The sequence below is a fragment of the Pseudonocardia xinjiangensis genome, from assembly GCF_050948425.1.
GTDB lineage: Bacteria > Actinomycetota > Actinomycetes > Mycobacteriales > Pseudonocardiaceae > Pseudonocardia > Pseudonocardia xinjiangensis.
In genome coordinates, this window is record NZ_CP192009.1 from 6,259,341 (window position 1) to 6,373,133 (window position 113,793).

Genomic DNA, 113,793 nt, shown 5'->3' on the forward strand with positions numbered 1-113,793 from the left:
AGCAGCGGCATGAACACGAACAGCCCGTTGAGCAGCTGCAGGATGCCGTAGACCGTCCGGCGCGTTGCGGTGACGCGGACCGGGCCCGCCATCCGGTAGCTCCCCTGACTCCGCTGCGCCGGCGATCCGCTCCAGATCTCGCGGTCAGGTATCACCTGCCCGGAGTGCAGTGAGGACGTGTGGCCGAGCTGAGCCCGGTCGCCCATCGAGGTGTTGATGTCGACCACCGACATCTCGCCGACGAACACCTCTTTCCCGAGGGTGACCGGACCCGTCTGGATCACCCCGTTGTTGGCCCGGTAGCCGTTGATGAACGCGTCCTTACGGATGACGCTGCCGTCGCCGATGGTGAGCAGATCGGTACACAGCGGCACATTTCGGGAGTAGATCGTGACGCCGCGCCCGATCTTCGCGCCCAGCGCCCGCAGATAGAGCGCATAGAGCGGCGAGCTCGCGCTCGTGCGCGACCGCATACCGATCATCAGGAGCAACGGGTTCGACCGAACCAGCACCTTCACGACCCAGAAACGGACGTACCCCAGGCTCCACACCCGGATCTGCCGAGGCTTCCAGCGACCGATGATCAACCATTTGGCGATGATCGGGACGATGCACAGGGCCAGCACGGCGGCGCCGCCGAAAAAAACCGACCGCAGATAGATCTCAAGGATTCCGGGGGCGACGGAGATCCATTCGTAGCCGCGTTCCATGACCTCCGCAGCGAGATAGGTATACGTGAGAAAGATCAGTAGCTGCAGCGCTCCGCAGAGGACGTACTCCCACCCGCGGGCCGGTTTCACCACATCGGCGGGCGCCGGTTCCGGGGCCTCGACGGGCGCGGCGACCTCATGCGAGAGTGCCGCCGCCAGCCTGCTGATCGTCTGATACCGGTAGATGTCCTTCATCGAGACCGCAGGCAGATCCGGCCGCTTCCTGACCCGGGCGCAGAACCGGGCCATGACCATCGAGTCGGCGCCGAGATCGTCGAAGAAGTGGCTGTCGACCGACACGTGCTGGACCCCGACGACCTCGGCCAGTACCGCGGCGAGGCGCTCGTCGGTCCCGGCCGAAGGGCCGGCGGAAACCGGCTGGAGGGTGGTGGATTGAGCTGGGTCGACCGCCAGAACATCGACAGGTTTCGCCACTACCTGGGCTCCTTGACGCAGATGAGGAGAAGCACGGAACATCAGGAAGGTCCGGCCGCCGATCCGGGGCAGAACCCACCATGTTCACGCAAGATCATTTCTCCTCCTGACATCAACTGATCAGGGTTCGGTATCGCGCCCCCAGCGCGATCTCCTGATCCCGGTGCGGCCTGATTCGATCCGCACGTCCGGCCGGCGAGCCCCAGATCCGGGCCGTCTGCGACAGGTATCCGGGAAATCGCTGATTCGGTAGCCAATGTTTCGTGAGCATCCGCCGTTCACCCGCCCGCCATGCATGGCCGACCGGCGGAACCCGAATGCGCGCCGCCGAACACCGGATGTGCGGGCTCCCCGACGTCGGGTGCCGCTGATGCGGTGAAGGTCCAACGAGGCAACCGGGCACAGCGCCACGAGCCGTCGTCCTGCCGGAGTACCGGGCCTGCCCGTTCCGTCCGGTTCAGGAGAAAGCCGCGGGACGACCGTCCACGTATCGATGCGGCGGAATCACCCGTCTGGCCCCCGAGTCCGGGTCCGGCTGGCAGCCGGGGGCGACCGGACTCCCTGCCGGACCGGTCACTCCCGTCTGCTCGTCGTGGCCGACGGCCTGCCCGGGGACGTCCGTGGCGCCCCTGACGACTGCTCGCCGGTCCGGCGCGGGGGCCGCGTAGAGGTCGAGGACGGCGGGCTCGAGGACGGCGCCGGGGACGAGGTCGGCCGGCTCGGTGCCGGCCGGGTGGCGGACGGCCGGCTGGTGCTCGGCCGGGTCGTGGTCGGCCGGGACGTACTCGGCCTGGTCGTGGGAGCCGCAGTCGGATCCGGCGCGCCCTCGGCTGTCGGCGCCGGAGCGGGAGCAGGCGGCGCGGGCGCCGGTCGCCGCACCGCAGGTGGCGCGGGGGGCGTCTCGACCCGCGCCCTGGGCGCCGGCACCTCGGCCGGCGGGTTGTCGCGGCGCGGCTGGACGGGCTCCTGCGCGGTTGCCGGCGCTTCGAGCACCGCCGGTTCCAGCGGGGCCTGCTGCGGTTCCACCTGCTGCACCGGCGCCGCCGCAGGCACGGGCTGGGCCGGGATCGGGTCGGGCAGGGCCGGCGGCGGCACGGCGGCAGGCTGTCCCATCTGGACCGATTGGCCCGCCATCGCCACCGTGACCGCGATCGACAACGACAGCGCCATCGAGACCGCGACCGCCACCCCGACCGGGAGCAGCCGCGGCCGCAGCCGTGGCTGCGCCGGCGCCGGAACAGCCGGGCTCGCCGAGGGCACCGGGATCACCTCCCGCGCCGGGACCGGCGACGGCTCGGGGATCGACAGCGCGGGGATCACCTCCCGCGCCGGGACCGGCGAGGGTTCCGGGATCGAGAGCGCGGGGATCGCTGCGGGCACCGGGCGCGGCGCGCCTTCGTCGGTCTCGACGGCCGGGTTGCCCCGCCACCGCTCCCCCGCGCCGACGGCCCCACCCTTCATGAGGAAGGAGTCGGCCTCCAGCACCGAGTCGGGGGCCATCGTGACGCCGTAGTGGACGAACGCCTGGATGCCGAGGGTGACGCGGGCTCCGATGACCGTGCGGTCGGACTTGAAGGCGCCGTCCTCCATCGAGTGGCACTGGATGACCACGCCCTCGTTCAAGGTGGCGTCGTCCCCGATCGTGACGAGGGTCTTCTCCGGGATGGCGCAGCCGTTGTCGAACACCCGGCGGCCGATCTTGACCCCCAGCAGCCGAAGGATCAGCGGCCGGAACGGCGTGCCTGAGAAGAGCGCGGGGCTGAGCAGCTTCCAGTGGCGTTCGTGCCACCAGAAGTACGGGTCGTAGATGGAACACGTCCGAGGTTGCAGGTCGCGGAACCTCGTGCTGAGCCGCTCGACCAGGATGCCGTAGCCCGTGCCGAGCGCGAGGATCAGCAGGAACGCCGCCGCGACCGCCCAGGTGCCCAGCGTGTGGTAGAGGTCGCCCGCGGCCGTGGCGACGAGCAGCAGCAGGAACGTCTGGAACCAGCGAACCTGCAGGAGGATGCCGATCGTGCGCCGGTTGTAGCGGTTCTTCCCGGCGAGGCCCTGTGCGAGCTCCTCCGGGTTCTTGTGGAGGTCGCTGTCGCGCAGCACGGTCCTCGGGATCTCGAAGCACGGTGACCCCAGCAGGCCGACGTCGCGGCGGACCGGCCCGTCGATCGGGATCATCGCCTTGGTGGCCAGCAGGACGTTCTCGCCGACCTTCGCGCCCGCCGGGTAGAAGATGTTGTTGCCCAGGAAGTTGCGCTCCCCGAGCGCCACCGGTGCCACCTGGAACGACGTGCTCGAGTAGTCGGCGTTCATCACCGTGAGCCCGTCGGACACCATCGTCCCGCTGCCGATCGTGGTGAGGAACGGCGAGTCGTGCGCGAGCTGGTTGCCGAAGTTCGACCCCGTCTGCTGCACCCGCGGGAAGGAGTACCCGAGCGCCGTCAGGTAGTTCACGATGTAGGAGCTGTCGCCGAACACGCCGTGGAAGAACTGGATGTTCGTCATCCGCCGGACCAGCCGGTGGATGTAGTAGTGGTAGCCATACAGCGCGTGTGCCTTTCCGGGCACCACCAGCCGGTTGACCAGTCGGGGCAGGGTCACCACCGCCACGAGCCCCACCAGGGACCCGCCGTAGAAGACGACGAGTGAGATCCCGATCACCTCGAGGTAGAAGAGCCAGTCGGTGACGCCGGCGTGGCCGACGTCCAGCAGCTCCGCGGTCCACGGGATGATCGACACCAGCTCGACCACGATCGCCAGCCCCACCGGGCCGATGAGCAGCACGTTGAACAGCTGCAGGAAGCTGAACCAGAACCGTCGGCCGGTGCCGCACCGGGCCGGGGCGACCACCCGGTAGTCGACGTCGGTGGGCTGGGCGGGCGACCCGTGCCAGTTCTCCCCCGCCGGCACGTGCCGGCCCGGCTGCAGCGACGAGCAGTGGCCGATCTGGGCACCGTCGCCGATGGAGCTGCCGATCTCGAGCACGGTCTTCTCGCCGACCAGCACGTCCTCGCCGATCGTGACGGGGCCGATCTCGATCATGCCGGCCTCCGCCCGGTAGCCCGGGAGGACCGCGCTGCCCCGGATGACCGTGCCCGCGCCGATCGTGAGCAGGTCGGTGCAGACCGGGACCGACTTCGAGAAGATGGTCACCCCGGGGCCGATCTTCGCGCCCAGCGCGCGCAGCCAGAGCACGTAGAGCGGCGACCCGGAGAAGAGTGCCATCGGGTTCGCGCGGATGATCAGCCGGACCAGCCAGAACCGGAAGTAGCGCAGGCTCCAGATCGGGAACTCCGTGGCCTTCCAGCGCCCGATCAACACCCATTTCGCCAGGACCGGCAGCAGGCACATACCGAAGAAGACGACCGCTCCGTACGCCAGCGACCGCAGGTAGGCCCCGCGCCACTCGGTTGCCTGCGAGACCCAGAGGAATCCCGTCTCCAGCAGGGCCGCGCCGAGGTAGAGCGAGGCGATGAACGCCAGGAACTGCAGCGCACCGCACAGCAGGTACCGCGGGGTGCTCACCCGCGTGGCCACCACCGGGACCGGCTGCACCGGAGCCGGGGGCGTGTCCGGCGTCGCGGACGGCAGGGCGGCGGCGATCGCGGCGATCGTCGGGCGGAGATAGGCGTCGCGGATCGAGATCGGGGGCAGGTCGGTCCTCGACCGGACCCGGGCGCAGAACTTGGCGAGCACCAGCGAGTTGGCCCCGAGGTCGTCGAAGAAGTGGCTGTCCACCGACACCCGCTCCAGGCCCAGGATCTCGGCGAAGAGCTCGGCCAGCTGACGCTCGGCCGGGCTCGAGGGAGCGACGTAGCCGCTGGGCGCCGGTTCGGCCTTCACCTGCCGTTCGATCCGCCCCCGGTACTCGATCTCCCCCTCCACGGTCACCCGTCCCAGGTCACCGGTCCGGTAGATCCGGCCCGACGGGTTGTGCGGGATCGCCAGGAAGTCGGGGACGAACCGCTCGTCGGTCAGGTCGTCGCGGTTGACGTAGCCGGTGGTGAGCCCGATCCCGGCGATGCCGATCTCCCCGACCTCGCCACGACCCAGCGCCCGCCCCGGGTCCTCCGGATCCAGGATCACCGTCGCGTACGTGGGCAGCGGGACCCCGATCGTCTTGCGACGATCCGGATCCACCACGGTCCACGTCGCCGCCACCGTCGTCTCGGTCGGCCCGTAGACGTTCAGGAACCGCCGCCCCGGTTGCGACCACCGCACGATCAGGGCGGGCGGACACGCCTCCCCCGATACCAGCAGGAACCGCAGCGTCGGCACGGCGTCGTCGATCGTGGCCAGCAGCGTGGGCATGCAGCACATCGCCGTGATCCGCCGCCGGATGAGGAACCCGCGCAGGTCCGCACCCGTCGGTCTCGACCCCGTCGGCGCCGGCACCAGCGTGGCACCGACCATCCACGGCACCCAGATCTCCTGGACCGAGAAGTCGACCGCCATGGTCGAGCCCTGGTACACCCGATCGTCCGGCCGGTAGCCGTACACCGCCCCCGCCACCCGCACGAAGTTGTAGATGCTGGAATGCGACACGGCGACGCCCATGGGGTCACCGGTCGACCCCGACGGGTAGCTGATGAACGCCGGGCCGTCCACGAAACCTGTGTCGACGGGCAGGCGGCTCCCGTCCTGCGCGGCGATCTCGGCCGCGACGGCGTCGACGCACACCACCTCGACGTTCACGCCGTCGAGTCGCGAGCGCAGGTGCTCCAGCGAGAGCACCACGCTCACGGCCGCGTCGGACACGATGTACGCGATCCGGTCCGCCGGGAACTCGACGTCCAGCGGCACGTAGGCCGCACCGGACTTGAGTACCGCCAGCATTCCCACGTACCCGTGCACCGCATCGTCGAGCAGCAACGCCACCCGCTCGCCGGCACCGACACCGAGGTCACGCAGATAACGGGCCAGCCGGTTGGCACGTGCGTCCAGCTCCGAGTAGGTCAGCGCCGCGTCCGCCACGTCCACCGCCAGGTGGCCGAAGCGGCCGACGTCGTGGAGGTCGTCGCAGCGCTCCTCGAACAGATGCTCCAGGCGTTGACCGGGGTGCCACCGGACGTCCTGGGAGTACCTGTCGTCGACGAGGACCACGTCGGACAGTTCCCGGGTGAGCCCGGTGTCAGGATGCCGATCGCGCAGCACGGTCGAACCTCCGCTCAGAACCGATGTCCGTCGAACCCGGTTTCCTCCCATTCACGTCGGCCGGTCCACAGCAGGGCGGACACATCCGCGCACTCGACCCACGACGCGACTCACCATCAACCGGGTAGGGCCGCGTAAACCGGCCATGCTCGAGCAAGCTGATCAATCCTCCTAGCGTGGGCCACCGGGCAGTGCGGACCGCGTCGTGACCCAAGAGCGAGCAACGCGGCATACAGCAGCTCCAGTTGCACCGAATGGCCCGCGTTGAGCCACGGCCGACCGGACCATGTGCCCGATTCATCGTGCACCGGAGACGCAACGTTTCGACCCGATTCATCTTTTCGCTCGATGTCCCCCTAGCGAGCGCGTTTGACTGCTCGAACGGGGGAACGGTGCGGAAATGGCGCAATGAATCGCAGATGAGCGGGTCGACGGGATGACACCGGCCCGGCGCGCTACGACAAGCGGGTGTACGACTCCGGCTCACTCCGTAATGGGCGCGGAACGGACGGCCCGGAAAACGAGCTGAGCGGGCACCGATCTTGCCCCAGAAGGATTGCTCTGTTCACCCGAATAAACAGCGGAATGCCGTCACTCCGCGTACGACGACGCCCGGTCGTCCCAACGGGACGACCGGGCGTAGGTGGGTTCGAGCGGGAAGTGGTGACTCAGCCGATGAGGCCGAGCCTCCGCAACGTGCGTCGGATCGGGCCGCCGATCGGGCGGTAGGAGGAGCAACCGGTTGCACCACAAGCGCCGCAGTCGGTGCCCGACCGGTAGTGGTCGTGTGCCGCCTTCGCGTGACCACACGCACACGGCTCGACGACGGTGCGCCGCACCGGCGGAGCAGGCGGCGTGGCCGGTGCCGGCGGCGAACCGTGGCGCTGTGCCGGGATCGCCGTGCCGAGGTCCGGGACCGTCGGCATGCCCGTGGGAGGGGTCAGCACGGACGAGCCGGCAGAGTGTCGCCGGTCGCGCCGTGCGCTTCCGCTGGTCGGACGGCCCGATGCCGAATCCCCCATGAGGGTCCCTGCCCTTCGTCAGTCGATGACCCCGAGGGGCCGACCTCGCACTGTATGCGACGAGGGCGCCCGCCCGAGCACCACTAACTCTAGTGAATGAGGGAAGGTTACGGAGCCGTCGGTGACCGGTTAGTCAATGCGGTGAACGGACCACAGTGGTCCGAGCCCGCTCAGTGGGCCCGAGGCCGGCCGCCCGCCTGGTCGGCGAGCATGCGCAGCCCGCTCAGCAGCCCGCCCAGCAGGTCGCTCTCCCGGAAGGAGGCCAGCATGCTCATCACGGCGAGCTTGGCGCCACGGTCGGGGAGCCGCATACGTGCTCCGGCACCGCTCAGCACCTCGACGACGCGCTGTCCCGGGCTGACCGCCACCAGCACGGCGTCGTTCGAACCCTCCAGCTGGTCGTGCAGCTCCGCGACCCGCGCGGTCGGGTTCGCACCGAGGTCTCCGAGATAGACGCTGAACCGCAGCCCGGTCTCGCGGCTGGCCAGGGTCAGCGCCTCGTCGAGCCGGCTGAGCTGGACGGGGGTGAACGGCTGGTCGGAGCGGGACGGCTCCTGATGGACCTCGGCGGCCGACACCCGGCCCGACGCCGTGACGACGGCGCCGAGGGGCAGGTCCTCACTGTCGGGGACGGCCACGGCCGTACCCGTCCCACCGTGGTCGGTCGTGCCGCCCGGATGGGTGTTCTCACCAGCTGCCACGGGCACCTCCTCGTTCGAGACTGCTACGCGCCGGGCCGACGCCGTGCGCCTGGAGCGTCACCTGGTGGTCGTCGTCCACCGGCGGCAGCTGCGCGCCCTCCGGGTTGGCCGTCCACCACATCGGCTCGTGCGGCCAGGGCTGACCCGACCGGTACCGGGGGCGGCGAGCCATCCGCGGACCGACGACCAACAGGACGATGATCAGGTACAACCCGACCGGCGGCACCACGAGGTACAGAATCGTCTGCAGCACGCTCACGAGGGAAAACCTAGCTCACCACACCGACGGACGCCGACTCCCCCACCCGGCCGCCCGGTGCAGCTGCGCACCGAGGGCCAGCAGGAGCGCGTCGGCACCCGGACCCCCGACGAGCTGCACGGAGACCGGCAGCTCGGGCCCGGTGCCGTCCCGCCCCCACGCCACGGGCAGGCTCAGCGCGGGCTGTCCGGTGAGGTTGTAGATCGCGGTGAACGGCGTGAAGTGCGTCTGCCGCTCGAAGTCCTGCGCGGGGTCGCCACCTGCGGTGAACCACCCGACCGGGCGGGGCAGCTGCGCGAGCATCGGCGTGAGCACGACGTCGACGGCGGCCTGCTCGGACACGACCCGGCGGGTCACGTCGATCACCCGCTGTGTGGCGGCGAGGTACTGCGGGCCGCTGATCGTGGTGCCACGATCACGCCACCACCGGGTCAACGGCGCCAGCAGCGGCTCGGCGGCAGGCGGCACGGGCTGCCCGTGCGCCAGCACCGCCCACAGCACCTCGAAGACGGGCCGGAGGTCGGTGGGGATGCCCGGGTCGAACTCCACCACCTCGTGACCCAGCTCGGCCAGCAGGGCCGACGCCCGCTCGTAGGCGGCCAGGCAGGCCGCGTCGACCGGGACGCCCGGCACCGGCGCGGCGGCGTAGCGCCCGACCCGCAGCCGCGACGGCGACCGTCCCACGGCGGTCAGATAGCTGCCGGCCGGCGCACCCAGTAGGTAGGTCTCGCCGGGAACCGGCTGGGCGAGCACGTCGAGCATCGCGGCGGCGTCCGCGACCGTGCGCGCCAGCGGGCCGGACACCGACATGCCGAGCGGGTCGCCGCCCACGGGGCCCCGCGACACCAGCCCTCGCGTGGTCTTGAGGCCGACGAGCCCGCACGCGGCGGCCGGGATCCGGATCGAGCCACCGCCGTCCGTGCCGTGGGCGAACGGGACGAGCCCCCCGGCCGTGGCCGCGCCCGCCCCACCCGACGACCCACCCGCCAGCCGACTGGTGTCCCACGGTGTGACGGCAGGCGGTCGTCCCGCCGGCTCGGTGTAGGGCGGCAGCCCGAACTCCGGCGTGGCGGTCTTGCCCAGGCTGATCGTGCCCGCCGCCCGCAGCAACCGGGCCGAGTCGTCGTCGACCTCGGGGACGTAGTCGGCGTACACGACGGAGCCGAACGTCGTGCGGACCCCGGCCGTCACCACGAGGTCCTTGATCGCCGTGGGGACGCCGAGCAGCGGGCGCCCGTCGCCGGCGCGCAGCGCGCGGTCCGCCTCCTCTGCCTGCGCGAGCGCCGCCTCCGGGGTGACGGTGACGAAGGCGCCGAGAACGCCGTCGAGCGCCTCGATGCGGCGCAGGTGGTGCTCCACCAGCTCGACGGTGGACAGCTCGCCGCGCCGCAGCGCCGCGGCCTGCTCCAGCGCCGTCAGGTCGTGCGGCTGGGATGCGTCCGGCTGTGTGGTCACGGCGCGGGCACCACGATCTCGTCGGCGCTGACCCACCGGCCGCCTGCCGACTCGATGGCCGGCAGCGCCGCCCTGACCTCGTCGAGGAGGTCCGGCACGAACACCAGTACCGAGTCGGGTCGGGCGTCGACCAGGTCGCCAGGGCCGATCACCGGGATGTCCGAGCCCGGGATGCGGGTGCCCTGCTTGGCCCGCGACGCGTCGGCGACTCCGGCGAGCAGCTCCCGGCCGACGCCCGCGCTGTGCAGCAGCGGCACCGACCGCGACGCTGCGCTGTACCCGTAGACCCGCCGACCTCGGCGCTGCTCGGCCACGAGCCAGTCGGTGAGCCGCGAGCTGCCGGCCCGTACCGCGTCCCCGAGCGCGGCGACCGCGGCAGGGTCGAGCACCCCGGCGGCGACCTCGCGGTCGGTGAGGGTCTCGAGCTGCTCCCGCGGCTCCGCACCGGCGCGACCCGCCACGAGCACGGTGCCGCCGTAGAGCGGGAACCGGAACGCCGCGAAGGCCGGGAGTCCCACCTCCGCCAGCATCCTGCGCATCACCGGCACCGAGTAGTAGGCGAAGTGGCCGTGCCGGACGGCGTTCCACTGGCCCTGCTCCAGGATCCCCGCCAGCGACTGGAACTGGACGAGCAACAGCCCGCCGGGAGCCACTGCCGCGGCACGGTCGCGCAGCGCGGCCGCCTGGTCGGCGGCGTGCATGAGCCCGAAACTGCAGTCGACCACCACGTCGGCGGGCTCGCCCGCGGGCGCCGGCCGGAGCCCGTGGCCGTGCAGCAGTGGGAGCCAGCTGCCCCCGTGCGGGCTGGGGAACTCGGCGACCGTCCCCGCCCGGGGCAGGACCTCGGCCGATGCCAGCCGCGCCACGGCGTCGGCGGCCTGGCGGGTGAGCGCGTCGGGCGCGACGCCCTGCGGGTCCTCCGGCACGTCCATGTCGTCGGCCAGCTGGGCGAGGCCGCACGCGGCACACAGCCACAGCCGCAACGGGAAGACGGGATCGGGCCCGGGGGCGTCGAACGGCGGGAAGAGCTCACTCGGGGGTTGCGGCCCGAGGTCCATGACGACGGTCCCGCGGTCGGAGCGGCAGAACCGGCAGCGGTGCGCGTCCTGCACGGGCGCCGACGCTACCGGTGGTCTTCCGCGCGCACCGGCGCGGGTCGGGCGCGCGCCGCGAGCGCGGCCCGGTAGCGTGACCGCTCCGTCGATTCGTTCGTTTCGTCCGGTTGTCCCCCGATGTCGCGATACGGCCGGCCAAGGGAGGATCCGTTGCGCGATCTGGCACTTCCGGTCTCCGACCACCTCAACGTGCAGCTGCACGCCCTTGTCCCCGGCGGCGCGCACACCTACGCCAAGGGCGACGACCAGTACCCCGAGGACCTGGCCCCGATCATGTCCCACGGCCGCGGCGCCCACGTCTGGGACGTCGACGGCAACGAGTACATCGAGTACGGCTCCGGGCTGCGCTCGGTCAGCCTCGGACACGCCCACCCCCGCGTGGTGGAGGCCGTGCGCCGGGAGATCGGCCGCGGCACCAACTTCGTGCGGCCGAGCGTGGTCGAGCTCGAGGCGGCGGAGCGCTTCCTCGCCACCGTCCCGACCGCGGAGATGGTGAAGTTCACGAAGAACGGGTCCGACGCCACCACCGCGGCCGTCCGGCTGGCGCGTGCCGTCACCGGCCGTTCACTCGTGGCCATCTGCCGTGACCAGCCGTTCTTCTCCACCGACGACTGGTTCATCGGCACCACCGCGATGTCGGCGGGCATCCCCGAGCAGCTCACCGTGTCCTTCCCGTACGCCGACCTCGACGCCACCGCCGCGCTGCTCGAGCAGCACGACGGCCAGGTGGCGTGCCTGATCCTCGAGCCGGCCACCCAGCAGGAACCGCCGGCCGGCTACCTGGAGGGCATGCGCGCCCTCGCCGACCGACACGGTGCCCTTCTCGTCTTCGACGAGATGATCACCGGCTTCCGCTGGTCGGAGGCGGGCGCCCAGGGCGTGTACGGGGTGGTGCCCGACCTGTCGACGTTCGGCAAGGCGCTGGGCAACGGGTTCGCCGTCTCGGCGCTCGCCGGCAGGCGGGAGGTCATGGAGTGGGGCGGGCTGCGCCACGACCGCGAGCGGGTGTTCCTCCTCTCCACCACCCACGGGGCGGAGACGCACTCGCTCGCGGCAGCCATGGCCGTGATGGACATCTACACGCGGGAGGGGACGGCGGCACGGTTGCACGCCCTCGGCGAGCAGCTCGCCGCCGGCGTGCGGGAGGCGGCGGCCGGGATGGGGGTGGCCGACCACGTGCTCGTCCGGGGCCGGGCGAGCAACCTCGTCTTCGCCACCCTCGACGAGGACCTGAGGCCGTCGCAGTCCTACCGCACCCTGTTCCTGCGCGGGCTCATCGCCGGCGGAGTCGTCGGGCCGTCGTTCGTGGTGAGCAGCGCCCTCACCGACGACGACATCGACCGCACCGTCGAGGTGGTGTCGCAGGCGTGCGCGGTCTATCGCAAGGCGCTCGACGCCGGGGACCCCTCGCCGTGGATGGGCGGCCGTCCGGTGCGGCCGGTGTTCCGCCGCCTCGTCTGACCGCTCAGGCGGGCAGCCGGACGCGCGCGAGCACGGCGCGGTGGTCGCTGCCCTCGATGTCGATCACCTCGAAGCCGGTGGTGGCCGCAGCGGCCGGGACGAAGACGTGGTCGATCTGGATGCCGCGCCACCGTGCGCCCGAGGCGGGGTAGGTGCCCACCAGGCCCTTCCCGGTGCCGGCCGCTGCGCTGCGACACGTTCCGACCGCGGCCCGGAGCGGCGCGTGGTCGAGCGTGGCGTTGAAGTCACCGACCACGATCGGCTCCACAGGACCGTGGCACCACTGCTCCACCAGCGCGAGGTCCCGCCGCCACCGGTCGGCTCGCCGCCGTCCCATCGGTGCGGTGGTGTGCACCGCGAAGAGGCTGCGCCGCCCCAGTACGCCACCCGTGGCCTCGAGGTGGCGCACCCGCATCCCCGACCCGGACCGGACGTGGACGTCCCCGACCGTCGAGGCGGCCAGCAGCGTGACACCCTGCGCGTCCTTCGTGCCCACCGCGGTGGACACCCACGAGCGGTAGCCCAGCATCTCCACCTGCGGCATCAGCTTGTCCCGGAAATCCGCGCCCGCCTCCGGGAGCACGACGAAGTCCGGTGCGCGCGCCGCGATGAGGGTGGCCAGCTGACCCGTGTCGGCCTGACCCCTGAGCACGTTGAACGACAGGATCGTGAGGTCGTCCGGACCTGCCGGCGGCGCCGGTCGACGGACCGCACGTCCGGCGACGGCGCCGGCACCGGCCAGTGCCACCGCGGCGAGCGACGCCGCCGCCGGGCGGGAACGCGGGCGCGTGGCGAGCAGTGCGGCGGCAGCCAGCGCCGAGGCGGAGACGTGCGGGCGGAACGCGGCGATGTCGACGAAGGGGAACCGGTGGTCGAGCCGGAGCCGGTCGGGGAGGATCACGCCCGCCGCCGCACCGGCCAGTGTCACCGCGGCCCCGATGCGAAGTCTGCGTCCTACGAGCATGGCTGGCGATCCTTCCCGATGTCGGCACCGGGGGAACGGACGGGTCGATGCCCTGGTTCCGGGACCGGACCCCGGGTGCCGGTCAGGCGCTCTCGCGCTGGTCCCGCTCGACCATCCGGCGGACGCGGTCGATCAGCTGGGTCCGGTCGGAGGAATGGGCGACCTCGATCTCCAGTGGAGCGGCGTCGGGCCGGGTGTAGGTGACCGTCAGGGTTCCCCCGCGGCCGAGCAGCACCATCCAGTCGTGGATCTTGCTGACCAGCAGGGCGAGCGTGTCGCTGCCGACCGCGACGACCACGGTGTCCGCGACCGAGCCCGTGCCGTCCGGGTTCGGCGTGACGTCGACGAGGCCACGGAAATGGCCTGCGCGGTTGAGCCACGCGCTGAGCGCGCAGGCATCCGCCTCGTCGGCCAGCCGGATCGCCGCCTGGGGCGCGTCACGCATGCGCGCACATCGACGCGACGAGGACGTGCCGGTGCACCGGGCGCACGGCCCGGTGATGGATGTGGGGACTCCGCACTGCGCTCCTCGATGCTCGTAGCTGATCAATTACATAGTCCTCCGGCCGCGTTGATCTGTTACCGGAGTTAGGCGCTCTCCGGGTCGTGATCCGGCACGCGGGCGGCGTCGACGAGCTGCTCCCACGTCAAGCCGCTGCTCAGGGCCAGTGCGAACAGGAGCTGACCGGTCATCCAGGTCTCGTAGCCGGCACGGTGTCGTCGCTCACCCGGCTGGATGTGGGGCGCATGGAGCCCCGCGTGGGTGGCGAGCCGGCTCAGCCCGTAGCCGCCGGGCAGCCCCGGCCAGACGCGCCTGGCCAGCCGAGCGGTGTCCAGGACGAGCGACGGGCGCCACGCGGGCAGGTGGGCGGCGATGACCCGCAGTTCGACCGCCGCGTTGTGCGCCACGAGTACGCGCCCCCTGATCGAGGCGTGGACCTCGTCGGCGACGCGGGCCCAGCCCGGGCACGCGAGGACGTCGCTGTTGCGGATGCCGTGGACGTCGTGGGTGACGCGCGGCGTGATCGGGCGGGTCGGGCGGACCAGCCAGACCCGCATGCTTGCCTGCCGCACGACGGCGGCGGGCTCGATGGGCAGTACGGCGATGTCCACGATCTCCGGCGGTTGCTGCCCGTTGCCCTGCACATCGACGACGGCGAGCTGCTGATCGGCCAGAGCGGTGGGAGTGCTCAAGTACACGCGAAGATCTCCGATGGGGTCCGACCGGGGCCGGGACCATGGGGGTGCCGGGGGTCGCTGACGTTCGTGCACCTGGCGGCCCCAGGTGGGTACCCGGCTCGCTCGGCGGCTCGTCGAGGCCCGCGGCGACGACGGCGCGTTCGGTGCTTCTGCATCATTGCGTGACCGGCCGACCACGCTTCGATGTACCCCATTCACTTTCGGGTCACCTTCGCGTCGCTATGGTCGGCACGTCAGGTCTGTCTGTCGGCCGCCTCACGTTCGTCGCTCCGGACAAGGTCCGGTGGCACGCTGACTCGTACTTCACGAGCCGAGGGGAAGACATGACACGGACTCCGCAGGAGATCTTCGCGCAGCACGGCGCCGCACTGGGCGCAGCCGACATCGACCGGATCGTCGCCGACTACAGCGACGACGCCGTCTTCATCACTCCCCGCGGCGTCCGGCACGGGAAGGACGGCGTCCGCGAGGGCGTCACCGAGCTCCTCGCCGACCTCCCGGACGCGAAGTGGGACATCCCGGTCACGCTCTTCGGGAAGGACGTCCTGTTCATCGAGTGGAGCGCGGTGTCCGGTTCCCGGCGGGCCCGGGACGGCGCCGACACCTTCGTCTTCGACGGCGACCGGATCCGCGTGCACACCGTGCGCTACACCCTCGAGAGCACTACCTGACGCCGCCACCGCCCGCGACCGCAGCCAGGTACCGATCCTCGGCCGTGTAGTCGAGCAACGGTCCGAAGAAGTCGTCGTCGGCCCCCGGGAGGACGCCCGCCTCCGCACCGCTCGCCACGGCCACGAGCCACTCGACCTCCTCGGCCACGGTGGCCGCATAGTCACCGGCCGGCGTGTACCCGAGGTCGGTGGCCGCGGTCATGTCGAGCACGATCGGATGGGGCGCCTCCCAGGGATGCCGGCCCAGTGCCTGGTCGGCGTCGTCGTCGAGCAGCACCTCGTCCCACCGGTGACGGAGCTGCCGGGCGATCGTGCGGGCGATCTCCAGTGCGCTCGGCGCATCGGGATCGGCACTGTTGAGGATCCGCCGGCCCGGCTTGGCCGCCACCACCTCGATCAGGGCGGCGATGTTCGCCGCGGCCGTCGTGTGGTCCACCCCCGCGCCGCGGTGCGCGAGGAAGACGGCCGGACGCCGGTCGAGCACCCGCTTGACGAACATCCACTCGCGCGCCCGCGCCGCGCCGGCACCATGGATCTTGGAGGGCCGGACGACGGTGACGGGATGGCCGCTGTCGAGCAGCACCTGCTCGGCCGCCACCTTGTTCGCGCCGTAACCCTCGCGGGACATGTGGTCGCCGCCGCCCGGGGCCATCGTGGGCTGCGTCTCGCGGATCGGCCCGTCGAACCGCGGTGCGGTGTCGGAGTTGGTGTGGTGACCCGCGGCGTCGGCGTACACGGCCTTGCTCGAGATCATCACGGTGGAACCGGCCTCGCCCAGCATCGGCAGCAGCAGTGCCGCGTCGTCAGCGGTGTAGCAGATGCAGTCGACGAGCAGGTCGGCACCGTCCCCGAGAGCGGCGGCCAGCTGGGCCGGGTCGTCGCGTTCCGCCGCGACGAACCGGGCGCCGCCGGCGGCGACGTCCGCCGGGAGGTGGGCCGGGTCGCGCCCGGTGAGATCGACCTCCCAGCCGGCGGCCAGCAGGCGACGGGCGGTGGCCCGCCCGATGAGACCGGTACCACCGATGATCACGGCGCGGGGCATCGCAGGACCGTACTCCCCCGGCCGTACTGCGCGGCCGCTCCACCTACACGGTGGTTCGCCAGCTGTACCGGTGCTCGGGCCGCCCGGTGGTTCCGTATCTCATGGCCACGTCGGCGCGGCCCTCCTCGGCCAGCGTGGCGAGGTAGCGCTGGGCGGTGGCCCGGGAGATGCCGAGGTCCGTGGCGACCTCGGCCGCGGTGGCCGGCTGGTCGGCGGTGCGGAGCCGATCGGCGACGAGGCGGGCGGTGACGGGCGACTGCCCCTTGGGGGTGGGCGGCCGGTCGCCCTGGCGGAGGGCGGCGAGGGCGCGGTCGACCCCCGGCTGGCCGAGGTCGCCGGCCCCGGGCGAGAGGACCTGCCGGTACTTCGCGTAGGCCCCCAGCCGCGCCGCGAGCAGGCCGGCGGTGAACGGCTTGACGATGAAGTTGACGGCCCCGGCGGTGAACGCTCCCCGGACCGTCGCCGGGGAGGCGTCGGCGCTGACGATCATGACGTCGCACGAGAGCTCCGCGGCGACGGACAGTCCCGGCCGGTCCGGCAGATGGTTGTCGAGCAGGACCAGGTCCGGCGCCGATCCCGCCACCAGCTCGAGCGCCTGCGCTGCCGTGTGCGCCGTGCCCAGCACGGCGAACCCCGGGACCGTCGCGACGAAGCGGGCATGCAGGTCCGCCACCCGGAAGTCGTCGTCGACCACGACCACCCCGAGCGTCACGGCGCCACCGCCTCTCGCGCCTCGAGGACGTGCGGTAGCTGCGCGACGAACACGGTCATCGCACCGTTCCCGCCGGGATGGGTGATCTCGACGCTGCCACCGAGGCTCGCCGCCGTGCTGCGGACGATCGCCAGCCCGAGGCCGCGGCCCGGGCCACGGCTCGTCACGCCGTCGGTGAAGATCCCGGCGCGGCGCTCCGGAGGGATCCCGTCGCCGGTGTTGGCGACGGAGATCACGAGGTCGTCGTCGTGGGAGAGCAGGTCGATCACCACCCTGGCCGGTCGCTCACCGGCCTCGTGCGCCGCTTCCAGCGCGTTGTTCACCAGGTTGCCGAGCACGGTGACGACCTCCACGGGCGCTGTCAGCTTCCGCGGGACCCAGCTGTCCTCGGCCAGCACCAGCTCCACGCCGAGCTCGGCGGCCTCGGACATCTTCCCGGCGAGGAAGGCGCGGATCGTCGCGGGGGCGATGGCGTCGCTGTCGTCGGCGATGAGGACGTCCGGTGCTCCCAGCAGCGCGTCCACGTACTCGACGGCGTCGGCCGGCGCGGCCGTGTGCAGCAGGCCGTGCACCGTGTGGAGGCGGTTGGCGAACTCGTGCCGCTGCGCGCGCAGGGCCTGGGTCATCAGCCGGACGGCGGTCAGCTCGCCGGTGAGGTTCTCCACCTCGGTGCGGTCGAACACCGTGACCACCGAGCCGAGCGGCCGCTCGCCGTGCTGGACCGGGCGGTGGGTGACCACCAGGACGCGGTCGCCGACGGTGGCCACCGAGGTCTCGCCCGTGCGGTCGTCGAGGACCCGGCGCAGCGGCCCGGGCAGCTCCAGGTCGAGGAGTCGCCGCCCGCGCTCCAGCCGCGGGTCGACCAGCCGCAGCGCCTCGGAGTTGGCCATCGTCACCACTCCGTCGGGATCGAGGGCGATGACGCCGTCGGACACCCCGAACAGGACGGCCTCCCGCTCGCGTACGAGCTCGGCCAGGTCGGACGGCTCCAGTCCGAAGGTGCGGCGTTTCAGCAGCCGGGTCAGCAGCAGGGTGGCGCCCACCCCCGTCAGCAGGGCCGCCCCCAGGAACAGCGCCGTCCGCGACAGCAGGCTGCCCAGGGCGGTGGCGATGTCGCTGGCGTCGAAACCGACGCTGATCTCCCCGACGATCACGTGGTCGGCGGTGCGTAGCGGCACCTTGCCCCGCGCCGAGAGGCCGAGGGTGCCCTGCTCGACGTTGGTCACCTCGCGCCCCTGCAACACCTCGGCGGGGCTGGTGCTCACGGTCTTGCCGATCTGGTCCGGGGCCGGGTGCGCGAGCCGGATGCCGTTGTCGTCGGTGATCACCACGAACAGCGCACCCGTGGCCGCCTGCGCGGCGAGGGCCCGTTCCTGGACGGCCTGCTGGTCGCGGCGGGCGACGGCGTCGGCCAGCCCGGGCGAGGCGGCGAGGGTGTGGGCCACGTCGAGGGCGCGCTGCTCGAAGCGTTGCTCCAGGCTCTGGTCGAGCTGCCAGGCCTCGAGGCCGAACCCGAGGCCGACCACGGCGAGCAGCACTCCCACCTGGAGCAGCAGCATCTGCCGGGTGAAGGGCAGCACGCGACGGCGGCGGGACGTCCGGGACGGTTGCTGCGCTGCGACCACCGGACGAGCCTACGACCGCTGGTGAGCGAAACGCGCAAAACCTCGGCTATGCGCAGAGCGCGGGTAACCGTCACAAGCGTGACGTGCCCCACGGCGCTTCCTATGTTCCTGGCACGCACCGGCGCCGACGAGCAGGGCCGGACATCTCGAAGGCGAGACGCGCATGGAACATCTCATAGAACTGGCGAACGCCACCAAGAGGTTCCCGAACGGGAAGGGCGGCATCCACACCGCCATCCGCGACGTGACCCTCACCGTCGAACCGGGTCAGTTCGTGGCGGTCGTCGGACCCACCGGCTGCGGCAAGTCCACCACCCTGTCCCTCATCTCCGGCCTGCAGCCGCCGTCGGTGGGCACGGTGAAGGTCAACGGCAAGGACGTCGACGGCGTGCCCGACGGCGTCGGCTACATGTTCCAGGCCGACGCGATGCTGCCCTGGCGCAGCGTGCTGGCCAACGTGGCCGCCGGCCCGATCTGGCGGGGCGTGGAGAAGTCGGAGGCCCGCGACCGCGCCCGCGACTGGATCGCCCGCGTCGGGCTGGAGGGCTTCGAGGGCTACTACATGCACCAGCTGTCCGGTGGCATGCGCAAGCGCGTGGCGCTGGCGCAGACGCTGGTCAACGAGCCGTCGATCCTGCTGATGGACGAGCCCTTCTCCGCGCTCGACGTCCAGACCCGGGCGCTGATGCAGCAGGAGCTGCTGCGCCTGTGGGCCGGCACGAACGCGGCGGTGGTCTTCGTGACCCACGACCTCGAAGAAGCGATCGTGCTCGCCGACCGGGTCGTCGTCATGACCGCGTCGCCCGCCCGCATCAAGGCCGTCTACGACGTCGGCCTGTCCCGGCCGCGTGACGTCGAAGAGCTCCGGATCACCACCGAGTTCATCGACGTCTACCGCAGTATCTGGTCCTCGCTCTCGGCCGAGGTCGACATCGCCAGGAAGGTGCCCTCCCGTGTCGCTTGACACCTCCGCCGTCCTCCACAGTGGACCCGACGGGCCCCGCTCCGACCAGGACCCCGGCGACGACCTGAGCGCCGTGCACCGGGCGCGGCGCAGGCACGCCGGCGTGGTCTGGTCCCTGCGGCTCGTCGTCCTCGTGGCCGTGTTCGGGGCGTGGGAGGTGCTGGCGACCTACGTCATCGACCCCTTCTACTACTCCAAGCCCAGCCTGATCGTCGCCCGGCTGTTCGAGTGGTTCACCGTCGGAACCTCGAAGGGGTCGATCTGGTCGAACATCAGCGTCACCCTGCAGGAGGCGGTCTACGGCTTCGTGCTGGGCGCGATCCTCGGGGTGATCCTCGGCATCCTGCTCGGCCGCGCCCGCCTGCTCGCCGAGGTGCTCCAGCCGTTCATCCAGGCCCTCAACGCGGTGCCGCGCATCGTGCTCGCCGCGCTGTTCATCATCTGGTTCGGGCTCGGCATGGAGTCGAAGGTCGCCACGGCGCTGGTGCTCGTCTTCTTCCCGGTCTTCTTCAACGCCTTCCAGGGGGCGCGCGAGGTCGACCGCAACTTCGTGGACAACGCCCGCATCCTGGGGGCGAGCCGCGTGCAGATCCTGTGGTCGATCGTGGTGCCGAGCGCCACGTCGTGGATCCTCGCGTCGCTGCACACCGCGTTCGGCTTCGCCCTCATCGGCGCCATCGTCGGCGAGTACGCCGGCGCGTCCAAGGGCATCGGTCTGCTCATCTCCACCGCCCAGGGCACCTTCGACTCCGCAGGCATCTACGCCGGAATGATCCTGTCGACCGTGCTGGCCCTGCTCGCCGAGGTGATCCTCGGCGGCGCCGAGAAGCGGCTCCTGCGCTGGCGCCCGCCGTCCCAGGCGACCACCACCGCCGGCATCTGACTCCCCCACCGCCTCCGAAGGAGCATCGTCATGTCCCGCACCATCCGTAGCACCGCCGCTGCGGCCGCCGTCGCCGCCGTCGCGGTGTCCGTACTGGCCGGCTGCCAGACCCTCCCCAGCGCGTCGTCCGGCGGGGAGGACCCCACCAACGTCTCCATCATGGTCGGCGGCCTGGACAAGGTGATCTACCTGCCCGCCGAGCTCACCGACCGGCTCGGGTACTTCAAGGAGCAGGGACTCACCGTCGACCTCCAGTCTCAGCCGTCCGGCGCCAACGCCGAGACGGCACTGGTCGCCGGTCAGGTCGACGGGGTCGTCGGCTTCTACGACCACACCATCGACCTGCAGACGAAGGGCAAGTGCATCCGCTCCGTCGTCCAGTTCGCCAACGTGCCCGGCGAGGTCGAGATCGTGGGCAACAACGCGGGGATCGGCAGTACGGCGGACCTCACGGGCAAGAAGCTGGGCATCACGAGCCCCGGATCGTCGACCGACTTCCTCACCCAGTACCTCGCGGGCAAGGCCGGCGCCACCACCGACGCCTACACGACCGTCACGGCGGGAGCGGGCGCGACCTTCATCGCCGCCCTGGAGAACGGCGGCATCGACGCCGGCATGACGACGGACCCGACGGCCCAGCAGATCAAGGAGAAGGGCACCGGGAAGATCCTGCTCGACATGCGGACCGAGGACGGCACCCGCGCGGCGCTGGGCGGCCTCTACCCCGCGAGCTCGATGTACATGGACTGCAGCTACGTCGACGCCCACCCGGGCACGGTGCAGAAGCTGGCCAACGCCTTCGTCAAGACCCTCGGCTACATCAAATCCCACTCCGGCGCGGAGATCGCCGCGCAGATGCCGGCCGACTACGCCGCAGGCAGCGGCGGCGTGCCCAGCTACGCGGCCGCCATCGACGCCAGCAAGGGCATGTTCAACTCCACGGGTGTGATGGACGCCGAGGGTGCGAAGAACGTGCTGCAGGTGCTCAGCCAGTTCAACCCGAACGTCAAGGGCAAGGCCGACAGCGTCGATCTCGCCAAGACCTACACCACCGACTTCACCACGAAGGTGGCGCGCAGCTGACCTGAGCCCGCCGGGTCCGGCCGGTCACAGCAGGTCGCTGCGGCTGAGCACCCCCACCAGCCGGTCGCCGTCGACGACAGGCACCGTGCGCATCCCCCGGTCGGCGACCAGAGCCCTCGCCTCGCCGACGGTCGCGCCGGCGTCGACGGTGATCGGCGCCCTCGTCATGACGGCGTTGACCGTGGTGTGCGCGGACCGGCCGGCCAGCGGGTCGGCCAGGATGTCCGCCTCGCTGATGATGCCGACCAGCCGGTTCTCACCGTCGACGACGGGCAGCGCGGAGTGCCGGTGGTGCAGCATCACCTCAGCGGCCACCGCGACGCGTTCCGCCGAGCCCACGGTGATCACCTCGCGCGTCATCACCTCCTGCACCGGCGTGGCAGCGACCGGAGGTGGCCCGGTACGACGCCTCTGCTCCAGGGCGAAGAGGGCGTCCTCCGGCTTGTCCCGGCCACCGAAGAGTCGGCGCTGGCCGGTGCGGAGGCTGCCCAGGTCGAGGTGTCGCAGCAGGTCGCCGCGGGTGACCACACCGACCAGCCTGCCGCCCTGCACGACGGGCATCACCCGCAGCTCGCCGTGGCTGCGCAGGCGCTGCGCCACCACCGACACGTTGGCCGTGGGCGACATCGACAGCACGTCCGGGCTCATGATCTCCTCGACGCGCACCCGCCCGTCGGCCTCCGCCCCCTCGGCGTCGTGCTCCTCGCGGAAACGCAGGACGTCGAGCAGGCTCACCATGCCGACCAGCCGGAACGACGGGCTGACCACCGGCAGGGCGCTGAAACCGAACCGCGTCATGCGTTCGACCACCGCCGACAAGGGTTCGTCGGAACGCACCGTGACGACGCGGGATGTCATGAGGTCTCGAACGAGCGGCGCCATTGATCAACGGTAGCGGCTCCGAACCCGCCGTAGCGCGCGAAATCAGCGACCTACCTCCGCCGGGAGTCCTTGACGAACACGATCCCGTCGACGCCGGCCACGTGAGCCGGATCGAGCGGGGCGTACCCGAACCAGGGGGACACGCGGGCCGCGGGCGTCACGTCGGCGAGGACGAAGGCCAGCCGGTGGGCGTCGACGAGGTAGCGCTCCTCCGGCAGTGCGTACAGCAGCCCTTCGATGGTGTCCGGCGGCGGCGCGTCCACTCCCTGGTGGCGAATCGTGCCGAGGGCGGTGGCGAGGAAGGCGTACTCCTCACCCAGGTGGGCGCTGACGATCGCGCCTGCGCTCCACCATTCCACCGGCAGGCCGCCGAGCCGCATCGAGCTCTTGTCCCGCTGCAGATGCGCGTTGTGGGCGAACACCAGCGCCGGCCCCCGCTCGGCGAGGGCGAGCAGGTTGGCGGCCATCATCGAGGCCCGCAGACCCAGCAGCCGCGCCATACGGCCCGGCGACGTGTCGGCCATCCAGAAGTGGTAGCTCAGCAGCCCGGTCGCGGTGCGGCCGTACAGGCGGGCCCGGTGCCAGTCCTCCCGGGAGGACGTCGCGATCAGGTGTGGCGTCTGCGCGGCGAGCAGGACAACCAGGTCGTCGGCGAGCAACCGCAGCTGTTCGGCGTCGGTCGTCCGCCCCCCGGACCGGGACGGGTCCATCATCGCGGCGGGCTCGATCCACCGGTCGTCGGCGCCGAGCAGGCGGTCGAGCGTGTCCGCGGTGCAGGGCAGTAGGTCGGCGTCCAGCCTGGCGGCGAGGTAGGCGTGGAGTGCGATGAGAGCCTGCCGTGGGCTCGCGGCGCCGGTGATCTCCAGCGGGCCGTCGAAACCGGCGAAGCGCACCTGCTCCGACGCGGGCCGGCCGTCGTTGTACGCGCGCATCCAGCGCACCAGCTCGCGGTTGGCCGCGGACGCGCCGAACCCGTGGCTGAAGCCGCGCGCCATGACGTCGTCGAGGTTGCCGATGCCCGAGGTGACGTAGTCGTCGACGATCAGGCCCATCATGCAGTCGCTCTCGATGGCGATCGTCCGGTAGCACTCCTGCTCGACGAGCTGCCGGAAGAGATCGTTGCGCACGTCGAGCAGATCGTCCTCGCCGTGGGTGGGCTCGCCCAGGGCGAGCAGCCGCGGCCTGCCCGGGAGCAGCCCCATCGCGGCAGCAGGGTCGACGGCATGGGCGGCGTCTGAGGTGACAGCAGTCATACCAGTGAACGGTATCGTTGAACCGCCGGTTGAAACTTCTCGCCGATTCCGGCAGATAAATCGCGCAGAACCTTCAAAGGAGTGGACAGCTGAGGCCGGTTGACCTGGCACGATCGCACGGTCTGTCCACCCAGGCGGTCCGGAACTACGAGGCGGCCGGCATCCTTCCGGCCGCCGAACGCACCCCGCACGGCTACCGCACCTACACGTCGCTGCACGCGCAGGCGCTGCACGCCTTTCTCGCCCTCGTGCCGGGACACGGCCACCAGACGGCCACGTCGATCATGCAGGCGGTCAACCGGGACGCCACCGAGGACGCGCTCCGGCTCATCGACGAGAGCCACGCCCAGCTTCTCGACGACCGCCGCACCCTGGAGGCCGTCGAAGCCGCTGTCGGTGACCTCGAACCCCTGCCGCCGGAACGCGGCGAGATGTTCGTCGGCCCGCTGTCGAGAAGGCTCGGCGTCCGCCCGGCGACCCTGCGCAAGTGGGAACGTGCCGGCGTGGTCCAGCCGCGCCGCGACCGGCAGACGGGCTACCGGGTCTACAGCGCGGCCGACGTGCGCGACGCCCTACTGGCCCACCAGCTCAGGCGCGGTGGCTACCTGCTGGAACAGATCGCCCCGCTGATCGCCCAGGTCCGTTCCGCCGGCGGTGTCGCACCGCTGGAGTCGATGCTGCACGACTGGCGGGCCCGCCTCTCGGCCAGGAGCCGCGCGATGCTCAGCGGCGCTGCCGCGCTGGACGCCTACCTCGCCGCCGGCCCGTGCCGTGCCCGCGCCCGATGAGTCTCACCGCAGAAGCGGGTCTGACCTACTGACCACGCTTCGGCACGAGATGAGAGGTTGCGGGCGATGATCGAGCTGACGCTCGAACGGTACGGCCAGGCGTTGATGGACCAGACCGCGCAGTTCGCTGAGACCGTGCGTCGCGCGGCGGTAGATGCACCGGTACCGACGTGCCCGGAGTGGACCTTGAGCCAGCTCGTGGAGCATGTCGGTCAGACACAGCACTGGGTTGCCTCGATCGTGGAGAAGCGGGTGTCCGACCCGTCGCAGATCCCCACGTCGTTCGCGGCGCTGCCTGCCGACCAGGACGCATGGCCGTCATGGCTGGCCGATGGCGCATCGCTGCTGGCCGCGGCCTGCGTCGATGCCGGCCCGGACGCGCCGGTGTGGAACCCGGCGGGTGACGCTCGGTCGGGGACACGGTTCTGGCTGCCTCGCGTCCTCGCGGAGACGATCATCCACCGCGCCGATGCAGCCGCCACCGCGGACGTGGCCTACCAGCTCGACGCCGAGCTCGCCGCCGGCGCAGTCAGCGATCACCTGGCGATGATGACCTCGCCGGGCGCCGGCGGCGAACACCTCCGCCGTGGCGGCCAACCGGGCAGGTAGCGCGGTGCCATCGAGCCCGACCCGCGGGCACACCTGTTCGGCGGCGACCACCCGCTGCCGGGCCTCGAACCGTTCCCACCCGAGCAGATCCCCCAACGCCGCCGGAGTGGACTTGTAGCCCCGCTCGGCGAACGTCCCGCGCCGCTCCAGCGTGCCCACGGTGGCCACGACCACCCGGTCCAACCGCCGGCTCGTGCCCTCGCACAAGGTGAGCACGGAAAGCAGCTCGTCGTCGGCGGCGCCGGTCTCGGTGGCGGCGGACAGCGCGTCGATCGCCTCGACCAGGAGGCGATGCGCGGTGGTGAGCGGGCTGTCCGACACCCCTTCATCATACTCGAACACATGTTCGAATCGATGTTCGTCGTCGCAGGTCAACCGCCGTTCAGCGCTCGCGTAGGCGGCGTCGCCGTTCAACAGGCTCACACGACCCCCTGCGGACTCGGCGGATGCCGGGGCGGTGATCGGGACAACCACGCGGGCAGGCCGACTCGGCCAGGGCGTTGTGGCAGATCACGAGGTACGCGTCTCCCGCTGGTTGTTCAGCATGGCGTGTCCGTCACGGAGCCCCTGGCCGACGTGCAGCAGCCACCATGGTCGGCGGTCGTCCAATCACCTAGTGGCACACCCTCCCGGCGCATCGCCCGGGCACCCCGGCTGAGCTGGGCGCGGGGCTCCGCGTCGTGCACGCGCTACCGCGGCCCGAGTTCGACCTCCCGCAATACGAGCGATTCGATGGCATCGAGGCAGCATTCACCGAACATCGGTGCTCGACCACGACGACCGACGACGGTTGGCCGAGCACTTCCGTAGCCTGCTAACCGTGTATTCAGAGATCACGCTCATCAACCACCGCAGCTCATCCATGGTGACGCGTGGCAGAGCGACCTCACCGTGATCGACGGCGAACCACCGACCCTCCTCGACTTCCAGAAGGTGAAGCTTGGGACTTCGTGCAGATCGCCGTTGACCACACGGATGGTCTCCCGCGGCAGCGGCGATATCGTCAACCGGCCCGGCTCCAATGCGTTGCTGCGATCCAGGGGCTCCAGTGGGTTGCATTCGCATACGGCAAGGCCGAAGACGATCCGCAGGCGCTCCCCGGGATCCACCACCGCACCGCGTGTATTCGTGGCTAGGTATGCAAGCCGTCACCCGTGCACGCTTTTTGATTGTAAGACTGATACAGCCGACCTCGGCGAGATCGGCCGACGCGGGTGGCGCAGACGGCGTCGGCGCGCCCTTCACCTATCTTCTCACTTACTTTCCAGACGAGATCTTCGAGAAGGACATCCGCGTCCGGCCCACGGTGCTACATGAGCGCTGCGTAGCGCAGCGTCCGCCACAGCGGCGAACTGAGGGGTTCCACACCAGCGCCGCTAGTTCGCCGCCGGATCCACTTCGGCTGGATTCGGCAGCTGGAACTTCATCGAACGGCCCCGCACCGATTCATGACTCAGAAAGCTCATCAGATCCTCGTTCCGCCGTCGCTCCTCGTCTGTGTTCACCAGCGGCTCCAGTCGTAGGCGATCGTAGAGTTCGAACCGGTTCAAGGTAACGAGCACACCCAGGGCGCGGCCGTACTCCCCCGCGGCGACAACGGCTCCCCGGTACGCGACGTAGCCAGCCAAGTACGGCACGACCGCTACCAATAACCAGAGGCCATGGCGGGCCAGGAACAGCACAGCGAGCCCGGTGGCCGCGAACGACACGATCACCATCCGCACCGCGAGGTCAAGCTGCGAGCGCTGGTCATTCACATAGTCCATGTCACCCGGAGCCGCCACCCGCGACAAATAGGGAACAGTGTGGATCGCCGCAATGCCATAAGCCTTTCCGACGTTCCACTCGTACCGACGCAGAACGTTGCCCAACCGAGTCGGCATGATTGCGTCGGCTGTTGTGGGAGCCATGGCTCTGAGCCGATCGATCTCCTGCTTGACGGAATCGAGTTCGATAATGCTCCTGTCCAGCCGTTCGAGCTCCGCCTCGCGCACGTGATTCTGCCGTTCCTGCAGATCCTCAATTTGGCCATCGATTCGACCCGACTTCTCATCCAGCCGGCGCAATCGATCCCAGTGATATTGGATCCGCATGAACCGCATCCGGCGTGCGAACCGTGAAATCCCCCAGTAGCCTTCAAGGAACTGCACGAACGCGAACTGCATCGGGTGGAGGACAACACCTAGCACAAGACTTAGCAACACAAGACCCGTCGCGCCGCCAATACCGATCTCGGTAAAGCCGCGCACCGCCGCCGCCAGGTCCGGTCGACCACTCCACGCCCCGCTGTCCACGAGCAGAACGGTCCAGGCGACCAGCATGGCCGACGGGAGCGCGCTTACTAGGCTGAAGTAGCGGCCGATCGAGTCCCTGGTGCTGGACGCGATCTGCGAAAGGTCGGCCACGTCCTACCCGTCGGTCTCGTGTCCGTTGGGACATCGGTAGACGCCGCCCGTCCATCGCGCCCTCCGGCCGCATTTCGCACAGTCAATCGGACGGCGGCGCTTGCGCTCAGGGTCGCCAGGTGGCGTCGGACCAGGAGAGTTCCGCATGCTGCCCCCTTGGTCTGCTCGCACACCTTCCGACGGCCAATGCCGCCGCGACCTGCGGGAATGGTAGGGGACGCCACCAACCTTGTCTGCCGTCGGCCACGTGGGATCATCAGGATCGATGACCGCTCCGGCACGGCAGGTGTCGATCTGGATCTGGCCGCTTGTCGCCATCGTGCTGGTGGCCGTCGCCGGTCAGGTCTTCGGGCTGCTCGGTGCCATCATCGCGGCAAGCTGCGTCGCCGCCGCCTTGCTCTTCTCTGCCGCTGAGGTTTTCCGTTCGCGCAGGACCAGGAGGGCAGGTGCCATCGCCGCAGTCGCCTTCGTCCTCATCGTGATGGCGTTGTTTGCCCTGCAGGGCGCCTTTCCCTGGTCCCGCAGCGGCATCGCCGCGAAGGACGGACCCGTGGACGCGCGCGGAAAGCGCCCGACGGCCGACGACCTCCGCTCGGCAAACCTCCGCGGTGCTCTGCTCGACGGGGCCGATCTGGTCGGCATCGATCTGCGCGGACGCGACCTTGCAGGTGCGGAGGCTGCGGGAGCCGCGTTGCGCGACGCCAAGCTTGCGGGAACCTCACTGCGCGGAGCCGATCTGCGCGGCGCGGACCTCACAGCGGCCTGTCTCGACGGCGCGGATCTCACCGGTGCCGATCTCACCGGCGCCAGAGTTGAGGGTGCGAGGATCCAGGTCCCGGCTGGTGCCGTCGTATCAGGTTCGCCGCTACCCGCCGGCGGCCGGCCGAGCAGCTGCGGTTGAGTGGATGCTGCGGTCACGCAGGAAGAGCGGGTGCCCGGATTACTGCTGCTGTCTCTGGATCACCCGAGTGCTTACCGACTCTCGCCGTTGCCGTTGCCGTGTCCCGCCGCCACACGGGCGAACACCGCGATCATGCACGACCAGCGCACCGCGGCCTGCACGTGGTGCAGCACCCGTCCTGACCAAGCCGGTGGAGAGCTTGCGTCAGCTGCACGGTGCCGGGCTGCACCGCGAGAAACCGGACCGCCACCTCGATGCAGTCGGCGGCGTTGGGCGGCATCCCCTCGCCGGTCATCGCCTCCGCCAGGCCCTGGACCACCGTTGCGCCCGCCAGAAGTTCAGATACTCCCGCCACGTCAGCCGGTCCAGCTGAGCACTCAGCCGTCGCCGCCGCCTCTCATGTCGAACCCGGCGGGCCCGAGTAACCGCCGGCGGAACGGATCACCCCCTCGACATGGGCATGTTCGTCTGCCCGGGGCCTCGACACTCCGTTGCGGTCGTCACGGCGCGGGGCCGTCCCGCTCGTGAGAATCGTCAACGGCAAGCGAAGCGCCGGAACGATCTGTCGTGGAACGGCTGTCGCAATTCCACCGCACCGGACGCGCCTGCACGCCAGAGCAAGCTCGATGAAGGACGACGCTCGTGCCCAGCCCCCGACCACCTGTCTCCCCGCAGGACCGACGTGATGCCGGCCCGCTCTGGCGCTATCTCCAGCTCGGTCACGAACTGCGCCGCTGCGACGTCGCCATCGGTCTGGGCAGCCACGACCTCGGCGTCGCCACCTACGCGGCGGAGCTGTACCACCGCGGGCTGTTCCCGGTGATCGTCTTCAGCGGTGGCACCTCACCCACCACCCGCGACCGCTTCCCGGAGGGCGAGGCCGTTCGCTACCGCACCCACGCGATCGAGCTCGGGATGCCGGACTCCGCGATCATCGTCGAACCGACGGCCACCAACACCGGCGCGAACATCACGAGGTCCCGGTCCGTTCTCCAGGCCGCGGGGCACGATCCGAGCAGCATCCTGCTGATCTCGAAGCCGTACGCGCAGCGCCGCAGCTACGCCACCATCCGGAAGCTCTGGCCGGAGGTGGACGTCGTCTGTGCCTCGATGCCGCTCGGCTACGACGAATACGTGGCGAGCATCGGCGACGAGGACCTCGTCATCGACATGATGGCCGGGGATCTCCAGCGGATCATCGAGTATCCGTCCCGAGGATTCACTGTCCAGCAGAAGGTGCCGCCCGACGTTCTCGACGCCTGTCGGCGGCTGCACTCGGCAGGTTTCGACAGTCGACAGGTAGCACTCGACGACTCGTGACCGGCCGGCCGCCGTGGCCGCCGGGTGGCGTCGCCCCGCCTACTCGCCGTGGCGGCGGGTCTCGCGGTAGATCGCGATCGCGTGCTGCTGCGAGTTGACCTCGAGCTTCACGAGGATCGACCGGATGTGCGTGCGCACCGTGCTCATCGCCAGTACGGCGTCGACGGCGATGTCGGCGGCCTTCTGCCCGCGCTCCAGCCGTCGGAGCACCTCGAACTCGCGGTCGGTCAACAGGTCCAGCCGCCGCCTGCGCGTGTCGACCTCGGCCCGCGCCACCCGGTGCAGCTCCAGCCAGGCCAGGCGTTCCTTGGTCATCATCACCGCGCGCCCCGCCGACACCTGCAGCACCGTGTGGACCAGCACCTCCAGCGGGCAGCTGCCGGGGACGTAGGCCGCGGCCCCGGCGGCGACGGCGGCGGCCGTGCGCTCCCGGTCGGTCTGGCGGCCCACCACCAGGGTGGGCCAGCCCGACGTCACCGCCTCCGCGACCAGCCCGACGCTCTCCGGGAAGTCCAGGTTCACCACGACGACCCCGCCACCCCGGGACGGCCGCGGGAAACCCGAACCGCTCCCGTTGACCTCGCGCCTCTCCGCGGCGAGCCCGTTGGCCTGCAACGCGCTGACGACGGAGGTGGTGACCAGGTCGGGTGGGCCGACGACGAGCACGGGAACAACGGCCGACATCGATCCGAGCCCCCCGAACGTTCGCAATGCCAATGTCGAGAGAAGGGTCGTCGGAGCGACGGAGATCGTTATCGCCCGTTCATCACGTTTTGGTGATCAGGCGGCGACACCCAGCCACGGCTCCCATGCGGGGAGCGGCTCCACCGCGAGCACGAGGATCCCCCCGGCCGCCCGGTCGGGTGCCCGTGGCACGAAGTCGAGGCCCCAGCCGAGCTCGACGAGCAGCTTGTCGGCCTTGCGGGAGTTGCAGAGGCGGCACGCCGCGACGCAGTTGTCCCAGGTGTGGGTGCCACCGCGGCTGCGGGGGACGACGTGGTCGATCGTGTCGGCGCGCTTGCCGCAGTAGCCGCACCGGCGGCCGTCACGACGCAGGACGCCCGCCCGCGTCATGGGAACGGCGCGACGGTAGGGCACGCGGACGTAGCGGGACAGGCGCATCACCACCGGAGCGGGCACGCTGAGGTTCTCCGAGTGGAAGACGCCGTCGAGGGCGGCCTCCACACACTCGGCCTTGCCGGTGAGCATCAGGACGACGGCACGTTTCGCAGTGACCACTGCGAGCGGCTCGAAAGTCGCGTTGAGAAGCAGGACCCGGGACCCCGTCGGGACCACGCTCGGGTGCGGCGTGATCCCCGGCACCTCCCCTGGATCGGGGTCGGCACCGTTGGGGTCGGGTTGTCGATGCTTCACGCGACCACCTCCGAGGCAGATCAGACCATAGCGGGAGGTGTCTTTGCACGTGTGATATAGGTCCCCATCACGTTTGGATGAGTAGAAGTGTCAGCCTGTAACCGCGTCGAGGGCCCGGCGCACGTCTGCCACCAGATCTTGCTCGTCCTCGCACCCCGCGGAGAAGCGCACCAGCCCCGCCGCCACGTCATCGCCCCAGCGCCGGCGCCGGTCGGCGCTGCTGCGCAGCCCACCGAAACTGGTGGCCGACGCCACGAGCCGCGACGCGGCCAGGAACTGCCCCACCGCGGCCTCACCGGGCAGCGTGAACCTCAGAACCCCGTTCCAGCGCCGCATCTGCCGCACCGCCACGGCGTGGGCGGGATCGTGCGGCAGCCCCGGCCACCGGACGTCGGACACCAGCGGGTGCTCCGCGACCGCAGCGGCCACCGCGGCAGCGTTGGACGCCTGCCGGGCCAGCCGGAGGTCGAGGGTGCCCAGCCCGCGGTGCGCGAGCCACACCTCCATCGGCCCGGGCACGGCGCCGCCGCGCGTGCGCGCCTCCCGCAGCCGCACCGCGAGCGCGGGATCCCGGACGCTCACGTGGCCCAGCAGGACGTCACCGTGCCCGGCGAGCCCCTTGGTGTCGCTCGCGAGCGTGATGTCCGCGCCGAGGGCGAGCGGCTGCTGCCCGAGCGGTGTCGCCGTGGTGTTGTCGACGGCGAGCAGCGCGCCTGCGGCGTGGGCGGCCTCGGCGGCGGCCGCGATGTCGGCCACGTCGAGCCCGGGGTTGGAGGGCGTCTCCAGCAGGACGAGCGCGGCCCCGTCGAGCACCCCGGCAGGCCACTCGCCCACCGTCGGCACCTCGCGCACCTGCACGCCGAGCGGGCCCAGCTCCTCGTGGGCGAGGGAGCGCGCCAGGTAGTACCCGTCCGACGGCACGACCAGCGCGCCGTCGCGGCCCGCCAGCCGCAGCACCGCCGCGATCGCGGCCATCCCCGACGCGAACAGCACGCACTCGCCGCCGTCGAGCTCCCCGATGGCGGTCTCCAGCGACCGCCAGGTGGGGTTGCCCGCGCGGCCGTAGAAGTCCGTGGGCGGCGGGTCGTCGGGCAGCCCGAGGTGGAACGTCGTGGCCAGCACCGGCCCGGGATGCAGGGGCTCCCCCAGGCCGTGGTCGTGCACGCCACCGTGCACGCAGCGCGTCCCGTCTCCGAGAACGGTCATTCCGGACGTGGGGTTCTGCTGATCAGTTCCTTGCCCATCTCCGCGGCGGACAACCCTTCGTGACAGACGCGCCGGACGGCGTCGGCGATCGGGACCTCCACCCCGTGCCGGCCGGCCAGCTCGCAGATCGACAGGCACGACTTCACGCCCTCGGCCACCTGCCCGTGGTTGGCCGCCTCCGCCTGCGCGAGCGACTCGCCGCGCCCCAGGTGCTCGCCGAACGTCCGGTTCCGGGAGAGCGGCGACGAGCACGTGGCGACGAGGTCGCCGAGCCCGGCCAGGCCGGCGAACGTCAACGGGTCGGCGCCCAGCACCACGCCGAGCCGTGCGATCTCGGCGAGGCCGCGGGTGATCAGCGAGGCCCTCGTGTTGTCGCCGAAGCCCATCCCGGTGGCGATCCCGCAGGCCAGCGCGATGACGTTCTTGCCCGCCCCGCCCAGCTCGCACCCGATCACGTCGGTGTTGGTGTAGGACCGGAAGTACCCCGTGGTGCAGGCCTGCTGGAGCGCGACCGCACGGTCGTGGTCGATGCAGGCGATCACCGTGGCGGTCGGTTCCTCCGTGGCTACCTCGCGCACCAGGTTGGGCCCGGAGACGACGGCCACCTGCTCGGCGGGCACCCCGGTGACGTCGATGATCACCTCGCTCATCCGCTGCAGCGTGCCGAGCTCCACCCCCTTCGCCAGGCTGACGAGGGTGCGGTCCGGCGGCAGCATGTCGCGCCACACCGCGAGGTTCGCGCGCAGCGTCTGCGACGGCACGGCGAACACCACGCTGTCGGCGCCGTCCAGTGCGGCGGCGGGGTCGGTGGTGGCGGTGAGCAGCGCGGGCAGGACGATCCCCGGCAGGTAGTCCGGGTTGCAGTGCCGCTCGTTGACGGCGGCGGCCACCTCGTCGCGGCGCGCCCACAGCCGCACCTCGCGCCCGGCGTCGGCCATCACCTTCGCGAACGCCGTGCCCCACGAGCCCGCACCGAGGACGGCGACCCGGCGGACCTCACGGGCACCGCTCACGACCCGGCTCCGGGACGGAAGAACTGCGCCGGTGCCTTCTCGTGGCGCACCTCGGCCAGCAGCTCACTCACCCTCTTCATGATCAGATCGGTGACCTCACGGAGGATCGTGGCGTCGAGCGGTCGCCCGCGGTACGCCGAGAGGTCGACGGGTTCGCCGCACCGCACCGTGATCGGCTTGCGGGGCAGCGGCCGGAACTTCTTGTTGTAGCCGTCGAACACCTCACGCGTGCCCCAGTGCACGAAGGGCACGACGGGGACGTCGGCCGAGAGCGCCAGCCTGGCAACCCCCGTGCGGGCGAGCATCGGCCAGCCTTCCGGGTCGCGGGTGATCGTTCCTTCCGGATATATCACCACGACCTTGCCGTCCTGCAGCGCCCTGGTGCCGTCACGCAGGCTGTGCTGCGCGTCGGCCGACTCGCGGTAGACCGGGATCTGGCCGCTGCCCTTCATGGCCCGCCCCAGCACCGGCGCGCTCCACAGACTGTTCTTCGCGAGGAACCGCGGCACCCGCCGCGCGCGGTGCACCACCAGTCCGCTGAAGACCGGGTCGAGGTGGGAGATGTGGTTGGCCACCATGAGCGCACCGCCCGTGGCCGGGATGTGCTCCTTGCCCTCGAAGCGGGAACGGGCCACCAGCCAGCCGATCGGATAGAAGAACACCGCGCAGAACGCGATCCAGAAGCCACCCTTCTCACGCCTCACGCACGAACCTCCGATCCTGGCTGACGGGCGAGAGTCTTCCTGGCCGGGCGCCCGGGGTCCACCTCCGGGTCCGGTGCACCATGGAGGGGTGGGCTCGATGATGTCGACCGTTGACCTGGTGGTACCGGTCAAGCACCTGGGCGCAGCCAAATCTCGGCTGCGCGGCGCCGCCGACCAGGGAATCGGCGATGCCGGCGCCCATGCGCGGCTCGCACTCGCACTCGCACACGACACGGTCGCGGCGGTGCGGGCCGCCACCCGCGTCCGGCGGCTGCTCGTGATCAGCTCGGATCCCGTGGTGGCCGCCGAGTTCGGGGCCGTCGGGGTGGAGGTCGTCCCGGACGGCCCGATCCCGGGCCTCAACCCGGCCTACGAGCGCGGCGCGGCACTGCTGCGTGACGGCGACCCCGTCACTGCCATCGGAGCGCTGCAGGCCGACCTCCCGGCCCTGCGTCCCGCCGAGCTCGACGACGCGATCGCCGCCGCACTCGCCCTGTTCGGCGGGGGCCGGGTCGGCCGCGCCTTCTCCTCCGACGCCGAGGGCACCGGCACCACGCTCCTGCTCGCCGCGGGGGGCACCGCGCTCGACCCGCGGTTCGGCGAGGGCTCGGCCCGGCGGCACGAGGAGTCGGGGGCCAGCCCGCTGCGCGGTGGCTGGCCCGGCCTGCGCCGCGACGTCGACACCGCCGACGACCTGCGCGACGCCGCCGACCTCGGTCTCGGCGTGCACACCAGGTGCGTGCTCATGCCCAGCGCGGGCTGCTGAGCTATCGGGAGACTAGCTCCCGGCCTCCGGCACGGAGGAGGAGAAGGCGATGCCCAGCAGGGAGCGCTGCAGGCCGTCCAGGGTGCGGGGGTCCCAGCCGGTGTGCTGCTTCCACCGGTCGAGCCGGTACTTCACGGTGTTGGGGTGCACGTGCAGCGCCCGGGCGCTCGCGGTGACCGAGAACCCGTTGTCGGCGAAAGCCCGGACGGCGTCGCACAGATGGGGCTGCTCGACCGCGGCCGTCGTGTCCGTCAACTGCCGCAGCCGGTCCATGTGGGGCAGCAGCGTGGCGGCCAGCCACTCGGAGCCGAAGCGGACGACGCCCCCGCCGTTGCGCTGGGCCACCGCGAGCGAACGCTCGGCGTCGACCACGGCCGCCGCGGCGCCGGCGAGGCCGGGCCGCACCAGGCCGACCCCGGCCACCGGCGACGTGTCGCGGCTCAGCAGATCGAGGATCCGTTCCGCCGACGTCCGCTGGAAGACGATCACCAGAACGGGACCGCGGGTGATCGCACTCGACGTGCCCGGCTCGGCCCGCAGCCGCCGGCGCAGCACGTCGAGGTCCGCCGGTGGCCACGGGCCGGCCGGGCAGCAGATCGCCTGGAACTCCGCCTGCGGATCGAACGCGAGCGCGTGCGCCAGCAGCTCCGTGGACTCGGCGGTGACCCGGCCGGCGTAGAGGGCGTCGAGAAGCTCGTGGCCCAGGCCGATCCGGTTCTCCTCACGGGTACGGGTGGTCTCGGCGTGACCGTCGGCCACCGCGATCGTGATCACGCGGAGCCACGCCCACACGAGGTTCACCAGGCCCAGCAGGCGCGCCGCCTGCTGAGGGTCCTTGGCCTGGGCCCGGCACAGCAGCGCGTTCCACGCGTCGCGGTACCCGAGGTGGTAGGCGGAGAGCACCTCCTCCACGGCAACGCCCTGCTGGGCGCGCCTGCGTCCCATCGCGCGCGCGTGCTCGGCATCGGCCCTGGCCGGCAGCCGCCGCGTGGCGAGCCCGGCGAGCAGTCCGCGGACGTGTTCGCGCACCATCTCCTCGTGATCCGGCCGGGGCACGACCCGATACGTGGGAAGTTCCTCCCGGATACTGGTGACGACATCCCGCACGAACGCCGCAATATCCCTTTCGACTCCCTCGCAGAGTGATCTGACGAATTCCCAGTCACCGTCCGAGATGTCGTGCTCGGAAGCATCTGTGCGCACCACCAGGACCACGGTACCTGTGGTTTCCACAAGATGAATGCGCGAGAACTGGGCGATACGCGGGAAGCATCTGCGGCAGTTTCTTGCCAGGCTCGCCACTATCAGCGAAGGGGGACCATCGTGAGCGCGACGTGGAATGTCGATGAGTTCGTCAAGGCCGCTGCGGTGACCGTCGACGAGCTGGCGGGCTACGTGGACGAGTCCCAGCGCGGGCTGGCACCCGTGCTCCGGCGCACCCCGCCGGCGGAGCTGGCGGAACGGCTGGGGCTCTGCAGCTGGATCCGTACCGGGGGTATGACGCCGGACAGCTACCGCGATTTCCTCTACGACTACCTCAATGAGGGAACCCGGCTGCACCACCCGGCCTACCTGGCACATCAGGTTGCTCCGCCCGACTTCCCCGCGGCACTGGCCGACTTCGTCCACGGGGCCGCCAACAACGTGATGTCGATCTACGAGATGGGCGCTTCCGCAGCGACCGTCGAGTTCGCGGTGATCCGCTGGATGCTCGGCAAGGTGGGCTTCGGCGCGGGTGGCGGCGGGGTGCTCACGCACGGCGGGTCGCTGGCCAACCTCACCGCGCTGCTGGCGGCGCGGGCACGAACGGCGCCGGAGGCGTGGACCGACGGGGGGCCGCCGGACCTCGTCCTGCTCGCGCCGCCGTCGGCGCACTACTCCCTCACCCGCGCCGCCGGCATCCTCGGCATGGGCGCACGCAACGTCGTTCCGCTCCCGGTGGACGATCTCGGGCGGATCGACGTGGCGCGGCTTCCCGAGGTCCTCGATCCGGCACAGCGCCCGATCGCGCTGGTGGCCGACGCCTGCGCCACGGGCACGGGGCTCTACGACGACCTGCGCGGGATCGGGGAGTTCTGCGCCGCGCACCACATCTGGTTCCACGTCGACGGGACGCACGGCGCGTCGGCTCTGCTCTCGGACAACCACCAGCACCTGCTCGACGGCATCGAGCTGGCCGACTCGGTGGTGTGGGACGCGCACAAGATGCTGCGGACCTCGGGGGTGGTGGCCGCGGTGCTCACCCGGCGCGAGGCCGACCTGGACGCGGCGTTCCAGCAGGAGGCGGCGTACCTCTTCTACGGCGACCAGGGCTTCGACCAGCTCCGCAGGACCGTCGAGGGCACGAAGGCCGAGCTGGGCCTCAAGGTGTTCCTCAACCTCGCCTGGCGTGGGGAACGCGGCATGGGCGACTACGTCGCCGCGCAGTACGCCACGGCCCACCGCTTCTGGGAGCTGGCCGTGAGCCGCCCCGGGTTCGAGTGTCCCTACGAGCCGGAGAGCAACATCGTCTGCTTCCGGTACGGCACGGGGGACCAGGCCGCGCTGCGTGAGCAGCTGATGGCCGAGGGCAGCTTCCACCTCAGCTCCACCGAGATCGACGGTGCGCGCCATCTCAGGGTCACGGTCATGGCGCCGGCCACCGACGACCGGACGCTGGAGTCGCTCCTCGACCGGATCGCGGAGACCCGGCCGGCGGCGACGGGGCACTGAGCGGGCGCCGCCGGGTGGCGAGGGGTCACTCGGCGGAGTCCCGTTCCCCCATGTGACCAGCTCGTTTATGACCGGCGCACGGCGCTGAGCTGGGAAACTGTCCGGCCTGAGGCAGAGTTCACCCAGTCGACCGTCCGCGGGCAGGGCAGGGAGGCCTCAGGTGGGACAGAATCACCATCGTGGGTGACGACGTGAGCAGTTCTGCAGTCCCGGAGCCCGGCCCCGAGGACCAGACGCCCGCGCGGGGCACGCGCGGGCGGCGGTCGCCGCGGCCGTCCACCCGGCGGGTCCACGCCGCGAGCCGCCCGGTGAGCAGCACCGCGGTACCGGTACGTGACGACGAGCCGGACACCGACCAGCGCAGCCACCGGGGCCGGCAGCCCGGGCCGACCGCCGCCCCCACGGGGGCCAATGCCGCAAGCCCGCACGCCCCGTCGATCTCGGCCGCCGCGGTGCCCGTCAGCCCGCCGGCGCGCACGCTGGCTCCGGTCTCCGAACTTCCCGACGACCGCTACCTCAACCGGGAGCTGTCGTGGCTGGACTTCAACGCCAGGGTCCTGGCGCTCGCCGAGGACCCCAGCCAGCCGTTGCTGGAACGCGCCAAGTTCCTGGCGATCTTCGCGTCCAACCTCGACGAGTTCTACATGGTGCGGGTGGCCGGGCTGAAGCGCCGCGACGAGACCGGGCTCGCCGTCCGCAGCGCCGACGGCCTGTCCCCCCGGGAACAGCTGGCGCGGATCGCGGCGCGCACCCAGGCGATCTCCGAGGCCCACGCGCGGGTCTTCCTCGACCACGTGCGCCCCGAGCTCGAGGCCGAGGGCATCTGCATCCTGCGCTGGGGCGACCTCTCCGACGACCAGCGGGCAAGGCTGTCGGCCTACTTCTCCGCCCAGGTGTTCCCGGTGCTCACCCCGCTGGCGGTGGACCCGGCCCACCCGTTCCCCTACATCTCCGGGCTCTCGCTGAACCTCGCCGTCACCGTGCGCGACCCCGAGGGCCGCACGGAGCGGTTCGCGCGCGTCAAGGTGCCCAACAACGTGCCGCGGCTCGTGCGGGTGCACACCGACGACGACACGATCACGTTCCTGCCCATCGAGGACCTGATCTCCGCCCACCTCGGCGAGCTGTTCACCGGCATGGAGCTCGCGGAGGTGCATGCCTTCCGGGTCACCCGCAACGCCGACGTGGAGGTCGAGGAGGACCGCGACGAGGACCTGCTGCAGTCGCTGGAGCGCGAGCTGGCCCGGCGCCGGTTCGGCCCCCCCGTCCGCCTCGAGGTCACCGACACGATGAGCGAGCACGTGCTGGAGCTGCTGCTGCGCGAGCTCGACGTCCACCCCGGCGACGTCGTCACCGTGCCGGGCCTGCTCGACCTCACCTCGCTGTGGGCCGTGCACGGCGTCGACCGGCCCGACCTCAAGGACGAGCCGTTCGTCCCGGCCACGCACCCGGCGTTCGCCGACCGGGAGACCCCGCGCAGCGTGTTCGCCACCCTGCGGGAGGGGGACGTGCTCGTGCACCACCCCTACGACTCGTTCTCCACCAGCGTGCAGCGGTTCATCGAGCAGGCCGCCTCCGACCCGAACGTGCTCGCCATCAAGCAGACGCTCTACCGCACCTCCGGCGACTCCCCCATCGTCGACGCCCTCATCGACGCCGCCGCGGCAGGCAAGCAGGTCGTGGCGCTGGTGGAGATCAAGGCGCGGTTCGACGAGCAGGCGAACATCCGGTGGGCCCGTGAGCTGGAGAAGGCGGGCGTGCACGTCGTCTACGGGCTGGTCGGCCTGAAGACGCACTGCAAGACCTCGCTCGTGGTGCGCCAGGAGGGCTCGACGATCCGGCGCTACTGCCACATCGGCACCGGCAACTACAACCCGAAGACCGCGCGCCTCTACGAGGACCTCGGGGTGCTCACCGCCGACCCGACGATCGGCGCCGACCTCACCGACCTGTTCAACTCCCTCACCGGCTACTCCCGCCAGACCTCCTACCGCAGCCTGCTCGTGGCGCCCTACGGCGTCCGCCGCGGCATCGTCCGGCGGATCGAGGACGAGATCGAGGCCCACCGCGCGGGCAACCCGGCCGCACGCATCCGCTTCAAGGCCAACTCGCTGGTCGACGAGCAGGTGATCGACGCGCTCTACCGCGCGTCCCAGGCGGGCGTGCCGGTGGATGTGGTGGTGCGCGGCATCTGCGCGATCCGCCCCGGCCGGGCGGGGCTGTCGGAGAACATCCACGTCCGCTCGATACTGGGCCGGTTCCTCGAGCACTCCCGGGTGTTCCACTTCGGAGCGGCCGACGAGTACTGGATCGGCAGCGCCGACATGATGCACCGCAACCTGGACCGGCGGGTCGAGGTGCTGCTGCGGGTGGCCGACCAGAGCCTCGCGGACAAGCTGGGCGAGATGTTCGACTCCTGCCTCGACCCTGCCACCCGGTGCTGGACGCTGCACGCCGACGGGTCGTGGGAGCCGTCGCCGCCGCCGGGGTCCGGGGTGTCACCGGTGCGCGACCACCAGGCCGAGATGATGCTGCGCCACGCAGCGGGCGCTGTGGCCGTGGCCGACGACGAATGAGCGCGGCACACCGCCCCGGCACCACCGACCGGACCAGGTTCGACGTGCTGGCCGCCGGGGCCGTGCTCTGGCGGCACGGCACCCACGGCGTCGAGCTGGGGCTCGTGCACCGGCCGAGCTACGACGACTGGTCGTTCCCGAAGGGCAAGCTCGATCCGGACGAGACCCTGCCCTTCGCCGCGGCCCGCGAGGTCACCGAGGAGACCGGCCAGCGCGTCCGGCTCGGCCCGGTGCTCGGCGACGTGCACTACCGGGTCCCCGAGGGCGACAAGCTGGTGCGGTACTGGTCCGCCGAGGCGTGCGGCGGCGGCTTCGTGGCCAACGGCGAGACCGACGAGCTGCGCTGGGTCGACGTGCCCCACGCCGCCGAGATGCTGTCCTACCGGCGCGACCTCGACGTACTGGCGCGGTTCGCCGCGATCGGGACACCGGCGTCCACGGTGCTGCTCGTGCGGCACGCCAAGGCGGGCAGCCGCAACCAGTGGGACGGCGACGACGCGCTGCGGCCGCTCTCGGGCACGGGCCACGAGCAGGCCCAGCGGCTGGCCCGCCTGCTGGCGCTCTTCGGCCCGGACCGCATCGCCAGCGCCTCCCCGGTGCGCTGCCGCGACACGGTGGCGCCGCTCGCCGAGGCGTACGGCATCCCGGTCCTCGACGTGCGGCTGCTCGGCGAGGACGAGTACGAGAAGGAGCCCGAGTCGGGGCTCGCCAGGTTCCGGGAGCTGGCCGCCGAGCCGGGCGTCACCGTGGCGTGCAGCCAGGGTGGCGTGATCCCGCACCTCATCGGCACGCTCGCCACGGGCTCGGGCGTGCCCGGGGTGGATCCTGGCGACGTGCAGGCGAAGAAAGCGAGCGCCTGGACGCTGACCTTCGGCACCGATGGCGCACTCCGCACGGCGGACTACTACCCGCGCCCGAAGGGCTGACCGCGGGCTACTTCTTCTTGCCCTTCCGGGGCTTGTCGTCCTTGCCCTTCGCCGGCTTGGACGCGGGCTTCGACCGGCCCGCCGCCTTGGCGGGCTTCTCGGCCTTCACCTTCACCTTCGGCTGCTTGCCGGCGGGCTTCCCGGCCGGCTCGGCGAGCGCTTCGGGCTCAGCGACCGCGGTGGCCGTGGCCGCCCGGGCGGAGGCCGCCACCGAGCGGGCAGGCGGCGGCACGGCGACACCGCTGACCGCCGAGCGGAACGCCAGCCCCGGCCGGAACGCCGGCACCGTGGTGGCCGGGACGGCCACGGTCTCCCCCGTGCGGGGGTTACGGGCCAGCCGGGCGGCGCGGGCCCGGGCGGTGAACACGCCGAAACCGGGAAGCGACACCGAGTCGCCCGATCCGACGGTCTCCACGATGGTCTCGAGCAGACCGTCCACCGCGGTGGCCGCGTTGCGGCGGTCGCCGAGCCGCGCCGCCAGCGCGTCCACGAGCTGCGTCTTGTTCATGGTCCAACCGTAGAACGCCCGGCCCGCTGTGGGCGCGTGACGTGGCCGGACCGACCGCTCAGACCACGGCCGTGGTGGGCAGCCGGGCCGGCCGGGACGCCTCGAAGGACGTGATGTCCTCGGCGTGGCGCAGCGTCAGGCCGATGTCGTCGAGCCCCTCGAGCAGGCGCCAGCGGATGTAGTCGTCGATCTCGAACGGCACGACGAGCTCGCCGGCCCGTACCGTTTTCTCCGTCAGGTCCACCGTGACCTCGGTGCCGGGGGCGTTCTCCAGCAGCTTCCACAGCAGCTCGACGTCGGGCTGCGCCACCTGCGCGGCCACGAGGCCCGCCTTGGCCGAGTTGCCGCGGAAGATGTCGCCGAACCGGGAGGAGATGACCACGCGGAAGCCGTAGTCCATGAGCGCCCAGACGGCGTGCTCGCGCGACGAACCGGTGCCGAAGTCCTGCCCGGCCACGAGCACGGTCCCGCGCGAGAACGGCTCGATGTTCAGGATGAAGTCCGGCTGCTGGCGCCAGGCCTCGAACAGCCCGTCCTCGAACCCCGTGCGCTTGACGCTCTTGAGGTGCACCGCGGGGATGATCTGGTCGGTGTCGATGTTGGCCCGGCGCAGCGGCACGCCGATGCCCGTGTGGGTGCTGAACGGTTCCATCAGTCCAGGTCCTCCGGAGAGCTCAGGGTGCCGCGCACTGCCGTGGCCGCGGCCACGAGCGGGGACACCAGGTGGGTACGGCCGCCCTTGCCCTGGCGGCCCTCGAAGTTGCGGTTCGACGTGGACGCGCTGCGCTCACCCGGCGCGAGCTGGTCGGGGTTCATCCCGAGGCACATCGAGCAGCCCGCGGAGCGCCACTCGGCGCCCGCGCTGGTGAAGATCTCGTTGAGACCCTCGTCCTCGGCCTGGAACCGCACCCGCATCGACCCCGGGACGACCAGCATCCGGACGCCGTCGGCCACCTTCCGGCCCCGCATCACCGCTGCGGCGGCACGCAGGTCCTCGATGCGACCGTTGGTGCAGGAGCCGACGAACACGGTGTCGACGGACACCTCGCGCAGCGGGGTGCCGGCCTCCAGGCCCATGTAGGTGAGCGCCTTCTCCGCGGAGATGCGCTCGTTCTCGTCCACGATGCGGGACGGGTCGGGCACGCTCTCGGAGAGCGGCAGCCCCTGTCCCGGGTTGGTCCCCCACGTGACGAAGGGCGTGAGCGCGTCGGCGTCGATGTCCACCTCGGCGTCGAACGTGGCGTCGTCGTCGGTGCGCAGCTCGCGCCACGCCGCGACGGCCTCGTCCCACTGCTCGCCCTTCGGGGCGCGGTCGCGACCCTTCAGGTAGGCGAACGTGGTCTCGTCCGGGGCGATCATGCCGGCCCGCGCGCCCGCCTCGATCGACATGTTGCAGATCGTCATCCGCGCCTCCATCGAGAGGTTCTCGATGACGTTGCCCCGGTACTCGAGCACGTAGCCCTGGCCACCGCCGGTGCCGATCTGCGCGATCATCGCCAGCACCACGTCCTTGCTGGTGACGCCCTCAGCCAGCCGCCCGTCGGCCGAGTTGACGTTGATCGCCATGGTCCGGAACCGCTTGAGCGGCAGCGTCTGGGTGGCCAGCACGTGCTCCACCTCGGACGTTCCGATCCCGAAGGCCAGCGCCCCGAAGGCGCCGTGGGTGGAGGTGTGGCTGTCGCCGCACACGACCGTCGTGCCCGGCTGGGTGAGGCCGAGCTGCGGGCCCACGACGTGCACGATGCCCTGCTCGGCGTGGTTCATCGGGTAGAGCGGCACGCCGAACTCGGCGCAGTTCTTGCGGAGGGTCTCCACCTGCGTGCGCGACACCGGGTCGGCGATCGGCAGCTCGACGCCGATGGTGGGCACGTTGTGGTCCTCGGTGGCCACGGTGAGATCGGGACGCCGCACTCCGCGGTTGGCGAGTCTGAGACCGTCGAACGCCTGGGGGCTCGTGACCTCGTGCACCAGGTGCAGGTCGATGTAGAGCAGGTCGGGCTCGTTGCCCTCGCCACGTCGAACCAGATGTTGGTCCCAGACCTTCTCCGCCAGCGTGCTTCCCATATCCATCCCAATCCTGCTGGACGTCCCATATATCGGGACGTTAATATCGTCCCGTGAGACAGCTTAGCGGCGTCGGCGTTCTGGACAAGGCTGTGGGCGTACTTCGGGCCGCCGCGGCCGAGCCGTGCGGGCTGGCAGAGCTCTGTGAACGGACCGGTCTGCCCCGCGCCACCGCTCACCGTCTCGCCGTGGGGCTCGAGGTGCACGGACTGCTGCACCGCGGTGCCGACGGGCGCTGGCGGCCCGGCCCCACGCTCGCCGAGCTCTCCGCAGGCGGTGTCGACCCGCTGCTCGAGGCGGCCGCGGCCATCCTGCCGCGGCTGCGCGACATCACCGGCGAGAGCGTGCAGCTCTACCGCCGGGACGGCACGCAACGCATCTGCGTGGCCACCGCGGAGCCGGCCAGCGGGCTGCGCGACACCGTCCCCGTCGGCACGAGGCTGCCGATGACCGCGGGATCCGGGGCCAAGGTGCTGGCCGCATGGGCGGAGCCCACCGTGCAGCGCGCGGTACTGGCCGACGCCATGTTCGGCGAGCGGGTGCTCGTCGACGTCCGCAGGCGGGGCTGGGCCCAGAGCGTGGCCGAGCGCGAGTCCGGTGTGGCGAGCGTCTCGGCCCCCGTCCGCGACGGCTCCGGACAGGTGGTCGCGGCGGTCTCGGTGTCCGGTCCGGTCGACCGGATCGGGAGGCGCCCCGGTGTGCGCTGGGCCGCCGATCTGCTCGCGGCGGCCGAGGCGCTGCAGCACCGTTTGTAGCAGCCGCCGTGTAACGGCTGGATGTCGCATACGCATCGATACCCGCCGGTCGGGTGTCGGACCGGGCCGCTAACGTGACCGGCACTCTGCTCGATGGACACACAGAGTCGTACGGACACGAAGACGGGTGACGATGAGTTATCTGCTCGGCATCGATGTGGGCACCACCCGCACCGCAGCCGCTATCGGCCGGTCGGGTGGCCGCCCCGGTGATACCGAGATCGTCAACCTCGGCGACCGCTCCAGCGCCGTTCCCTCCGTCCTCTACATCGGCGACGACGGCACCGTCGTCGTCGGCGAGGCCGCCGAGCGGCGGGCGGTCAGCCACCCCGACCATGTGGTGCGCGAGTTCAAGCGCCGCATCGGCGACCCCACCCCGATCCTCGTCGCGGGCCGGCCGTGGGCTCCGGAGGAGCTGTCGGCGCGGCTGGTGCGCTGGGTCGTCGACCGGGCGGCCCAACGTGAGGGCGGCCCCGCCGTTCGCGTCGCGGTCACCCACCCCGCGTCGTGGGGCGCCCACAAGAAGGACCGGTTGGGCGGCGCGCTCGCCGGCCAGGGCCTGCCTGTCACGTTCATCGCCGAGCCACAGGCCGCGGCACTGCACTATGCGGCGGGCGAGCGGGTGGAACCCGGCTCCACCATCGCGGTGTACGACCTCGGCGGTGGCACGTTCGACGCCGCCGTCGTGCACAAGGACGGCCACGGCTTCACCCTCCTCGGGCGCCCGGAGGGCCTCGAGCGCCTCGGCGGCATCGACTTCGACGAGGTCGTCTTCGAGCACGTCCGCCAAGGGCTGCCGGAGGCGTTCGAGGGGCTCGACGACAACGACCCGGCGGTGCTGTCGGCCGTCGCGGCCGTCCGCCGCGAGTGCACCGAGGCCAAGGAAGCGCTCAGCAGCGACACCGAGGTCGCGATCCCGGTGATGACGCCCGCCGGGCAGGGCTCGGTGCGGCTGCACCGCAGCGAGTTCGAGGCCATGATCCGGCCCCGCGTCGAGGAGAGCGTCGACGCGCTGCGGCGGGCCGTGAGCTCGGCCGGCCTGGCGCCGGCGCAGCTCTCGGCCGTGCTGCTGGTCGGCGGGTCCTCGCGCATCCCGCTCGTGGGCCAACTCGTGTCCGAGCAGCTCGGGCGCCCGGTCGCGGTGGACGCCGACCCGAAGAACGCCATCGCCATGGGCGCCGTGCTGTCGATGGTGCCGGCGTCGAGCACCGGGGCGATGCCGCAGGTGCCTCCGTCCCGCACCGGCCAGCTCGCCCGGCAGCCCTCCGTCGGCACCGGGGCCACGCCGCCCGTCGGGGGGCAGTACCCCCCTCGGCCCGGCTACGGTGCAGCCGCCGCAGCCGCAGGCGCGGCGGCCGAGCCCACCCAGTGGATGTCCGGCTCCGGCAGCGGCCCGATCGCTCCCGCTGCGCACGTGCCGGCCGTCTACCCGGAACGCCCGCGGCTCGACCAGGACGACCCACCCGAGTTCGAGTACGCCGAGCACAGCCGGGGACCGAGCCCGGTACGCCTGGTGAGCATCGGCGGCGCCGTCGCCGCGGTGGCCGTGGTCGCAGCGGTGTTCATGTGGCCCACCGGGCAGCCGGTTCCGGTCGACTCCAACTCGCCCAGTGCCGTCCCGCCCGCCTCGGCGGTGCAGGACCCCGGTTCCACTGCGGCGCCGGAAACCGAGAGCCCGCGCGACGGGGAAGAGCCGACGCACGGGCGTCCCGTCCCGCCTCCCCCGCCGGGGGTGGCGAAGCCCACTCAGCAGGCGCCGGTCACGTCGGAGGATCAGCCCCCGCCCACGCGTACCGAGCCCAGCACGAACCCCACCACGACTCAGAATCAGAATCCGACCACTACCCCCCGGACGACGACGCCGCGCCCCACGACGGAGCCGCCCCCGACAACCCAGCAGCCTCCTCCCTCAGGAGGGCCGCCGCCCCCGAACGCCAGCGGAACGGGAGCGCCTCCCGGGAACCAGGGGCCTCCGCTCTGATCCACTCCGCCGGCCGGGAACCGGGCGCCTTCGGGCGAGCCCGTTCCCGGCCGGCGGTGTCGTTGTGCCCAGCGATCACGTGCAAATACAAGTAAGGCCCGTTCCGGATAACCGGAACGGGCCTTACTCGATGTAGCCCCGACGGGATTTGAACCCGCGCTACCGCCTTGAGAGGGCGGCGTCCTAGGCCGCTAGACGACGGGGCCGTGGAAACGCTGTATGAGATTATCAGACCGCTTCTGGCGCGTTTCCGCTGGGGTACCAGGACTCGAACCTAGACTAACTGAACCAGAATCAGTCGTGCTGCCAATTACACCATACCCCAAGGGTTCAGGATCATCCGGGGCTCCATGTGGTGGTGGAGCCCGGTGTCCCCTGCCCTGCGTCGAACACTCTAGCCGAGCCCTCCGGCGCGCTCCAAACCGGCCCTGAGTCGCGCGAGCGACCGTTCGCGGCCCAGCAGCTCCATCGATTCGTACAGCGGCGGGGACACCGTACGGCCGCTCACGGCCACCCGCACGGGCGCGAACGCCTTGCGCGGCTTGAGCCCCAGCCCATCGATCAGCGCCGACTTCAGGGCGTCCTCGATGCGCTCCGTCGACCACTCGGGAAGCCCGTCCAGGCCGGTCAGAGCAGCTTCCAGCACCGGCGCCGCGTCGGCGCCGAGGTTCTTCTCGGCAGCGTCGGCCTCGGGGGCGAAGCCCTCCTCCGGCACGAACAGGAAGCGCAGCATCCGCGCGGCATCCGACAGCACGACACTGCGCTCCTGCACGAGCGGAGCCGCCGCGTCGAGCAGCGCGCGCTGCTCCGCGGTGATCGAACCGTCGTCAGTGCCGGTGATCACACCTTCGGCCACGAGGTAGGGCTCGACCCGCCGCGCGAACTCCTCGACGGGCAGCGCGCGCAGATGGGCGGCATTGATGGCCTCGGCCTTTTTCAGGTCGAACCGCGCGGCGTTGCGCGATACCCGGGATATGTCGAACGCTGCGACCATCTCGTCCATCGTGAAGACGTCGCGGTCCTCGGAGATCGCCCACCCGAGCAACGCCAGGTAATTGAGCAGGCCTTCCGGGAGGAAACCCCGCTCGCGGTAGAGGAAGAGGTTCGACTCGGGATCGCGCTTGGAGAGCTTGCGGTTGCCTTCCCCGGTCACGAGCGGGAGATGCCCGTAGCGGAACGGTCCGGTGCCGATTCCCACCCGCGCGAGCGCCTCGAGCAGCGCGATCTGGCGCGGGGTGGAGGAGAGCAGGTCCTCCCCGCGCAGGACGTCGGTGATGCCCATGAGCGCGTCGTCGACCGGGTTGGTGAGGGGGTAGAGCGGGGTGCCGTCGCCGCGGGCGAGCACGAAGTCGGGCACGGTGCCGGCCCGGAACGTCACCTCGCCCCGCACGAGGTCGGTGAAGGAGATGTCCCGGTCCGGCATCCGCAGCCGGTACACCGGCGCGCGACCCTCCGCCCGGAACGCGGCGCGCTGCTCGTCGGTGAGGTGGCGGTCGGCGTTGTCGTAGCCGAGCTTCGGGTCACGGCCGGCGGCGCGGTGACGGGCCTCGATCTCGTCGGCCTTCGAGTACGACTCGTAGACCTCGTCCGCGTCGATCAGCCGCTGCAGCGCATCGGCGTACACCGCTCCGCGTTCGCTCTGCCGGTACGGGCCGTTCGGGCCGCCGACCTCGGGGCCCTCGTCCCAGTCCAGCCCGAGCCAGCGCAGCGCGTCGAGCAGCGCGGCGTAGGACTCGGCGGAGTCGCGGCTGGCGTCGGTGTCCTCGATCCGGAACACGAAGGTGCCGCCGTGGTGGCGGGCGTGGGCCCAGTTGAACAGCGCGGTACGGATGAGACCGACGTGGGGTGTGCCCGTCGGGGACGGGCAGAAGCGCACCCGGACGCCGGCCGGGGGCCGGGACTCGCTCGCAAGCTCGCTCATGATGCCGCCAGCCTATCGAGCGTGCGGGGTGGCCTTCCGTCCCCGAGGCGCCTAGAATTCAACGTATGTTGATTAACGAGCGCACGACCTGCCTCGTCGTCGGCGGTGGCCCTGCCGGTCTGGTACTCGGCCTGCTCATGGCCCGCGGCGGGGTCGATGTGACGGTGCTGGAGAAGCACCCGGACTTCCTGCGTGACTTCCGCGGCGACACCGTGCACGCATCCACCCTCACCCTGCTCGACGAGCTGGGGTTGGGCGAGCGGTTCGCCGCGCTGCCCCAGCGGCGGCTCGACCGCGCACAGGTGCAGCTGGACACCGGCACCTTCCAGATGGCCGACCTGCGCAGGCTGCCCGGCGCCCACCAGCACATCGCGATGGTGCCCCAGTGGGACTTCCTCGACCTCGTCGCCGACGCTGCCGAGGCCGAGCCCACCTTCACCCTGCGCCGCAACGCCGAGGTCGTGGCCCTGCTCCACGACGGCGACCGGGTGGCAGGCGTGCGCTACCGCGACCGCACCGACGGCACCGAGCACGAGCTGCGCGCCGGCCTCACCGTGGCCTGCGACGGGCGCGGGTCCGCGGTGCGCGAAGCGGCCGGACTGACGCCGCGCTCGTTCGGCGTCCCGATGGACGTGTGGTGGTTCCGCCTGCCCCGCCACGCGGAGGACCCCGTGGGTGGTGTGGGCCGCATCGGCAGCGGCGGGTTCCTCGTGATGATCGACCGCGGGGACTACTGGCAGTGCGCCTACCTCATCCGCAAGGGCGCCGACGCGGAGATGCGCGCGGCGGGCATCCCGCAGTTCCGGGCGCGGATCACCCGGCTGCTGCCCTGGCTGGGGGACCGGATGGAGGCACTGACGTCGTTCGACGACGTGAAGCTGCTCGACGTCCGGCTGGAACGGCTGCGCCGCTGGTACCGCGACGGCCTGCTGCTCATCGGCGACGCGGCACACGCGATGTCACCGGTCGGCGGGGTCGGCATCAACCTGGCCGTGGCCGACGCCGTGGCCACCGCACGGCTGCTCACCCCCGCGCTGCGGTCCGGCGGGATCGTGCCGCTCGCGCTGCTGCGCCGCGTCCAGATGCGGCGCTGGTGGCCCACCGCCCTGATCCAGAGCGGGCAACGCCTCGCCCACCGCAGGATCCTCGGCGACAAGGCGGCCGACCCCGGCCGGGTCGACGTGCCCGCCGGGCCGCCGGACACGGCCGCGCCCGGCATGTTCGACACGTCGGGCGCAGGCGCGGCTCCCACGGGCACGGTGCCGTTCCCGTTGAGCATGTTGAAGAGGTTCCCGGTGTTGCAGGGCATCCCGGCGCGGCTCATCGCGATCGGTCCGCTGCCCGAGCACGCGCCGGAGTGGGCTCGGCGGGCGGAGTTGCCGGCGACCCGGGCCTGAGCGCCCACGCCGACGCGGGCGGCGTAGGTCATCGCCCGAGCCCACTTCGGACGGTCACCGGGACCACCGACGCGAGGAGCCCGGCTGCGGCCGCCGCGAGCCACCCGAATCCGGCCGCCGCGTAGAGCGGGCCGGCCAGCAGCCCGGCGACTGCGGCGCCGCCGTACGTCGCTGCGGTGTTGAGGGCGAGCACCGCGCTGCGGAGGTGCGCACCCGCCCCGGCAAGCCGGCTCACCAGCACCGTCAGCCCGATGTGGTTGACCAGCCCCCACACCGACGCCGCCGCGAGGAACGCCGGCAGTACGCCGATCGTGACGGCCAGGGCCAGGTAGACCACGGCGAGCAGCGCGAGCACCGGTGCGACGAGGCGCGCGGTGCCCCACCGGTCCAGCAGGCGGTCGGCGCACGCGGCGAGCCCGAAGCCGAGCCCGTAGCTCAGCGCGACGAGGCCGGCCGTCGTGGCGCCGCCTCCGTGCAGCGCCCGGACCTCGACGCCCGCGAACGCGAACACCCCGTAGAACGCGGTCATGAACGCGAGCACGCCGGCAAGCAGGGGCGCCACGCCGCGCGCACGGAAGGCGGCGCCCAGTGCGGCCCGGCCCGATCCGGCAGATGGGACCGCGGGGAGCAGCGCATAGAGCGCCATCTGCAGCGCGCACAGCCCTGCCAGCGCACCGAACGCCGCCCGCCAGCCCACCGCGTCACCGAGCACGGTGGCCAGCGGCACCCCTGCCACCAGCGCGATCGACCAGCCCGTCAGCACGCGTCCGGTCGCCCGGGCGGCAGCGCCCGGGGGCGCGAGCTCCGCAGCGAGCGAGTAGGTCGCCGGCAGGAGCACACCGACTCCGGCTCCGCCGACGAGCTGCGCCAGCGCGAGCACCGTCCAGTGCGGAGCGACGGCGGACCCCCCGGCGGCGACGGCGAGGGTCCCCATACCGGCGAGCAGGACAGTGCGGGGCGCCACGGAGTCGAGCCGGTGACCCAGCAACAGCGCCGACGCGACGATTCCGATGCCGTAGGCCGAAAGTGCCCGGCCGGCCTCGGTCGTACCCGTGGCGAGTCCCGTCGCAATGTCGGACAGCAACGGGGCGAGCACGAAGGCTTGAGCGCCGACCACCACGATCCCGCCGGTGAGCACGGCTGGCGCGAGCAGGCGGGAGCGATGCCGGACATCAGTCATGTACCGAAGATGCGTCAGCGGATCAGCCCGGTCCACCGTCGTTCGTCAAGTCCGAACCACTTTCAGCCGGAGGAATGTCAGCATGCACCCGTGGACGTTATCGACCGGAGGATCATCGGGCTGCTCCTCGAGGACGCGGGCCGCACGTACGCGCAGCTGGGTCGAGAAGTGTCGCTCTCCCCCGCCGCCGTCCACGAGCGGGTGCGGCGGCTGCGCGCCTCGGGTCACATCCGCCGTACCACGGTGGAGGTCGACCCCGACGCGATCGGCCGGCCGGTACTGGCGTTCGTCCTCGTCGACAGCGAGGGGTGGGTCAAGGACGAGTTCTTCGCCGCCGCACGGCGGGACCCGCGGATCGAGGAGGCGCACTCGGTGGCCGGGAACAGCAACTTCCTGCTCAAGGTGCGCGTGGGCGACCCCGACGAGCTGGAGGACGTCCTGCACGGCCTCTACCGGATCGAGGGCGTGGTGCGGAGCCGGACGATCATGGTGCTGCGGCGGGGGTTCGAGCGGGGCATCGGGATCGCCCCGCCACCGCCCGCCGGCTGACCGGTCAGTGCGCCTCGGCGATGCCGCACTCCCCGACCCGGCGGAAGCCCACCCGCTCGTAGACGCGGGTGGCGGTGTCGTCACCCGCGGCGAGGAACACCACCTCCGCACCCGCGGCCCGGGCCGCCCGGGCCAGCACAGCCGCCAGCGCTGCACCCAGGCCGCGGCCACGCGCCGCCGCGGCCGTACCGATCCCGACCAGCTCGACCACGTCACCCGAGCGCTGCGCCGATCCCGCCGCCACCGGGCCGTCCGGACCCGTGACCAGCGCTCGCGCGATCGCCCCTGCCGCAAGGTCGGCCCGCAGCTCGGCGAGCGCGGCCCCCACGGGCGGGCGCGGCGGCGGCGCGCCGAAAGCCGTGGCGGCCACGGACAGCACCGAGTGCACCGCCGCCTGCAGATCTCCGTCGGCCGGCCCGAGCAGGCGGGCCGAGAAGCCGGACGGGAACTCGACGGCCGCCGGTTCACCGTCGAGCACGAGCAGCGGGCACACCGTGACCGGCAGCCCCGCGGCGCCGACGGCGTCCGCCATCGACGGGCACTCGCTCACGACCCACTCGAACGCCTCCGGCACACCCAGTGCCCGCTGGCGGCCCCGGACCCGCTCGACGTCCTGTGCGGTGACCGGCGGACCGTCCGGGATCGGGCGGGCGTAGAACGGATAGCCCGGCCGGTTGCGGACGAACAGCCGCAGCGGGCCGTCGTCCGTCGCGCTCGCCCACTGCCGCGGGACCTCGTCGCAGAACAGGTCGATCCGCCGCAGCACGTCGTCCACGGGCGCAGATCTTGCCCTGTGTCAGCTCGCCGCCTGCACGGGGACGGGCGCACGCAGCGCCGCGAACGCCAGTGCGTCGACCAGCGCCAGCCAGGACGCCTCGACGACGTTGCTGTGCACGCCCACGGTGGTCCACGACCCCGAGCTGCCGGTGGACTCCAGCAGCACCCGCGTGACGGCGTCCGTGCCGTAGCTCTGCGAGCGCCCGGTGGTGAGGATGCGGACCTTGTAGTCTGACAGCTCCACGTCCGACAGCCACGGGCACGACGGCGTCAGCGCCGCCCGCAACGCCGCATCGAGCGCGTTGACCGGGCCGTTCCCCTCCGCGGTGGCGATCCGCCGCTCCCCGTCGCCGAGGACGACGCGGACGGTCGCCTCGGCCAACACGTCCGCGTCGGCGCTGTGCTCGACGATCACGCGGTAGGACTCGAGGGCGAACGGCACCCGGTCCGCCTCACCCATGGCCGAACGCATGAGCAGCTCCAGCGAGGCGTCGGCCGCCTCGAACGACCAGCCCTCCGCCTCGCGCTCCTTCACCGTGGCGACCAGCGCCGACACCGCGTCGGGTTGGCCGGCCAGGTCCAGGCCGAGCTCCGCCCCCTTGAGCTCGACACTCGCCCGGCCGGCCATCTCGGTGACCAGCACCCGCTGCCCGTTGCCCACGACCACAGGGTCCATGTGGTTGTACAGCTCCGGGTCCACCTTGATCGCACTCGCGTGCAGGCCCGCCTTGTGGGCGAACGCTGACGTCCCGACATACGCCTGGTGGGTGTCGGGAGCGATGTTGGCGATCTCCGCCAACGCGTGCGAGGTGCGGGTCAGCTCGCCGAACGCGCCGTCCGGTAGGACGGGCATGTCCAGCTTGGTCACCAGGTTCCCGACGACGGCGAACAGGTCGGCGTTGCCGGTCCGTTCGCCGTAACCGTTCGCGGTGCACTGCACGTGCGTCGCGCCGGCCTGCACCGCGGTGACCGAGTTGGCCACCGCGGAGCCCGTGTCGTCCTGGCAGTGGATGCCGAGACGGAAACCGGTGCGCCCGGCCACCTCGGCCACCACCTCGGCGATGCCCAACGGGAGCATGCCGCCGTTCGTGTCGCACAGCACCACGACGTCCGCCCCCGCCGACACCGCGGCGTCCAGCACCCGCAACGCCGTGTCCGGGTCGAACCGGTAGCCGTCGAAGAAGTGCTCGGCGTCGAGGAACACCCGCCGGCCCTCGCCATGCAGGAACGCCACCGTGTCAGCCACCATCGCGCAGTTCTCCGCCACGTCGGTGCGCAGGGCCCGCTCGATGTGACGGCGGTCGGACTTCGCGACGAGCGTGACCGCCGGCGCCCGGCTCTCCAGCAGCGCCCGGACCTGCGGGTCCGCCGCCGCCGTCGTCCCGGCCCGGCGGGTCGCCCCGAACGCCACCAGCACCGCGTGCCGCAGCTCCAGCTCCCCCTCCGCGGCACGGGCGAAGAACTCGGTGTCCTTCGGCATCGCCCCCGGCCATCCCCCCTCGATGAACCCGACCCCCAGCGCGTCCAGGTGCCGGGCGACGGCCAGCTTGTCGGCCACGGAGTAGCTGATGCCCTCGCGCTGAGCGCCGTCGCGCAGAGTCGTGTCGTAGACGTGGAAGACGTCTCCGAGCGGGGTTCCGGCCGGTTCGGTGCGGGACATCCGGGAGCTCCTGGAGGTGGGTCGGGCGTGATCGGGCAACAAAAAAGACCCCCCGCGAATGCGAGAGGTCTGCGCGTCGGCTGGTGGTGCTGGTTAGCCGACGCGCCTGTCGATAATGATCACGAAGAGATGCTGCACGAAGGTGAGCATGCCACGCGCCACCCCCACCCCGCCACCCACCCCCCCGCGGCGAGGCCCCCGGGAAGTTCAGGAAAGCCACTTTCCTGCCCTGAGAGGGCCTGAAAGTGGCTTTCCTGAACCGAGGTCTTCCGTTCGCCCACGGGTCCGGCGACCTTCGCGGATCATCTTCGGCATGGGGGTGCTGGCACGGTCCCGAGGTAGCGAACTCCGCGACGCCTTTCCGCTCCGGGTGGCCAGCGTGCGTCAGCTGGTTGCCCTCGGTTTCTCGGAGCGCACTGTGTACAAGCGTTGTCTGGACGGCGGACCGTGGCAGCGGATCCTGCCTGGTGTGGTGCTGCTGTTCACCGGAACACCCAGTCAGGATCAGCGGATCCGCGCGGCCCTGCTGCTGGGTGGAGAGGACGCAGTTCTCACCGGCATCGAGGCTTGCCGACGTCACGGCATCCGCCGAGGACCGGTCCGGCAACGGGGCGACCGGGAAGCAACCCAGGACGTCCACATCCTCGTCCCCGATCGCCGGCAGGTCCGCTCGGTGGGTTTCGTCCACGTCGAACGGACCGGCCGGCTACCGCAGTCGATAGTGCGCGGCGGGATCCCGTTGGCCCCTGTCCAGCGCGCTTGTGTCGACACGGTCCGGCGGCTACCCGCGCCTGGAGATGTCGCGGAACTGCTGTCCGACGCCGTCCAGCGCGGGTTGTGCACGGTCGCAGCTCTTGGCGGCGAGCTCGAAGCCGGTTCGCGGAGAGGTACAGCGGTGCCGCGCAGAGTTCTCGGTGAGCTCGCGGAGGGCGTGCGTTCCGCTGCCGAACTGGAGGCGAAGCGGCTCTGGAGCAGCACCGGGCTGCCCGAGCCATGGTGGAACGCGGCGGTGTACGACGCCGAGGGACGGTTCCTCGGCGTGGCGGACTGCTGGCTCGACGACGTCGCGATGGTGTGGGAGATCGAGTCCAGCGAATGGCACCTGAGCCCCGCCGACCACGACACCACCGTCGAGCGGGCCGCCGGCTTCGTCGCGGCCGGAGCGGTGTACACCGCGTCCAAACCGAAGAAGATCCTCACGAACCCGGAGGACGTGGTGGCCACACTCCGAGCGACGTACGAACAGGCCCGGAAACGCCCCCGACCACCACTGCGAGCAATCCGAACCACGCAGTGAGGACTGCCCAAGTTCAGGAAAGCCACTTTCCTGCCCTGAGAGGGCCTGAAAGTGGCTTTCCTGAACTTCGGGCGGGGCTCCGCCCCGGGGGTGGGGAGTTACGGGGCGGGGGTTGTGGCGTGCGCGCTCACCAGGGCGGCGAGGCGGTCGCCGATGCTCTGGGTGTGGCCGGTGGCGCTGTGGTCCCTCGTGGCGAGGTCGAACGCCACGGCGGCCTCGATGCGGCGGGCCGCGTCGCGGTTGCCGAGGTGGTCGAGCAGCAGGGCCACGGAGAGCACGGCGGCCGTGGGGTCGGCGATGCCCTGGCCCGCGATGTCGGGTGCGCTGCCGTGCACCGGCTCGAACATGCTCGGGTTGCGGCGGCTCACGTCGAGGTTGCCGCTGGCCGCGAGGCCGATGCCCCCGGTGACGGCGGCGGCGAGGTCGGTGAGGATGTCGCCGAAGAGGTTGTCGGTGACGATCACGTCGAACCGGCCGGGGTCGGTGACCAGGTGGATCGTGGTGGCGTCGATGTGCTGGTAGGCCACGCTCACCTCGGGGTGCTCGAGCGAGACCTCCTCCACCAGCCGCGACCACAGGCGCCCGGAGTAGCTCAGCACGTTGGTCTTGTGCACGAGCGTGAGGTGCTTGCGGGAACGGCGGGAGGCGCGGCTGAAGGCGTCACGGACGACGCGCTCCACGCCGTAGGCCGTGTTGACGCTGACCTCGGTGGCGATCTCCTGCGGCGTGTCCTTGCGGAGCAGGCCGCCGGTGCCGACGTACGGGCCCTCTGTGCCCTCCCGCACCACCAGCAGGTCGATCTCGTTGTTGCCGGCGAGCGGACCGCGGACGCCGGGGTAGAGCCGGGCCGGGCGCAGGTTCACGTGGTGGTCGAGCTCGAAGCGCAGGCGCAGCAGGAGTCCGCGCTCCAGGATGCCGCTGGGCACGGACGGGTCGCCCACGGCGCCGAGCAGGATCGCGTCATGCTCCTGCAGCTCCGTGAGGACCGACTCGGGCAGCAGCTCGCCGGTGGAGTGCCAGCGCGCCGCACCGAGGTCGTAGGTCGTGGTCGCCGCACCGGGCTCGACCTCGTTGAGGACCTTCAGCGCCTCGTCGATGACCTCCGGCCCGATGCCGTCTCCGGGAATGACCGCAAGGCGCATTACCGATGTCCTCTCTCCAGTTGACCCCGAAACAGCCGGGCGCACGTTACCCGCTGCAACGATGCCGCTAAGCTCTCCGCCATCCGATCGTGGTCACCCCATCGGATGGAACTGATGCGGAAGCGAGGCAGTCAGGACCTCCCCTGGTGCGACACGCCCCCATGCGGGCCATTCTGCCCCCGCCCATCTGCCGGGTTGTGCCCCACCCCCGCATGCCCTCACCCGGATGCCGGTGGCTGCTGTCGACTCGGACGTGTCCTTGCAGGTCAGAGCATCACCCGTTCGCCGAGGCAACGCTGCTCACAGCCATCAGCACCGGCGATTCGCCGCCTGCGCAGCGGCCGCTGTGGTCGTCCCCCGGACGCCGGAGTGCGCTGCCGGGGCGGCCATGGCGCCCCGTGGCGCCACCGCGCGGAGGCGGCGGCGCTCGGGGTGTTTTTCAGGCTCCAGGCGAGGTCAGGACCCTGTTCGACGTGACGGACGACACGCCACCCGCCCCCGCCCCGCAGGCGCAACGGCACCACGGGGAGAGGGTGGACGACCGCGACGGGTGACGCGGCCGGGCTCCGGATTCACCGGATCCGACGGCGTCACCCGTACCACCGGACGGACGCGACACGGTGCGCAGTGGGTACCCGAACGGGTCAGTCGGTGTCGAAGGAGATCAACCGGGTGGTGCGGGCGCCCACGGACGCACCGATCGGCTCCAGCACGCCCGGGTCGACGGCCCGGTCGACGCGCAGGAGCATGATCGCGTCGGTGCCGTCGGTGGTCTGGCTGATCTGCGCCGCCTCGATGTTGACCGCGGCCTCGCCGAGCAGCGAGCCCACGCGGCCCATGACGCCGGGCCGGTCGGAGTACTCGAGAAGCAGCACGTCACCCTCGGCCCGCAGGTCGAAGTGGCGCCCGTTGACCTCGACGAGCTTCTCCACCTGGGCGCGCCCGGTGAGCGTGCCGGAGACCGTGATGGACGTGCCGTCGGGCATGGCGGCGCGCAGCTGCACAACGCTGCGGTGGTTCTCGCTCTCGGGCGCGGTGGTCACCTCGACCTCGACGCCCCGCTCCGCGGCGATGCCCGGCACGTTGACGAACGTGACCTGGTCCTCGACGACGTGGGTGAAGACGCCGCGCAGCGCGGCCAGCGCCAGTACCGAGACGTCCTCGGCCGCGAGCTCACCGGCGACGTCCACGGTGACCGAGCTGGGCAGCCGGCCGGCGACGGCGTGGAGCACCGTGCCGAGCTTCTGCGTGAGCGGCAGCCAGGGCCGGACCTCCTCGCCCACCACGCCGGTGACCTGCACGTTGACCGCGTCCGGCACGAACTCACCGGCGAGCGCCAGCTGCACCGAGCGGGCGACGTCGGTGCCCGCGCGGTCCTGGGCCTCGTCGGTGGAGGCGCCCAGGTGCGGGGTGACGACCACCTGCGGCAGCTCGAACAGGGGGCTCGAGGTGGTGGGCTCGGTGACGTAGACGTCGATGCCGGCACCGCCGACGTGGCCGCTGCGCACGGCCTCGGCCAGCGCGTCCTCGTCGACCAGGCCACCGCGCGCCGCGTTCACGATGATCACGCCGGGCTTGGTGAGCGCGAGCTGGTCCTTGCCGATGAGCCCGAGGGTCTCGGCCGTCTTGGGCAGGTGGATCGAGATCGCGTCGGCGCGCCGCAGCAGATCCTCGAGGCTCACCAGCTCGATGCCGAGCTGGCCGGCCCGGGCCGGGGCGACGTACGGGTCGTAGGCGATCAGCTCGACGCCGAACGCGGCGAGGCGCTGGGCCACCAGCTGACCGATCTTGCCCAGCCCGACGATGCCGACGAGCTTGCCGTTGAGCTCGACACCGGTGAACGAGCTGCGCTTCCACTGCCCGGAGCGCAGGCTCGCGTCGGCCGCGGGGATGTGGCGCGCGGCCGACAGCAGCAGCGCGACGGCGTGCTCGGCGGCGGAGACGATGTTGGAGGTCGGGGCGTTCACGACCATGACGCCGCGGGCCGTGGCGGCCGGCACGTCGACGTTGTCCAGGCCGACGCCGGCGCGGGCGACGACCTTCAGGCGCGTGGACGCGGCGAGAGCTTCGGCATCGACCTTGGTGGCGGAGCGGACGAGGACGGCATCGGCGTCGGCGATCGCGGCCAGGAGAGCGGGGCGGTCGGTGCCGTCCACGTGGCGGATCTCGACGTCGTCGCCGAGCAGCGCCACCGCTGAGGGGGCGAGCTTCTCGGCGAGCAGGACGACAGGGCGGGCGACGGTGGTCACGACGGTTGCAGTGCTCCCCGGATCGGCGGCTGGGTACGTGCCCGATGGTAGTTGCGCTCCACGACCGGTGGGCCGGCGGCGTGGGCGGTGCAACACGCTGAACAGGACGAACGGTAGGGGCAGCCCACCCTCGGGACGAACCATCGGCACGATCGCACTCGCACCAGGGCCGGGCTGCGTTAACCGGGCTCCGGCGCGCGGGCGGCGCTCCCGACCGGATCCACCGGTCGAGAGCACCGCTCGCGCGAACGGCTCCTGCGGCTCAGGTGGCCTTCGAGCCGACCCAGCTCATGAGGCCGCGCAGCTTCTCGCCGACCTGCTCGATCGGGTGCTCGGCACCCTCCTTCTGGAGGCGGCTGAAGTTCGGGCGGCCCGCCTCGTCCTCGGCCACCCACTCCTGCGCGAAGCGGCCGTCCTGGATCTCGGCGAGGATCTTGCGCATCTCGTCCTTGACGGCCGGCGTGATCACCCGCGGGCCGCGGGTGAGGTCGCCGTACTCGGCCGTGTCGGAGATCGAGAAGCGCTCGTTGGCGATGCCGCCCTCGTACATCAGGTCGACGATCAGCTTGAGCTCGTGCAGGCACTCGAAGTACGCGATCTCCGGCGCGTAGCCGGCCTCCGTGAGCACCTCGAACCCGGTCTGGACGAGTGCGGCGGCGCCACCACAGAGCACGGCCTGCTCACCGAACAGGTCGGTCTCGGTCTCCTCCTTGAACGTGGTCTCGATGACGCCAGCGCGGGCGCCGCCGATGGCCGCGGCGTAGGAGAGGGCGAGGGCCTTCGCGTTGCCGCTCGGGTCCTGCTCGACGGCGATCAGGCAGGGCACGCCCTTGCCGTCGACGAACTGGCGGCGCACGAGGTGGCCGGGCCCCTTCGGGGCGACCATCGCCACGTCGACGTCGGCAGGCGGCTTGATCAGCTCGTAGCGGATGTTGAAGCCGTGCCCGAAGAAGATCGCGTCGCCCGGCTGGAGGTGCGGCGCGATGTCGTCGGAGTAGATGTGGCGCTGCTTGGTGTCGGGCGCCAGGATCATGATCAGGTCGGCCTCGGCGGACGCCTCGGCGGGCGTCACCACCCGCAGGCCCTCGTCCGCTGCCTTCGCGCGGCTCTTCGAGCCCTCGGGCAGCCCGATCCGGACGTCGACCCCCGAGTCGCGCAGCGAGAGCGCGTGCGCGTGGCCCTGGCTGCCGTAGCCGATCACCGCGACCTTGCGGCCCTGGATGATCGAGAGATCGGCGTCGTCGTCGTAGTAGATGTTCACAGCCATGACTGGTGAAGGGTCCTTTCGGGGGTTGCTTAACGGATGGCAGCGGCGGCGGTGATCGAGCGGGGACCGCGGCCGACGGCCACCATCCCGGACTGCACCATCTCGCGGATGCCGAACGGCTCGAGGTTCTTGAGCAGGGCGCTGAGCTTGTCGGCGGTGCCGGTGGCCTCGATCGTGAGCGCCTCCGGCGTCACGTCCACCGCCTTGGCCCGGAACAGGTTGACGATCTCGAGCACCTGGCTGCGCACGCCGGGGTCGGCACGCACCTTGACCAGCAGGAGCTCGCGCTGCACGGATGCGGCAGGCTCGAGCTCCACGATCTTGATCACGTGGATGAGCTTGTTGAGCTGCTTGGTGACCTGCTCGAGGGGGAAGTCGTCGACCGCCACGACGATGGTCATGCGCGAGATGTCGGGGTGCTCGGTGGGCCCGACGGCGAGGGACTCGATGTTGAAGCCCCGCCGGGAGAACAGGCCCGAGATCCGGGCGAGCACACCCGGCTTGTCCTCGACGAGCACCGACAGCGTGTGCCGCTGGATCACGACTCCTCACCCTGCCTCATGGCCTCCGCCGCGACGGAGCCGGTGCCGGCGTCGTCGGCGACGATCTCGTCGGTGTCGAAGAGCGGCCGGATGTTGCGGGCCGCCATGATCTCGGAGTTGCCGGTGCCCGCGGCCACCATGGGCCACACCTGCGCGTCGGCGCCGACCACGAAGTCGATCACGACCGGGCGGTCGTTGATCTCCATCGCCTGCTGGATGACCTTGTCGACCTCGTCCTTGGACTCCGCGCGCAGGCCGACGCAGCCCATCGCCTCGGCCAGCAGCAGGAAGTCCGGGATGCGGTGCTTGTGCGTGCCGAGGTCGCTCTGCGAGTAGCGCTCGGAGTAGAAGAGCGTCTGCCACTGCCGGATCATGCCGAGGTTGCCGTTGTTGATGACGGCGACCTTGATCGGGATGCCCTCGAGCGCGCAGGTGGCGAGCTCCTGGTTGGTCATCTGGAAGCAGCCGTCGCCGTCGATGGCCCACACGACGCCCTCCGGAAGGCCCATCTTGGCGCCCATCGCGGCCGGCACCGCGTAGCCCATCGTGCCGAGTCCGCCCGAGTTGAGCCACGTGCGCGGCTTCTCGTACCTGACGAACTGCGCGGCCCACATCTGGTGCTGCCCGACGCCCGCCACGTACACGGCGTCCGGACCCGCGATCTGCCCGATCCGCTCGATCACGTACTCGGGTGACAGCGAGCCGTCGGCCGGCCAGTCGTAGCCCAGCGGGTAGGTGGAGCGCAGCCCGTCGAGCCTCGACCACCATGCGGTGAGGTCGGCGTGGCCGCGCTCGGCCCGCTCGGTGCGCAGCGCGTCGATGAGCTCGGCGATGACCTCCTTGGCGTCGCCCACGATCGGGACGTCCGCCCGGCGGTTCTTGGAGATCTCGGCCGGGTCGATGTCGGCGTGCACGACCGCCGCGTCGGGCGCGAAGCTGGCGAGATGGCCGGTGACCCGGTCGTCGAACCGCGCCCCGAGCGCGACGAGCAGGTCGGACTCCTGCATGGCGGCCACCGCGGTGACGGTGCCGTGCATGCCGGGCATCCCGACGTGCTGGCGGTGGCTGTCCGGGAAGACGCCGCGGGCCATCAGCGTGGTGACCACCGGGATACCGGTGAGCTCCGCCAGCTCCAGGAGCTCGGGCGAGGCCTCCGCCTTGAGCACGCCGCCACCGACGTAGAGCACCGGCCGCTGCGCCGAGCTGATCAGCTTGGCGGCCTCCCGGATCTGCTTGCCGTGCGGCCGGGTGGTGGGCCGGTAGCCGGGCAGCTGCAGCTCGGGGGGCCAGGAGAACGTGGTGCGTTCCTGCAGCACGTCCTTCGGAATGTCCACCAGCACCGGGCCGGGTCGGCCCGTGGACGCCAGGTGGAACGCCTCCGCGATGGCGCGCGGGATCTCCGCCGCGTCGGTCACGAGGGTGTTGTGCTTGGTCACCGGCATGGTGATGCCGGTGATGTCCGCTTCCTGGAACGCGTCGGTGCCGATCAGCGCGCGGGTCTGCTGACCGGTGATCGCGACGATCGGGACGGAGTCCATGTAGGCGTCGGCGATCGGGGTGACGAGGTTGGTCGCGCCCGGGCCCGACGTCGCCATGCAGACGCCCACCTTGCCCGTGGCCTGCGCGTACCCGGTGGCCGCGTGCCCCGCGCCCTGCTCATGGCGGACCAGCACGTGCCGCACGCGCGTCGAGTCGAGTAGCGGGTCGTAGGCGGGGAGGATGGTGCCGCCCGGAATACCGAAGACGACCTCGCAGCCCACCTCCTCGAGCGAGCGGACGAGCGACTGGGCGCCGGTCATGGGCACCCGGTCGAAGCGCAGGCCGGGAACGGCCTGCACCGGCGCCTGCTGGGCAGGGCTCGAACCGGGTTGGGAGCCCTGACGGCCCGGCGGCGGCGCCGGCTTCGGTCCCGACGGTCCGGGGACCGGGCCGGAACGGGGCGTTGCGGTGGTCATCTACGGTCAGCTCCGGGAGTTGGGGCCAGACATGAAAAAACCCCCGACCGCCGGGAGGCGGAACGAGGGTGGCGCGTCGACGACCGAGGGCTCGCTCAGGCGTGGACGCGCCTGCGAAGTACGAGCACCCGGACGGCTGACATGACCGCGACGCTAGACGGCCGCCGGTCGAGGCGTCAAATTTCCTGGGACCGATGTACCAGATGGTGGGACGCCTCCGACGGTCCGGGCCCGGTTGTCCGAATACCGGCGGGCCGGGACCCGACCGCCCACCCGCAGGTGGGGATCGGTCCCGGATGAGACGATGGCCGGGTGAGCACCACCGGCGACGAGCCCACCCCCCGCGCTGTCTTCCGCATCTCGCCGCTGACCAACCTCGCGGCGATCGGGATCGCGGTGTGCGCCACGCCGTTCGCGGCCTCCGGCCCGTTCCTGTGGCTGGTGTACCTCGTACCGATCGCGATGATCGTGTGGACGCTGCGGGTGCGCACCGTCGCCGATCCGGACGCGCTGACCATCCGCCGGATCGTCGGCGGCCGGCGCGTACCGTGGCCTGAGATCAGCTCGCTGCGCCTCGGCCACCGCTCACGACTGCGGGGTCGCGCCGGGGTCAGCGCGGTGCTGGCCGACGGTGCCGAGCTACCGCTCCCGGCCGTCGGAGTCCGAGACCTGCCCCAGCTCGCCGCCGTCAGCGGTGGCAGGCTGCCCGACCCGGCTGGAGAGTGAGCCCGATGCCGGCTCTGCGTTCCCGCGTCACCACCCACGGCCGCAACGCCGCCGGAGCACGTTCGCTCTGGCGCGCCACCGGCATGACCGACGACGACTTCGGCAGGCCGATCGTCGCCATCGCCAACTCCTACACGCAGTTCGTGCCCGGGCACGTGCACCTCAAGGACCTCGGCGACCTCGTCGCGGGAGCCATCCGCGAGGCGGGCGGCGTGGCGCGGGAGTTCCACACGATCGCCGTCGACGACGGCATCGCCATGGGCCACGGCGGCATGCTCTACTCGCTGCCCAGCCGCGAGGTGATCGCCGACGCCGTCGAGTACATGGTCAACGGCCACGCCGCCGACGCGCTGGTCTGCATCTCGAACTGCGACAAGATCACCCCCGGCATGCTGAACGCCGCGATGCGGCTGAACATCCCCACCGTGTTCGTCTCCGGCGGCCCGATGGAGGCCGGGAAGGCCGTCGTCGTCGACGGGGTGGCGCAGGCGCCCACCGACCTCATCACGGCGATCTCGGCGTCCGCCTCGCCGCAGGTGGACGACAGCGGCCTGGACCTCGTCGAGCGTTCGGCGTGCCCGACGTGCGGCTCCTGCTCCGGGATGTTCACCGCCAACTCGATGAACTGCCTCACCGAGGCGCTCGGGCTCGCCCTGCCCGGCAACGGCTCCACCCTGGCCACGCACGCCGCCCGCCGTGAGCTGTTCCTCGAGGCGGGCCGCACGGTGATGGCGCTCGCGAAGCGCTGGTACGCCGAGGACGACGCCTCCGTGCTGCCGCGGTCGATCGCCACCCGCAAGGCGTTCGAGAACGCGATGGCGCTCGACGTGGCCATGGGCGGCTCCACCAACACCGTGCTGCACATCCTCGCCGCCGCGCAGGAGGGCGAGATCGACTTCGACCTGGAGGCGATCGACGCGGTGTCGCGGCGGGTGCCGTGCCTGTCGAAGGTGTCGCCCAACTCGAACTACCACATGGAGGACGTCCACCGCGCCGGTGGCATCCCCGCCATCCTGGGTGAGCTGTGGCGGGCCGGCCTGCTCAACGAGGACGTGCACACGGTGCACTCCCCGTCGATGCGGGAGTGGCTCTCCGAGTGGGACGTCCGCGCGCAGGCGCCGTCGGAGAAGGCCGTGGAGCTGTACCACGCGGCACCGGGCGGGGTGCGCACCACGGAGGCGTTCTCCACGGAGAACCGCTGGTCCTCGCTCGACACCGACGCGGCGGGCGGGTGCATCCGCGACGCCGAGCACGCCTACACCGCCGACGGCGGCCTCGCCGTGCTGCGCGGCAACATCGCGCCCGACGGGGCCGTCATCAAGACCGCCGGCATCCCCGAGGACATCTGGCGCTTCTCCGGCCCCGCCCGCGTGGTGGAGAGCCAGGAGGAGGCCGTGTCGGTGATCCTCACCAAGCAGATCCAGCCCGGTGACGTGCTCGTGGTGCGCTACGAGGGCCCCGCGGGCGGGCCGGGGATGCAGGAGATGCTGCACCCCACCGCGTTCCTCAAGGGGGCGGGCCTCGGCGCGAAGTGCGCCCTGATCACCGACGGCCGCTTCTCCGGCGGGTCGAGCGGCATCTCGGTGGGGCACATCTCCCCCGAGGCCGCCGCCGGTGGTGTCATCGGCCTGATCGAGGACGGCGACACGGTGCTGATCGACGTCCGGAGCCGGACGATCGAGGTGCAGGTCGCCGACGAGGTGCTGGCCGAGCGCCGGGCCAAGATGGACGCCTCCGAGCGCCCGTGGCAGCCGAAGGACCGGGACCGCCAGGTGAGCAAGGCGCTGCGCGCCTACGCGGCACTGGCCACGAGCGCCCACACGGGAGCGGTCCGCCGGGTCCCGTAGGGCCCCCGAAGTTCAGGAAAGCCACTTTCAGGCCCGCAGAGGGCAGGAAAGTGGCTTTCCTGAACCCGTCACACGGGGGTGCGGAGCAGCACGAACACCAGCACGCCCGCCGCCACACCCACGATCAGCGCGAGCACGCCCCACGGGGCGGGGCGGCGGTGCCAGGTGCGGCCGTTGTCCAGCGCGATCCGTCCCGGCCCGGTGAAGATGAGCGCGGCGGCCGCGAGCCCGAGCACGACGTCCAGTTCCACGGCGTCGGCCCCCGCGGCCGAGGCGATGAAGAACCCGCTCGCCATCTTGACGAGCACCGCGTTGATCTTGATGGCGAGCAGGGCTGCGGCGGCGAGCGGTGTGACCACCCCCAGCACCACGAACGCCCCGGCCACGAGCTCGACGATCCCGGTGACCCAGGACAGGGTGGTGGTCTGCTCGTAGCCGAACCGGTCGAGCAGGCGGGCGAACCCCGCGACGCCCGGCCCGTCCCACATCCCGAAGACCTTCTGCATCCCGTGGGCGAAGAACGTGCCACCCACGGCGAACCGCAGGATCAGCAGCCCGACGTCGGTGCCGCCGTTCCAGGTCAGTGGCCTGCGGGTGGGGCGGGTGTCGCCCGGCTCCGACCCACCGAAACCGCTGCGGCCCGAACCGGGAAGTATCGACGTCGGCTGGTCGGTCATGCGCAGGGAGGGTAGCCGTCAGCGGCACGTTCGCCCAGGTGATGACGCCGGATTCGTGGATCAGTACCCGTTCTCGACGAGGTTCGGCGGCCGCTCACCCCGCGCGTACGCGCCGAGCTGCTCGGCCACCACCTCGTAGGCGCGCCGCATCGTGTTCGGGACGCTGCCGCCGACGTGCGGCGTGATCAGCAGCCCCGGGGCCGTCCACAGTGGATGGTCAGCGGGCAGCGGCTCCGGATCCGTCACGTCGAGCGCGCCGCGCAGCCGCCCGCTCGTCAGCTCGGCGGTGAGCGCGTCGGTGTCGGCGACGGGGCCGCGTGCCGCGTTGACCAGCACCGCCCCGTCGGGCATCGCGGCGAGGAACCCGGCGTCGACGAGCCCGCGGGTGTCGTCGGTGAGGGGCACGATCACCACGCAGGCGTCGTGGTGGGGCAGCAGGTCGTGCACCTCGTCGATGCCGTGTACGCCCGTCCTGGCCGTGCGGCCCACCAGCGTGACGTCCACGTCGAACGGGGCCAGGCGGCGCGCCGTGTTCTCGGCGACGTCCCCCGCCCCCACCACGAGCACGCGCTTGCCGGCCAGCTCCTCGGTGTAGTGGTAGTCCCAGCGTCGCTCGTCCTGCGCGCGGACGAAACGTGGGAGGTCGCGGTACACGGCGAGGAGGACCGCGACGACCCACTCCGCGGTGGCGCCCCCGTGGGCGCCCCGGCAGTCCGACAGCGCGACTCCGTCGGGGAGCCGGCCGACCCAGTGCTCCGCCCCCGCCGAGAGGAGTTGGACGAGCTGCAGGTTCGGCAGCTTCGCCGTCATGGCCACGGCCTCCTGTGTCGCCAGGAAGTCGGGGACCAGTACCTGTGCGGTCTCGGCGGCCTCGGGAAGCTCGCCGTCGACGTCGTACCGCACCGGGGAGATGCCGGGGACATCGGCGAGAGCCGACATCCCCTCGTCGTGCGGAACCAGAACAACGATGTCGCCCATGTCCCGACCCTAATGTCCGGCCGGAGAGGTGGCGGGCACCGTTCACGGGCCGCTCACCCCGTGCCGCATAGCCTGGGCCGCGTGGGAGGACGGGTGCGGCGGGCGGCGGCGACGGCGTTGCTGGGCCTGCTGCTGGCCGGGTGCGCGACGTTCCCCGACCAGGGCCCGCGGGAGTGGCGGGAGCAGGTGGAGGGCGCGGGTGAGCTCGGCGGCCCGCCGGTGGTCCCGGAACCCTCCCAGCCACCGGCACCGCCACCGGGGGGCAGCGCCGGGCAGCCCGGCTCGCCCCAGCCGCCCGGCGGCTGCGTCGATCCCGACCCGCAGGTCGTGGCCACGTGCCTGGAGCCCGTCGGCGCGATCGCGGTGCTGCCCGACGGCCGGTCGGCGCTCGTGGCCGAGCGGGCGACCGGGCGCGTGCTGCGGGTACAGCGGGGCTCCGACCCGGTACTGGTCACCACCGTGCCGGTCGACGCGAGCGGCGGCGGTGGTCTCACCGGCCTCGTCCTCTCGCCGTCGTACAAGGAGGACCAGCTCGTCTACGCCTACGCCACCACGCGCGAGGACAACCGCGTGGTGCGGATCGCCCCGGGGGAGGCGCCCAAGCCCGTGCTCACCGGCATCCCCCGCGGCCCCCGCAACAACGGCGGGGCGCTCGGCGTGGACGTCGACGGGTCGTTGCTGGTGGCCACGGGCGACGCGGGGGGCGACCCGGCGGTGCCGGGCTCGCTCGCCGGCAAGCTGCTGCGCATCGACACGCTGGGCCGGCCGGCGGAGGGCAACCCGGATCCCGGATCGCGCGTGCTCAGCTCGGGGCTGCGGGCGCCTGCCGGGATCTGCACCGACCCCGTGACCACGATGGCCTGGGTGACCGACCGGACCGGCACCCAGGACGTGCTGCACCTGGTGGTGCCGGGCCCGCTTCCCGCCCCGGCCTGGACCTGGCCCGACCGCCCCGGCGTCGCCGGGTGTGTGGCCCAGCCGGGGATGGTCGCGATCGCGCTGACCGGGGCCGCGGCACTGTTCGTGCTGCATCCCGGCGAGAACGCGGTGTTCACCGGCACTCCCGAGAAGATGCTCACCGGCACCTACGGCCGGCTGTCGGCGGCTGCCCTGGCTCCGGACGGCCTGCTCTGGCTGGGCACCGTCAACAAGGCGGGCGGCGCTCCCGTGCCCAGCGACGACCGGGTGATCCGCATCCAGCCGCCGTCAGGTGGCGGGGAGAGCCGCACCTGACGGCGCACCGGAGCGTCAGGCCGCCCGGGTGCCGCCCGCGCGGGCCATGGCGAGCGCGATGACCTGCGTGCGCTGGGTGGCGGAGAAGTTGTCGTCGCTGACCAGGACCAGGGTCCGCTCGCCGGTGCACACGTCCGGTCCCCAGGACATGCCCTCGATGTTCTCGAGCCGGTCGAGCCCCATGTCGGCGAGATCGACGAGCAGTGTCTTGCGCGCAGGCGTGATCGGAGCCCCGACCAGCGACGGCGCAGCGAGCACGTCGGTGGCGCGCGAGACGTCGGCCTCGTAGACGCGGACCCTGTTGCCCCGGCCGGCCACGAAAGCCCGCTCGAGGACGAGGAAGCGGGTGGAGGTGCCCGGGTCGCAGGCGAGGATCGACGACACCCCGGTGTTGCCGTCGGCCGCCGTGCCATCGGGCCCCGGGGGAAGGGGGTCGAGCTCGTAGGCGTACTGCGCGAGGATCTTCCCCTCCGACGACTGCACGGTCATCCTCGTCCGACGGCCCGCCAGCACCGTGGGCTCGGGCCCGTCCACCAGCAGTGGGTCCTCCAGTACCGAGACGACCAGGTTGCCGTGGCCGGCGTACGTGACGCTCTCGATGGCGCGGTCCTGCCTCGGGCCCAGCCCTCCCGAGTACAGCTCGCTGCAGGGGACCGGGAGGTCGCGGACGAAGCACCCGTCGGGCGTCGAGATGCGCAGCGCCGGGTCGACCACGATGCGCTCGCCCGCACCGGACTCGGCGAGGATCCCCTCCTGGCTCCACAGCATGTTGCCGGTGCGCGGGTCCACCCGGATCTCCTCGGGATCCACGGTCCCGAAGACGCCGCGGTCGGCCGGCGGGAAGCCGAACTGCTCGGGTCCCCATTGGTCGAGGGACGGATAAGCCTTTCCGTCCGGCCGTCGGAAGAATGTCACCCCCGTCAGGACGACGTCGTGCAGTCCGCCGGCGTCGAGTTCGATCTGCGCGGTGTAGAAGCGCGCTGGTGCGAGAACCGACCGGTCGTCACTCACGAGCAGGTATCGAGCGGCGCGGGTGTCGTAGTCGATGCCGGACAATCCGCCGACCGTCGTTCCCTGGAACTGCAGGTGGTGCGGCAGGATGCGTTCGCCGAGCAGGCGGACCGGGCCATACCGGCACCCGGGCCGCTGCCGGCCGGCGCGGCACTTCTCCTCCATCGGTACCCCCATGCATTCGTCGCCCCGGGTGCCGCGCGGGTGTTCCGCGGTCACACCAACTCCCACGTATCCGGGACGCCGGCGGCGCACGGACGTGGACGGAATCACATCCGCGCGGGGCCGCCATCGGGATATTCGAACAATCGCAATACTGACGGCGCCGACATGTCACCGGTTCACAACGCGCGGGACAACCGGCGCCGCACGTCGAGGATCGGCTCGGCGGCCGTGACCGTGCGCTCGCCCGTGTCGTAGCCGAGGTGCGGGTTGCGGTGCCGGCTCCGGCCGGGGACCACCGCGGGAGCCCGCAGGTGCACCTCGGGCACGCCGGTGCGGGCCACGATCTCGGCGACGTTCCCACCCCGGACGGAACCGCCCGCCATCACGGTGATGCGCTCCTCGGCCCGTCCGACGAGCCCCGCGAGCGTGGCGGCACCGTCGAGCGCGGTGGCCCGGCCCCCGGAGGTGAGCACGCGGGCCACGCCGAGCCCGATCAGCACGTCGAGTGCCGCCGCCAGGTCCCGGGTGGCGTCGAACGCCCGGTGGAAGGTCACGGGCGCGTCCCCGCACGCCTCCAGCAACATCCGCAGCACCGGGACGTCGACCTCGCCGTCCGGGGTCAGCGCGCCGAGCACGAACCCCACGGGCAGGGGTGAGCCCGCCCGCAGCCGCGCCACCGCCCGGATGTCCGCGCACATGACGCCCACCTCGTCGGGCGTGTGGACGAAGTCGCCGCCGCGCGGGCGCACCAGCACGTTGACGCCGATCTCGCGGACCGTGCCGAGCACCGCCTCGACCGTGCCGATGCTGGGCGTCGTGCCGCCCTCGGCCAGCCCGGCGCACAGCTCCAGGCGGTCCGCCCCGGCGTCCTCGGCGACCCGCGCCCCGGCGACGTCGTCCAGGCACACCTCCACGACCGTCACGGGGTGCCCGTCACGGGATCAGCTCCGGTTCGAGCGCGGGCGGGTCCATGAGCGGCTGGAACGGGTAGACCGGCCCGTCGAGGTCGTGGTGCCCCAGCCGCAGCAGGTCCTGGTCGACGCCGCCCGGTGTGAGCGCGAGCATCCAGCCCGCGGACATCTCGAACAGCTCCGGTTGCAGGTAGCCGATCTTGACCACCACGAGATCCGCGCCGTGGCGGGGGTCGAGGCCGAGGCGGGTGAAGTCCACCTCGTCGTGGAACGGGCGCCGCCGCTCGGTGATGATCACCGAGATCGCCCCAGCCGCGACGACGGCCAGGACGCCGCCGCGCGGGTCGTCGGGCACCACGGCGGTGACGGTGCCGGTCAGCTCGGCGGGAGGTGCGGACGCCGTGTCGATCTTGCCGCCGACACTGAGCGAGACGGTGGCGCCCACCCCCGCCGCGGCGGCCGCCCGGGTCGAGTCGGCGTCGGCGATGCTCGCGTAGATCACCGAGGCGCCACTGGCCGCCAGGTCCTCGTCGGCCAGCAGCTCCCGCAGCGCGTAGGAGGCGTCCCCGGCTCCGCCCGCCGTGGGGTTGTCGCCGGAGTCGCTGATGTAGAACGGCCGCTGCGGGCTCGCGAGCGCGGCACGGACGCACTCGGCCAGCGGGGCGGACGGGGCGGCGAGCCCGAAGTCGGCTCGGGCGTCCCAGTAGCTACGGGCCAGCTCCCTGGCGCCCGCCAGCAGCGTCTCCTCGTCGTCGCCGGAGACCACCACGGCGGCGCGGTTGCGCGGCTCGTCGGCCCACACGTAGCCGACCCAGACGGCGGCGTCGAGCACGCCGCCTTGCGCCTCCACCTGCGGAACCCTGGCGTAGATGCTCTTGGCCGGGTCCACGCGCGTGCTGGTGCGCTCACCGGGGAGCAGGACGGGCACCTGCACCCACGCCTTCTTCGGCCGGCCACCGGCCCGCAGCCGCGACACGAGGTTGCGCGCGGCGCGGGCCCGCGACTCCCACGCGTCCTCGTGCGGGGCCATCCGGTAGCAGGTGATGAGGTCGACGGTCGTCGCCAGCTCCCGCGACACGTTGCCGTGCAGGTCCATGGACGCCGACAGCAGCACGTCCGGCCCGACGACGGCGCGGACCTCCCGGGTGAGCCGGGCCTCGGCGTCGCGCCTGCCCTGCACCGTCATGGCGCCGTGGATGTCGAGGAAGACGCCGTCGAGCGGGCCGGCGGCGCCGAGCCGCTCCAGCGTCTCGGCCTCGAGCGTGTCGTAGGCGTCGGGCAGCACCGGGCCGCCCGGCATGGCGGCGGCGTGCACCAGCGGCACCCACTCCACGTCCCGTGCCCAGGCGTGCTCGGGGACATCGGGCCTGCGGAGGAAGTCGTAGCGGTCCAGCAGTTCCTTGCCACGCACGACGTGGAACTCCTCCAGCGTGGTGCGGTGCAGGCAGAACGTGCTGCTCTCGATGGCGATGCCGGCGATGGCGATGCGCAGCTTCCGGTCGGTCACGGCAGGGATGCCCTTTCGGTGCTGACGAGCCCGGCGGTGCCGGGCGTGGTCGGTTGCGTGATCGGTCAGGCCGGGACCTCGGTGCCGCAGCCCAGCCGGGCCAGCGCGGCCGCGCCGACCGCCACGGCGGCGGCACCGAGCGCGGTCAGCCGGATGTCGGGCAGCGGCCCGAAGAGTGGCGGGTGCGCGGCCACCACCTCGTGCACGACGGGGGCGAGCAGGTCCCACGCGCCCGTCACGCCGCCCCCGACCACCACCCTGTCGGCGGCGAGGAGCCGGGTGGCCGCCACGATCGTCATGCCCAGCGCGCGTGCCGCGTCGGTGAAGACCTCGACGGCCCGTTCGTCGCCCGCCCGGGCCGCCGCCGCGACGTCCGCCGCCGACGCCGCCGTCCCCCCGCGCGCGAGGTAGCGGCGGAGCAGGGAACGGCCTGCGGCCAGCGTCTCCAGGTGACCACGACGTCCGCAGCTGCACGGCTCGTCGCCGTAGCCCGGCAGGTGCCCGAGCTCACCGGCGCCGCCGTCGCGGCCGTGCAGGATCCGCCCGCCCGACCACAGCGCCCCGCCGACGCCGGTGCCGAGCGTGATGCCCACCCCGTCCTCGACGCCGCGCAGCGCACCGGCCGCCACCTCGCCGATGAGGAAGCAGTTCACGTCGTTGTCGGCCACGACCGGCAGGTCGACCCGCTCACGGAGGCCGGCGGCGACGGGCGTGCCCTCCCAGCCGTGGAACGAGTCGCTGGCCCGCACGATCCGGCCCGACCGCGGGTCGAGCATGCCGGCGGCGGCCACCCCGACGCCGTGCACGGTGTCGACGGCCTGCCCGCGCAGCCGCAGGACCAGCCGCGCGGCGCCGTCCAGCATCGCGGCGGCACCGCTGCGCGCCGGGGTCGGGGCGCTCGCCTCCGCTCCCACGAGCAGGTCGTCATCGCACAGGACGGCGTGCGTGGTGGTTCCCCCGATGTCCAACCCGATGAAGGACATGGGTCAGCCGGCCAGAGCGCGGGCGGACTCCCGCAGCACGGCGTCGGCCGCGGCGCGCCGCGCCGCCTGCTGGACCGGGTCGGGAACGGGGACGGAGCTGATCAGGAGCCTGGTGTAGTCCTCACGGGGCCGGTGCAGCACGTCCTGCGTCGCGCCTTCCTCGACGATCCGGCCGCCGAGCAGCACCACCACGCGGTGCGCGACGGACTCCACGACCGCGAGGTCGTGGCTGATGAACAGGCACCCGAAGCCGTGCACGGCCTGCAGCTCGGTGAGCAGGCGCAGCACCGTCTCCTGCACCGAGACGTCCAGCGCGCTGGTGGGTTCGTCGGCGATCACCAGGTCCGGCTCCAGGGACAGTGCCCTGGCCAGCCCCACCCGCTGCCGCTGCCCACCCGACATCTCGTGGGGGTAGCGGTCCGCGGCGGCCGCGGGCAGCCGGACGTCGTCGAGCAGCCGCCGCACCCGCTGCTGCCGTTCCGCGCGCGAGCCGACCCGGTGGATCACCATCGGCTCCGCGACGCTGTCGCCGACCGTCATACGTGGGTCGAGGGCGGACGCCGGGTTCTGCAGCACGACGCCCACACCCCGGCGCACCCTGCGGCCGCGGGAACCGCGCAGCCTGCGCTGGTCGACACCGAGCAGCGTGACGTGCCCCGCCGTCGCGGGCACCAGGCCCAGCGCGCAGCGGCCGATGGTCGACTTGCCCGAGCCGGACTCCCCCACCAGCCCGACGACCTCGCCGCGGCGCACCGCGAGCGTGACGTCGCCGACCGCGCGCACCGCGGGCCGTCCCAGCGTGCGGTACTCGACGCGGACCTCCTGCAGGTCGAGCACCGTCGGCGGTCGGTCCGCCGCCGGCTCGTCCGTCGCCGCGGCCCGGGAACCGCTGCCCAGGCGCGGCACGGCGGCGAGCAGCGCCGTCGTGTACTCGTGCTGCGGATCCGTGAGCACCTGCTCGGCGGTGCCGACCTCGACCACAACCCCGTCGCGCATCACCGCGACCCGGTCGGCCAGGTCCGCGACCACCCCCATGTTGTGGGTGATGAGCAGGATGGCCGTGCCCCGGGAGTCGCGCAGCTCGCGCAGCAGCCGCATGATCTGCGCCTGCACGGTCACGTCGAGTGCCGTGGTCGGCTCGTCGGCGATGATCACCGCCGGGTTGCAGGCCACCGCCATCGCGATGACCACGCGCTGGCACAGCCCGCCGGACAGCTGGTGCGGGTAGGCCCGCATCCGCTCGGCGGCCTCGGGGATGCCGACCGCCTCGAGCAGCTCCAGGGTGCGCTCACGCACCTGCGCCGCCGTCAGGTTCTCGTGGTTGGTGAGGGCCTCACCGATCTGGTCGCCCACCGTCAGCACCGGGTTCAGCGCGGTCGTCGGCTCCTGGAACACCATGCCGATCTCGCGCCCGCGCATGTCCCGCAGCTCGGCAGGCCCGAGCCGGGTGACGTCCCGGTCCCCGACGAGCAGCCTGCCCGCCACCTGGGCGTCCGGGGGCAGCAGCCCCATCGCGGCCAGCGCGGTCACGCTCTTGCCGGACCCGGACTCGCCGACCAGGGCGAGCACCTCCCCCCGGCGCAGCTCCAGGTCCACCCCGCGGACCGCGTCGACGCGCGACTCCCCGCCGGGGAAGCTGATGCGCAGGTCGCGAACGGTGAGTACCGGGGCGCTGTCGGCAGCGCTGTCAGCGGCGGCCTCGGTCATCGGCTCCTCCGGATCTCGAAGGCGTCGCGGAGCCCGTCACCGATGAGGTTGAACGCGCAGACGACCAGGACGATGGCCAGCCCCGGCGGGAAGATGAGCCACCACGCGCCGGAGTAGATGTTGGTGACCCCGTCGCTGAGCATGCCGCCCCAGTCCGTGGCGGGCGGCGGGACGCCGAGGCCGAGGAAGCTGACGTAGGCGATGAGCAGGATCGCGTCGGCCACCTGGAAGGTGGCGTTCACGGTGATCGTGCCGACCGTGTTCGGCACGATGTGGCGCAGGATGATCCGCGTACCGCTGCCGCCGACCGCCCGCACCGCGGCCACGTAGTCGCGGGTGCGCAGCGACAGCGCCTCGGCCCGCACCAGCCGGGCCGGCACCAGCCAGGACACGAACCCGAGGATCAGCACCATGCTCGTGACGCTCGGCCGGATGATCGCCGCGGCGGTCAGGAGCAGGAAGAGCGCGGGTATCGCGATCCCGGCGTCGACCACGCGCATCATGACGGCGTCGACCCGGCCGCCGAAGTACCCGGACACGGCCCCGTAGACGGTGCCGATCACGGTGGCCAGCAACCCGGTGGCGATCCCGATGATCAGCGAGGTGCGGCCGCCGATCATCAGGCGGCCGAGCACGTCGTGGCCGACGCCGTCGGTGCCGAGCAGGTGCCCGGCGCTGCCCGGTCGCAGGCTCGCCTCCTGCAGGTTGGTGACGCTCTGGTCGGCCGGGTAGACGAGCGGCCCGAGGAAGCTGAACACCACCAGCAGGCCGACGACCACGAGGCCCGCGGCGGCCAGCCGGTGGCGGACGAGCCTGCGCAGCACCGACGCCGCCCGCGGCGCCGGGACCGTGGCCGGCACCTCGGGTACCGGTGGGGGCTGGGCGACGGCGGTCATCGGTGGGCTCCTCGGACGCGGGGGTCGATCAGCGCCTGCAGCAGGTCGGCGAGCAGGGAGCCGATGACGGTGGCGGTGGCGATCACCAGGACGACACCGAGCAGCACCGGGTAGTCCGAGACCTGCGCCGCGTTCCAGAAGGCGAGGCCCATGCCCGGATAGTTGAAGATCGACTCGGTGACGAGCGCCCCACCGAACAGGACGGGGATGTGGTAGCCGAGCATCGTGATCACCGGTGTGAGGCTGTTGCGCCCCACGTGCCGCCAGATCACCCGGCGCTCGACGGTGCCCTTGGCCCGGGCGGTGCGCACGTAGTCCTCGGCGAGGTTGTCGAGTGTGGACGAACGCATGTACCGGCTGAACGACGCGATGGCCGTGACCGCGCCGGTCGCGACCGGGAGCACCAGCGCGGCGGGTTCGGCGAGGATGCCGGCCAGCGTGTCGGCCTGCGGAGCCTGCGCCGGGAACAGCGGGATGGCCTGCGAGAACAGCAGGATCGCCAGGAAGGCGAGGAAGAACGCCGGCGTGGAGTAGGCCAGGAACGTCAGCGCGGTCACCACGTAGTCGCCCGCGCGGTTGCGCCGGACGGCCTGCCACACGCCCAGCGGGACCGCGACGGCCATCGCGACCAGGGTCGAGACCCCCGTCAGCAGCAGCGTCTTGGGCAACCGCTGGGCGACGACGGCCGAGACGTCCTGGTTGAGCGCGAACGACCGTCCGAGGTCGCCGTGCAGCAGCCTGCCGAGGTACTGCAGGTACTGCAGGACGAGCGGCTGGTCGAAGCCCTGCTGGTGGTTGAAGTCGGCCATCTGCGCGGGGGTGGCGCGGATGCCGAGGATCGCCCGGGCCGGCCCTCCCGGCAGGGAGTGCAGCAGCGCGAACACGATCACCGTCACGATCAGCACCACGACCACGGCCTGCAGCAGGCGGCCGACGACGTACCGCGTCACTTCGTGCGGTACCAGCGCTGCGGGTGGATGACGGCCTGCGGGTCCTGCGACACGCCCTGCAGGTCCTGCTTGATCGCCGACACCTGGTAGACCGGCTCGGGCAGCCACATCCCGGGCAGGTCGGTGGCCACCTCCTTGCTGACGGCCTGCATCGCGCTCGGGTCGTTGCTCAGCCTGGCCGCGTCCTCGAGGGAGTCGACCTGCGGGTTGCTGTAGCTGCCGAAGTTGCCGGTGCCCGGCGTGCTGAACATGACGTCGGTCATCGGGTAGGTGTCGAGGTACCACGCACCCCGGGAGCCGAAGAAGGACGCCTGCCACCCGCACTGGGCACCGGGGGCGCAGGGCTTGGTGTCGGCGAGCACCGTGTTGAGCGGCGCGGTGCGGATCGTCATCGCGATCCCGGCCTTGGCCAGCGAGGACTGCAGTTCCTGCATCATGGCGTCGGTCTCGGGCGAGCCGCTCTGGCTGTACATCTCGAACTGCAGGCGGGTGCCCGCCGCGATCCCGTCGCCACACTGGTCGACGCCGGTGCCGGGGCGGGCGCACACGACGATCCCGTCGGCGCCGGGCTGCCAGCCGTGGCCGGTGAGCTGCGCCTTCGCCGCTGCGGTGTCGAAGGGGTAGAGGTTCGTCTTCTGCGCGTCGGAGAGGAAGTCGCCCGCCGGCTGCTGGGGCACCGGCCCGTAGGTCGGCAGCGCCGTGCCCTTCCAGATGACCTTCGCGATGCCGTCCTGGTCGACCGAGCGCTGGATCGCCTGCCGGATGTAGTCCTGCCGGAACAGCGGGCCCGCCGTGGCGTCGTTGAAGTTGTACGGCGCGAAGTTGATCGCCCATGCGTCCCAGTTCTGCACCCGGTACTTCAGCCCCTCCACGCGCGGCTTCTGCGCGAGCGAGGCGATGGGGAGGTAGCCGTAGTCGACGTCACCGGCCAGCACCGCGTTGAAGGCGGCGTCCTCGGAGGTGAAGGGCACCATGTCGACGGTGTCGAGGTGCGCGGCGTCGGGTCCGGTGTAGGCGGGGTTCTTCCTCAGCGTGACCCGGCCGGTGGTGCTGAAGGCGTCCAGGGTGAACGGCCCGTCGACCACCTTCCACAGCGGGTTGGTGGCGTAGGTGTCGAGCGACGACGCCTGACCGGTGAGGTAGGTCCAGACGCGCTGCGCGCCTGCCGGGTCGCGGTCGAGGTCACCGACGGGGCCGGCGTCGGAGTCCTTGTCCCAGGCGTGCTGGGGGATGGCGTACATCAGGCTGAGCTGGTTGGCCTCGATCCACTGCTGGTTGTAGGCGCGGTCGAACGTCATGCTGAACGACTTGTCGTCGACCGTGGTGAACGCCGTGACGTTGTCGGGGAAGTTGCCCTCGACGTACTGGGACCACGCCGTCTTGTTGGCCTTCACCAGGTTGAACCAGAACTCCACGTCGCGGGACGTGACCGGCTTGCCGTCGCTCCAGCTCAGGCCGCCGAGGGTGATCGTGGCGGTGCGCCCGTCGGCGGACCAGGTGGGGGTGGCGGTGGCCAGGCTGCCCTTGGCGTCGAAGCCGAGCGGCCCGTTCTCCGCCGTGTACAGGTAGAGCGGCGTCCACAGGGCGAACCGGACCGACGCGTTGAACGTGGCCGTCTTGCCCGAGATGGACAGCGGCAGGATCCAGTTCGGGGTGGACCCGGCCGGCTGGGCGTAGCTGGCCGTGCCGCCCTCCACCGGCGCGCCGCCGCCGGTGGAGGCCTGCTGGCCCGCTCCGCCGCCGCACGCGGCGAGCACGAGGCCCGCGCAGAGCAGAGCGGCGGCCGCGGGGAGGCCTCGAAGTCGCGCGGAAGTCATGCAGCGCAAGGTAGGGCGAGATGGATCATCTCAAGTAGAGGTAGCGGAAGAAGTTAACCGAAGAGAAATCTTAAGTGGCCGATCTTGCTTCGCTGTCGAATCAAATTATCTCACGGCTACTGGGAGCGGCTGGGCGAGCACCCGGTCCAGGACGGAACGCCCGGCGCCGACGAGACCGGCGTCCGCCCCCGCGCTCGCCCTGGCGATGAGCAGCCGCTGCGTCACCAGCGGGTGGCAGCCCTCGTACAGCTGGCTGCGCACGGCGGCCACGAACGGCTCGACCGTGGACAGCCCGCCCCCGAGGAAGACCGCGCCCGGGTTGAAGAAGTTGACCACCGTGCAGAGCACCTCGCCGAGGTGCCGCCCCGCGGTGCGCACCAGCGTGGTGGCCTCGGGATCGCCCGAGCGGGCCAGCCGGATCACCTGCGCGGTGTCGGTGACGTCGCGGCCCGCGTCCTGCAGCACCCGCACGAGTGCCGCCCCGCTGGCGATCGTCTCCAGGCAGCCGGTGTTGCCGCAGGAACACGGGATGGCGCCCCCCGCCGGCACCCTCGCGTGGGAGAAGTCGCCCGCCGCCCCGTCGGCGCCGCGGTACACCACACCGTCCACCACGATCCCGCTGCCGATCGCCGAGCCCGCCTTGACCGTCACGCTGTGCCGCACGGGATGCGCGCTGCTGACGTGCTCGCCCAGCGCCATCAGGTTGGCGTCGTTCTCCACGACCGTGACGACGCCGAACCGCTCCTCCAGCCACCGGCCCACCGGGAAGCCGTCCCAGCCGGGCATGCGGGACGGGCTGTCGGCACACCGCCGCTCGAGGTCGACGGGCCCCGGCAGCGCGATACCGATCCCGCTGGCGCCGATCCCCTCCGTTGCCGACTCGCCGCCCGCGCGCCTGCGCACCAGGTCGTCGAACACCCCGCCGAGCAGGTCGAGCGTCGCCTCCGGGCCGGCGCCGGCGGCCACCGGCACCGGGATCTCCTCGACGTCGGACAGGGCGCCGGTGAAGTCGACGACCCCGGCCCGCGCGTGGGTGCCCCCCACGTCGGCGACGAGCACGAACCCACCACCGGAACACAGCTCCAGCAGCCGCGGGCGCCTGCCGCCCCGGGACGGCCCGGCCCCGGTCTCCCGGACGACGCCGAGGTCGATCAGCTCCTGCACCCGCAGCGACACCGTGGAGGCGGCCAGGCCCAGCCCACGCGCCAGTTCGGTGCGCGACGTGGCCGCCCCGGAGGAGATCAGGGCCACGATGCGGGCGGTCAACGCCGGATCACCGGGCCTGCCGTCGCCGGGCGGCCGCCCGGGAGCGTGCACCATCGCCACTTCCTCCTCGCCTTGTACCAAGTGCCGACGGTACAGGGGGGCGCACGCGCACTTGGGAGCCGTAATGCTGTGTGCGGGCCCGTCTCAGCAGCACCGGCTCCGAAGTGCGGAGCCGTACGTCAGTGGTGGCCCCACTGGCCGTGGTGGACCACCTCGTCGGCACCCCGCCTGCCGCGTTTCAGGGACGGGGACGGTGTGTCCGGGGCGCGGTATCCGATCGAGAGCACCCCGATCGGCTCGTACCCGTCCGGCACGCCGAACTCCGCGGTGACCGGGGAGACCCGCGAGGGCGAGAGGCCGAAGAAGCACGCCCCCAGCCCCTCGTCCACGACCGTTTGGAGCATCAGCAGCGCCGCCATCCCGGTGTCGATGTACCAGTACGGCATGGGCCAGCGCGCTTCGTCCCTGTCGGTCCAGCCCTTGTCCGGTGCGGCGTATCGCGAGAGGTAGGCGTCCTTGTGCGCGAACGGGATGATCAGCAACGGGGCGTGCTGCAAGCCGTCCAGCACCCACGCGGACCTCTCGTCGGGCTCGTCCTCGGCGGCAGCCACCCAGAAGCGCTCCCGGTCCTGGGGGCTCTCCAGCGTGAGGAACGCCCAGCCCTGGGTGAAACCGCCGGACGGGGCCCGCAGGGCGTTGGCCAGGATGCGGTCCCGGATCTCGGTCGGGACCGGCCGGTCGGGGTCGTAGTCGCGGACCATGCGCCGCCTGCGGACGACCTCACTGAACTCCATTCGGAAGTCCTACCGCCCGGCCCCCGGCCCCCGGAAGTGATCGTGATCTTCCCGCCGTCAACCGAGGTGAGCGTGCGTAACACCGCCGCCATCGTTCGGAAATCCCGCGTTCCTACCGTCGACGGACGTGGATACGGATCTGTATACGAGAGTCTCGGCCCTCGAGACGGTGAACACGCGGATCCGGATGGCACGGCATCGGGGCAGGTCGTGACGGGCGGGAAGGCCACGGACCGCGTCACGGCCGCCTACGCCCTCATCGACCGGCTCGACCGGCCGGAGGTGTGGATCCATCTGCGGGAGCCCGAGGCGGTGCTCGACGAGGCGGCGGCGCTCGACGCCCGGGCGGCCGGCGGCGAGGAGCTCCCGCTGCACGGGGTGCTCGTTGCGGTCAAGGACAACATCGACGTCGCCGGTCTGCCCACCACGGCGGCCTGCCCGTCGTTCGTCCGCCTCCCCGAGATGTCCGCGCCCGCGGTCTCCCGGCTCACCGAGCGGGGCGCGATCGTGCTCGGGAAGACCAACCTCGACCAGTTCGCCACCGGGCTGACCGGCTCCCGGAGCCCGTACGGCGCGGTGCGGTGTGCGGGCCTGCCCGAGCGCATCTCCGGCGGGTCGAGCTCGGGCTCCGCGGTCGCCGTGGCACTCGGCATCGTCGATCTGGCGCTGGGCACCGACACGGCGGGGTCCGGCCGCGTCCCCGCTGCGTTCCAGGGCATCGTGGGGCTCAAGCCGACCATCGGGTTGGTTCCGACCAGCGGCGTCGTCCCCGCAGCCCGCTCCTACGACTGCGTGAGCGTCTTCGCCGCCGGCGTGGGCGCAGCCGAGCACGCTCTCGCCGCGATGTCCGGGCCCGTCCCGGACCGACCGTGGCGACCGATCCCCGCCGACGCCCCGCTCGCCGCGCCGGCGCATCCGACGGTGGCCGTGCCGCTGCCGAGTGACCTCGGCGGCATGTCCGCGGAGCGGCTCGCGGCGTTCGACGCGGCGTGCCACCGGCTCGCCGCCCAGGGCGTCACGACCGTCCCCATCGACGTCGAACCGTTCCTGGCGGCCGGTCGGCTGCTCTACGGCGGCGCTCTGGTGGCCGAGCGGTACGCCGCGGTCGGAGGGGCGGTCGAGTCCGGCGGCGACGAGATCGACCCGAGCGTGCGCGCCATCATCGGCGCCGCACGCACGATCCCCGCCCACCGGCTGGTCGCCGACCTCGAACGGCTCGACCAGCTGAAGGTGGCGGCGACGCAGCGGCTGACCGGCATGGACGCGCTGCTGCTGCCGACCGTGCCGGAGCACCCCACCCTGGCCGAGGTGGCGCAGGACCCGATCGGGGTGAACACCCGGCTCGGCCGGTTCACCACCTTCGCCAACCTCCTGGACATGGCCGCGATCGCCGTGCCCGCCGGGACGGCGGACGGTGGCCCGTTCGGCGTCTCGGTGCTGGCCCCGGCCTTCGCCGACCGGGTGGTCGCGGACATCGCCCGGCTCGTCACCGGTGAGCCCGCCGGCACCGCCCCGGCGCCGATCGGGCTGCCCCTGTTCGTGGTCGGCGCGCACCTGTCCGGCCAGCCCCTCAACGGGCAGCTCTCCGGCGCGCGGCTGATCCGACCCGAGCGCACCTCGCCCGAGTACCGCCTGTTCGACCTCGGCACCACCCCGGCCCGGCCGGGGCTCGTGCGCACCGGCCCGAGCGGCCGTCACATCGACGGCGAGCTGTGGTCGCTACCGCCCGCGGTGCTGGGAGAGCTGCTCGCCTCCCTGCCCGCCCCGCTCGCGCTCGGCCCGCTCACCCTCGCAGGCGGCGAGACGGTGACCGGGTTCCTCTGCGACCGCGGCGCCACCGAGCACGCCCGTGACATCTCCGAGCACGGCGGCTGGCGCGCCTACCGCGCCGCGACGGCCGCCGGCTGACCCCACCACCGAGACCGCGACCGGCCCGCGGGGCCCGGGGCACAAGGCCCCGCCCCCGCGAGTCGCCCGTTTCCGACCCGCGAGTCGCCCGATTACGACCCGCGAGTCGCCCGGTTCCGCCGTCGGGTCGGTGCTACGCCCCGACGCGCTCGATGATCAGCTCCCGGACGCGCTTGGCGTCGGCCTGACCCTTCGTCGCCTTCATGACGGCCCCGACGATCGCGCCGGCGGCCTGCACCTTGCCGCCGCGGATCTTCTCCGCGACGTCCGGCTGCGCGGCCAGCGCCTCGTCGACAGCTGCCACGAGAGCACCCTCGTCGGACACGACCGCGAGGCCGCGGGCGGCGACGACGTCGTCGGGCGACCCCTCACCGGCCAGCACCCCGTCGACGACCTGGCGGGCGAGCTTGTTGTTCAGCGACCCGGACGCCACGAGCGCGATCACACGCGCCACCTGCGCCGGGGTGATCTCCAGCCCGGCCAGCTCGACGCCGCGCGAGTTGGCCTGCTGGGCGAGGTAGGCCACCCACCACGAGCGGGCCTCCCCCGCGGGAGCACCGGCGGCGACCGTGGCCTCGATGAGGTCGAGCGCCCCGGCGTTGACCAGGTCGCGCAGTTCCTCGTCGGTGAGCGACCACTCGGCCTGAAGCCGGCGGCGGCGCTCCCACGGCGGCTCCGGAAGCGTCCCCCGCAGCTCCTCCACCCACTCGGCCGGAGGGGCGATCGGCACCAGGTCGGGCTCCGGGAAGTACCGGTAGTCCTCCGCGGTCTCCTTGCGGCGCCCGGCGCGGGTGCTGCCGCCCGCCTCCTCGAAGTGCCGCGTCTCCTGGACGACGGGCTCGCCCGCGAGCAGCACGCCCGCCTGGCGCGTCATCTCGTAGCGGACGGCGCGCTCCACCGAGCGGAGCGAGTTGACGTTCTTGGTCTCGGAGCGGGTGCCGAGGATCCCGGAGTCGCGCGGGGACAGCGACAGGTTCACGTCGCAGCGCATCGAACCCTGGTCCATCCGGACGTCGGAGACGCCGAGAGCGCGCAGCAGGTCACGCAGCGCCGTGACGTACGCGCGCGCCACCTCCGGCGCCCGCTCCCGCGTGCCCGGGATCATCTTCGTGACGATCTCGATCAGCGGCACGCCGGCGCGGTTGTAGTCCAGCAGCGAGTACTCGGCGCCGTGGATCCGGCCGGTGGCCCCACCGACGTGCAGGGACTTGCCGGTGTCCTCCTCCATGTGGGCGCGCTCGATCTCGACGCGGACGGTGGTGCCGTCGTCGAGCAGCACGTCCAGGTACCCGTTGACGGCGATCGGCTCGTCGTACTGGGAGGTCTGGAAGTTCTTCGGCATGTCGGGGTAGAAGTAGTTCTTGCGCGCGAACCGGCCCCACGGTGCGATCTCGCAGTTCAGGGCCAGCCCGATCCGGATCGCCGACTCCACGGCGGTGCGGTTCACCACCGGCAGCGACCCCGGCAGGCCCAGGCACGTGGGGCAGACCTGCGTGTTCGGCTCGGCGCCGAACGTGGTGGGGCAGCCGCAGAACATCTTCGTGTTGGTGTTGAGCTCGACGTGCACCTCGAGCCCGAGCATCGGGTCGAAGCGCTCCACGACCTCGTCGAAGTCGACCAGCGCAGGGGCGGTCATGCCACACCTCCCGGAAGCGAAGGGACGCGGTTGATCAACGGGCCGCCGTCCTCGGCCTGGCGGGCGGCCTCGTACGCCGCCGCCACCCGGTACATGACGGCCTCACCGAGTGCGGGGGCCATCACCTGCAGCCCGACGGGCAGCCCGTCGGCGAGCCCGGACGGCACCGACAACGCCGCGGTGCCCGCCAGGTTGGTGGGGATCGTGGCCAGGTCGTTGAGGTACATGGCGAGCGGGTCGTCGACCTTGTCGCCGATGGGGAACGCGGTGGTGGGGGTGGCCGGTGAGACGAGCACGTCGGCCTGACCGAACGCCGCGGCGAAGTCGCGCGAGATGAGCGTGCGCACCTTCTGGGCCTGCCCGTAGTAGGCGTCGTAGTAGCCCGACGAGAGCGCGTACGTGCCGAGCATGATCCGGCGCTTGACCTCGGGCCCGAAGCCGGCCTCGCGGGTGGCCGCCATGACCTCCTCCGCCGACGCGCCCTTGTCGACACGCAGGCCGTAGCGCATGGCGTCGAACCGGGCGAGGTTCGAGGAGACCTCGCTCGGCAGGATCAGGTAGTAGGCCGCGAGCCCGTACTCGAAGTGCGGGCACGACACCTCGACGAGCTCGGCGCCGAGCTTCTCCAGCTGGCGCAGCGCCTCCTCGTAGGAGGCCCGGACACCGGCCTGGTAGCCCTCGCCACCGAGCTCGCGCACCACGCCGACGCGCAGCCCCGACAGGTCGCCCGACGCCCCGAGCCGCGCCGCCTCGACGACCGACGGGACACGCTCGTCGATGGAGGTGGAGTCGAGCGGGTCGTAGCCGCCGATCACCTCGTGCAGCAGCGCCGCGTCGAGCACGGTGCGCGCGCAGGGCCCGCCCTGGTCGAGTGACGAGGCGCAGGCGATGAGCCCGTAGCGCGACACACCGCCGTAGGTGGGCTTGACGCCGACCGTGCCGGTGAACGCCGCGGGCTGGCGGATCGAGCCGCCGGTGTCGGTGCCGATCGCGAGCGGCGCCTGGAACGATGCCAGCGCCGCCGCCGAGCCACCGCCGGACCCGCCGGGGACACGGCTGGTGTCCCACGGGTTGCGGGTGACGCCGTAGGCCGAGTACTCCGTGGACGAGCCCATCGCGAACTCGTCCATGTTGGTCTTGCCCAGGATCGTGATCCCCGCGCTGCGCAGCCGCGACGTCACCGTGGCGTCGTAGGGCGGACGCCATCCCTCGAGGATCTTCGACCCTGCCGTGGTGGGCATGTCGAGCGTGGTGAACACGTCCTTCAGCGCCAGCGGGACACCCGCCAGCGGCGACGCGGGCGCGGTGCCGGCGCCCAGGCCCTCGTCGACCATCGCGGCCGAGGCCAGCGCGGCGTCGGTGGCCACGTGCAGGAACGCGTGCACCTCGCCGTCGACGGCCGCGACCCGGTCCAGGTGGGCCTGCGCGACCTCGACGGCCGACACCTCGCGCGTGTGGATCTTCTCGGCGAGCTCTGCTGCCGTCAGGCGGGTCAGCTCCGCGCTCATGCCTCCTCCCCCAGGATCTGGGGCACCCGGAAGCGCCCGTCCTCGGCGGCGGGGGCACACGCGAGCGCCTGCTCCTGGGTGAGACCGGGGCGCAGCTCGTCGGGCCGGAACACGTTCTGCAGCGGGACCGCGTGCGACGTGGGCGGGATGTCGTCGGCGGCGACCTCGCCCACGCGGCTGACCGCGGAGAGGATCACCTCGAGCTGACCGGCGAAGACGTCGAGCTCGGCGTCGGTGACGGCGAGCCGGGACAGCCGGGCGAGGTGCGCGACCTCGTCCCGGGTGATCCCGGTATCGCTACCCGGGGTCACGGGATCGGCGGACATGTCCCTCCAGGGCGTTGCATGCTGCTCAGGGTGCGTTTGCGGGGTGGTGTCGGCGTGCACTGCGACCTGCTCCCCGCGCGCCGGGCAGGCGCAGCGGCACCGGCGCAGGCGTTCGCCGTCCAGCTTAGTCGTCCGGCAACCGGGCTTCCGTCCGGATCCGCCGCCCCGCGGCTGCCGGATCTGCGCTGATCCAGATGCCTCCGCCAGATGTTGCGCCGGAGGGGGCGCACCCTGACACAATCTCGCCCGGAGTGCCGCGTCGGCCCACCCGAGTGGCGCCGGTCCCGTGCGGCTCGGGGGGCTTTTCGCGAGAGGACGTGAAGTGTGTCGTTCCTGCTCCGGGTGGTGCTGCCGGACAAGCCGGGCAGTCTCGGAGCCGTCGCCACGGCGCTGGGCAACGCGGGTGCGGACATCCTCGGTGTCGACGTCGTCGAGCGGGCCCACGGACACGCTGTCGACGACCTGGCCGTCGAGCTGCCGGCCGGTCGACCGCCGGACGTCCTGATCACCGCGGCCGAGTCGGTGCCGGGTGTCGAGGTCGAGTCGGTGCGGCCCCACTCCGGCAAGCTCGAGACGCACCGGGAGCTCGAGCTGATCGAGGAGATCACCGGCGACCCGGCCCGCGGCCTGCAGCTGCTCGCCGACGGCGTCCCGCGGATCTTCCGGGCCGGCTGGGCACTCGTCGCCGAGCGCGACGGCACGCGGTCCTACCGGTTGGCCGAGAGCGCGGCGGCTCCGGAGACCCGCGCGGGCGACCTGCCGTGGCTCCCGCTGCGGCGCGCGATCGTCGTCGACCCGGATGCGCACTGGGTGCCCGACCCGTGGAGTGCTCTCGACACGGAGCTCGCGGCGGCTCCGTTCGGACCGGGCCCGCGGGCGCTGGTGGTCGGCCGCCCGGGCGGGCCGGCGTTCCGGCCGTCGGAGCTGGCCCGGCTGACGCACCTCGCCGGGATCGTCACGACGGTGCTCGGCAGCCAATGATGGGGCGCTGACCCGTGGACCGGCCGTGGTCCCGGGTTCCCAGCTGGGTGGGCGCGGCGCTGCGGCCGGAGCTCGCCGGGACGACCGACGAGATCATCGCCGCGGTACGCGCGGAGGTGGCGGACTACGCCCGGCCGCTGACCGGGCGGTTCGGCACGCGGATCACCGAGGGTGTCTCGGTCGCGCTCGGGCAGTTCATCGACCTGCTCGGCCGCGACGAGCCCCTCGGGGACACCAGGGTCTACCGGGCGCTCGGCCAGCTCGAACACCGCGAGGGCCGCACGCTCGCGGCGCTGCAGTCGGCGTACCAGGTTGGCACGCGGACGATGTGGCGCCGGCTCGGCTCCAGCACCACCGCCCGGCAGCTGCCACCCGAGGTGATCTTCAGCCTCGCCGAGGCGCTGTTCGGCTACATCGAGCAGATCACCGCGGCGTCCGTGACCGGCTGGGCCGACGAGGAGGCGAGCCGAGCAGGCTCGCTGCAGGCCCGCCGCCACGCGCTCGTCGAGCTGCTCGCCCGGCACCCGCCGGCCGCAGCCGCCGAGGTCGAACGCGTCGCCGCGGCGGCGGGCTGGGTGCTGCCCGCGCGGCTCGCGGCACTCGTCGTCGAGGACGCCGTGGCGGTGGCGGCCCGGCTGCCCGCGGCGATCGCCGCGGACCTCGACCCGGTCGGTCTCGTCATCGTCACCGTGGGGGTCGTCGGCACAGCCGGGCGCATCGGCCAGACCGTGGGCCCCAACGGGCTCCGCGCCGACCCGGCACCCGAGGGGCCCGGCTGGCTCGACCGGATACGCACCGGTCTGGGCGTTCGGCGCGCGGTGCTCGGCCCGGTGGTCGACCCTGCCCACGCCCACCGCTCCGTCGCCCGCGCGCAGGCGGCGTGGCCCCTGCACGTCGCGGGCCTGCTCCACCCGGGTTCCGACGAGACGCTGGCCCGTGCCGACGAGCATCTGCTCGCGCTGCTCCTCGCGGCCGAACCCCAGCTCGCCGCCGACATCTACGAGCGGGCCGTCGCCCCACTGCGCGCCCTCCCGGCCGGTGCCGCCGCCCGCGGCGAGGAGACGCTGCGGGCGTGGCTCGACGCGCACGGCGACATCACCGCCACCGCGGCGGCACTGCACGTGCACCCGCAGACCGTGCGGTACCGCCTCGCCGGGCTGCGGGACGCGTTCGGCGGGGCGCTGGACGACCCGGCCGCCCGGCTGGAGCTGGCGGTGGCCCTGCGCATGTCGACGGACGCCTGCGCCGGGGCGGAGCCGCCGTCCGAGGCCTGACGCCCGCCGGAACGGACCCGCCGACGGGCGACTCAGCCACCCGAAACGGGCGACTCGCGGGAGTCTCCGCGCAGGCCACCCCGCTGGGGGGCGACTCGGCCACCCGAAACGGGCGACTCGCGGGGGTGGTTCCGTCAGGAGGCCAGGCGCACCGCGGCCGAGGGCTTGCGGCCGGCCGGGACGGGCAGCCGGGCGGGCGCGGGCGCGGGCTGCTTCGGGCCGCCGCCGGGGAACGCCAGGCGGGTGATCTTGCGGAGCACCTTGCCGTACTGCCGCGGCAGCGACCCGGTGGTGTAGGGCAGGCCGTAGCGCTTGCAGATTTCCTGCACCTTCGGCGCGATCTCCGCGTACCGGTTGCTCGGGACGTCGGGGAACAGGTGGTGCTCGATCTGGTGGCTCAGGTTGCCCGTCATCAGGTGGAACAGCTTGCCGCCCGAGAGGTTGGCCGACCCCAGCATCTGCCGGACGTACCACTGGCCCTTCGTCTCACCGTCGAGCCGCTCCTCCTCGAACGTCTCGACACCGTCGGGGAAGTGACCGCAGAAGATCACCGCGTGCGACCACATGTTGCGCACGACGTTGGCCGTGGCGTTCGCGGCCACCGTGCTGAGGAAACCGGGGCCGGACAGCAGCGGGAACAGCACGTAGTCCTTGGCGAGCTGCCGCCGGGCCTTGCGCCAGAGGCCCATCAGCTCCCCCTTGGCCTGCGGCCACGGCTTCGTGCCGTTCTTGACCTTCTCGAACTCGACGTCGTAGATCGCGATGCCCCACTCGAAGATCATCGAGAGGCCGAGGTTCACCAGCGGCTGGAACAGGTCGGCGGGCTTCCACTCCTGCTCGGGCGTGATCCGCATGATCGAGTAGCCGAGGTCGCGGTCCTTGCCCCGGATGTTGGTGAAGGTGTGGTGCTCGTAGTTGTGCGACTTCTTCCACGACGCGGCGGGCGACGCGTGGTCCCACTCCCAGGTGGTCGAGTGGATCTTCGGGTCGCGCATCCAGTCCCACTGGCCGTGCAGGACGTTGTGGCCGATCTCCATGTTGTCGAGGATCTTGGCCACCGACAGCGCTGCCGTGCCGGCCACCCAGGCGGGCGGGAACAGGGAGAAGATCAGCGCGCCGCGGCCGCCGACCTCGAGGCCGCGCTGCACCGCGATGACACGGTGGATGTAGCGGGCGTCGGCCTCGCCGAGGCTGCCGACCACCTCGGCGCGGATCGCGTCGAGCTCGGCGCCGAGGGCCTCGACCTGCTCGTCGGTGAGGTGCGCGGCGGCACTGGGGGTCATGGACGGGCCGAAGGTCTGTGTAGCCATGGAGATGCCTCCTAGAGTTCGATCTCGACGTCGCCCGCGGCACCGGAGACACAGGTGCGGACGGGTTCGCCGGGGGTGTCGTGCAGGTCGCCGGTGCGCAGGTCCCGGACGGCGCCGGAGCGCAGCCGGCCCACGCAGGTGTGACAGATGCCCATGCGGCAGCCGTTGGGCAGCAGCGCGCCCGCCGCCTCGCCCGCCACCATGAGCGGCGTGCCGGGGGCGGCGTCGGTCTCGATCCCGCTGGTGGTGAAGGAGACGCGGCCGCCGGTGGCATCGGTCGCGACGGGCACGGGTGGGGTGAACAGCTCGACGTGCAGCGCGGTGGGATCGCCCGCCCTGGCCCAGTGCTCGGTGAAGGCGTCGATCATCGCGGCGGGCCCGCAGGCCCACGCCTGGCGCGCGGCCCAGTCGGGGACGTCGTCGGTGAGGTTGTCCGGGGTGAGCCGCCCCCGCACGGCGGTGTGCCGCTCCACCAGCGTCAGGCCGGTGGTGGCTGCCAGGTCCCGCAGCTCCGGGCCGAAGACCAGGTCGGACGGCGTGCGGTCGCAGTGCACGAGCACCGCCCCGCTCAGCGCCTCCGGCCGGGTGGCCGCCAGGTCGCGCAGCATCCCCATGACGGGGGTGATCCCGCTCCCCGCGGTGAGGAACAGCAGCTTCTCCGGCACCGGCTCCGGCAGCACGAACTCACCGGCGGGGGGTCCGATCCGCAGCAGCGTCCCCACCGGGGTGCCGTGCGCGAGCGCGCCCGAGACGGTGCCTCCCGGCAGCGCCGTGACGGTGACGGCGAGCAGTGGATCGCCGGGGCACGACGTCACCGAGTAGGTGCGCCAGTGCCAGACGCCGTCGAGCCGGGTGCCCACACCGACGAACTGGCCCGGCCGGTGCCGCGGACGGCCCGGCCCGGTGCGCAGCAGCAGGGTGGTGGTGTCGGCGGTCTCCCGGCGCAGCCCCACCACGCGGGCGTGCGGCTCCCGGGAGGACCACAGTGGGTTCAGCGTGCCGAGCAGGTCATCGGGCAACAGCGGCTGCGTGAACCAGGTGGCCGCCACTCGCGCCCGCCGTCCGATTTCGCCCAGAACTCCCATGTACTCGACGGTATTGCGCGCTTCCCACAGTCGGCCACGTCCTCGACCACGAGTGATCGGCCCCTTCTGTTGCAGAAGCCAAAACGAGATCAGACGCGGATCTCCAGCGCGAGCTCGGCGAGATGGTCGTTACCCGTGGCCAGCCAGCCCCTGGGGGTGACGAGGACGTCCTCGAAGCCGATGCGGGTGTCGATGCCCATCCGCATCGCGTACTCCAGCACCGGCCAGGCGCCGTCCTCCTCGCCGTGGAGCAGGATCGGCACCGGGAGCGTGCCCAGCGCGCGCAGGATGCGCACCGCCTCGGCCACGGCCGTCTCCGGGTCGGAGACGGTGGACTCCGCCAGTACGCGGGTGGTGCCCCGGGGCACGCCGGTGGTGCGCAGTGTGACGGCGTCGCCGCTGGTCCAGACGCCGAGCTCGACACCGATGCCCACCGACGCCGCCGCGGCGCAGACGTCGACCCAGCCCTTCTCGTGCACGTTGACCGAGCAGACATCGGGCTTGCCGACCCCGAGGTGCCCCCACGCGAGCACGGCCTCGATGCGCTTGAGGGGATCGGGCTGGATCCAGCGGCCGGTGGTGACACCGATCTCCATGCCGGGCACCTGCGCGCGGATGGCCGCCACGGTGTCGCCGACGTAGATCGGGTCGAGCGTCTCCTGCTGGTCGGGCCCGCGGGGGTGCACGTGCACCGACGTGATGCCCAACTGCGCCACGTCACGGGCGTCACGCGCGAGATGCCGCGCAAGGACCGGGAGTGCGGGATGCGCGTCGGCCGGCCGCGATCCGTTCAGAACCGCCTGCAGCACCCGCCCACCCCCGAACCGTAAAACCGAGTCGTACAACGATCGACAGCCGAGCGGCCCTACCTGAGGCCCTCGGCACATCGATCATACGGACTCACGGCTGACACGATCGGGGGCTCATCCCTCAACGGTCGCCGTTTCCCGTGCCGCATCCGGCCCGCGCTCCAGCAGAACCCGGAAGCCCGCCTCGTCGAGGACCGGCACCCCGATCTCCAGTGCCTTCTCGTACTTCGAACCGGGCGCGTCGCCCGCCACCACGAACGCCGTCTTCTTGGAGACGGACCCCGCCGCCCGCCCGCCGCGGGCCGTGATGGCCTCCTTGGCCTCGTCGCGGGAGTACCCCTCCATCGAGCCGGTGACCACGATCGACAGGCCGTCGAGCGTGCGCGGAACCGACGTGTCGACCTCGTCGACCATCCGGACGCCCGCCGCGCGCCACTTCTCGACGACCTCCCGGTGCCAGTCGACGGTGAACCAGTCGCGGACCGCGGCCGCGATCGTGGGCCCGACCCCCTCGACGCCGGCGATCGGCGCCAGCGCCGCCGTGAGGGCCTTCGACTGCGCCCGCGCCGCAACCCGGGCAGCCCGCTCCGCCGCTGCGGCCCGCTCCTCCGCGGAGAGCTCCGGCACGACCTCGCCGCCCGCGATGGCGGCACCGTCGGCTGGTACGTCATCGACAGGGGCTGCGCCGTCGACGGCCACCTCCCCGGCCGCCGCACCGCCGGCGGCGGGAGCACCGGCCGCCGGGTCGTCGGATAGGAGTGCCGACGTGGCCGCGTCGTCCGGGTCGGCGACCGAGCCGTCGGAGGTGATCGGGATCCCCGCCGCGGCGGTGTCGCGGGCCGCGGCCTCCGCCGCCTCCTCGATCGCGTCCATCGAGCCGAACTCGCGGGCGAGGGCCTGCGCGGCCGTGGGACCGACGTGCCGGATGGACAACCCGACGAGCACCCGCCACAACGGCCGGTCCTTCGCCTCCTGCAGGTTGGCCAGCAGCTTGTGGCCGTTGGCCGACAGCTCCCCCGCCTTCGTGCGGAACAGGTCGACGCGGAGCAGGTCGTCGGCGGTGAGGGTGAAGACGTCGCCCTCGTCCTGCACCACGCCGGAGGCGAGCAGGGCCGTGGCCGCCTCGTAGCCCAGCCCCTCGATGTCGAACGCGCCCCGCCCGGCCACGTGGAACAGCCGCTCCCGCAGCTGCGCGGGGCAGGAGCGGGCGTTGGGGCAGCGCTGGTCGACGTCGCCCGCCTTCTGCCGGACCAGCCGGGTGCCGCACTCGGGGCAGTGGGTGGGCATGACGAACGCGCGCTCCGAGCCGTCGCGCAGGTCGACCACCGGACCGAGCACCTCGGGGATGACGTCGCCCGCCTTGCGGATGACGACGTGGTCGCCGATGAGCACGCCCTTGCGCCGCACCTCGTCGGCGTTGTGCAGCGTGGCCAGCGAGACGGTGGACCCGGCCACGACCACCGGCTCCATCTGCGCGAACGGGGTGACCCGGCCGGTGCGGCCCACGTTGACCTCGATGTTGAGGAGCTTGGTGGTGGCCTCCTCCGGCGGGTACTTGAACGCGATGGCCCAGCGGGGCGCCCGCGAGGTGGACCCGAGCCGCCGCTGCAGCGCCACCTCGTCGACCTTGACGACGACGCCGTCGATCTCGTGCTCGATGTCGTGGCGGTGCTCGCCCCAGTACTCGACGTGGGCGACCACCTCGTCGACGCCGTCGAGCACGACGGTGCGCTCCGACACCGGCAGCCCCCACGCCCGCAGCGCGTCGTAGCCCTGGGACTGGCGCTCCAGCGCGAACCCCTCGCGCTTGCCGAAGCCGTGGCAGATCAGCCGGAGATGGCGCGACGCGGTGACCTTCGGGTCCTTCTGCCGCAACGACCCGGCCGCGGTGTTGCGCGGGTTGGCGAAGGGTGGCTTGCCCGCCTCCACCAGCGACGCGTTGAGCGCCTGGAAGTCCTCCAGCCGGAAGTACACCTCGCCGCGCACCTCGATCAGCGCCGGTACCGGGAACTCGGCGGTGCCGGTGAGCCGGTCGGGCACCTCTTCGAGGGTGCGCATGTTGAGCGTGATGTCCTCACCGGTGCGCCCGTCGCCGCGGGTGAGCGCCCTCGTGAGCCTGCCGTTCTCGTAGAGCAGGTTGACGGCCAGCCCGTCGATCTTGAGCTCGCACAGGTAGTGGAGCTTCTCCGCGCCCACCTCGCGGGCCACCCGCTCGGCCCAGCTCCGCATCTCGTCGGCGCTGAAGGCGTTGTCGAGGCTGAGCATGCGCTCGAGGTGGTCGTGCGCGACGAACTCGGTGGAGAACCGCCCGCCCACCTTCTGCGTCGGCGACTCCGGTGTGGCCAGCTCGGGGTACTGCTCCTCCAGAGCCACCAGCTCGCGCCACAGCGTGTCGAACTGCCCGTCGGAGACCACGGGAGAGTCGAGCACGTAGTAGCGGAACTGGTGGTCGGCGACCTCGGCCGCCAACCGGGAGTGCCGCTCACGGGCCTCGACCGGCGGGGCGGCGGGGGCAGGTTCTGGGCTCACGCCCGTGAGGCTACCGAGCCGGACCGACAGTCCCCGGTCCCGACGCCCCAGGTCAGGAAGTTCAGGAAAGCCACTTTCAGGCCCGCAGAGGGCAGCAAAGTGGCTTTCCTGAACTCACCCCCGGAGGGTTCTAGGCCTTCAGGAGTTCTCTCGTCGCGCCCAGGAGGGTCACCACGGAGCGTTCCGTGGCCGCGTGGCCCATCAAGCCGATCCGCCACGCCCGGCCGGCGAGATCCCCGAGCCCGCCGCCGACCTCGATCCCGTACTCCGCCAGCAGGCGGGTGCGGGCCGGTCCGTCCTCCAGGCCGTCGGGCAGCACCGCGGTGGTGAGCTGCGGGAGCCGGGCACCGTCGGGCGCCACCAGCGAGAACCCCAGCTCGGGCAGCTCGGACTGCAGCAGCGCACCGACCCGCGCGTGCCGGTCCCAGACCGACTCCACGCCCTCCTCCAGCAGCCGTCCCAGCCCCGCGTGCAGCGCGTACGCGAGCGTGGACGACGCCGTGTGGTGGTAGCGCGGCGGGCTCGCCAGGAAGTAGTCGTGGAGCAGGCCCAGATCCAGGAAGAAGGAGTGGATCGGGGTGGTGCGGTTGCGCATCTTCGCGACGGCACGCGGGCCGAGCGTCACCGGAGCGAGCCCGGGCGGGGCGCCGAGGCACTTCTGGGACGCGGAGTAGCAGGCGTCGATCTGCCAGGCGTCGACCTCGAGCGGGGTGCCGCCGAGCGCGGTGACGGCGTCGACGAGCAGCAGCGTGTCGGTCTGCGCGAGCTCCGGCCCGAGCGGGGCGACGTCGTTGCGGACGCCGGTGGACGTCTCCGCCGCCACGACCGCCACGAGTGCGGCCTGCGGGTGGGCCCGGTGCGCGGTGAGGACGTCGGCCGGGTCGAGCGCGGTGCCCCACGGGGCCTCGACCCGCACCACCCGCGCGCCGCCGCGGTGCGCGACCTCGCAGAGCCGCTCACCGAAGTAGCCGTTGACGCCGACGATCACCGTCTCCCCCGGCTCCAGCAGCGAGGCGAGGCAGGCCTCCATGCCGGCCGAGCCCGTGCCGCTGACCGGGAGCGTCAACGGGTTCTCGGTGCGGAAGACCTGGCGCAAGCGGTCGCCGGTCTCGTGGATCAGCGCGAGGTACTCCGGATCGAGGTGGCCGAGCACCGGGCGGGCCAGTGCCTCGACAGCCTCCGGGTACGGGGTCGATGGTCCCGGGCCGAGCAGCAGACGGTCACCGTGCATGCCTGGCACGGTACGCGCGGCACGAGGGACAAAAGACTCAGGACTCCTCGGGCGGGTCGAGGAATGCGTCACCCAGCTCACGGGACAGGGCCAGCGCGCGCCGGGCCCAGGTCGGGGTCGCACCGGCCAACCCGCAGGTCGTGGTGGGTACGGCGAGGGTCGCGAGCCGCGAACGGTCGAAGCCCAGCCGGTCGGCGAGGTCGAAGGCGGGTCGGGCGAGATCCCGCGACGTCACCGGCCGTCCGGGGTCGAGCGCCGGCACCAGTCCCAGCAGCAGCGGCGTGCCGCTGTCCCAGACCTCACCGAGCGTGTCGAGCGCGGCGGGCAGTGCGCTGCTGCCGGAGAACACGGGCCGGGTGGCGTCGATCCCGATGCCGGCGGCGCCGATGCCGGCGAGCAGCCGCACCGGCGGCCGGTCCGCGCAGCAGTGCACCACCACCGGCACCCCGAGGCCCGTGACGAGGTCGCGCAGCGCGTCCTGCGCCTCGTTGCGCCCCACCGAGCGCACCGTCCCGTAGCCCGACGCCGTGGGCAGCGTGCCGGCCAGCACCGCAGGCAGGGTGGGCTCGTCGAGCTGCACCAGCACCTGGGCGCCGGTACGGGCGGCCACCTCCGCGATGTGCACCCGCAGCCCGTCCAGCAGGCTCGCCGCGAACTCGCTGACCGCACCGTGGTCGGTGAGCACCCGGTGGCCCGAGTGCACCTCGACGGCCGCCGCGAGCGTCCACGGCCCGGCGACCTGCACCTTCACCCAGCCCGGCCGGGCGACCTCGCAGGCCTCGTCGAGCGCGTCGAGGTCGGTGCGCAGCAGGTCGACGGCGCGGCGGTGATCACCTCCCGGCCGCGCCGTGACCCGGTAGCCGCTGGGCACGACCTCCACGGCGATGTCCACGAGCAGCGCCGCGGTTCGGCCGATCATGTCGGCACCGACCCCGCGGGCCGGCAGCTCCGGCAGGAAGGGCAACAGCGGTAGCTCGCCCACGACCGCGGCGGCGGCCTCGCGCGGATCGGTGCCGGGCAGGGAGCCGACTCCCGTGGCGGCGCCGTCGGGCCAGCGCGGCAGCGGCGCGGCCTCCTCGGTGTCGTCGACCGGGTCCGGCACGACCATCGCGCCGCCGCCCGCCGTGCGTCCCGGGGTGGCCCCGGCCAGGCCGGCCGCTGCGATCGCGGCCTCGAGGGCGTCATCGGTACTCACGGCCGGTGTCTACCACCCGCCGTGCGCGGTCATGCCTTCCGGTACCGGGCGTCGAAGAAGCAGTAGACCCCGAACGCGACCAGTCCGAGAGCCAGCACCATGAGGACCACCGGCCCGTACGGCTGGTCGGCCACGACCTGCAGCCCCGCGTCGAGACCGGTCGGCTGCGCCGGGTCGAACCGCACCGCGGCGACGACGAGCAGCACGCCGGGGATCCCGTAGACCAGCCCGAGCGCGGTCCACCCGACCTGGCCGATACGGGTGACCAGCAGCGAGCGGTTGAGCCCCGCCCCCCGCAGGTCGAGCTCGCGCAGGAACGCGTGCGTGGGGCCACGGTGCACCGCGTAGCCGCCCCCGATGACGAGCCCGACGCCGGCGAGTCCCACGAGCAGCGGGCCCCCGGGCAGGCCGAACACGACCGTGGCGAACGACGGCTTCTGCGACGGTGCGCCTCCGCTCGCGGCGACCGATCCGGCCGACCAGGCCAGCACGCCGAACAGCGCCGCCTCCGCGAGGTTGACGGCGGTCCGCAGCACGCGGTTCCCGACCGGTTCTCCGCGGTGGCCCCACACGGCCTCGGCGAGCTGCCAGACCACGAGAGCGACCAGGCCGACCGTGATCACCCACAGCAGGACCACCCCCGGTCCCCGCTCCGCGATCGCCTGGAGCGCGCCCTTCTTGTCGACCCGTTCCCGATCACCGAGCGCGACCTGCACGGCGAGCGCGGCGACCAGCAGGTGCACCACGCCGTACGCCACCAGGCCGACGCGGCCGAGCAGGACCACGGGGGCACTGCGGACCACGTCCCGCGCCGCCGCTCCGGTGTCGGACACCATGCGCACCTCCTCGTGCGCGCGAAGCGTCCCCCGGGCCGGGCGACACCGCCACTCGGCGGGAGAACTGCGGACCGGCGGCCCGAGCTCAGTGCGCCCCGGTGATCGTGGCGCTGCCCAGCACGACGTCGCCCGCGTCGTCCGGGCGGTACAGGGCGACCGCCTGGCCAGGAGCGACACCGCGCAGCGGCTCGTCGAGCTCAACGCGCAGCCCGTCGGCCGACGGCACGGCCACCGCTGCGGCCAGCCCGCCGTGGGCCCGGACCTGGGCCACGCACGGGAACCGGTCGGCCGGCGCGTGTCCCGCGCTCCAGACCGGGCGGACGGCGTCGATCGTGCGGACGTCGAGCGCGGACGCCGGCCCGACCCGGACGGTGCCGGTGACCGGCTCGATCCCCAGCACGTAGCGGGGACGGCCGTCGCCTGCGGGCGCGTCGATGCCGAGGCCCTTGCGCTGCCCGACCGTGAACCCGTGCACGCCGTCGTGGCGGGCCAGCTCCTCGCCGGTGGCGTGGTCGACCACCGGGCCCGGCCGGGCGCCGACGCGGGCGCCGAGGAACGCGCGGGTGTCGCCGGAGGGGATGAAGCAGATGTCGTGGCTGTCGGGCTTGTCGGCCACCCGCAGGCCGCGGGCGGCGGCCTCGGCGCGCACGGCGGGCTTCTCGGTGTCGCCGATGGGGAACATCGCGTGGGCCAGCTGGTGCTGCGTCAGCACGGCGAGCACGTACGACTGGTCCTTGCCGTCGTCGACGGCGCGGCGCAGCTCGCCGGCGGTGAGGCGCGCGTAGTGCCCGGTGCAGACCGCGTCGAAGCCGAGCCCGAGCGCCCGCTCCAGCAGGGCCGAGAACTTGATCTTCTCGTTGCACCGAAGGCACGGGTTGGGGGTCTGTCCCGCCGCGTACGCCGCGACGAAGTCGTCCACCACGTCGGCGGTGAAGCGCGCGGCGAAGTCCCAGACGTAGAACGGGATGTCGAGGACGTCGGCGGCCCGCCGGGCGTCGGAGGCGTCCTCCCGTGAGCAGCACCCCCGGGAGCCACCGCGCAGCGCGGCCGGGGTCTCCGACAGCGCCAGGTGCACCCCGACGACGTCGTGCCCGGCCTCGACGGCGCGGGCCGCCGCCACGGCGGAATCGACCCCGCCGCTCATCGCGGCCAGCACCCTCATCGGACCGCTGCCGGCTGCCCTGCCCGCCGCGCCCGCTCGACCACGGCGCCGATCACCGCGACCACGGCGTCGACGTCGGCGGGGGTGGAGGTGTGGCCGAGGGAGAACCGCAGCGAGCCGCGCGCGGTGGCCTCGTCGGCACCCATCGCGAGCAGCACGTGGCTGGGCTGCGCCACCCCCGCGGTGCACGCCGAGCCGGTGGAGCACTCGATGCCGTGCGCGTCGAGCAGCATGAGCAGGCTGTCGCCCTCGCAGCCGGGGAAGGACAGGTGCGCGTTGCCCGGGAGCCGCGACGGGCCGCCCTCGACGACGCCGGTGCCCGGGTCGCCGTTGAGCGTGGCGTCCGGGACGGCGGCGAGGATCTTGCCGACGAGGTCGTCGCGCAGCCCGGCGATGGTGGCCGCCCGACGGGCCGAGCCGGTGGCCGCCACCTCGACGGCGGCGGCCAGGCTCACCACGGCCGGGGTGTCCAGGGTGCCGGACCGCACGTCACGTTCCTGGCCGCCACCGTGCAGGAGCGGGGTGAGCGCCACCTCCCGCCCGAGCAGCAGCACGCCGACCCCGATGGGGCCGCCGAGCTTGTGGCCGGTGAGGGTGAGCGCGTCCGCCCCGCACGCCGCGAAGTCGACCGGCAGGACGCCGACTGCCTGCACCGCGTCGCTGTGGATCGGCACGTCGAAGTCGTGGGCGATGGCGGCGAGCTCGCGGACCGGGTTGACGGTGCCGACCTCGTTGTTGGCCCACATGACCGAGACCAGCGCCACCCGCTCGGGGTCGCGGGCGAGCGCGGCCCGCAGCGTCTCGGGGCGGACCCGGCCGACCTCGTCGACCTCCAGCAGCTCCACCTCGGCGCCCTCGTGGTGGGCGAGCCACTCCGCGGAGTCGAGCACCGCGTGGTGCTCGATCGCCGAGACCAGCACCCGGGTGCGGCGCGGGTCGGCGGCCCGGCGCGCCCAGTACAGGCCCTTGACCGCCAGGTTGTCGCTCTCGGTGCCACCGGTGGTGAACACGACCTCCGACGGCCGCGCGCCCACCGCGGCCGCGATCCGTTCGCGGGACTCCTCGACGGCGCGCCGGGCGCGGCGTCCCGCGGTGTGGAGCGAGGAGGCGTTGCCGGTGCGACGCATCGCATCGGTCATCGCCGCCACCGCCTCGTCGAGCATCGGGGTGGTGGCGGCGTGGTCGAGATAGATCGCTGGAGGTGTCACTGAGCTCTACGCTGCCATTCAGGTCGGCTACCCGTCCCGGTCATTGAACGCGCCCCCAGAGTAGTCGCCCGCGGTGGGCCACCCCGGGCTATGCGGCCACCGGGGCGGCGGCGCAGGACGGGTGGTGCCGCGTGTGCGGATGCGTCACGCCGGTGTGCGCCCCGACCGCATCCGCGGCGAGCCGGGCCAGCTCCCGCCGGTCGGCAGCCACGCCGGGCGGGATCACCGGGAGCACGGTCAGCTCGCAGACCAGCGCGGGCAGTCGCAGGACCCGGGAGAGCGAGTCCCAGAGCGTCTGATCCCCGACGAACGCCGACGACCGGTCCGCACTCCCGTCGGGGCGCCGCAGCCCGATCGCCACCGGTCGCACCGGCACCTCCGCGTCGACGGCAGCCTGGAACGCCGCCCGCCGGAACGTCCCCGCCGCGGCACCACACCACGTCGTGCCCTCCGGGAAGACGCCGACGACGGCCCCGGAGCGCAGCGCCTGGGTCGTGGCGGCGACGGTGGCGGGAAGGGAGCGGAGCCCGGCGCGGTCGACGAACAGGGCGCCGGTGCGCGCGGCCAGCCCTCCGATGACCGGCCAGTCCCGCAGCTCCTGCTTGGCGAGCATCCGCACGGGCTGCACGGCGCCCATGGCGAGCACGTCGATCCAGGACAGGTGGTTGGCGACGACGAGCACGCCCGCCCCGCCGGTGGAGAAGCCGCCGTTGACGCGCAGCCGCACCCCCACCGCACGCAGGGCGGCCCGGCAGCCCACGCGCAGCGCGTGTCCCCGCACGGGGCCGCGCAGCAGCGGCACGGCCAGCACGGCGCCCACGAGCACGGCGGCGAGCAGCACCACGACCAGCCGGGCCAGTCGCGACGCCATGCGCAGCCGGGAGGCGGCGTCCCGGTCGTCGTCCTGCAGGCAGCCCGGTCCGCACGGCGACGAGGGCGCCCAGCCCGCCGCCTGCTGCGCCGGGTGCGGTAGCGCCGTCGGCCCGGTCATTCCGCGTCACCCAGGAAGAACCGCACGTACCGCTCGTCCATGTGGTCCAGGCCGAGCAGCACCATGAAGTCGGCGCAGTCGAAGTCCGGGTCGTGCGCGGGCTCTCCGGCCACCCACGCCCCGAGCCGCAGGTAGCCGCGCAGCAGCGGGGGCAGCTGGACCCGCTGGGGCGCAGCGGTGCCGGCCGGGTCCCACGGCCGCAGCGGCTGCACGCGGTACGGCTGCGGGGACAGGTGCCGCGCACGCACGCGGTCGCGGACGCCGGCGGCGAGCCCGCCCCCGTCGCCCAGCGGGACGCTCGCGCAGCCGCCCAGCCACCGGTTCCCCGTCAGCAGCATGTACCGGGCGATGCCGGCCCAGACGAGCCCCACGACCGCCCCGTCGCGGTGGTCGGGGTGCACGCAGGACCGTCCGGTCTCCACGAGCGACGGCCGCAGCGGCGCCAGCGCGTCGATCACGAACTCGGACTCCATGTAGAGCCCGCCCGCCGCGCGCGCCCGGTCGGGCGGCAGCATCCGGTAGGTGCCGACGATCTCGCCGGTGACGTCGTCGCGGACCACGAGGTGGTCGCAGAACTCGTCGAAGTGGTCGATGTCGAGGCCGGCCTGCGGGGTGTGCAGCACGGCGCCGAGCTCTCCGGCGAAGACGCGGTGACGCAGCCGTTGGGCCTCGCGTACCTCGTCCGGGTCAGTGGTGATCAACAGCGAGTAGCGTGAGGTTGCGGCCTGCGGAGTACGCGCCAGAACCTGCGATGAGGTCACGCCGGTGTTGGTACGGGACGTGGGCGAACGCCGAACCCCGCGGGCGTCGACCGGTGGTGGCAACCCGATGAACAGCGCCGATCGCGCCCCGGACGGCGCTCACCGCCCGGGGCACTGACCGCGCGGGAAGATCAGCCCTTGCGCTTGGCGATCTCGTCCTTGAGCTGCGGGGCCACCTTGAACAGGTCGCCCACCACGCCGAAGTCGGCGATCTCGAAGATCGGCGCCTCCGCGTCCTTGTTCACCGCGATGATCGTCTTGGACGTCTGCATCCCGGCCCGGTGCTGGATCGCCCCCGAGATGCCCAGTGCGATGTAGAGCTGCGGCGACACCGTCTTGCCGGTCTGCCCCACCTGGAACTGGTGGGGGTAGTACCCGGAGTCGACCGCGGCGCGGGAGGCACCGACCGCGGCACCGAGCGAGTCGGCGAGTGCCTCGACGACCTGGAAGTCGTCGGCCGAGCCCACGCCGCGGCCACCGGACACGACGACCGACGCCTCGGTCAGCTCCGGACGGTCCCCGCCGACGATCGGCTCCCGGCTCGTGACGGTGGCGGCCCTGCCCTGGCTCGCCGGCACCGGCACGCTCTCCTCGACGCCTGCGCCCGCGGCGGGCTCGATCTCCACCGAACCCGGACGCAGCGTGATCACGGGGTGGGCGGTGGTGGCCCGGGCCTCCGCGATGTAGGCGCCACCGAACACCGAGTGCGTGACGCCGTCGGCGGACACGGCGACCACGTCACCGAGCAGCCCGCTGTTGGTGCGTACCGCGAGCCGCCCGGCGATCTCCTTGCCGTCGGCCGACACCGCGATCAGCACCGCCGCCGGGTCCTTCGACTCGACCAGCGACGCCAGCACCCCCACCTCGGGGGTGAGGAAGTCGGTGGAGTCGGTCTCAGCGACGTAGATCTTCTCGGCGCCGTGCTCCTTCAGCACGTCGGCGAGCTTGGCGGCCGTGCCCGCGGCACCCACCACCACCGCCGACGGCTCGCCCAGCGCACGGGCGGCGGTCAGCAGTTCGAACGTGCTCTTCTTGATCTCACCCTCGAGGTGGTCGACGAGGACCAGCACCTCGGCCATGAGCTTCTCCTCTTTCCCGTCGAACGCTTCTCAGATGAGCTTCTGGGCGACCAGGAACGCGGCCACCTTCGCGCCGCCGTCACCCTCGTCCTCGATCTTCTCCCCGCCGCTCTTGGGCGGCTTGGGCTGCGACGAGGCCACGGTGGTCAGCGCGGTGGCCAGCCCCACCTCGGACGGGTCGATCCCCGCGTCCGCCAGCGAGAGGGTGACCACCGGCTTCTTCTTCGCCGCCATGATCCCCTTGAACGACGGGTAGCGCGGCTCGTTGATCTTCTCTCCCACGCTCACCACCGCGGGAAGCTCGGCACTGAGGTGGGTGACGCCGTCGTCGGTCTCGCGCCTGACGGTCACCGTGGACCCGTCGACGGTGACCTCACGGGCGTGCGTCAGCGCCGGCAGGCCGAGCACGTCGGCCACCATCGCGGGCACCGCGGCGCTCCGGCCGTCGGACGCCTCGTTGCCGGCCACCACCAGGTCGAACCCGCCCTCGACGGTGCCCAGCACCGTGGCCAGCGCCTTGGCGGTCTGCACCGCGCACGAGCCGTGCAGAGCCTCGTCCGACAGGTGCACCGCCTTGTCCGCGCCCATCGACAGCGCCTTGCGGATCGCGTCGGTGGCGCGCGCGGGCCCCATCGTCAGGACGGTGACCTCGCCGTCGTGGGCCTCCTTCAACTGCAGGGCCGCCTCCACCGCACGCTCGTTGATCTCGTCGAGCACCGCGTCGGTGGCGTCCCGGTCCAGGGTGCCGTCCGACGAGTTGAGCTTGCGCTCCGAGTAGGTATCCGGCACCTGCTTGACCAGCACGACGATGTTCATCGGACCTCTTCGACCTCCTGCCGGTGCGGACGAGCCGCGGTGGGCCTCACGGAGGACGCCCGCGTTCGGCGTCCAGCTGCCGACTCTGCCACGCCCGCGGGTGCGCGCCGTGGCCAGCCGGATCGCGCAATTGTTACCAGCGAGTAGCCAGCCCGCAAACGGGCCCCCGGGTGAAACTCCTCACCCGAGCGAGCACCGGCGCCGGTTCCTCGTGTGGCGATCCAGTCGAGCGGGTATCCGACAAAATGCCCATCATGGATCGCATCAAGCACTTCCTCGCCAGCCCGCAGGGCCGGCGCATGACCGACCAGGGCCGCCGCATGGCGTCCGACCCCCGCAACCAGGAGCGTGCCCGCGGCCTGTTGGCGCGCCTGCGCCGCCGCTGACCGGCGGGCCCCTCGCTTCCGTCGCCCGGAGCAGCTGAAGCCCGGATAGGGTCGGGCACCCGTCTACACGCGGAGCTGCCCCATGTCCGTCCTGGTCCGAGCCCACCCGACCCGGAGATCCGACACGATCCGGACATGGGGGGCGGCGATGACGCTGGCCGTCGTCGCGGCCGCGTGTGGCAATCCCGGCAACGGTGAGGTGGAGCTCGAACCGCACTCCGCCCCGGGCCAGCCGCCGGGCACGATCCTCCTGGCGGCGGGTACTGACGTCGCCGGCACCGTGCAGCGGGTGCAGGGCGCGATCACCGCCGATGGCGGCTCCGTGACCACGGTGGTCGACCACACCGCCTCGGCCCGGGAGGCCGGGACGACGATCCCGGCCTCCACACTGGTCATCGGCGGATCTCCCGCCGGCCAGTGGCCGCTGCTGCGTATCGACCAGCGGGCCGGCGCCGAGCTCCCGCAGCGCTACCTGATGCGCCAGGCCGCCGACGGCTCGGTGAGCCTCACGGTCGACAGCGCCGACTACATCGCCGCGGTGTCGGGCATCGGCGACCTCGCCGCGCGCGATGCGCTGCAGAGCTCCACCGCAGCCGTCCTCACCGCAGCGGTGCCGGGCGCCCGCATCCCGGTGGGGTCCCCGCTGGTCGGCGTGACGCCGTCCGGCCATCTCGTCACCGTCTACGGCAGCCTCGACGTCCCCGCCACCGTCGAGCGGCTGCGCCGCGAGGCCGACCGCAGCCCCACCCGCTCGCTCGCCGTGGTCGACCTGGCCGCGGGGTCGGCCACCCCGGGGCCGCCGATCCGGCCCACCTCCGTCGTGTTCGTCAGCAACCCGGCCGCCGAGGCCCCGCTGCTCGCCGCCGCCCCCTCCATCGGGCTGGACCTGCCACTGCGCTTCGTCGTGTGGGTCGACGAGCAGAACCTCACCCAGATCGGCTATCCGGACGTGGCCCGGCTCGCCGCCCGGCACGGCGTGGCTGCCGACAACCCGAATGTCGTGCGGATGGCCGCAGATTCCGACCGGCTCGCGCGACTCGCGGCCGGCCTCATCGAATGAAGTACGGAGCGACACGGTGATCGTGACCGGGTACGACGACCGGCAGGGCTGCGGCTACGTCCTCAGCACCGGGCCAGACGCCGCCGAGGGCCTGCCGGGCGGTAAGCCGGTGAGCCACAACGGGGTGTCGGTGCTGGCCACCCCCGAGCTGGCCGCGCTACTCAAGGATGCGCTGGCCCACCGGCCGACAGCCCTGCTGAGCTGGTCGGGGCCGCGGGTCCCCCTCACCCTGGACGACACCACGCTGCTCGCCTGGCTCAGGTACGACGTCGGTGGTGTGCTCACCGTGCGGGGCACGCCCGGCCCGCACCCGAGGGCGTCGGGCTGACACCGTCACGTCGTCAGGCCTCACGGCCTGGCCGGTCGATCAGCTCGACGGCGGCGACGCCGCCGGCCGGCCGATGACGCAGGAGGGCATCTCGGCGATGAGCAGCAAGCTCGACGTGCTCATGCGCCTCGGTGACGCCCGAACCGCGGGCGTTCTGACCGAGGAGGAGTTCACCTCGCAGAAGACCCAGCTCCTGAGCCATTGACGACGTCGGCACTCCCGGACCGGCGGATGGCCCGTGCGTGGACCGTGACGGTGCGTCGTGAGACGGTGCCCGGCGTGAGGACCCCTTCATCCGCCGGATCGGCACGGAACAACCGAGCGAGGGGTGCGCGTGTCGATGCGTGATGCCGTTGCTGATCAGGGGGCCGGCCTGCCGCTGACCGGCGAGCGCACCGTGCCCGGCATCGTCGAGGAGAACTACTGGTTCCGCCGCCACGAGGTGATCTACCGGGCGCTGCTCCCGCGCTGCACGGGTGCCGTCGTGCTGGAAGCGGGGTGCGGGGAGGGCTACGGAGCCGGCCTGCTGGCCGAGGGCGCGGCCGCCGTGCTGGCGCTGGACTACGACCCGGCCACGGCCGCGCACGTGGCCCGGCGCTACCCGCGAGTCGGCTCCGCGCGGGCCAACCTCGTGGCACTCCCGGTGCGCGACGGTGGCTGTGACGCGGTGGTGACGTTGCAGGTGATCGAGCACCTCTGGGAGCAGGAGCGGTTCCTGCGTGAGTGCCACCGCGTGCTGCGGCCCGGTGGTGCCCTGTTCGTCTCCACCCCCAACCGGATCACCTTCTCCCCCGGGCGCGACACCCCGCTCAACCCGTTCCACACCCGGGAGCTGGCCGCGGCGGAGCTGGCCGGGCTCGTGCGCGACGCGGGGTTCGCCGGCGTCGAGGTACTCGGGCTGCACCACGGTCCCCGGCTGCGCGCCCTCGACGCCCGCCACGGCGGTTCGATCGTCGGCGCGCAGGTTGCGGTGGCGGTCGGCGGTACGGACTGGCCCCCGGCCCTGCTCGGCGACGTCTCCTCGGTGACGTGCGCCGACTTCGAGCTCACCGCCGACGATCTCGACGCGAGCCTGGACCTCGTCGCCGTCGCGGTGCGTCCATGAGTGAGCCTGCGGGGACGTTCTGCCTCGTCCTGCACAGCCACCTCCCGTGGCTCGCCCACCACGGGCGCTGGCCGGTCGGGGAGGAGTGGCTCTACCAGGCATGGGCGCACGCCTACCTCCCGGTGCTCGACGTCGTGGAGCGGCTCGCCGCCGAGGGCTTCCGTGACCAGCTGACGCTCGGGGTCACGCCCGTGCTCGCCGCGCAGCTGGACGACCCGCACTGCCTGCGTGGCATGCACGACTGGCTCGGCGGCTGGCTGCTGCGCGCCCACGGCGCCGCCCCGCGGCTCCCGGATCTGGCCACCCACGAACACCGCGCCGCCACCGCGGCTCTCGCGCTGTTCGAGTCCCGCTGGCGCCACGGCGCGTCGCCGGTGCTGCGCCGCCTCGCCGACGCCGGGGCGCTGGAGCTGCTCGGCGGCCCCGCGACGCATCCGTTCGCCCCGCTGCTGCTGCCCGAGGTCCGGGCGTTCGCGCTCGAGACCGGGCTCGCCGACACCACGATCCGGCTCGGCTCGCGGCCCGCCGGCATCTGGGCGCCCGAGTGCGGCTACGCGCCGGGCATGGAACACGGGTACGCCGCGGCGGGAGTGCGGCGCTTCCTCGTCGACGGGCCCGCGCTGCACGGCGACACCGCGCTCGCGCGCCCGGCCGGTGGCTCGGACGTGCTCGCCTTCGGCCGCGACCTGGAGGTGACCTACCGGGTGTGGTCGCCGCGCTCCGGGTATCCGGGCGACCGCGACTACCGCGACTTCCACACGTTCGACCACCCGTCGGGGCTCAAGCCCGCCCGCGTCACGGGGCGGGCGGTGGCCCCGGAGGACAAGCAGCCCTACGACCCCGCGCGCGCCGCCGCCGCCGTGGCCCGCGACGCCGCCGACTTCGTGTCGGTCGTCCGGGAACGGCTCCTGAACCTGCAGGAACGGCTGGGCCGCCCCGCGCTCACCGTCGCCGCCTTCGACACCGAGCTGTTCGGCCACTGGTGGCACGAGGGGCCTGCCTGGCTGGAGGCGGTGCTGCGCGCGCTGCCCGAGGCGGGCGTGCGGGTGACCACCCTGCGCGGTGCCGCCGACGCCGGGCTCGTCGGCGAGCCGGTCGAGCTGCCGCCGTCGTCCTGGGGGTCGGGGAAGGACTGGCGCGTGTGGGCAGGCGACCAGGTCGCCGACTTCGTGACGCTGAACGAACAGGTGCAGAAGACGCTGCTGGGCTCCGTCGCACCGGGCCTGGCCCGCGACCCGGTGCGGGACGCGCTCGCGCAGGAGGCGCTGCTCGCGCTGTCGAGCGACTGGGCCTTCATGGTCAGCAAGGACTCGGCGGCCGACTACGCACGTTCCCGCGCGTACGGGCACGCCGGCCGGGTGGAGGAGCTGGCGGGGCTGCTCACGGACGGAAGCCGGACGGAGGCCGCCCGCCGCATCGCGTCCTGGCCCGCCCGCCCCTTCGGCCACGTGGACGCCCGCGCGCTCTGACCCGAGCGCACCGTGCACACCTCGTGGCCACCGTGCACATGTCAGGACGTGTGCACGGTGGCCACGGCGTGTGCACGGTCGGGGGATCACCGGACTTACCGCCGGGTAGTTTCCCGGGGATGCGGGTGCTGATGGTGTCCTGGGAGTACCCACCGGTGGTGGTCGGGGGCCTGGGCCGGCACGTGCACGCCCTCGCGACGGAGCTGGCGGCGGCCGGGCACGAGGTCGTCGTCCTGTCGCGCCAGCCCACCGGCACCGACGCAGGCACGCATCCGACGCAGGACGAGGTCGTCGACGGGGTGCGCGTGCTGCGCGTCGCCGAGGACCCGGCGCACCTCGAGTTCGAACGGGACATGGTGGCCTGGACGCTGGCCATGGGACACGCGCTCCTGCGGGCCGCGCTCACCCGGCTCATCGGGTGGCGCCCCGACGTCGTGCACGCCCACGACTGGCTCGTGGCGCATCCGGCGATCGCGCTGGCCGACGTACTGGGAGTGCCGCTGGTCGCCACGATCCACGCCACCGAGGCGGGGCGGTACGCGGGCTGGCTGTCTTCACCTCTGAGCCGGCAGGTGCATTCCACGGAGTGGTGGCTCGCCAACCGCGCCGACCAGGTGATCACGTGTTCGGCGGCGATGCGCGACGAGGTGGCCGAGCTGTTCGAGCTGGATCCCGCACGGGTCGAGGTGCTGCACAACGGGATCGCCCCCCGGCGCTGGCGCGCTGACCCGGCCAGGGTCGCCGCAGCGGGGAAGCGCTACGCCCCGGCCGGGGAGCCGCTCCTGCTCTACTTCGGGCGGCTCGAGTACGAGAAGGGGGTGCAGGACCTGATCGCGGCGCTCCCGCGGATCCGCCGGGCACACCCGGGGACGAAGGTGCTGGTGGCCGGCACCGGAACCGCGGCGGACCTGCTCGTGCAGTCGGCACGGACGCACCGGGTACGGCGGAGCGTCGAGTTCCTCGGCCACCTGCCCGACGAGGATCTGGTCGCGCTGCTCGCCGCTGCCGACGCCGTGGTCCTGCCCAGCCGCTACGAGCCGTTCGGGATCGTGGCCCTGGAGGCGGCCGCCGGCGGCGCGCCACTCGTGGCGTCGACTGCGGGCGGGCTCGGGGAAGTGGTGGTGGACGGGGTGACCGGGGTGTCGTTCCCACCCGGCGATGTGGCGGCGCTCGCGCGGGCCGTCGGCGCCGTGCTCGGCGACCCGACGGCGGCAGCGCGGCGAGCCGATACGGCACGCGCACGGCTCGCAGTGGACTTCGACTGGGCCCGCATCGCCGCCGAGACCGCTGCGGTGTACGCGGCAGCGCCGGAGGGCGCACCGGCCCAGCTCGGCCGGCCGAAGATCCCGACCGGCAATGTGTTCGGGCGCTCGGCGCCCGGGGTGAGGATCAGGCCGCCTCGTTGCTCATGATCTCCAGCGCGGCGTCGGGGTACTCCTCGACGAGCTGGTGGATGAGGTCATCGCGGTTCTCGGCGACGGCAGCGTTGACGGCTGCCGTGTACTCGTCGTCGAGTGCGTTGAGGCGGCGAACGGTGTCGTCCTTCATGGGGGCACCACTTCCTGGCTGGCGGTTTGTATCCGACGCCCTGTCCAACGCGGGAAGGGCTGCCTTTGTTACCGAGGTTGCGGCAGGTCACATCGATTCAGATTGTGTTAACTCTTCTTGGTGGACGCACTACCTGAAGTTTGCTCCACACGCTCCCGGACGGCCGCTTCCGTCTTACCCGCGATGTCGGTGAGTGCCGCTCTGCGCTCGGCCGCCGCCTCGTAGTCGGCCACGCGGTTGCGCACCACCCTGGCCGGGGCACCTACGGCGACGGAGTACTCCGGGATGTCGCCCCGCACCACCGCGTGCGCCCCCAGCACCGAGCCACGCCCGACCCGGGTGCCGCGCAGTATCGACACCTTCACCCCGATCCAGCAGTCGGGCCCGATCCGGACCGGGGTCTTGACGATGCCTTGGTCCTTGATGGGGACGTGCACGTCCTCCGTGCGGTGGTCGAAGTCGGTGACGTACACCCAGTCCGCCACGATCGTGGCCGCCCCGACCTCCACGTCGAGGTAGCAGTTGATCGTGTTGTCCTTGCCGAACACGACCTTGTCCCCGATGCGCAGCGACCCTTCGTGGCAGCGCAGCGAGTTGCCGTCGCCGATGTGCACCCACCGGCCGATCTCCAGGCGTCCGTACCCGGGGCGGGCGTGCAGCTCGACGCGCCTGCCGAGGAACACCATGCCCCGCAGGATCACGTGCGGGTTCGCCAGCCGGAAACGCAGCAGGCGCCAGTACCGGACCAGGTACCAGGGCGTGTAGGCGCGGTTGCGGATCACCCAGCGCAGCGAGGCGATCGTCAGGAACCGGGCCTGCCGGGGGTCGCGACGCGGGGCGCGCCCCCAGCGGTCACGCAGGGGAGCGCCCCACATGCTGGTCATGACCCGACGATAGGGCTGCCGCGTTTCGCCTGCGCCGCCGCCCGGGTAGTCGCGCAGGTGACCAGTGACAGCTCCCACACGGTCGGCGCCGAGGCGCCCGCCGGCACCGAGGAGGACCGGGTCGTCTCCCGGCGGGTCGACAACCCGACCGGAGCCAGCCCGGAGGACGAGCGCGCGTACGACGCCGCCGACCCCGGATCCGACCCGGCCGAGCCGGACCGGTCGAGCGGGGGCGAGGGAAGCACCGCCGAACGCGCCGACCACGACCTCGACGACGATGACGAGAGCGAGCCGACCCGGTCGGAATGAGGTGCTCTTGCGCCGCCGCGCGTGATCGGACATCGTCCGCGAGGTGTCCCGGATCGCGGTCGTCGGCAGCGTCAACCTCGACCTCGTGGCCCGGGTCCCCCGGCTGCCCGCTCCCGGCGAGACGCTCGCCGCGAGCGACCTGCAGCGGGTGCCCGGCGGCAAGGGTGCCAACCAGGCGCTCGCGGCGCGGCGGCTCGGTGCTGAGGTGACCCTGGTGGCCGCGGTCGGCGACGACCCCGCCGCCGACGAGGCCCTCGCCCTGCTGCACCGCGACGGCGTGGGACTCGACCGGCTGCGCCGGGAGCCCGCGCACCCCACCGGGCAGGCGCTGATCACGGTGGACGACTCCGGTGAGACCACGATCGTCGTCGCCGCGGGCGCCAACGCCGCCCTGCAGGTCACGCCGGACGACGTCCGCGGCGCCGACGCCGTCCTCACCGTGCTGGAGATCCCGGACTCCGCGGTGACGGCCGCGGTGGAGCACGCCGGTGGGCTCGTGGTGCTCAACGCCGCTCCGGCGCGGGCGCTCCCGCCCGCGCTGCTCCGCCAGGTCGACCTGGTGGTCGTCAACACCTCGGAGTACGCCGCGATCGACGGGCTCGACGCCGCGGGCGCCGTGGCCGTCACCGCCGGGGCCGACGGCGCCGTGCTGCGCCGGGGCGGCCGGGAGGTGGCCCGGGCCGCGCCGCCGCCGGTCACGGTCGTCGACGGCACCGCGGCGGGTGACACCTTCACCGCCGCGCTCGTGGTGGCCCTGCTCGACGGCGCGTCCGACGCCGACGCGCTGCGCCGGGCGTGCGCGGCCGGGGCGCTGACCGTGACGCGGCCCGGGGCCCAGCCGTCCCTGCCCACCGCGGCCGAGCTGGCGGCCGTCCTGTGACTGCGCTGATCATCGACACCGACCCGGGCGTGGACGACGCCGTGGCCATCATGCTGGCGCTCGCCTCGCCCGAGGTCGATGTGCGGGCCGTGACCACCGTGTTCGGCAACGTGCCGCTGCGGAGGACCACGGAGAACGCCGGGCGGATCCTCGCTCTCTGCGACCGGTCCGGCGTGCCGCTCGGTGTCGGCGCCGACCGCCCGCTCGTGCACCCGCAGCGCCAGCGCGCCGAGGCGTGGCACGGCGGCGACGGGCTCGGCGGCCGCGCCGACGCGCTGCCCGCTCCCGCTGCAGAACCCGACCCGCGGGGCGCCGTCGGGCTGATGGCGTCGGTGCTGGCCGCGGCGACCGAACCGGTGACGATCGTGCCGATCGGGCCGCTGACCAACATCGCGCTGCTGCTCGCGGTGCATCCGGAGCTGGCACCGCGGATCGGACGGATCGTCGCGATGGGTGGCTCGCTGGGCGCGGGCAACACCGGAGGCGTCGCCGAGTTCAACGTGCACTCCGACCCGGAGGCCGCGCACCGGGTGTTCACCCAGACCGACGTGCCCGTGACGATGGTGCCGCTCGACCTCACGCACCGGTGTACCGCCAGCGCCGACTGGCTCGCCGCGCTCGCGGGCGGCGGTCCCCGGTGCGCGGAGCTCGCGCAGGTGGTCGGCCACTACCACGCGGCCTACCGCACCCGGTACGGCGTGGACGCCGTCGCGCTCCACGACGCACTCGCCGTGCTGGAGGCGATGGTGCCCGGCACGCTCGTGACCACCGCTCTCCCGATCCACGTGGCCTGCGACCTCGGACCGGCCCGGGGAGCCACCGTCGCCGTGCCGGACGCGCCCGGGGCGCCGGTGCACGTCGCCCTCGACGCCGACCCGCAGGCCGTGCTGGCCGAGATACTGGCCCGCCTGCTGCGCCTGGGCTGACGTGCGCTCCTAGGCGAGCCCGTTCTCGATGGCGTAGCGCACCAGTGCGGCGCGGCTGCGCAGCCGCAGCTTGCGCAGCACGTTCTGCACGTGGTTCTCCACCGTGCGCGGGGAGAGGACCAGCCGCGTGGCGATCTGGCGGGCGGTGAGCCCGTCGACCACCAGGCGCAGCACGTCAGCCTCCCGCTCGGTGAGCCGGCGGGCCCCTTCCTGCGGGTCGACGGGCCTGCCGACCTCGTCCAGCACCACGTCGGCGAGCCCGGGGCTGAAGACGGCGTGCCCGGCCGCGGTGCGGCGTACGGCGTCGGCCAGCTCCTCCGCGGAGGCGGGCGCGACGAGATGGCTGGTGGAACCGGCCTGCACGGCGGCGAGCACGGCGGCGTGGTCGGGGGTGGCGGTCAGCGTGAGGACAGCGGCCTGCGGGACCGCCGCGGTGACGGACCCGATCACCGCAAGTGCGGCCCGGCCCTCGGCGAGATCCACGACGACCACCTGCGGGCGTAGCCCGAACACCAGTTGCACGGCGTCGCGGGGCCCGACCGTGCCGAGCAGCTCGACACCGCAGCGGGCGAGCACCGAGGCCGGGTACGCGCCGCCCGTGAACTCACCGACGAGCACGGCGGTGGCCGGACGACCGGCCTCCTCCTCGCTGCCCGCCCGCCCGTCCGCGGCGCCCACGATCATGAAGCGGATCCTCCCAAGGAGTTACGCCGGGAGGAAACCGTTCGCGCAGGACCACCCGTTCGCCGCGTGAAGATCACGTCGAGTGATCAACCGTCGGCCAGACCCCGCTCAATGGCGTAACGCACGAGCTGCGCCCGATTGTGCAGCTGCAGCTTCCGCAGCGTGTTCTGCACGTGGCTCTCCACCGTGCGGTGCGACAGCACCAGGCGCTCGCCGATCTGGCGGGCCGTGAGGCCCTTGGCCACCAGCCGCAGCACCTCGGTCTCCCGTTCCGTGAGCACCGGCGCCTCGCCGCCGGTGCCGCCCGGCTCGCCCGCCAGCCGCCGGTACTCCCCCAGTACCAGCCCGGCCAGGCCGGGCGTGAACACCGGGAAGCCCTCGGCCGTGCGCCGGACCGCCGCGAGCAGCTCGTCGGCCCCCGCCGACTTCAGCAGGTAGCCGTTGGCCCCGGCCTTCACCGCCTCGAGCACGTCGCTGTGCTCGCCGCTCGCCGACAGCACGAGGATCCGGGTCTCGGGCAGCTTCCCGAGGATCCCCTCGATCGCCCGCACCCCCGACGACGCGCCGAGGTTGAGATCCATCAGCACCACACGCGGCCTGGTGGCGAACGCGATCCGCACCGCCGCGTCCGCGTCCGGGGCGGTGGCGACCACCGTCAGCCCGCGTTCGGTCAGGTCCCGGGCCACGCCCTCGCGCCAGATCGGATGGTCGTCCACGACCATCACCGTGATCGCGTCGCTCTCCTCCGTCATGCCGGCACCTTCCGCTGCGGGAGCCTGATCGTCCAGTCCGTGCCCCGGCCCGGCCCGGTGTCGCAGGAGATCGTGCCCCCGAGGTCGAGCACCCGGCCCTGCATCGAGCGGGCCACGCCCAGCCGCCCCTCGGCCTGCGCCGCGTCCAGCCTGCCCTCGGGGATGCCGGGCCCCTCGTCGCGCACGCTGATCTGGACGCCGTCACCGGTGTCCTCGAGCAACACCCAGGCGGGCGCCTGCGGGCCGACGTGCACCGCGACGTTCGCGAGCGCGGCAGCCGCCACCGCCACCAGCTCGTCGACGACGTGCGCGGGCAGCTCGACCCGGTGCGCCGGCGTGGAGACGCTGACGTGCTCGGAGGCCAGCACCCGCAGGGCCGCTGCGAGGTCGCGCCTGCCGTTGACGTCGACGAGCGCGGCCCCGGTGGTCAGCAACGTGCGCAGCGTGAACTCCTGCTTCCCGGCCAGCTCACCCAGCTCCCCCGCCGGGCCACCCAGCTCGGCGCCCCGCCGGCGCACGTACCCGAGCACCTGCAGGACACCGTCGTGGACCGCGCGCGTCAACCGTTCCCGTTCGGCGAGCGCGGCCTCGGCGGCCACGGCGAGGCGCAGCCGCTCGGCGGCGCGCCGCAGCACCGTGGACGCGAAACCGATCGTCACGCCGACGAGAAAGAGCAGCTGGATGTCGTGCAGCTCGTCGCGCCAGTGGGCCTGGAACGCCACCAGCGCGAGGGAGACGGTCGCGGCTCCCGCGAGCCCGCCGCGCACTCCGTAGACGAGCGCGCAGGCCAGCACCGCCCCCGGCGTCCAGATCGACCCCATCACCGGGGCGTCCCCGAGGAACTGGGCCGGGGTCTGCACGAAGGGGGTGGTCGCCATCACCGCGACGGTGACCCCGATGTCGGCCACCGCGATCGGGCCGCACCGGTCCCGCAGCCCCGGCAGGGCACCGAAGTAGCCGAAGCTGCTGAGCACCGTCCAGACCGCCATCACCACGAGCACCGCCACCGCGGCTCCGGGCCGGGCGTAGCTGTCCAGCGAGTACAGGACTCCGGCCGAGGTGCTCATCAGTGCCAGCACCCGGTAGACCAGCAGGCCGCGCCACAGCGGTGCGAGCGGCTGTTCCGTGTCGGCGGCTGTCGGCGTCGTCACGGCTCCATCCTGGCCGACGCGGCGCGCCCGGTGATCGGCGAGCTACCGGGATCTCGTACCCGTGACGAG

The 113,793-nt window shown here is 72.5% G+C and carries 101 protein-coding genes, 2 tRNA genes and 1 pseudogene (2 of these 104 running past the window's edge); 34 read left to right on the forward strand and 70 right to left on the reverse strand.

Features of this window, described 5'->3' with window-relative positions; translation table 11 throughout:
- From ACQPZA_RS29465 to ACQPZA_RS29490, 6 genes are all read right to left on the reverse strand, one after another.
- Positions 1-1,145, reverse strand: partial view of a Pls/PosA family non-ribosomal peptide synthetase gene (locus ACQPZA_RS29465; protein ID WP_433275394.1) — the 5' end (the start) only. The gene continues 1,438 nt to the left of window position 1, outside the view; only the first 1,145 of its 2,583 coding nucleotides appear in the window; the start codon lies at positions 1,143-1,145; the stop codon falls past the left edge of the window.
- 573 nt (positions 1,146-1,718) lie between these two features.
- Positions 1,719-6,293, reverse strand: coding sequence for a Pls/PosA family non-ribosomal peptide synthetase (locus ACQPZA_RS29470; RefSeq protein WP_433275395.1), 4,575 nt, complete (start codon positions 6,291-6,293; stop codon positions 1,719-1,721).
- Positions 6,294-7,485: 1,192 nt separating this feature from the next.
- Positions 7,486-8,016 (reverse strand): DUF5130 family protein, encoded by a 531-nt coding sequence (locus ACQPZA_RS29475; protein ID WP_169394921.1) that lies wholly within the window; start codon positions 8,014-8,016, stop codon positions 7,486-7,488.
- On the reverse strand, positions 8,003-8,275 hold the full coding sequence (ctaJ, locus tag ACQPZA_RS29480; protein ID WP_169394922.1) for an aa3-type cytochrome oxidase subunit CtaJ: 273 nt from the start codon (positions 8,273-8,275) through the stop codon (positions 8,003-8,005). Before ctaJ ends, ACQPZA_RS29475 begins: the two co-directional genes overlap by 14 nt.
- Before the next feature lie 15 nt (positions 8,276-8,290).
- Positions 8,291-9,730 carry an amidase gene (locus ACQPZA_RS29485; protein ID WP_433275396.1) on the reverse strand — a complete coding sequence of 480 codons (1,440 nt, stop codon included), beginning with the start codon at positions 9,728-9,730 and terminating at the stop codon, positions 8,291-8,293.
- Entirely contained in the window at positions 9,727-10,842 is a 1,116-nt protein-coding gene (locus tag ACQPZA_RS29490; protein WP_312858984.1) for a class I SAM-dependent methyltransferase, read from the reverse strand. Before ACQPZA_RS29490 ends, ACQPZA_RS29485 begins: the two co-directional genes overlap by 4 nt.
- Positions 10,843-10,962: 120 nt before the next feature.
- On the opposite strand from ACQPZA_RS29490, the gene ACQPZA_RS29495 reads away from it, so the two are divergent.
- Positions 10,963-12,306 (forward strand): glutamate-1-semialdehyde 2,1-aminomutase, encoded by a 1,344-nt coding sequence (locus ACQPZA_RS29495; RefSeq protein ID WP_433275397.1) that lies wholly within the window; start codon positions 10,963-10,965, stop codon positions 12,304-12,306.
- Positions 12,307-12,310: 4 nt separating this feature from the next.
- On the opposite strand, the gene ACQPZA_RS29500 is transcribed toward ACQPZA_RS29495, so the two are convergent.
- The 3 genes from ACQPZA_RS29500 to ACQPZA_RS29510 all read right to left on the reverse strand — a co-directional run bounded on the left by ACQPZA_RS29500 (position 12,311) and on the right by ACQPZA_RS29510 (position 14,464).
- Positions 12,311-13,270 (reverse strand): endonuclease/exonuclease/phosphatase family protein, encoded by a 960-nt coding sequence (locus ACQPZA_RS29500; protein WP_169394925.1) that lies wholly within the window; start codon positions 13,268-13,270, stop codon positions 12,311-12,313.
- A gap of 82 nt (positions 13,271-13,352) precedes the next feature.
- The gene (locus ACQPZA_RS29505) at positions 13,353-13,715 is read right to left on the reverse strand and encodes an effector-associated constant component EACC1 (protein ID WP_433275398.1); all 363 of its coding nucleotides are present in this window, start codon (positions 13,713-13,715) and stop codon (positions 13,353-13,355) included.
- 143 nt (positions 13,716-13,858) lie between these two features.
- On the reverse strand, positions 13,859-14,464 hold the full coding sequence (locus ACQPZA_RS29510; RefSeq protein ID WP_433275399.1) for a 3'-5' exonuclease: 606 nt from the start codon (positions 14,462-14,464) through the stop codon (positions 13,859-13,861).
- A 329-nt stretch (positions 14,465-14,793) separates the two neighbouring features.
- On the opposite strand from ACQPZA_RS29510, the gene ACQPZA_RS29515 reads away from it, so the two are divergent.
- Positions 14,794-15,141: a nuclear transport factor 2 family protein gene (locus ACQPZA_RS29515; protein WP_169394928.1), complete on the forward strand. Its 348-nt coding sequence runs from the start codon at positions 14,794-14,796 to the stop codon at positions 15,139-15,141.
- On the opposite strand, the gene ACQPZA_RS29520 is transcribed toward ACQPZA_RS29515, so the two are convergent.
- The 3 genes from ACQPZA_RS29520 to ACQPZA_RS29530 are packed head-to-tail and all read right to left on the reverse strand — an operon-like array spanning position 15,134 to position 18,520.
- Positions 15,134-16,183 (reverse strand): NAD(P)H-binding protein, encoded by a 1,050-nt coding sequence (locus tag ACQPZA_RS29520; protein WP_433275400.1) that lies wholly within the window; start codon positions 16,181-16,183, stop codon positions 15,134-15,136. The two genes, ACQPZA_RS29515 and ACQPZA_RS29520, sit on opposite strands and share 8 nt — an antisense overlap.
- A 43-nt stretch (positions 16,184-16,226) precedes the next feature.
- Positions 16,227-16,895 (reverse strand): response regulator, encoded by a 669-nt coding sequence (locus ACQPZA_RS29525; protein WP_433275401.1) that lies wholly within the window; start codon positions 16,893-16,895, stop codon positions 16,227-16,229.
- Entirely contained in the window at positions 16,892-18,520 is a 1,629-nt protein-coding gene (locus ACQPZA_RS29530; protein ID WP_433275402.1) for an ATP-binding protein, read from the reverse strand. The genes ACQPZA_RS29525 and ACQPZA_RS29530 overlap by 4 nt, the downstream gene beginning before the upstream one ends.
- Before the next feature lie 163 nt (positions 18,521-18,683).
- On the opposite strand from ACQPZA_RS29530, the gene ACQPZA_RS29535 reads away from it, so the two are divergent.
- Genes ACQPZA_RS29535 through ACQPZA_RS29545 form a run of 3 tightly spaced genes read left to right on the forward strand, consistent with a single transcriptional unit; the run spans position 18,684 to position 21,450 of the window.
- The gene (locus ACQPZA_RS29535) at positions 18,684-19,484 is read left to right on the forward strand and encodes an ABC transporter ATP-binding protein (RefSeq protein WP_433275403.1); all 801 of its coding nucleotides are present in this window, start codon (positions 18,684-18,686) and stop codon (positions 19,482-19,484) included.
- A complete protein-coding gene (locus ACQPZA_RS29540; RefSeq protein ID WP_433275404.1) occupies positions 19,474-20,367 on the forward strand; it encodes an ABC transporter permease in 894 nt (297 codons plus the stop codon). The genes ACQPZA_RS29535 and ACQPZA_RS29540 overlap by 11 nt, the downstream gene beginning before the upstream one ends.
- A 30-nt stretch (positions 20,368-20,397) precedes the next feature.
- Positions 20,398-21,450, forward strand: coding sequence for an ABC transporter substrate-binding protein (locus ACQPZA_RS29545; RefSeq protein WP_433275405.1), 1,053 nt, complete (start codon positions 20,398-20,400; stop codon positions 21,448-21,450).
- 24 nt (positions 21,451-21,474) lie between these two features.
- Here the strand turns inward: ACQPZA_RS29545 and ACQPZA_RS29550 are convergent, their stop codons facing one another.
- Positions 21,475-22,332 carry a CBS domain-containing protein gene (locus tag ACQPZA_RS29550; RefSeq protein WP_169394932.1) on the reverse strand — a complete coding sequence of 286 codons (858 nt, stop codon included), beginning with the start codon at positions 22,330-22,332 and terminating at the stop codon, positions 21,475-21,477.
- A 50-nt stretch (positions 22,333-22,382) separates the two neighbouring features.
- On the reverse strand, positions 22,383-23,585 hold the full coding sequence (locus ACQPZA_RS29555) for an erythromycin esterase family protein (protein WP_433275406.1): 1,203 nt from the start codon (positions 23,583-23,585) through the stop codon (positions 22,383-22,385).
- 89 nt (positions 23,586-23,674) lie between these two features.
- On the opposite strand from ACQPZA_RS29555, the gene ACQPZA_RS29560 reads away from it, so the two are divergent.
- Both ACQPZA_RS29560 and ACQPZA_RS29565 read left to right on the forward strand, forming a co-directional pair.
- The gene (locus ACQPZA_RS29560; protein WP_433283048.1) at positions 23,675-24,373 is read left to right on the forward strand and encodes a TioE family transcriptional regulator; all 699 of its coding nucleotides are present in this window, start codon (positions 23,675-23,677) and stop codon (positions 24,371-24,373) included.
- Between the two features lie 105 nt (positions 24,374-24,478).
- The gene (locus ACQPZA_RS29565) at positions 24,479-24,982 is read left to right on the forward strand and encodes a maleylpyruvate isomerase N-terminal domain-containing protein (protein WP_433283050.1); all 504 of its coding nucleotides are present in this window, start codon (positions 24,479-24,481) and stop codon (positions 24,980-24,982) included.
- On the opposite strand, the pseudogene ACQPZA_RS29570 reads toward ACQPZA_RS29565, so the two are convergent.
- Together ACQPZA_RS29570 and ACQPZA_RS29575 are read right to left on the reverse strand one after the other, a co-directional pair.
- Positions 24,914-25,456: pseudogene (locus ACQPZA_RS29570) on the reverse strand (DUF222 domain-containing protein); the annotation flags it as partial. The gene ACQPZA_RS29565 and the pseudogene ACQPZA_RS29570 overlap by 69 nt on opposite strands.
- Positions 25,457-26,358: 902 nt before the next feature.
- Positions 26,359-27,387, reverse strand: a complete 1,029-nt coding sequence (locus tag ACQPZA_RS29575) for a hypothetical protein (RefSeq protein ID WP_433275407.1) — start codon at positions 27,385-27,387, stop codon at positions 26,359-26,361.
- 265 nt (positions 27,388-27,652) lie between these two features.
- Here ACQPZA_RS29575 and ACQPZA_RS29580 point away from each other — a divergent pair, with 265 nt between their 5' ends.
- A complete protein-coding gene (locus tag ACQPZA_RS29580) occupies positions 27,653-28,288 on the forward strand; it encodes a pentapeptide repeat-containing protein (protein WP_433275408.1) in 636 nt (211 codons plus the stop codon).
- A gap of 642 nt (positions 28,289-28,930) precedes the next feature.
- Positions 28,931-29,608 carry a YdcF family protein gene (locus ACQPZA_RS29585; protein WP_433275409.1) on the forward strand — a complete coding sequence of 226 codons (678 nt, stop codon included), beginning with the start codon at positions 28,931-28,933 and terminating at the stop codon, positions 29,606-29,608.
- 39 nt (positions 29,609-29,647) lie between these two features.
- On the opposite strand, the gene ACQPZA_RS29590 is transcribed toward ACQPZA_RS29585, so the two are convergent.
- The 5 genes from ACQPZA_RS29590 to ACQPZA_RS29610 all read right to left on the reverse strand — a co-directional run bounded on the left by ACQPZA_RS29590 (position 29,648) and on the right by ACQPZA_RS29610 (position 33,905).
- A complete protein-coding gene (locus tag ACQPZA_RS29590; protein ID WP_433275410.1) occupies positions 29,648-30,292 on the reverse strand; it encodes a response regulator transcription factor in 645 nt (214 codons plus the stop codon).
- Between the two features lie 96 nt (positions 30,293-30,388).
- Positions 30,389-30,982 carry an HNH endonuclease gene (locus tag ACQPZA_RS29595; protein WP_312858987.1) on the reverse strand — a complete coding sequence of 198 codons (594 nt, stop codon included), beginning with the start codon at positions 30,980-30,982 and terminating at the stop codon, positions 30,389-30,391.
- 90 nt (positions 30,983-31,072) lie between these two features.
- Positions 31,073-32,188, reverse strand: coding sequence for a cystathionine gamma-lyase (locus ACQPZA_RS29600; protein WP_433275411.1), 1,116 nt, complete (start codon positions 32,186-32,188; stop codon positions 31,073-31,075).
- Complete coding sequence (locus tag ACQPZA_RS29605; RefSeq protein WP_169394941.1) at positions 32,185-33,201, reverse strand: NAD(P)H-dependent glycerol-3-phosphate dehydrogenase; 1,017 nt, start codon at positions 33,199-33,201, stop codon at positions 32,185-32,187. The genes ACQPZA_RS29600 and ACQPZA_RS29605 overlap by 4 nt, the downstream gene beginning before the upstream one ends.
- Positions 33,198-33,905, reverse strand: coding sequence for a lysophospholipid acyltransferase family protein (locus ACQPZA_RS29610; protein ID WP_169394942.1), 708 nt, complete (start codon positions 33,903-33,905; stop codon positions 33,198-33,200). The genes ACQPZA_RS29605 and ACQPZA_RS29610 overlap by 4 nt, the downstream gene beginning before the upstream one ends.
- A 97-nt stretch (positions 33,906-34,002) precedes the next feature.
- On the opposite strand from ACQPZA_RS29610, the gene cofC reads away from it, so the two are divergent.
- Positions 34,003-34,671, forward strand: coding sequence for a 2-phospho-L-lactate guanylyltransferase (gene cofC, locus ACQPZA_RS29615; protein WP_169394943.1), 669 nt, complete (start codon positions 34,003-34,005; stop codon positions 34,669-34,671).
- A 12-nt stretch (positions 34,672-34,683) separates the two neighbouring features.
- Here cofC and ACQPZA_RS29620 read toward each other — a convergent pair whose 3' ends face one another.
- Complete coding sequence (locus ACQPZA_RS29620) at positions 34,684-35,727, reverse strand: PucR family transcriptional regulator (protein WP_433275412.1); 1,044 nt, start codon at positions 35,725-35,727, stop codon at positions 34,684-34,686.
- 267 nt (positions 35,728-35,994) lie between these two features.
- On the opposite strand from ACQPZA_RS29620, the gene ACQPZA_RS29625 reads away from it, so the two are divergent.
- From ACQPZA_RS29625 to ACQPZA_RS29635, 3 genes are all read left to right on the forward strand, one after another.
- Positions 35,995-37,383: a pyridoxal phosphate-dependent decarboxylase family protein gene (locus ACQPZA_RS29625; protein WP_433275413.1), complete on the forward strand. Its 1,389-nt coding sequence runs from the start codon at positions 35,995-35,997 to the stop codon at positions 37,381-37,383.
- Positions 37,384-37,691: 308 nt separating this feature from the next.
- The gene (locus ACQPZA_RS29630) at positions 37,692-39,959 is read left to right on the forward strand and encodes an RNA degradosome polyphosphate kinase (RefSeq protein ID WP_169394958.1); all 2,268 of its coding nucleotides are present in this window, start codon (positions 37,692-37,694) and stop codon (positions 39,957-39,959) included.
- Entirely contained in the window at positions 39,956-40,885 is a 930-nt protein-coding gene (locus ACQPZA_RS29635) for an NUDIX hydrolase (RefSeq protein WP_433275414.1), read from the forward strand. Before ACQPZA_RS29630 ends, ACQPZA_RS29635 begins: the two co-directional genes overlap by 4 nt.
- A gap of 7 nt (positions 40,886-40,892) precedes the next feature.
- Here ACQPZA_RS29635 and ACQPZA_RS29640 read toward each other — a convergent pair whose 3' ends face one another.
- The 3 genes from ACQPZA_RS29640 to leuC are packed head-to-tail and all read right to left on the reverse strand — an operon-like array spanning position 40,893 to position 43,457.
- Positions 40,893-41,393 (reverse strand): HU family DNA-binding protein, encoded by a 501-nt coding sequence (locus ACQPZA_RS29640; RefSeq protein ID WP_433275415.1) that lies wholly within the window; start codon positions 41,391-41,393, stop codon positions 40,893-40,895.
- Between the two features lie 58 nt (positions 41,394-41,451).
- Entirely contained in the window at positions 41,452-42,045 is a 594-nt protein-coding gene (leuD, locus tag ACQPZA_RS29645) for a 3-isopropylmalate dehydratase small subunit (protein ID WP_433275416.1), read from the reverse strand.
- Positions 42,045-43,457, reverse strand: a complete 1,413-nt coding sequence (leuC, locus tag ACQPZA_RS29650) for a 3-isopropylmalate dehydratase large subunit (RefSeq protein WP_169394959.1) — start codon at positions 43,455-43,457, stop codon at positions 42,045-42,047. The genes leuD and leuC overlap by 1 nt, the downstream gene beginning before the upstream one ends.
- A gap of 53 nt (positions 43,458-43,510) precedes the next feature.
- Here leuC and ACQPZA_RS29655 point away from each other — a divergent pair, with 53 nt between their 5' ends.
- Together ACQPZA_RS29655 and ACQPZA_RS29660 are read left to right on the forward strand one after the other, a co-directional pair.
- Complete coding sequence (locus ACQPZA_RS29655; protein WP_169394949.1) at positions 43,511-44,212, forward strand: IclR family transcriptional regulator; 702 nt, start codon at positions 43,511-43,513, stop codon at positions 44,210-44,212.
- A gap of 133 nt (positions 44,213-44,345) precedes the next feature.
- Entirely contained in the window at positions 44,346-46,193 is a 1,848-nt protein-coding gene (locus ACQPZA_RS29660) for an Hsp70 family protein (RefSeq protein WP_433275417.1), read from the forward strand.
- A gap of 133 nt (positions 46,194-46,326) precedes the next feature.
- Here ACQPZA_RS29660 and ACQPZA_RS29665 read toward each other — a convergent pair.
- The 3 genes from ACQPZA_RS29665 to gltX form a co-directional block, all read right to left on the reverse strand.
- Positions 46,327-46,399, reverse strand: a tRNA-Glu gene (locus tag ACQPZA_RS29665).
- Between the two features lie 47 nt (positions 46,400-46,446).
- Positions 46,447-46,518: transfer RNA gene (locus tag ACQPZA_RS29670), tRNA-Gln, on the reverse strand.
- 69 nt (positions 46,519-46,587) lie between these two features.
- Positions 46,588-48,114, reverse strand: coding sequence for a glutamate--tRNA ligase (gene gltX, locus ACQPZA_RS29675; protein WP_433275418.1), 1,527 nt, complete (start codon positions 48,112-48,114; stop codon positions 46,588-46,590).
- A gap of 65 nt (positions 48,115-48,179) precedes the next feature.
- Between gltX and ACQPZA_RS29680 the strand changes: the two genes are divergently transcribed.
- A complete protein-coding gene (locus tag ACQPZA_RS29680; RefSeq protein ID WP_433275419.1) occupies positions 48,180-49,511 on the forward strand; it encodes an FAD-dependent oxidoreductase in 1,332 nt (443 codons plus the stop codon).
- A gap of 28 nt (positions 49,512-49,539) precedes the next feature.
- Here ACQPZA_RS29680 and ACQPZA_RS29685 read toward each other — a convergent pair whose 3' ends face one another.
- Positions 49,540-50,691: an MFS transporter gene (locus ACQPZA_RS29685; RefSeq protein WP_433275420.1), complete on the reverse strand. Its 1,152-nt coding sequence runs from the start codon at positions 50,689-50,691 to the stop codon at positions 49,540-49,542.
- 90 nt (positions 50,692-50,781) lie between these two features.
- On the opposite strand from ACQPZA_RS29685, the gene ACQPZA_RS29690 reads away from it, so the two are divergent.
- Positions 50,782-51,240 carry an Lrp/AsnC family transcriptional regulator gene (locus ACQPZA_RS29690; RefSeq protein WP_433275421.1) on the forward strand — a complete coding sequence of 153 codons (459 nt, stop codon included), beginning with the start codon at positions 50,782-50,784 and terminating at the stop codon, positions 51,238-51,240.
- 4 nt (positions 51,241-51,244) lie between these two features.
- Here ACQPZA_RS29690 and ACQPZA_RS29695 read toward each other — a convergent pair whose 3' ends face one another.
- Together ACQPZA_RS29695 and cimA are read right to left on the reverse strand one after the other, a co-directional pair.
- On the reverse strand, positions 51,245-52,015 hold the full coding sequence (locus tag ACQPZA_RS29695; protein WP_433275422.1) for a GNAT family N-acetyltransferase: 771 nt from the start codon (positions 52,013-52,015) through the stop codon (positions 51,245-51,247).
- Between the two features lie 21 nt (positions 52,016-52,036).
- Positions 52,037-53,677, reverse strand: coding sequence for a citramalate synthase (cimA, locus tag ACQPZA_RS29700; RefSeq protein WP_433275423.1), 1,641 nt, complete (start codon positions 53,675-53,677; stop codon positions 52,037-52,039).
- Positions 53,678-54,572: 895 nt separating this feature from the next.
- Here cimA and ACQPZA_RS29705 point away from each other — a divergent pair.
- Positions 54,573-54,974: a hypothetical protein gene (locus ACQPZA_RS29705; protein WP_433275424.1), complete on the forward strand. Its 402-nt coding sequence runs from the start codon at positions 54,573-54,575 to the stop codon at positions 54,972-54,974.
- A 98-nt stretch (positions 54,975-55,072) separates the two neighbouring features.
- On the opposite strand, the gene ACQPZA_RS29710 is transcribed toward ACQPZA_RS29705, so the two are convergent.
- The 5 genes from ACQPZA_RS29710 to ACQPZA_RS29730 all read right to left on the reverse strand — a co-directional run bounded on the left by ACQPZA_RS29710 (position 55,073) and on the right by ACQPZA_RS29730 (position 62,129).
- The gene (locus tag ACQPZA_RS29710) at positions 55,073-56,116 is read right to left on the reverse strand and encodes a 3-isopropylmalate dehydrogenase (protein ID WP_169394439.1); all 1,044 of its coding nucleotides are present in this window, start codon (positions 56,114-56,116) and stop codon (positions 55,073-55,075) included.
- A 644-nt stretch (positions 56,117-56,760) separates the two neighbouring features.
- On the reverse strand, positions 56,761-58,365 hold the full coding sequence (serA, locus tag ACQPZA_RS29715; protein ID WP_169394438.1) for a phosphoglycerate dehydrogenase: 1,605 nt from the start codon (positions 58,363-58,365) through the stop codon (positions 56,761-56,763).
- A 262-nt stretch (positions 58,366-58,627) separates the two neighbouring features.
- Positions 58,628-59,632: a ketol-acid reductoisomerase gene (gene ilvC, locus ACQPZA_RS29720; protein ID WP_169394437.1), complete on the reverse strand. Its 1,005-nt coding sequence runs from the start codon at positions 59,630-59,632 to the stop codon at positions 58,628-58,630.
- A gap of 29 nt (positions 59,633-59,661) precedes the next feature.
- Positions 59,662-60,171 (reverse strand): acetolactate synthase small subunit, encoded by a 510-nt coding sequence (gene ilvN / locus ACQPZA_RS29725; RefSeq protein WP_169394448.1) that lies wholly within the window; start codon positions 60,169-60,171, stop codon positions 59,662-59,664.
- Entirely contained in the window at positions 60,171-62,129 is a 1,959-nt protein-coding gene (locus ACQPZA_RS29730) for an acetolactate synthase large subunit (RefSeq protein ID WP_433275425.1), read from the reverse strand. The genes ilvN and ACQPZA_RS29730 overlap by 1 nt, the downstream gene beginning before the upstream one ends.
- Before the next feature lie 312 nt (positions 62,130-62,441).
- Between ACQPZA_RS29730 and ACQPZA_RS29735 the strand changes: the two genes are divergently transcribed.
- Complete coding sequence (locus ACQPZA_RS29735; RefSeq protein WP_433275426.1) at positions 62,442-62,855, forward strand: PH domain-containing protein; 414 nt, start codon at positions 62,442-62,444, stop codon at positions 62,853-62,855.
- Between the two features lie 5 nt (positions 62,856-62,860).
- Positions 62,861-64,702, forward strand: a complete 1,842-nt coding sequence (ilvD, locus tag ACQPZA_RS29740) for a dihydroxy-acid dehydratase (protein ID WP_433275427.1) — start codon at positions 62,861-62,863, stop codon at positions 64,700-64,702.
- Positions 64,703-64,770: 68 nt separating this feature from the next.
- Here ilvD and ACQPZA_RS29745 read toward each other — a convergent pair whose 3' ends face one another.
- Positions 64,771-65,379: a DoxX family protein gene (locus ACQPZA_RS29745; RefSeq protein ID WP_433275428.1), complete on the reverse strand. Its 609-nt coding sequence runs from the start codon at positions 65,377-65,379 to the stop codon at positions 64,771-64,773.
- Between the two features lie 60 nt (positions 65,380-65,439).
- A complete protein-coding gene (locus ACQPZA_RS29750; RefSeq protein WP_433275429.1) occupies positions 65,440-66,357 on the reverse strand; it encodes a 2-hydroxyacid dehydrogenase in 918 nt (305 codons plus the stop codon).
- 81 nt (positions 66,358-66,438) lie between these two features.
- Here ACQPZA_RS29750 and ACQPZA_RS29755 point away from each other — a divergent pair, with 81 nt between their 5' ends.
- Positions 66,439-67,590, forward strand: coding sequence for a PQQ-dependent sugar dehydrogenase (locus tag ACQPZA_RS29755; RefSeq protein WP_433275430.1), 1,152 nt, complete (start codon positions 66,439-66,441; stop codon positions 67,588-67,590).
- Positions 67,591-67,605: 15 nt separating this feature from the next.
- Here ACQPZA_RS29755 and ACQPZA_RS29760 read toward each other — a convergent pair whose 3' ends face one another.
- From ACQPZA_RS29760 to ACQPZA_RS29805, 10 genes are all read right to left on the reverse strand, one after another.
- A complete protein-coding gene (locus ACQPZA_RS29760; RefSeq protein ID WP_433275431.1) occupies positions 67,606-68,820 on the reverse strand; it encodes an esterase-like activity of phytase family protein in 1,215 nt (404 codons plus the stop codon).
- A 122-nt stretch (positions 68,821-68,942) separates the two neighbouring features.
- On the reverse strand, positions 68,943-69,689 hold the full coding sequence (locus ACQPZA_RS29765) for a copper homeostasis protein CutC (protein ID WP_433275432.1): 747 nt from the start codon (positions 69,687-69,689) through the stop codon (positions 68,943-68,945).
- 10 nt (positions 69,690-69,699) lie between these two features.
- Positions 69,700-71,184, reverse strand: coding sequence for a M81 family metallopeptidase (locus ACQPZA_RS29770; protein WP_433275433.1), 1,485 nt, complete (start codon positions 71,182-71,184; stop codon positions 69,700-69,702).
- A 65-nt stretch (positions 71,185-71,249) separates the two neighbouring features.
- Complete coding sequence (locus tag ACQPZA_RS29775; protein ID WP_433275434.1) at positions 71,250-72,167, reverse strand: ROK family protein; 918 nt, start codon at positions 72,165-72,167, stop codon at positions 71,250-71,252.
- A gap of 3 nt (positions 72,168-72,170) precedes the next feature.
- Positions 72,171-73,874, reverse strand: coding sequence for a dipeptide ABC transporter ATP-binding protein (locus tag ACQPZA_RS29780; RefSeq protein ID WP_433275435.1), 1,704 nt, complete (start codon positions 73,872-73,874; stop codon positions 72,171-72,173).
- On the reverse strand, positions 73,871-74,770 hold the full coding sequence (locus tag ACQPZA_RS29785) for an ABC transporter permease (RefSeq protein WP_433275436.1): 900 nt from the start codon (positions 74,768-74,770) through the stop codon (positions 73,871-73,873). The genes ACQPZA_RS29780 and ACQPZA_RS29785 overlap by 4 nt, the downstream gene beginning before the upstream one ends.
- A complete protein-coding gene (locus ACQPZA_RS29790) occupies positions 74,767-75,720 on the reverse strand; it encodes an ABC transporter permease (protein ID WP_433275437.1) in 954 nt (317 codons plus the stop codon). Before ACQPZA_RS29790 ends, ACQPZA_RS29785 begins: the two co-directional genes overlap by 4 nt.
- On the reverse strand, positions 75,717-77,537 hold the full coding sequence (locus ACQPZA_RS29795) for a peptide ABC transporter substrate-binding protein (protein WP_433275438.1): 1,821 nt from the start codon (positions 77,535-77,537) through the stop codon (positions 75,717-75,719). Before ACQPZA_RS29795 ends, ACQPZA_RS29790 begins: the two co-directional genes overlap by 4 nt.
- A gap of 105 nt (positions 77,538-77,642) precedes the next feature.
- Complete coding sequence (locus ACQPZA_RS29800; protein WP_433275439.1) at positions 77,643-78,857, reverse strand: ROK family protein; 1,215 nt, start codon at positions 78,855-78,857, stop codon at positions 77,643-77,645.
- 125 nt (positions 78,858-78,982) lie between these two features.
- On the reverse strand, positions 78,983-79,597 hold the full coding sequence (locus ACQPZA_RS29805) for a nitroreductase family protein (RefSeq protein ID WP_433275440.1): 615 nt from the start codon (positions 79,595-79,597) through the stop codon (positions 78,983-78,985).
- 210 nt (positions 79,598-79,807) lie between these two features.
- Between ACQPZA_RS29805 and atzF the strand changes: the two genes are divergently transcribed.
- A complete protein-coding gene (gene atzF / locus ACQPZA_RS29810) occupies positions 79,808-81,505 on the forward strand; it encodes an allophanate hydrolase (protein WP_433275441.1) in 1,698 nt (565 codons plus the stop codon).
- Between the two features lie 133 nt (positions 81,506-81,638).
- On the opposite strand, the gene gatB is transcribed toward atzF, so the two are convergent.
- The 3 genes from gatB to gatC are packed head-to-tail and all read right to left on the reverse strand — an operon-like array spanning position 81,639 to position 84,975.
- Positions 81,639-83,141 carry an Asp-tRNA(Asn)/Glu-tRNA(Gln) amidotransferase subunit GatB gene (gatB, locus tag ACQPZA_RS29815; protein ID WP_169394420.1) on the reverse strand — a complete coding sequence of 501 codons (1,503 nt, stop codon included), beginning with the start codon at positions 83,139-83,141 and terminating at the stop codon, positions 81,639-81,641.
- Positions 83,138-84,649: an Asp-tRNA(Asn)/Glu-tRNA(Gln) amidotransferase subunit GatA gene (gatA, locus tag ACQPZA_RS29820; RefSeq protein WP_433275442.1), complete on the reverse strand. Its 1,512-nt coding sequence runs from the start codon at positions 84,647-84,649 to the stop codon at positions 83,138-83,140. The genes gatB and gatA overlap by 4 nt, the downstream gene beginning before the upstream one ends.
- Entirely contained in the window at positions 84,646-84,975 is a 330-nt protein-coding gene (gatC, locus tag ACQPZA_RS29825) for an Asp-tRNA(Asn)/Glu-tRNA(Gln) amidotransferase subunit GatC (RefSeq protein ID WP_433275443.1), read from the reverse strand. Before gatC ends, gatA begins: the two co-directional genes overlap by 4 nt.
- A gap of 324 nt (positions 84,976-85,299) precedes the next feature.
- Between gatC and ACQPZA_RS29830 the strand changes: the two genes are divergently transcribed.
- Both ACQPZA_RS29830 and ACQPZA_RS29835 read left to right on the forward strand, forming a co-directional pair.
- Complete coding sequence (locus tag ACQPZA_RS29830; RefSeq protein ID WP_169394417.1) at positions 85,300-85,956, forward strand: amino acid-binding protein; 657 nt, start codon at positions 85,300-85,302, stop codon at positions 85,954-85,956.
- Between the two features lie 14 nt (positions 85,957-85,970).
- The gene (locus tag ACQPZA_RS29835; protein WP_433275444.1) at positions 85,971-87,230 is read left to right on the forward strand and encodes a helix-turn-helix domain-containing protein; all 1,260 of its coding nucleotides are present in this window, start codon (positions 85,971-85,973) and stop codon (positions 87,228-87,230) included.
- Between the two features lie 134 nt (positions 87,231-87,364).
- Here ACQPZA_RS29835 and ACQPZA_RS29840 read toward each other — a convergent pair whose 3' ends face one another.
- From ACQPZA_RS29840 to ACQPZA_RS29900, 13 genes are all read right to left on the reverse strand, one after another.
- On the reverse strand, positions 87,365-88,540 hold the full coding sequence (locus ACQPZA_RS29840; protein ID WP_433275445.1) for a fatty acid desaturase family protein: 1,176 nt from the start codon (positions 88,538-88,540) through the stop codon (positions 87,365-87,367).
- A gap of 11 nt (positions 88,541-88,551) precedes the next feature.
- Positions 88,552-89,625, reverse strand: coding sequence for a ferredoxin reductase (locus ACQPZA_RS29845; protein ID WP_169394415.1), 1,074 nt, complete (start codon positions 89,623-89,625; stop codon positions 88,552-88,554).
- 89 nt (positions 89,626-89,714) lie between these two features.
- Complete coding sequence (locus ACQPZA_RS29850; RefSeq protein WP_169394414.1) at positions 89,715-90,434, reverse strand: 3-keto-5-aminohexanoate cleavage protein; 720 nt, start codon at positions 90,432-90,434, stop codon at positions 89,715-89,717.
- 114 nt (positions 90,435-90,548) lie between these two features.
- The gene (ligA, locus tag ACQPZA_RS29855) at positions 90,549-92,963 is read right to left on the reverse strand and encodes an NAD-dependent DNA ligase LigA (protein WP_433275446.1); all 2,415 of its coding nucleotides are present in this window, start codon (positions 92,961-92,963) and stop codon (positions 90,549-90,551) included.
- 130 nt (positions 92,964-93,093) lie between these two features.
- Positions 93,094-94,194, reverse strand: coding sequence for a pyridoxal-phosphate-dependent aminotransferase family protein (locus ACQPZA_RS29860; RefSeq protein WP_433275447.1), 1,101 nt, complete (start codon positions 94,192-94,194; stop codon positions 93,094-93,096).
- Positions 94,195-94,231: 37 nt separating this feature from the next.
- Entirely contained in the window at positions 94,232-95,302 is a 1,071-nt protein-coding gene (locus ACQPZA_RS29865; protein ID WP_169394445.1) for a methionine synthase, read from the reverse strand.
- 116 nt (positions 95,303-95,418) lie between these two features.
- Positions 95,419-96,225 (reverse strand): DUF1206 domain-containing protein, encoded by an 807-nt coding sequence (locus tag ACQPZA_RS29870; RefSeq protein ID WP_433275448.1) that lies wholly within the window; start codon positions 96,223-96,225, stop codon positions 95,419-95,421.
- Between the two features lie 85 nt (positions 96,226-96,310).
- Positions 96,311-97,387 carry a tRNA 2-thiouridine(34) synthase MnmA gene (gene mnmA, locus ACQPZA_RS29875; protein WP_433275449.1) on the reverse strand — a complete coding sequence of 359 codons (1,077 nt, stop codon included), beginning with the start codon at positions 97,385-97,387 and terminating at the stop codon, positions 96,311-96,313.
- On the reverse strand, positions 97,384-98,595 hold the full coding sequence (locus tag ACQPZA_RS29880) for a cysteine desulfurase family protein (protein WP_433275450.1): 1,212 nt from the start codon (positions 98,593-98,595) through the stop codon (positions 97,384-97,386). The genes mnmA and ACQPZA_RS29880 overlap by 4 nt, the downstream gene beginning before the upstream one ends.
- 88 nt (positions 98,596-98,683) lie before the next feature.
- Positions 98,684-99,586: a lysophospholipid acyltransferase family protein gene (locus tag ACQPZA_RS29885; RefSeq protein ID WP_433275451.1), complete on the reverse strand. Its 903-nt coding sequence runs from the start codon at positions 99,584-99,586 to the stop codon at positions 98,684-98,686.
- Entirely contained in the window at positions 99,583-100,347 is a 765-nt protein-coding gene (locus ACQPZA_RS29890; protein WP_169394407.1) for a GNAT family N-acetyltransferase, read from the reverse strand. Before ACQPZA_RS29890 ends, ACQPZA_RS29885 begins: the two co-directional genes overlap by 4 nt.
- A 131-nt stretch (positions 100,348-100,478) precedes the next feature.
- Positions 100,479-101,426, reverse strand: coding sequence for an electron transfer flavoprotein subunit alpha/FixB family protein (locus ACQPZA_RS29895; protein WP_433275452.1), 948 nt, complete (start codon positions 101,424-101,426; stop codon positions 100,479-100,481).
- A 30-nt stretch (positions 101,427-101,456) separates the two neighbouring features.
- Positions 101,457-102,242 (reverse strand): electron transfer flavoprotein subunit beta/FixA family protein, encoded by a 786-nt coding sequence (locus ACQPZA_RS29900; RefSeq protein ID WP_433275453.1) that lies wholly within the window; start codon positions 102,240-102,242, stop codon positions 101,457-101,459.
- 254 nt (positions 102,243-102,496) lie between these two features.
- On the opposite strand from ACQPZA_RS29900, the gene ACQPZA_RS29905 reads away from it, so the two are divergent.
- From ACQPZA_RS29905 to ACQPZA_RS29935, 7 genes are all read left to right on the forward strand, one after another.
- Positions 102,497-102,628 (forward strand): hypothetical protein, encoded by a 132-nt coding sequence (locus tag ACQPZA_RS29905; RefSeq protein WP_433275454.1) that lies wholly within the window; start codon positions 102,497-102,499, stop codon positions 102,626-102,628.
- A gap of 82 nt (positions 102,629-102,710) precedes the next feature.
- The gene (locus ACQPZA_RS29910; protein WP_433275455.1) at positions 102,711-103,688 is read left to right on the forward strand and encodes a DUF302 domain-containing protein; all 978 of its coding nucleotides are present in this window, start codon (positions 102,711-102,713) and stop codon (positions 103,686-103,688) included.
- A 16-nt stretch (positions 103,689-103,704) separates the two neighbouring features.
- A complete protein-coding gene (locus ACQPZA_RS29915; protein WP_169394403.1) occupies positions 103,705-104,016 on the forward strand; it encodes a hypothetical protein in 312 nt (103 codons plus the stop codon).
- A gap of 97 nt (positions 104,017-104,113) precedes the next feature.
- Positions 104,114-104,221 (forward strand): SHOCT domain-containing protein, encoded by a 108-nt coding sequence (locus tag ACQPZA_RS29920; protein WP_433275456.1) that lies wholly within the window; start codon positions 104,114-104,116, stop codon positions 104,219-104,221.
- A gap of 135 nt (positions 104,222-104,356) precedes the next feature.
- Positions 104,357-105,121 carry a class I SAM-dependent methyltransferase gene (locus ACQPZA_RS29925; RefSeq protein ID WP_433275457.1) on the forward strand — a complete coding sequence of 255 codons (765 nt, stop codon included), beginning with the start codon at positions 104,357-104,359 and terminating at the stop codon, positions 105,119-105,121.
- A complete protein-coding gene (locus ACQPZA_RS29930; protein ID WP_433275458.1) occupies positions 105,118-106,590 on the forward strand; it encodes a 1,4-alpha-glucan branching protein domain-containing protein in 1,473 nt (490 codons plus the stop codon). The genes ACQPZA_RS29925 and ACQPZA_RS29930 overlap by 4 nt, the downstream gene beginning before the upstream one ends.
- A gap of 119 nt (positions 106,591-106,709) precedes the next feature.
- Positions 106,710-108,002: a glycosyltransferase family 4 protein gene (locus tag ACQPZA_RS29935; RefSeq protein WP_433275459.1), complete on the forward strand. Its 1,293-nt coding sequence runs from the start codon at positions 106,710-106,712 to the stop codon at positions 108,000-108,002.
- Here ACQPZA_RS29935 and ACQPZA_RS29940 read toward each other — a convergent pair.
- Together ACQPZA_RS29940 and ACQPZA_RS29945 are read right to left on the reverse strand one after the other, a co-directional pair.
- A complete protein-coding gene (locus ACQPZA_RS29940) occupies positions 107,980-108,138 on the reverse strand; it encodes a hypothetical protein (protein WP_169394398.1) in 159 nt (52 codons plus the stop codon). The two genes, ACQPZA_RS29935 and ACQPZA_RS29940, sit on opposite strands and share 23 nt — an antisense overlap.
- Positions 108,139-108,245: 107 nt before the next feature.
- Positions 108,246-109,022 (reverse strand): acyltransferase, encoded by a 777-nt coding sequence (locus ACQPZA_RS29945; RefSeq protein WP_433275460.1) that lies wholly within the window; start codon positions 109,020-109,022, stop codon positions 108,246-108,248.
- A gap of 57 nt (positions 109,023-109,079) precedes the next feature.
- On the opposite strand from ACQPZA_RS29945, the gene ACQPZA_RS29950 reads away from it, so the two are divergent.
- From ACQPZA_RS29950 to ACQPZA_RS29960, 3 genes are read left to right on the forward strand one after another with little or no spacing between them, the layout of a single operon-like run.
- On the forward strand, positions 109,080-109,331 hold the full coding sequence (locus tag ACQPZA_RS29950) for a hypothetical protein (RefSeq protein WP_433275461.1): 252 nt from the start codon (positions 109,080-109,082) through the stop codon (positions 109,329-109,331).
- Between the two features lie 43 nt (positions 109,332-109,374).
- The gene (locus tag ACQPZA_RS29955; RefSeq protein WP_433275462.1) at positions 109,375-110,211 is read left to right on the forward strand and encodes a ribokinase; all 837 of its coding nucleotides are present in this window, start codon (positions 109,375-109,377) and stop codon (positions 110,209-110,211) included.
- Positions 110,208-111,137, forward strand: coding sequence for a nucleoside hydrolase (locus tag ACQPZA_RS29960; protein WP_433275463.1), 930 nt, complete (start codon positions 110,208-110,210; stop codon positions 111,135-111,137). The genes ACQPZA_RS29955 and ACQPZA_RS29960 overlap by 4 nt, the downstream gene beginning before the upstream one ends.
- Before the next feature lie 9 nt (positions 111,138-111,146).
- On the opposite strand, the gene ACQPZA_RS29965 is transcribed toward ACQPZA_RS29960, so the two are convergent.
- From ACQPZA_RS29965 to ACQPZA_RS29980, 4 genes are all read right to left on the reverse strand, one after another.
- Positions 111,147-111,821: a response regulator transcription factor gene (locus tag ACQPZA_RS29965; protein WP_169394394.1), complete on the reverse strand. Its 675-nt coding sequence runs from the start codon at positions 111,819-111,821 to the stop codon at positions 111,147-111,149.
- A gap of 86 nt (positions 111,822-111,907) precedes the next feature.
- Positions 111,908-112,573, reverse strand: coding sequence for a response regulator (locus ACQPZA_RS29970; protein WP_433275464.1), 666 nt, complete (start codon positions 112,571-112,573; stop codon positions 111,908-111,910).
- The gene (macS, locus tag ACQPZA_RS29975; protein ID WP_433275465.1) at positions 112,570-113,724 is read right to left on the reverse strand and encodes a MacS family sensor histidine kinase; all 1,155 of its coding nucleotides are present in this window, start codon (positions 113,722-113,724) and stop codon (positions 112,570-112,572) included. Before macS ends, ACQPZA_RS29970 begins: the two co-directional genes overlap by 4 nt.
- Before the next feature lie 42 nt (positions 113,725-113,766).
- On the reverse strand, positions 113,767-113,793 hold the 3' portion of the coding sequence (locus tag ACQPZA_RS29980) for a class I SAM-dependent methyltransferase (protein ID WP_433275466.1). It continues 930 nt past the right edge of the window; the window shows 27 of its 957 coding nt (coding positions 931-957); the start codon falls outside the window, past its right edge; its stop codon occupies positions 113,767-113,769.

What these genes read in the sequence shown, in the direction of transcription:
- ACQPZA_RS29495 (WP_433275397.1), top strand. Translation starts at nt 10,963, where the DNA reads ATGTCGCGATACGGCCGGCCAAGGGAGGATCCGTTGCGCGATCTGGCA.
- ACQPZA_RS29500 (WP_169394925.1), bottom strand. Translation starts at nt 13,270, where the DNA reads ATGCTCGTAGGACGCAGACTTCGCATCGGGGCCGCGGTGACACTGGCC.
- ACQPZA_RS29505 (WP_433275398.1), bottom strand. Translation starts at nt 13,715, where the DNA reads ATGCGTGACGCGCCCCAGGCGGCGATCCGGCTGGCCGACGAGGCGGAT.
- ACQPZA_RS29515 (WP_169394928.1), top strand. Translation starts at nt 14,794, where the DNA reads ATGACACGGACTCCGCAGGAGATCTTCGCGCAGCACGGCGCCGCACTG.
- ACQPZA_RS29520 (WP_433275400.1), bottom strand. Translation starts at nt 16,183, where the DNA reads ATGCCCCGCGCCGTGATCATCGGTGGTACCGGTCTCATCGGGCGGGCC.
- ACQPZA_RS29535 (WP_433275403.1), top strand. Translation starts at nt 18,684, where the DNA reads ATGGAACATCTCATAGAACTGGCGAACGCCACCAAGAGGTTCCCGAAC.
- ACQPZA_RS29545 (WP_433275405.1), top strand. Translation starts at nt 20,398, where the DNA reads ATGTCCCGCACCATCCGTAGCACCGCCGCTGCGGCCGCCGTCGCCGCC.
- ACQPZA_RS29550 (WP_169394932.1), bottom strand. Translation starts at nt 22,332, where the DNA reads ATGGCGCCGCTCGTTCGAGACCTCATGACATCCCGCGTCGTCACGGTG.
- ACQPZA_RS29555 (WP_433275406.1), bottom strand. Translation starts at nt 23,585, where the DNA reads ATGACTGCTGTCACCTCAGACGCCGCCCATGCCGTCGACCCTGCTGCC.
- ACQPZA_RS29565 (WP_433283050.1), top strand. Translation starts at nt 24,479, where the DNA reads ATGGACCAGACCGCGCAGTTCGCTGAGACCGTGCGTCGCGCGGCGGTA.
- ACQPZA_RS29580 (WP_433275408.1), top strand. Translation starts at nt 27,653, where the DNA reads ATGACCGCTCCGGCACGGCAGGTGTCGATCTGGATCTGGCCGCTTGTC.
- ACQPZA_RS29590 (WP_433275410.1), bottom strand. Translation starts at nt 30,292, where the DNA reads ATGTCGGCCGTTGTTCCCGTGCTCGTCGTCGGCCCACCCGACCTGGTC.
- ACQPZA_RS29600 (WP_433275411.1), bottom strand. Translation starts at nt 32,188, where the DNA reads ATGACCGTTCTCGGAGACGGGACGCGCTGCGTGCACGGTGGCGTGCAC.
- cofC (WP_169394943.1), top strand. Translation starts at nt 34,003, where the DNA reads ATGATGTCGACCGTTGACCTGGTGGTACCGGTCAAGCACCTGGGCGCA.
- ACQPZA_RS29635 (WP_433275414.1), top strand. Translation starts at nt 39,956, where the DNA reads ATGAGCGCGGCACACCGCCCCGGCACCACCGACCGGACCAGGTTCGAC.
- ACQPZA_RS29640 (WP_433275415.1), bottom strand. Translation starts at nt 41,393, where the DNA reads ATGAACAAGACGCAGCTCGTGGACGCGCTGGCGGCGCGGCTCGGCGAC.
- leuD (WP_433275416.1), bottom strand. Translation starts at nt 42,045, where the DNA reads ATGGAACCGTTCAGCACCCACACGGGCATCGGCGTGCCGCTGCGCCGG.
- leuC (WP_169394959.1), bottom strand. Translation starts at nt 43,457, where the DNA reads ATGGGAAGCACGCTGGCGGAGAAGGTCTGGGACCAACATCTGGTTCGA.
- ACQPZA_RS29660 (WP_433275417.1), top strand. Translation starts at nt 44,346, where the DNA reads ATGAGTTATCTGCTCGGCATCGATGTGGGCACCACCCGCACCGCAGCC.
- gltX (WP_433275418.1), bottom strand. Translation starts at nt 48,114, where the DNA reads ATGAGCGAGCTTGCGAGCGAGTCCCGGCCCCCGGCCGGCGTCCGGGTG.
- ACQPZA_RS29680 (WP_433275419.1), top strand. Translation starts at nt 48,180, where the DNA reads ATGTTGATTAACGAGCGCACGACCTGCCTCGTCGTCGGCGGTGGCCCT.
- ACQPZA_RS29685 (WP_433275420.1), bottom strand. Translation starts at nt 50,691, where the DNA reads ATGACTGATGTCCGGCATCGCTCCCGCCTGCTCGCGCCAGCCGTGCTC.
- cimA (WP_433275423.1), bottom strand. Translation starts at nt 53,677, where the DNA reads ATGTCCCGCACCGAACCGGCCGGAACCCCGCTCGGAGACGTCTTCCAC.
- ACQPZA_RS29710 (WP_169394439.1), bottom strand. Translation starts at nt 56,116, where the DNA reads ATGCGCCTTGCGGTCATTCCCGGAGACGGCATCGGGCCGGAGGTCATC.
- ilvC (WP_169394437.1), bottom strand. Translation starts at nt 59,632, where the DNA reads ATGGCTGTGAACATCTACTACGACGACGACGCCGATCTCTCGATCATC.
- ACQPZA_RS29730 (WP_433275425.1), bottom strand. Translation starts at nt 62,129, where the DNA reads ATGACCACCGCAACGCCCCGTTCCGGCCCGGTCCCCGGACCGTCGGGA.
- ilvD (WP_433275427.1), top strand. Translation starts at nt 62,861, where the DNA reads ATGCCGGCTCTGCGTTCCCGCGTCACCACCCACGGCCGCAACGCCGCC.
- ACQPZA_RS29745 (WP_433275428.1), bottom strand. Translation starts at nt 65,379, where the DNA reads ATGACCGACCAGCCGACGTCGATACTTCCCGGTTCGGGCCGCAGCGGT.
- ACQPZA_RS29750 (WP_433275429.1), bottom strand. Translation starts at nt 66,357, where the DNA reads ATGGGCGACATCGTTGTTCTGGTTCCGCACGACGAGGGGATGTCGGCT.
- ACQPZA_RS29775 (WP_433275434.1), bottom strand. Translation starts at nt 72,167, where the DNA reads ATGTCCTTCATCGGGTTGGACATCGGGGGAACCACCACGCACGCCGTC.
- ACQPZA_RS29780 (WP_433275435.1), bottom strand. Translation starts at nt 73,874, where the DNA reads ATGACCGAGGCCGCCGCTGACAGCGCTGCCGACAGCGCCCCGGTACTC.
- ACQPZA_RS29785 (WP_433275436.1), bottom strand. Translation starts at nt 74,770, where the DNA reads ATGACCGCCGTCGCCCAGCCCCCACCGGTACCCGAGGTGCCGGCCACG.
- ACQPZA_RS29795 (WP_433275438.1), bottom strand. Translation starts at nt 77,537, where the DNA reads ATGACTTCCGCGCGACTTCGAGGCCTCCCCGCGGCCGCCGCTCTGCTC.
- ACQPZA_RS29800 (WP_433275439.1), bottom strand. Translation starts at nt 78,857, where the DNA reads ATGGTGCACGCTCCCGGGCGGCCGCCCGGCGACGGCAGGCCCGGTGAT.
- ACQPZA_RS29805 (WP_433275440.1), bottom strand. Translation starts at nt 79,597, where the DNA reads ATGGAGTTCAGTGAGGTCGTCCGCAGGCGGCGCATGGTCCGCGACTAC.
- gatB (WP_169394420.1), bottom strand. Translation starts at nt 83,141, where the DNA reads ATGACCGCCCCTGCGCTGGTCGACTTCGACGAGGTCGTGGAGCGCTTC.
- gatA (WP_433275442.1), bottom strand. Translation starts at nt 84,649, where the DNA reads ATGAGCGCGGAGCTGACCCGCCTGACGGCAGCAGAGCTCGCCGAGAAG.
- gatC (WP_433275443.1), bottom strand. Translation starts at nt 84,975, where the DNA reads ATGTCCGCCGATCCCGTGACCCCGGGTAGCGATACCGGGATCACCCGG.
- ACQPZA_RS29840 (WP_433275445.1), bottom strand. Translation starts at nt 88,540, where the DNA reads ATGGCTACACAGACCTTCGGCCCGTCCATGACCCCCAGTGCCGCCGCG.
- ACQPZA_RS29845 (WP_169394415.1), bottom strand. Translation starts at nt 89,625, where the DNA reads ATGGGAGTTCTGGGCGAAATCGGACGGCGGGCGCGAGTGGCGGCCACC.
- ACQPZA_RS29860 (WP_433275447.1), bottom strand. Translation starts at nt 94,194, where the DNA reads ATGCACGGTGACCGTCTGCTGCTCGGCCCGGGACCATCGACCCCGTAC.
- ACQPZA_RS29865 (WP_169394445.1), bottom strand. Translation starts at nt 95,302, where the DNA reads ATGGTCGTGCCGGACCCGGTCGACGACACCGAGGAGGCCGCGCCGCTG.
- ACQPZA_RS29870 (WP_433275448.1), bottom strand. Translation starts at nt 96,225, where the DNA reads ATGGTGTCCGACACCGGAGCGGCGGCGCGGGACGTGGTCCGCAGTGCC.
- mnmA (WP_433275449.1), bottom strand. Translation starts at nt 97,387, where the DNA reads ATGAGGGTGCTGGCCGCGATGAGCGGCGGGGTCGATTCCGCCGTGGCG.
- ACQPZA_RS29885 (WP_433275451.1), bottom strand. Translation starts at nt 99,586, where the DNA reads ATGACCGGGCCGACGGCGCTACCGCACCCGGCGCAGCAGGCGGCGGGC.
- ACQPZA_RS29895 (WP_433275452.1), bottom strand. Translation starts at nt 101,426, where the DNA reads ATGGCCGAGGTGCTGGTCCTCGTCGACCACCTCGAGGGTGAGATCAAG.
- ACQPZA_RS29900 (WP_433275453.1), bottom strand. Translation starts at nt 102,242, where the DNA reads ATGAACATCGTCGTGCTGGTCAAGCAGGTGCCGGATACCTACTCGGAG.
- ACQPZA_RS29905 (WP_433275454.1), top strand. Translation starts at nt 102,497, where the DNA reads ATGGATCGCATCAAGCACTTCCTCGCCAGCCCGCAGGGCCGGCGCATG.
- ACQPZA_RS29910 (WP_433275455.1), top strand. Translation starts at nt 102,711, where the DNA reads ATGTCCGTCCTGGTCCGAGCCCACCCGACCCGGAGATCCGACACGATC.
- ACQPZA_RS29920 (WP_433275456.1), top strand. Translation starts at nt 104,114, where the DNA reads ATGAGCAGCAAGCTCGACGTGCTCATGCGCCTCGGTGACGCCCGAACC.
- ACQPZA_RS29925 (WP_433275457.1), top strand. Translation starts at nt 104,357, where the DNA reads ATGCGTGATGCCGTTGCTGATCAGGGGGCCGGCCTGCCGCTGACCGGC.
- ACQPZA_RS29930 (WP_433275458.1), top strand. Translation starts at nt 105,118, where the DNA reads ATGAGTGAGCCTGCGGGGACGTTCTGCCTCGTCCTGCACAGCCACCTC.
- ACQPZA_RS29935 (WP_433275459.1), top strand. Translation starts at nt 106,710, where the DNA reads ATGCGGGTGCTGATGGTGTCCTGGGAGTACCCACCGGTGGTGGTCGGG.
- ACQPZA_RS29940 (WP_169394398.1), bottom strand. Translation starts at nt 108,138, where the DNA reads ATGAAGGACGACACCGTTCGCCGCCTCAACGCACTCGACGACGAGTAC.
- ACQPZA_RS29945 (WP_433275460.1), bottom strand. Translation starts at nt 109,022, where the DNA reads ATGACCAGCATGTGGGGCGCTCCCCTGCGTGACCGCTGGGGGCGCGCC.
- ACQPZA_RS29965 (WP_169394394.1), bottom strand. Translation starts at nt 111,821, where the DNA reads ATGATCGTGGGCGCCGCGGACGGGCGGGCGGGCAGCGAGGAGGAGGCC.
- ACQPZA_RS29970 (WP_433275464.1), bottom strand. Translation starts at nt 112,573, where the DNA reads ATGACGGAGGAGAGCGACGCGATCACGGTGATGGTCGTGGACGACCAT.